This window comes from Amycolatopsis coloradensis, assembly GCF_037997115.1.
GTDB classification, from domain to species: domain Bacteria; phylum Actinomycetota; class Actinomycetes; order Mycobacteriales; family Pseudonocardiaceae; genus Amycolatopsis; species Amycolatopsis coloradensis_A.
Genome location: NZ_CP150484.1, coordinates 4,653,768 through 4,768,290 on the forward strand (window position 1 = coordinate 4,653,768; position 114,523 = coordinate 4,768,290).

Annotated in this window: 104 protein-coding genes, 4 tRNA genes and 1 pseudogene (2 of these 109 only partly in view); 57 read left to right on the top strand and 52 right to left on the bottom strand. The window is 68.8% G+C overall.

Translation table 11 applies throughout. The annotated features are described in order from the left end of the window. On the bottom strand, positions 1-257 hold the start of the coding sequence (locus LCL61_RS21775) for a multicopper oxidase family protein (protein ID WP_340681404.1). It extends 1,195 nt beyond the left edge of the window; 257 of the gene's 1,452 nt are visible here — the first part of the coding sequence; it begins with the start codon at positions 255-257; its stop codon lies off the left edge, out of view. Continuing rightward, positions 254-2,809 carry a heavy metal translocating P-type ATPase gene (locus LCL61_RS21780; protein WP_340681405.1) on the bottom strand — a complete coding sequence of 852 codons (2,556 nt, stop codon included), beginning with the start codon at positions 2,807-2,809 and terminating at the stop codon, positions 254-256. The genes LCL61_RS21775 and LCL61_RS21780 overlap by 4 nt, the downstream gene beginning before the upstream one ends. A gap of 175 nt (positions 2,810-2,984) precedes the next feature. Here LCL61_RS21780 and LCL61_RS21785 point away from each other — a divergent pair, with 175 nt between their 5' ends. After that, a complete protein-coding gene (locus LCL61_RS21785) occupies positions 2,985-3,218 on the top strand; it encodes a hypothetical protein (RefSeq protein ID WP_340681406.1) in 234 nt (77 codons plus the stop codon). 1,125 nt (positions 3,219-4,343) lie between these two features. Here the strand turns inward: LCL61_RS21785 and LCL61_RS21790 are convergent. From LCL61_RS21790 to hypF, 10 genes are read right to left on the bottom strand one after another with little or no spacing between them, the layout of a single operon-like run. Continuing rightward, on the bottom strand, positions 4,344-4,778 hold the full coding sequence (locus LCL61_RS21790; RefSeq protein WP_340681407.1) for a hydrogenase maturation protease: 435 nt from the start codon (positions 4,776-4,778) through the stop codon (positions 4,344-4,346). Then, positions 4,775-6,070 carry a Ni/Fe hydrogenase subunit alpha gene (locus LCL61_RS21795; RefSeq protein ID WP_340681408.1) on the bottom strand — a complete coding sequence of 432 codons (1,296 nt, stop codon included), beginning with the start codon at positions 6,068-6,070 and terminating at the stop codon, positions 4,775-4,777. The genes LCL61_RS21790 and LCL61_RS21795 overlap by 4 nt, the downstream gene beginning before the upstream one ends. Continuing rightward, positions 6,067-6,804, bottom strand: a complete 738-nt coding sequence (locus LCL61_RS21800; protein WP_340681409.1) for an oxidoreductase — start codon at positions 6,802-6,804, stop codon at positions 6,067-6,069. Before LCL61_RS21800 ends, LCL61_RS21795 begins: the two co-directional genes overlap by 4 nt. After that, complete coding sequence (locus tag LCL61_RS21805; RefSeq protein WP_340681410.1) at positions 6,804-7,571, bottom strand: FAD/NAD(P)-binding protein; 768 nt, start codon at positions 7,569-7,571, stop codon at positions 6,804-6,806. Before LCL61_RS21805 ends, LCL61_RS21800 begins: the two co-directional genes overlap by 1 nt. A 44-nt stretch (positions 7,572-7,615) precedes the next feature. Then, the gene (locus LCL61_RS21810; protein ID WP_340681411.1) at positions 7,616-8,068 is read right to left on the bottom strand and encodes a cyclic nucleotide-binding domain-containing protein; all 453 of its coding nucleotides are present in this window, start codon (positions 8,066-8,068) and stop codon (positions 7,616-7,618) included. Beyond that, entirely contained in the window at positions 8,065-9,123 is a 1,059-nt protein-coding gene (locus LCL61_RS21815; protein ID WP_340681412.1) for a 4Fe-4S dicluster domain-containing protein, read from the bottom strand. The genes LCL61_RS21810 and LCL61_RS21815 overlap by 4 nt, the downstream gene beginning before the upstream one ends. Positions 9,124-9,135: 12 nt before the next feature. Next, positions 9,136-10,191 (bottom strand): hydrogenase expression/formation protein HypE, encoded by a 1,056-nt coding sequence (gene hypE / locus LCL61_RS21820; RefSeq protein ID WP_340681413.1) that lies wholly within the window; start codon positions 10,189-10,191, stop codon positions 9,136-9,138. Beyond that, the gene (hypD, locus tag LCL61_RS21825; RefSeq protein WP_340681414.1) at positions 10,188-11,285 is read right to left on the bottom strand and encodes a hydrogenase formation protein HypD; all 1,098 of its coding nucleotides are present in this window, start codon (positions 11,283-11,285) and stop codon (positions 10,188-10,190) included. Before hypD ends, hypE begins: the two co-directional genes overlap by 4 nt. Continuing rightward, a complete protein-coding gene (locus tag LCL61_RS21830; RefSeq protein ID WP_340681415.1) occupies positions 11,282-11,500 on the bottom strand; it encodes a HypC/HybG/HupF family hydrogenase formation chaperone in 219 nt (72 codons plus the stop codon). The genes hypD and LCL61_RS21830 overlap by 4 nt, the downstream gene beginning before the upstream one ends. Before the next feature lie 31 nt (positions 11,501-11,531). Further along, entirely contained in the window at positions 11,532-13,778 is a 2,247-nt protein-coding gene (hypF, locus tag LCL61_RS21835) for a carbamoyltransferase HypF (protein ID WP_340681416.1), read from the bottom strand. Between the two features lie 370 nt (positions 13,779-14,148). On the opposite strand from hypF, the gene LCL61_RS21840 reads away from it, so the two are divergent. Then, positions 14,149-14,775, top strand: a complete 627-nt coding sequence (locus LCL61_RS21840; RefSeq protein ID WP_340681417.1) for an L-2-amino-thiazoline-4-carboxylic acid hydrolase — start codon at positions 14,149-14,151, stop codon at positions 14,773-14,775. A 58-nt stretch (positions 14,776-14,833) separates the two neighbouring features. On the opposite strand, the gene LCL61_RS21845 is transcribed toward LCL61_RS21840, so the two are convergent. Next, entirely contained in the window at positions 14,834-15,787 is a 954-nt protein-coding gene (locus LCL61_RS21845; RefSeq protein ID WP_340681418.1) for a hypothetical protein, read from the bottom strand. Between the two features lie 300 nt (positions 15,788-16,087). Here LCL61_RS21845 and LCL61_RS21850 point away from each other — a divergent pair, with 300 nt between their 5' ends. The 3 genes from LCL61_RS21850 to LCL61_RS21860 all read left to right on the top strand — a co-directional run bounded on the left by LCL61_RS21850 (position 16,088) and on the right by LCL61_RS21860 (position 18,496). Then, positions 16,088-16,891 carry an ATP-binding cassette domain-containing protein gene (locus LCL61_RS21850; RefSeq protein WP_340688645.1) on the top strand — a complete coding sequence of 268 codons (804 nt, stop codon included), beginning with the start codon at positions 16,088-16,090 and terminating at the stop codon, positions 16,889-16,891. 202 nt (positions 16,892-17,093) lie between these two features. Further along, positions 17,094-17,690 carry an Rv1733c family protein gene (locus LCL61_RS21855; RefSeq protein WP_340681419.1) on the top strand — a complete coding sequence of 199 codons (597 nt, stop codon included), beginning with the start codon at positions 17,094-17,096 and terminating at the stop codon, positions 17,688-17,690. Beyond that, the gene (locus LCL61_RS21860) at positions 17,687-18,496 is read left to right on the top strand and encodes a universal stress protein (RefSeq protein WP_340681420.1); all 810 of its coding nucleotides are present in this window, start codon (positions 17,687-17,689) and stop codon (positions 18,494-18,496) included. Before LCL61_RS21855 ends, LCL61_RS21860 begins: the two co-directional genes overlap by 4 nt. On the opposite strand, the gene LCL61_RS21865 is transcribed toward LCL61_RS21860, so the two are convergent. From LCL61_RS21865 to LCL61_RS21875, 3 genes are read right to left on the bottom strand one after another with little or no spacing between them, the layout of a single operon-like run. Beyond that, positions 18,480-19,418, bottom strand: coding sequence for a galactose-1-phosphate uridylyltransferase (locus tag LCL61_RS21865; protein WP_340681421.1), 939 nt, complete (start codon positions 19,416-19,418; stop codon positions 18,480-18,482). The two genes, LCL61_RS21860 and LCL61_RS21865, sit on opposite strands and share 17 nt — an antisense overlap. Next, on the bottom strand, positions 19,415-20,839 hold the full coding sequence (locus LCL61_RS21870; protein ID WP_340681422.1) for a glycosyltransferase: 1,425 nt from the start codon (positions 20,837-20,839) through the stop codon (positions 19,415-19,417). Before LCL61_RS21870 ends, LCL61_RS21865 begins: the two co-directional genes overlap by 4 nt. Before the next feature lie 2 nt (positions 20,840-20,841). Continuing rightward, positions 20,842-21,090, bottom strand: a complete 249-nt coding sequence (locus LCL61_RS21875) for a PLDc N-terminal domain-containing protein (protein ID WP_340681423.1) — start codon at positions 21,088-21,090, stop codon at positions 20,842-20,844. Positions 21,091-21,341: 251 nt separating this feature from the next. Here LCL61_RS21875 and LCL61_RS21880 point away from each other — a divergent pair, with 251 nt between their 5' ends. Then, positions 21,342-22,241 carry a fructose-bisphosphate aldolase gene (locus LCL61_RS21880; protein WP_340681424.1) on the top strand — a complete coding sequence of 300 codons (900 nt, stop codon included), beginning with the start codon at positions 21,342-21,344 and terminating at the stop codon, positions 22,239-22,241. A gap of 165 nt (positions 22,242-22,406) precedes the next feature. Here the strand turns inward: LCL61_RS21880 and LCL61_RS21885 are convergent, their stop codons facing one another. Together LCL61_RS21885 and LCL61_RS21890 are read right to left on the bottom strand one after the other, a co-directional pair. Continuing rightward, the gene (locus LCL61_RS21885; protein ID WP_340681425.1) at positions 22,407-25,052 is read right to left on the bottom strand and encodes a cation-transporting P-type ATPase; all 2,646 of its coding nucleotides are present in this window, start codon (positions 25,050-25,052) and stop codon (positions 22,407-22,409) included. Between the two features lie 35 nt (positions 25,053-25,087). Further along, a complete protein-coding gene (locus LCL61_RS21890; protein WP_340681426.1) occupies positions 25,088-25,972 on the bottom strand; it encodes a universal stress protein in 885 nt (294 codons plus the stop codon). A 251-nt stretch (positions 25,973-26,223) separates the two neighbouring features. Here LCL61_RS21890 and LCL61_RS21895 point away from each other — a divergent pair, with 251 nt between their 5' ends. Further along, positions 26,224-27,420 (top strand): globin domain-containing protein, encoded by a 1,197-nt coding sequence (locus LCL61_RS21895; protein ID WP_340681427.1) that lies wholly within the window; start codon positions 26,224-26,226, stop codon positions 27,418-27,420. 174 nt (positions 27,421-27,594) lie between these two features. Here the strand turns inward: LCL61_RS21895 and LCL61_RS21900 are convergent, their stop codons facing one another. The 7 genes from LCL61_RS21900 to LCL61_RS21930 form a co-directional block, all read right to left on the bottom strand. Next, complete coding sequence (locus LCL61_RS21900) at positions 27,595-28,026, bottom strand: CBS domain-containing protein (protein WP_340681428.1); 432 nt, start codon at positions 28,024-28,026, stop codon at positions 27,595-27,597. A gap of 471 nt (positions 28,027-28,497) precedes the next feature. Then, positions 28,498-29,238 carry a respiratory nitrate reductase subunit gamma gene (gene narI / locus LCL61_RS21905; RefSeq protein ID WP_340681429.1) on the bottom strand — a complete coding sequence of 247 codons (741 nt, stop codon included), beginning with the start codon at positions 29,236-29,238 and terminating at the stop codon, positions 28,498-28,500. Then, positions 29,235-29,954 (bottom strand): nitrate reductase molybdenum cofactor assembly chaperone, encoded by a 720-nt coding sequence (narJ, locus tag LCL61_RS21910; RefSeq protein ID WP_340681430.1) that lies wholly within the window; start codon positions 29,952-29,954, stop codon positions 29,235-29,237. Before narJ ends, narI begins: the two co-directional genes overlap by 4 nt. Further along, the gene (gene narH, locus LCL61_RS21915; protein WP_340681431.1) at positions 29,951-31,576 is read right to left on the bottom strand and encodes a nitrate reductase subunit beta; all 1,626 of its coding nucleotides are present in this window, start codon (positions 31,574-31,576) and stop codon (positions 29,951-29,953) included. The genes narJ and narH overlap by 4 nt, the downstream gene beginning before the upstream one ends. Position 31,577: 1 nt before the next feature. Continuing rightward, the gene (locus tag LCL61_RS21920) at positions 31,578-35,279 is read right to left on the bottom strand and encodes a nitrate reductase subunit alpha (RefSeq protein ID WP_340681432.1); all 3,702 of its coding nucleotides are present in this window, start codon (positions 35,277-35,279) and stop codon (positions 31,578-31,580) included. Between the two features lie 143 nt (positions 35,280-35,422). After that, positions 35,423-35,863 (bottom strand): hypothetical protein, encoded by a 441-nt coding sequence (locus LCL61_RS21925; protein ID WP_340681433.1) that lies wholly within the window; start codon positions 35,861-35,863, stop codon positions 35,423-35,425. Further along, on the bottom strand, positions 35,860-38,448 hold the full coding sequence (locus tag LCL61_RS21930) for a multicopper oxidase domain-containing protein (RefSeq protein WP_340681434.1): 2,589 nt from the start codon (positions 38,446-38,448) through the stop codon (positions 35,860-35,862). The genes LCL61_RS21925 and LCL61_RS21930 overlap by 4 nt, the downstream gene beginning before the upstream one ends. 181 nt (positions 38,449-38,629) lie before the next feature. Between LCL61_RS21930 and LCL61_RS21935 the strand changes: the two genes are divergently transcribed. Next, the gene (locus LCL61_RS21935) at positions 38,630-39,865 is read left to right on the top strand and encodes an MFS transporter (RefSeq protein ID WP_340688646.1); all 1,236 of its coding nucleotides are present in this window, start codon (positions 38,630-38,632) and stop codon (positions 39,863-39,865) included. Between the two features lie 329 nt (positions 39,866-40,194). Here LCL61_RS21935 and LCL61_RS21940 read toward each other — a convergent pair whose 3' ends face one another. The 7 genes from LCL61_RS21940 to LCL61_RS21970 are packed head-to-tail and all read right to left on the bottom strand — an operon-like array spanning position 40,195 to position 46,681. Further along, the gene (locus LCL61_RS21940; protein WP_340681435.1) at positions 40,195-41,724 is read right to left on the bottom strand and encodes an FAD-dependent oxidoreductase; all 1,530 of its coding nucleotides are present in this window, start codon (positions 41,722-41,724) and stop codon (positions 40,195-40,197) included. After that, entirely contained in the window at positions 41,721-42,452 is a 732-nt protein-coding gene (locus tag LCL61_RS21945; protein WP_340681436.1) for a class I SAM-dependent methyltransferase, read from the bottom strand. Before LCL61_RS21945 ends, LCL61_RS21940 begins: the two co-directional genes overlap by 4 nt. Then, entirely contained in the window at positions 42,449-42,769 is a 321-nt protein-coding gene (locus LCL61_RS21950) for a lycopene cyclase domain-containing protein (RefSeq protein ID WP_340681437.1), read from the bottom strand. Before LCL61_RS21950 ends, LCL61_RS21945 begins: the two co-directional genes overlap by 4 nt. Beyond that, on the bottom strand, positions 42,766-43,107 hold the full coding sequence (locus LCL61_RS21955) for a lycopene cyclase domain-containing protein (protein ID WP_340681438.1): 342 nt from the start codon (positions 43,105-43,107) through the stop codon (positions 42,766-42,768). The genes LCL61_RS21950 and LCL61_RS21955 overlap by 4 nt, the downstream gene beginning before the upstream one ends. Beyond that, the gene (locus LCL61_RS21960) at positions 43,108-44,070 is read right to left on the bottom strand and encodes a phytoene/squalene synthase family protein (protein ID WP_340681439.1); all 963 of its coding nucleotides are present in this window, start codon (positions 44,068-44,070) and stop codon (positions 43,108-43,110) included. Then, a complete protein-coding gene (gene crtI, locus LCL61_RS21965) occupies positions 44,067-45,584 on the bottom strand; it encodes a phytoene desaturase family protein (protein WP_340681440.1) in 1,518 nt (505 codons plus the stop codon). The genes LCL61_RS21960 and crtI overlap by 4 nt, the downstream gene beginning before the upstream one ends. Continuing rightward, positions 45,581-46,681, bottom strand: coding sequence for a polyprenyl synthetase family protein (locus tag LCL61_RS21970; protein ID WP_340681441.1), 1,101 nt, complete (start codon positions 46,679-46,681; stop codon positions 45,581-45,583). The genes crtI and LCL61_RS21970 overlap by 4 nt, the downstream gene beginning before the upstream one ends. Positions 46,682-47,106: 425 nt before the next feature. On the opposite strand from LCL61_RS21970, the gene LCL61_RS21975 reads away from it, so the two are divergent. The 4 genes from LCL61_RS21975 to LCL61_RS21990 all read left to right on the top strand — a co-directional run bounded on the left by LCL61_RS21975 (position 47,107) and on the right by LCL61_RS21990 (position 49,689). After that, positions 47,107-47,997, top strand: coding sequence for a MerR family transcriptional regulator (locus tag LCL61_RS21975; protein WP_340681442.1), 891 nt, complete (start codon positions 47,107-47,109; stop codon positions 47,995-47,997). A gap of 83 nt (positions 47,998-48,080) precedes the next feature. Beyond that, the gene (locus LCL61_RS21980) at positions 48,081-49,109 is read left to right on the top strand and encodes a DUF5914 domain-containing protein (RefSeq protein ID WP_340681443.1); all 1,029 of its coding nucleotides are present in this window, start codon (positions 48,081-48,083) and stop codon (positions 49,107-49,109) included. A 9-nt stretch (positions 49,110-49,118) separates the two neighbouring features. Beyond that, the gene (locus tag LCL61_RS21985) at positions 49,119-49,304 is read left to right on the top strand and encodes a hypothetical protein (protein ID WP_340681444.1); all 186 of its coding nucleotides are present in this window, start codon (positions 49,119-49,121) and stop codon (positions 49,302-49,304) included. 187 nt (positions 49,305-49,491) lie between these two features. Further along, on the top strand, positions 49,492-49,689 hold the full coding sequence (locus tag LCL61_RS21990; RefSeq protein ID WP_340681445.1) for a hypothetical protein: 198 nt from the start codon (positions 49,492-49,494) through the stop codon (positions 49,687-49,689). 49 nt (positions 49,690-49,738) lie between these two features. Here the strand turns inward: LCL61_RS21990 and LCL61_RS21995 are convergent. From LCL61_RS21995 to LCL61_RS22010, 4 genes are all read right to left on the bottom strand, one after another. Next, positions 49,739-49,813, bottom strand: a tRNA-Val gene (locus LCL61_RS21995). A 1-nt stretch (position 49,814) separates the two neighbouring features. Continuing rightward, positions 49,815-49,885: transfer RNA gene (locus tag LCL61_RS22000), tRNA-Cys, on the bottom strand. A gap of 25 nt (positions 49,886-49,910) precedes the next feature. Next, positions 49,911-49,983: transfer RNA gene (locus tag LCL61_RS22005), tRNA-Gly, on the bottom strand. A gap of 135 nt (positions 49,984-50,118) precedes the next feature. Beyond that, positions 50,119-50,544, bottom strand: a complete 426-nt coding sequence (locus LCL61_RS22010; protein WP_005159130.1) for an SsgA family sporulation/cell division regulator — start codon at positions 50,542-50,544, stop codon at positions 50,119-50,121. 400 nt (positions 50,545-50,944) lie between these two features. Between LCL61_RS22010 and LCL61_RS22015 the strand changes: the two genes are divergently transcribed. From LCL61_RS22015 to LCL61_RS22040, 6 genes and pseudogenes are all read left to right on the top strand, one after another. Next, positions 50,945-51,016 (top strand) — tRNA-Val (locus LCL61_RS22015). 881 nt (positions 51,017-51,897) lie between these two features. Beyond that, positions 51,898-53,424, top strand: coding sequence for a sugar transferase (locus tag LCL61_RS22020; RefSeq protein ID WP_340681446.1), 1,527 nt, complete (start codon positions 51,898-51,900; stop codon positions 53,422-53,424). A 108-nt stretch (positions 53,425-53,532) separates the two neighbouring features. Beyond that, positions 53,533-54,147, top strand: coding sequence for a malonic semialdehyde reductase (locus LCL61_RS22025; RefSeq protein WP_125683095.1), 615 nt, complete (start codon positions 53,533-53,535; stop codon positions 54,145-54,147). Between the two features lie 180 nt (positions 54,148-54,327). Next, positions 54,328-56,346, top strand: a complete 2,019-nt coding sequence (gene thrS / locus LCL61_RS22030; RefSeq protein WP_340681447.1) for a threonine--tRNA ligase — start codon at positions 54,328-54,330, stop codon at positions 56,344-56,346. Further along, the gene (locus LCL61_RS22035) at positions 56,343-56,879 is read left to right on the top strand and encodes an HIT domain-containing protein (RefSeq protein ID WP_340681448.1); all 537 of its coding nucleotides are present in this window, start codon (positions 56,343-56,345) and stop codon (positions 56,877-56,879) included. The genes thrS and LCL61_RS22035 overlap by 4 nt, the downstream gene beginning before the upstream one ends. Before the next feature lie 73 nt (positions 56,880-56,952). Continuing rightward, positions 56,953-57,051: pseudogene (locus tag LCL61_RS22040) on the top strand (recombination mediator RecR); the annotation flags it as partial. A gap of 87 nt (positions 57,052-57,138) precedes the next feature. Here the strand turns inward: LCL61_RS22040 and LCL61_RS22045 are convergent. Then, positions 57,139-57,681: a YceI family protein gene (locus LCL61_RS22045; RefSeq protein ID WP_034307837.1), complete on the bottom strand. Its 543-nt coding sequence runs from the start codon at positions 57,679-57,681 to the stop codon at positions 57,139-57,141. 118 nt (positions 57,682-57,799) lie between these two features. Between LCL61_RS22045 and LCL61_RS22050 the strand changes: the two genes are divergently transcribed. From LCL61_RS22050 to LCL61_RS22075, 6 genes are all read left to right on the top strand, one after another. Then, positions 57,800-58,342 carry a MarR family winged helix-turn-helix transcriptional regulator gene (locus tag LCL61_RS22050; protein ID WP_340681449.1) on the top strand — a complete coding sequence of 181 codons (543 nt, stop codon included), beginning with the start codon at positions 57,800-57,802 and terminating at the stop codon, positions 58,340-58,342. Positions 58,343-58,445: 103 nt separating this feature from the next. Next, complete coding sequence (gene pgsA, locus LCL61_RS22055) at positions 58,446-59,087, top strand: phosphatidylinositol phosphate synthase (protein ID WP_125683102.1); 642 nt, start codon at positions 58,446-58,448, stop codon at positions 59,085-59,087. Then, positions 59,084-60,001: a phosphatidylinositol mannoside acyltransferase gene (locus tag LCL61_RS22060; RefSeq protein WP_034307832.1), complete on the top strand. Its 918-nt coding sequence runs from the start codon at positions 59,084-59,086 to the stop codon at positions 59,999-60,001. The genes pgsA and LCL61_RS22060 overlap by 4 nt, the downstream gene beginning before the upstream one ends. A gap of 22 nt (positions 60,002-60,023) precedes the next feature. Next, the gene (locus LCL61_RS22065; RefSeq protein ID WP_219153844.1) at positions 60,024-61,169 is read left to right on the top strand and encodes a glycosyltransferase family 4 protein; all 1,146 of its coding nucleotides are present in this window, start codon (positions 60,024-60,026) and stop codon (positions 61,167-61,169) included. Continuing rightward, positions 61,166-61,648: an NUDIX hydrolase gene (locus LCL61_RS22070; protein ID WP_340681450.1), complete on the top strand. Its 483-nt coding sequence runs from the start codon at positions 61,166-61,168 to the stop codon at positions 61,646-61,648. Before LCL61_RS22065 ends, LCL61_RS22070 begins: the two co-directional genes overlap by 4 nt. Positions 61,649-61,660: 12 nt before the next feature. Next, on the top strand, positions 61,661-62,122 hold the full coding sequence (locus LCL61_RS22075) for an XdhC family protein (RefSeq protein WP_340681451.1): 462 nt from the start codon (positions 61,661-61,663) through the stop codon (positions 62,120-62,122). Here the strand turns inward: LCL61_RS22075 and LCL61_RS22080 are convergent. Further along, complete coding sequence (locus tag LCL61_RS22080; RefSeq protein WP_340681452.1) at positions 62,116-64,224, bottom strand: elongation factor G-like protein EF-G2; 2,109 nt, start codon at positions 64,222-64,224, stop codon at positions 62,116-62,118. The two genes, LCL61_RS22075 and LCL61_RS22080, sit on opposite strands and share 7 nt — an antisense overlap. A gap of 164 nt (positions 64,225-64,388) precedes the next feature. On the opposite strand from LCL61_RS22080, the gene LCL61_RS22085 reads away from it, so the two are divergent. The 5 genes from LCL61_RS22085 (at position 64,389) to LCL61_RS22105 (ending at position 70,932) form a co-directional block, all read left to right on the top strand. Continuing rightward, complete coding sequence (locus LCL61_RS22085) at positions 64,389-65,807, top strand: FAD-binding oxidoreductase (protein WP_340681453.1); 1,419 nt, start codon at positions 64,389-64,391, stop codon at positions 65,805-65,807. A 257-nt stretch (positions 65,808-66,064) separates the two neighbouring features. Continuing rightward, the gene (gene pdxS / locus LCL61_RS22090; RefSeq protein WP_233621832.1) at positions 66,065-66,913 is read left to right on the top strand and encodes a pyridoxal 5'-phosphate synthase lyase subunit PdxS; all 849 of its coding nucleotides are present in this window, start codon (positions 66,065-66,067) and stop codon (positions 66,911-66,913) included. Positions 66,914-67,050: 137 nt separating this feature from the next. Further along, positions 67,051-67,467: a DUF6892 domain-containing protein gene (locus tag LCL61_RS22095; protein WP_340681454.1), complete on the top strand. Its 417-nt coding sequence runs from the start codon at positions 67,051-67,053 to the stop codon at positions 67,465-67,467. Positions 67,468-67,590: 123 nt separating this feature from the next. Then, complete coding sequence (locus LCL61_RS22100) at positions 67,591-68,091, top strand: peptidase inhibitor family I36 protein (RefSeq protein ID WP_340681455.1); 501 nt, start codon at positions 67,591-67,593, stop codon at positions 68,089-68,091. A gap of 300 nt (positions 68,092-68,391) precedes the next feature. Then, positions 68,392-70,932 (top strand): BTAD domain-containing putative transcriptional regulator, encoded by a 2,541-nt coding sequence (locus LCL61_RS22105; protein ID WP_425342060.1) that lies wholly within the window; start codon positions 68,392-68,394, stop codon positions 70,930-70,932. Between the two features lie 288 nt (positions 70,933-71,220). Here the strand turns inward: LCL61_RS22105 and LCL61_RS22110 are convergent, their stop codons facing one another. Together LCL61_RS22110 and LCL61_RS22115 are read right to left on the bottom strand one after the other, a co-directional pair. Beyond that, entirely contained in the window at positions 71,221-72,315 is a 1,095-nt protein-coding gene (locus tag LCL61_RS22110; protein WP_340681457.1) for a P1 family peptidase, read from the bottom strand. A 136-nt stretch (positions 72,316-72,451) separates the two neighbouring features. Then, on the bottom strand, positions 72,452-73,099 hold the full coding sequence (locus tag LCL61_RS22115) for a TetR/AcrR family transcriptional regulator (protein ID WP_340681458.1): 648 nt from the start codon (positions 73,097-73,099) through the stop codon (positions 72,452-72,454). 142 nt (positions 73,100-73,241) lie between these two features. On the opposite strand from LCL61_RS22115, the gene LCL61_RS22120 reads away from it, so the two are divergent. After that, positions 73,242-74,618: an APC family permease gene (locus LCL61_RS22120; protein ID WP_340681459.1), complete on the top strand. Its 1,377-nt coding sequence runs from the start codon at positions 73,242-73,244 to the stop codon at positions 74,616-74,618. Here LCL61_RS22120 and LCL61_RS22125 read toward each other — a convergent pair whose 3' ends face one another. After that, entirely contained in the window at positions 74,619-75,185 is a 567-nt protein-coding gene (locus LCL61_RS22125; protein ID WP_034308044.1) for a helix-turn-helix domain-containing protein, read from the bottom strand. 68 nt (positions 75,186-75,253) lie between these two features. On the opposite strand from LCL61_RS22125, the gene LCL61_RS22130 reads away from it, so the two are divergent. The 5 genes from LCL61_RS22130 to LCL61_RS22150 all read left to right on the top strand — a co-directional run bounded on the left by LCL61_RS22130 (position 75,254) and on the right by LCL61_RS22150 (position 78,370). Beyond that, positions 75,254-75,967 carry an AzlC family ABC transporter permease gene (locus LCL61_RS22130; protein WP_340681460.1) on the top strand — a complete coding sequence of 238 codons (714 nt, stop codon included), beginning with the start codon at positions 75,254-75,256 and terminating at the stop codon, positions 75,965-75,967. Continuing rightward, a complete protein-coding gene (locus tag LCL61_RS22135; RefSeq protein WP_007034928.1) occupies positions 75,967-76,287 on the top strand; it encodes an AzlD domain-containing protein in 321 nt (106 codons plus the stop codon). The genes LCL61_RS22130 and LCL61_RS22135 overlap by 1 nt, the downstream gene beginning before the upstream one ends. A gap of 54 nt (positions 76,288-76,341) precedes the next feature. After that, positions 76,342-76,971 (top strand): pyridoxal 5'-phosphate synthase glutaminase subunit PdxT, encoded by a 630-nt coding sequence (gene pdxT, locus LCL61_RS22140; RefSeq protein WP_038512501.1) that lies wholly within the window; start codon positions 76,342-76,344, stop codon positions 76,969-76,971. A gap of 51 nt (positions 76,972-77,022) precedes the next feature. Continuing rightward, the gene (locus LCL61_RS22145) at positions 77,023-77,772 is read left to right on the top strand and encodes a YebC/PmpR family DNA-binding transcriptional regulator (RefSeq protein ID WP_016334762.1); all 750 of its coding nucleotides are present in this window, start codon (positions 77,023-77,025) and stop codon (positions 77,770-77,772) included. 67 nt (positions 77,773-77,839) lie between these two features. Further along, on the top strand, positions 77,840-78,370 hold the full coding sequence (locus LCL61_RS22150) for a DUF4262 domain-containing protein (RefSeq protein WP_340681461.1): 531 nt from the start codon (positions 77,840-77,842) through the stop codon (positions 78,368-78,370). 333 nt (positions 78,371-78,703) lie between these two features. On the opposite strand, the gene LCL61_RS22155 is transcribed toward LCL61_RS22150, so the two are convergent. Then, on the bottom strand, positions 78,704-79,147 hold the full coding sequence (locus LCL61_RS22155) for a cupin domain-containing protein (protein WP_340681462.1): 444 nt from the start codon (positions 79,145-79,147) through the stop codon (positions 78,704-78,706). Between the two features lie 78 nt (positions 79,148-79,225). On the opposite strand from LCL61_RS22155, the gene ruvC reads away from it, so the two are divergent. From ruvC to LCL61_RS22200, 9 genes are all read left to right on the top strand, one after another. Continuing rightward, positions 79,226-79,810, top strand: coding sequence for a crossover junction endodeoxyribonuclease RuvC (gene ruvC / locus LCL61_RS22160; protein WP_340681463.1), 585 nt, complete (start codon positions 79,226-79,228; stop codon positions 79,808-79,810). Next, positions 79,807-80,406 carry a Holliday junction branch migration protein RuvA gene (gene ruvA, locus LCL61_RS22165; RefSeq protein ID WP_125683140.1) on the top strand — a complete coding sequence of 200 codons (600 nt, stop codon included), beginning with the start codon at positions 79,807-79,809 and terminating at the stop codon, positions 80,404-80,406. Before ruvC ends, ruvA begins: the two co-directional genes overlap by 4 nt. An 8-nt stretch (positions 80,407-80,414) precedes the next feature. Further along, complete coding sequence (gene ruvB, locus LCL61_RS22170) at positions 80,415-81,491, top strand: Holliday junction branch migration DNA helicase RuvB (RefSeq protein ID WP_340681464.1); 1,077 nt, start codon at positions 80,415-80,417, stop codon at positions 81,489-81,491. 145 nt (positions 81,492-81,636) lie between these two features. After that, positions 81,637-82,035 carry a preprotein translocase subunit YajC gene (yajC, locus tag LCL61_RS22175; protein WP_340681465.1) on the top strand — a complete coding sequence of 133 codons (399 nt, stop codon included), beginning with the start codon at positions 81,637-81,639 and terminating at the stop codon, positions 82,033-82,035. Positions 82,036-82,267: 232 nt separating this feature from the next. Further along, positions 82,268-83,959: a protein translocase subunit SecD gene (gene secD, locus LCL61_RS22180; RefSeq protein ID WP_340681466.1), complete on the top strand. Its 1,692-nt coding sequence runs from the start codon at positions 82,268-82,270 to the stop codon at positions 83,957-83,959. Further along, positions 83,956-85,158, top strand: coding sequence for a protein translocase subunit SecF (gene secF, locus LCL61_RS22185; protein ID WP_340681467.1), 1,203 nt, complete (start codon positions 83,956-83,958; stop codon positions 85,156-85,158). Before secD ends, secF begins: the two co-directional genes overlap by 4 nt. Before the next feature lie 181 nt (positions 85,159-85,339). Continuing rightward, on the top strand, positions 85,340-85,858 hold the full coding sequence (locus tag LCL61_RS22190) for an adenine phosphoribosyltransferase (protein ID WP_340681468.1): 519 nt from the start codon (positions 85,340-85,342) through the stop codon (positions 85,856-85,858). Positions 85,859-85,936: 78 nt separating this feature from the next. After that, positions 85,937-88,267 (top strand): RelA/SpoT family protein, encoded by a 2,331-nt coding sequence (locus LCL61_RS22195; RefSeq protein ID WP_038512526.1) that lies wholly within the window; start codon positions 85,937-85,939, stop codon positions 88,265-88,267. 85 nt (positions 88,268-88,352) lie between these two features. Continuing rightward, a complete protein-coding gene (locus LCL61_RS22200) occupies positions 88,353-89,132 on the top strand; it encodes an enoyl-CoA hydratase/isomerase family protein (RefSeq protein ID WP_340681469.1) in 780 nt (259 codons plus the stop codon). A gap of 159 nt (positions 89,133-89,291) precedes the next feature. Here the strand turns inward: LCL61_RS22200 and LCL61_RS22205 are convergent, their stop codons facing one another. Beyond that, positions 89,292-90,077 carry an aminotransferase class IV family protein gene (locus tag LCL61_RS22205; RefSeq protein ID WP_340681470.1) on the bottom strand — a complete coding sequence of 262 codons (786 nt, stop codon included), beginning with the start codon at positions 90,075-90,077 and terminating at the stop codon, positions 89,292-89,294. A 1-nt stretch (position 90,078) separates the two neighbouring features. After that, positions 90,079-90,936, bottom strand: coding sequence for a peptidylprolyl isomerase (locus tag LCL61_RS22210; RefSeq protein WP_340681471.1), 858 nt, complete (start codon positions 90,934-90,936; stop codon positions 90,079-90,081). Positions 90,937-91,092: 156 nt separating this feature from the next. On the opposite strand from LCL61_RS22210, the gene LCL61_RS22215 reads away from it, so the two are divergent. Then, a complete protein-coding gene (locus LCL61_RS22215) occupies positions 91,093-91,701 on the top strand; it encodes an MBL fold metallo-hydrolase (protein ID WP_340681472.1) in 609 nt (202 codons plus the stop codon). After that, entirely contained in the window at positions 91,701-92,357 is a 657-nt protein-coding gene (locus LCL61_RS22220; RefSeq protein WP_340681473.1) for a hypothetical protein, read from the top strand. Before LCL61_RS22215 ends, LCL61_RS22220 begins: the two co-directional genes overlap by 1 nt. A gap of 49 nt (positions 92,358-92,406) precedes the next feature. Here the strand turns inward: LCL61_RS22220 and LCL61_RS22225 are convergent, their stop codons facing one another. The 3 genes from LCL61_RS22225 to LCL61_RS22235 form a co-directional block, all read right to left on the bottom strand. Then, positions 92,407-92,580, bottom strand: coding sequence for a hypothetical protein (locus tag LCL61_RS22225; RefSeq protein ID WP_340681474.1), 174 nt, complete (start codon positions 92,578-92,580; stop codon positions 92,407-92,409). A 98-nt stretch (positions 92,581-92,678) separates the two neighbouring features. After that, positions 92,679-94,085: a YibE/F family protein gene (locus LCL61_RS22230; RefSeq protein WP_340681475.1), complete on the bottom strand. Its 1,407-nt coding sequence runs from the start codon at positions 94,083-94,085 to the stop codon at positions 92,679-92,681. 41 nt (positions 94,086-94,126) lie between these two features. Then, positions 94,127-95,104: a GlxA family transcriptional regulator gene (locus LCL61_RS22235; protein WP_340681476.1), complete on the bottom strand. Its 978-nt coding sequence runs from the start codon at positions 95,102-95,104 to the stop codon at positions 94,127-94,129. A 98-nt stretch (positions 95,105-95,202) separates the two neighbouring features. On the opposite strand from LCL61_RS22235, the gene LCL61_RS22240 reads away from it, so the two are divergent. Continuing rightward, on the top strand, positions 95,203-95,913 hold the full coding sequence (locus tag LCL61_RS22240; RefSeq protein ID WP_340681477.1) for a DJ-1/PfpI family protein: 711 nt from the start codon (positions 95,203-95,205) through the stop codon (positions 95,911-95,913). An 86-nt stretch (positions 95,914-95,999) separates the two neighbouring features. Beyond that, the gene (locus tag LCL61_RS22245) at positions 96,000-98,969 is read left to right on the top strand and encodes an AfsR/SARP family transcriptional regulator (RefSeq protein ID WP_340681478.1); all 2,970 of its coding nucleotides are present in this window, start codon (positions 96,000-96,002) and stop codon (positions 98,967-98,969) included. A gap of 175 nt (positions 98,970-99,144) precedes the next feature. Here LCL61_RS22245 and LCL61_RS22250 read toward each other — a convergent pair whose 3' ends face one another. Then, entirely contained in the window at positions 99,145-100,263 is a 1,119-nt protein-coding gene (locus LCL61_RS22250) for an erythromycin esterase family protein (protein ID WP_340681479.1), read from the bottom strand. Between the two features lie 629 nt (positions 100,264-100,892). On the opposite strand from LCL61_RS22250, the gene LCL61_RS22255 reads away from it, so the two are divergent. The 3 genes from LCL61_RS22255 to LCL61_RS22265 all read left to right on the top strand — a co-directional run bounded on the left by LCL61_RS22255 (position 100,893) and on the right by LCL61_RS22265 (position 103,758). Continuing rightward, positions 100,893-101,750 carry a helix-turn-helix transcriptional regulator gene (locus LCL61_RS22255; protein ID WP_340688647.1) on the top strand — a complete coding sequence of 286 codons (858 nt, stop codon included), beginning with the start codon at positions 100,893-100,895 and terminating at the stop codon, positions 101,748-101,750. A gap of 70 nt (positions 101,751-101,820) precedes the next feature. Beyond that, positions 101,821-103,329 (top strand): CYTH and CHAD domain-containing protein, encoded by a 1,509-nt coding sequence (locus tag LCL61_RS22260; protein ID WP_340681480.1) that lies wholly within the window; start codon positions 101,821-101,823, stop codon positions 103,327-103,329. Between the two features lie 75 nt (positions 103,330-103,404). Next, the gene (locus LCL61_RS22265; RefSeq protein ID WP_340681481.1) at positions 103,405-103,758 is read left to right on the top strand and encodes an STAS domain-containing protein; all 354 of its coding nucleotides are present in this window, start codon (positions 103,405-103,407) and stop codon (positions 103,756-103,758) included. A gap of 15 nt (positions 103,759-103,773) precedes the next feature. On the opposite strand, the gene LCL61_RS22270 is transcribed toward LCL61_RS22265, so the two are convergent. The 4 genes from LCL61_RS22270 to LCL61_RS22285 all read right to left on the bottom strand — a co-directional run bounded on the left by LCL61_RS22270 (position 103,774) and on the right by LCL61_RS22285 (position 109,768). Beyond that, on the bottom strand, positions 103,774-105,216 hold the full coding sequence (locus LCL61_RS22270) for a DNA polymerase ligase N-terminal domain-containing protein (RefSeq protein ID WP_340681482.1): 1,443 nt from the start codon (positions 105,214-105,216) through the stop codon (positions 103,774-103,776). Positions 105,217-105,343: 127 nt separating this feature from the next. After that, positions 105,344-107,368, bottom strand: a complete 2,025-nt coding sequence (locus LCL61_RS22275; RefSeq protein WP_425341927.1) for an ABC transporter ATP-binding protein — start codon at positions 107,366-107,368, stop codon at positions 105,344-105,346. Next, positions 107,368-109,101, bottom strand: a complete 1,734-nt coding sequence (locus tag LCL61_RS22280; protein ID WP_340681483.1) for an ABC transporter ATP-binding protein — start codon at positions 109,099-109,101, stop codon at positions 107,368-107,370. The genes LCL61_RS22275 and LCL61_RS22280 overlap by 1 nt, the downstream gene beginning before the upstream one ends. 31 nt (positions 109,102-109,132) lie before the next feature. Beyond that, complete coding sequence (locus LCL61_RS22285) at positions 109,133-109,768, bottom strand: TetR/AcrR family transcriptional regulator (RefSeq protein ID WP_340681484.1); 636 nt, start codon at positions 109,766-109,768, stop codon at positions 109,133-109,135. 271 nt (positions 109,769-110,039) lie between these two features. Here LCL61_RS22285 and LCL61_RS22290 point away from each other — a divergent pair, with 271 nt between their 5' ends. From LCL61_RS22290 to LCL61_RS22315, 6 genes are all read left to right on the top strand, one after another. Further along, positions 110,040-111,266: an ATP-binding protein gene (locus LCL61_RS22290; RefSeq protein WP_340681485.1), complete on the top strand. Its 1,227-nt coding sequence runs from the start codon at positions 110,040-110,042 to the stop codon at positions 111,264-111,266. Beyond that, positions 111,263-111,697, top strand: a complete 435-nt coding sequence (locus LCL61_RS22295) for a roadblock/LC7 domain-containing protein (protein ID WP_340681486.1) — start codon at positions 111,263-111,265, stop codon at positions 111,695-111,697. The genes LCL61_RS22290 and LCL61_RS22295 overlap by 4 nt, the downstream gene beginning before the upstream one ends. A gap of 19 nt (positions 111,698-111,716) precedes the next feature. Beyond that, on the top strand, positions 111,717-112,100 hold the full coding sequence (locus LCL61_RS22300; protein ID WP_016334731.1) for a DUF742 domain-containing protein: 384 nt from the start codon (positions 111,717-111,719) through the stop codon (positions 112,098-112,100). Next, entirely contained in the window at positions 112,075-112,692 is a 618-nt protein-coding gene (locus LCL61_RS22305) for a GTP-binding protein (RefSeq protein WP_340681487.1), read from the top strand. Before LCL61_RS22300 ends, LCL61_RS22305 begins: the two co-directional genes overlap by 26 nt. 24 nt (positions 112,693-112,716) lie before the next feature. Further along, positions 112,717-113,943: a styrene monooxygenase/indole monooxygenase family protein gene (locus LCL61_RS22310; RefSeq protein ID WP_340681488.1), complete on the top strand. Its 1,227-nt coding sequence runs from the start codon at positions 112,717-112,719 to the stop codon at positions 113,941-113,943. Between the two features lie 118 nt (positions 113,944-114,061). Further along, positions 114,062-114,523 carry the 5' portion of a Ku protein gene (locus LCL61_RS22315; RefSeq protein WP_340681489.1) on the top strand. 393 nt of this gene lie beyond the right edge of the window, so 462 of the gene's 855 nt are visible here — the first part of the coding sequence; its start codon is at positions 114,062-114,064; the stop codon falls past the right edge of the window.

The window sequence follows — 114,523 nt, forward strand, 5'->3', positions numbered from 1 at the left end:
TTGCCGGGCACGGAACCGTCGTAGGCCCAGGTCCGTACCACGGGGCCGCCGAGGTCGACCTGGGCGGCCTGTGCGGTGAACCGGTAGCGGCGAGTGTGGCCGGTGGTGCGGCGCAGCGCTTCCACCTCCCCGACGCGAGGGTCGGTGGGCAGGATCAGGGAGGCGCCCGCTCCGGTGGGCGTGCAGGCGGCCAGAAGTCCTGTTCCGGCCAGCGCCAACCCCGCCCGGACGAAGGTGCGACGGTCGACGGCGTTCATCGTGGGGTGGTCACAGTCTCGGCGGGCCGGTCGGCGCCGGTCTCGACGCGTGGTTCGACGGTGGCAGCGCCGGGATCGGGCAACGGCCTCGGGTGATGACGGCGTAGCCGGTTGGCGTTGGCGACGACGGACAGGGAGGACAGGGCCATCGCGGCCGCGGCGATCATCGGCGACAGCCGCAGTCCGAGGAACGGGTAGAGCACTCCCGCGGCGACGGGGACGCCGATGGCGTTGTAGACCAGCGCGAAGAACAGGTTCTGCCGGATATTGCGCATGGTGGCGCGGGACAGCCGGATCGCGGTGACCACTCCACCCAAAGAGCCGGAGATCAGGGTGATGTCGGCGGCCTCGATGGCGACGTCGGTTCCGGTGCCGATGGCCAGCCCGACGTCTGCCTTGGCCAGGGCCGGCGCGTCGTTGATGCCGTCGCCGACCATGCCCACCCGGCGCCCGTCTTCCTGTAGGCGCCGGATTTCGCCTGCCTTGTGCTCGGGCAGGACTTCGGCGAGCACGCGGGTGATGCCGACCTGGCGGGCGATCGCCGCGGCGGTGCGGGCGTTGTCACCGGTGATCATGACGACCTCGACACCGAGCCGGTGCAGTGCGGTGACCGCGGCGGCGGAGTCGTCCTTGACGGTGTCGGCTACCGCGAGCACGCCGGCGGGGCGGCCGTCGACCGCGGCCAGGATGGGGGTCTTGCCCTCGCCGGACAACCGCACGCTGATCGGCTCCAGCGCGCCGGTGTCCATCCCGGCATCGGTCAGCAGCCGCGCGGTGCCGACCAGCACGGCCCGCCCGGCGACCACGGCCCGTACGCCTTTGCCGGTGATCGAGCCGAACCCGGTCGCGGTCGGCACGGTGAGGCCGCGGTCGCGGGCTCCGGCGACGACGGCCGTGGCCAACGGGTGCTCGCTATCGGCTTCGACGGCCGCCACCAGCGTGAGCAGTTCGGCTTCGGACAGTGAGCCGAGGGCTTCGACGTCGGTGAGTGTGGGCTTGCCCGCGGTGATCGTGCCCGTCTTGTCCAGCACGATCGTGTCGAGTTTGTGCGCGGTCTCCAACGCCTCGGCGGAACGGATCAGGATGCCCGCTCGGGCCCCCTTCCCGGTCCCGACCATGATCGACAGCGGAGTGGCGAGCCCGAGCGCGCAGGGGCAGGCGATGATCAACACGGCTACCGCGGACACCAGCGCCTGGGTCAGCGCGGGCGGCGGACCGGTCACGAACCAGACCGCGAACGTGGCGATGGCGATCGCGATCACGGCCGGGACGAAATAGGCGGAGGTCGCGTCGGCCAGGCGCTGGATCGGTGCCTTGGAAGCCTGCGCTTGCCGCACCATCTTGACGATCTGGGCCAACATGGTGTCAGCACCGACTTTGGCCGCCCGTACGCGCAGAGAGCCGGTCGTGTTGATCGTCGCCCCGATGACGGTGTCTCCAGTCCGTTTGGTGACCGGCATGGGCTCCCCGGTCACCATCGACTCGTCCACAGCGGACTGTCCGGAAAGGATGATCGCGTCGACCGGGACCTTCTCTCCAGGGCGGATCAGGACTTCGTCGCCGACTTGCACCTCGTCGATCGGGATCTCGGCTTCGACACCGGCACGCAGTACACGGGCGGTGCGGGCCTGTAGACCGAGGAGGGCGCGAATGGCCTCGCCGGTGCCGGCTTTGGCACGTGCTTCGAGGAGCCTGCCGAGCATGATCAGGGTGAGGATCACACCGACGGCTTCGAAGTACACCTCCCGCAGGTCGCTGGGCAACAGCCCGGGGGAGAGCGTGACGAGCAGGCTGTAGCCATAGGCGGCGGTCGTGCCCAAGGTGATGAGGCTGTTCATATCCGCGCCGCGGTGGGCGAGGGTCAGCCATCCGGTGCGGTGGATCGGCCACCCGGCGTAGAACATCACCGGCGTGGTCAACGCGAGCTGCACCCGGTGATCCAGCAGCACCGCGGGCACCAGGTCCGCACCGGACAACGAATGAGCCATCACCGCGAACAGGAGCGGCAGGGTCAAGACCGTGCCGACGAGCACCCGGCGGGTCAGGTCCGCGATCTCGGCATGTCGTTCCCGCGCCTGTGCGGCCTCGACGTCGACGGCCGCCCGGGAGTTCTCCGTCGTCTTCCCCGTGGTTTCCGGCGGCTCCTCGGCGTTCCCGTCCGAAGGAGGAGGCTCGGTGCCAGGTTCGACGATGAGCGTGCCGTGGATCATGTTCATCCCGCAGGCGAACCCGAACGAGCCGGCCCGTACCGGGGTGAGGCGCACGGTCGTGCTCTGGAACGCGGGCAGTGCCGCACTGAGCCGGAGGTCGGGGAAGACGACTTGCGAGGTGCATTCCCCGCTCTCCTGTCGGTCGAACACCATCTCCACCGGAACACCTTGGCGGACCTGGATGACGTCCGGGCGGTAGCCGCCACGCACGGTGACTTGCACCCGTTGCACTCCGTCGTCCAGCCGCGCGGTGCGGGCGCGGCGCGGGCCGAAGAAGAACCAGCCCAATGCGGCGACGGCCGCGACCGCGAGGACGACGACGACAAGGTCGGAGACGGTCATGAGAGGACTCCCTGTGACGTGGGACGTCGTTCCAGCCGACTCTTCGCCGCGATACGCCCTGCAGGTAGGGACCTTGTGACCCGGTGGAGCGACATAGGTCCCTATCCGCGGCAGGCCGGTCGGGCGAGCTTTGGTGGTGGCTGGTCTCCGTGCCGACGTCACCGAGGAGCTCCCGATGAACACATCCGACGATACCCGCATCGATCTGCGCGACCCCGACGGCGGAAGGAAGCACGGCGGGCATGGCCGGCTGATGATCGTCTGCTGTGTACCCATGCTCGCGATCGCCGTCATCCTGGTGGCGACCGGTGTCGCCGGCTCCGGATTCGTGCTCGCCGCCGTCGCCTGCGCGGTGATGATGGCGATGATGATGCGCGCGATGGGACACGGTGACGGCAACCGCGGCTAGAGCGTGCTCGGTAAGCCCGTTCGGTAGGTGGTGAAGGCCTCCTTCGCTACCTACCGGGTCAGGGTCTCGGCAAAGATGGCTATCCGCTGGTCAAGCGGGTGCCGGAGGGGGCTCGTCACAGTGGTCGGACACCTTCTCGGCTGTCCACAGGGGCCACTTGAAGTAGTCGTGAGTGATAGAGAGGGTTATTGAGGGGTAAGTCAAAGGTGGCGTGCCGGAGTTGGCGGCGGGAGTGGGACTTGCCGAAGAGTCACCTTCCTGACTGTCCATAAGGGACATTTGGGCGATTTGTGCGGTCTGGGGAGGGGGTCGTGAGTGGCAAAGAGGGTTAGAACCCAATGCCACGTAGCCTAAGTTGATCTTGGGCGAGGTTGACAGGTGGGGTGAAGGCTCCCTTCGCTGCGTCTGATGTGACGAAGGGAGCCTTCGGTCGGGTTGGTGCACGAGATCGGCGGCGTCCCGAAGGNCGAGTGGCAATTCGGGTTCTAACCCGAAACGCCACTCACGACCCCCATCGTGAAACCGCCCATCCAGGCCTCAATCGGACATTAAGTCAGCGAAAAGTGTCCTTCGTGGACACTCGGGGGCGCGGTCGGCTTCGGTCGGCCAGGGCAACCGAGTGCGTGACCTGCGGCAACCCTTACCGCTTGCGATCGAGACCCCCATCCAAGATCAACTTGAGCTACGTGGCAAAGAGGGGGTTAGAACCCTGCTTGCCACTCACGACCCCCTCGCCAAAATGGGCAGATGGCCTTTAAGCAGGCATTTCGTCGCCGACAAGCGTCCCTTGTGGACGCTGAGAGCGCGGCTGACTCCTGTCGGCCAGTCCGGAACCACGCCGCGAAGGGGTCTTTCACCGCAGAGGTCACCTCACCTTTGACTTACCCCTCAATAGAACCCTCTTCATCACTCACGACCCCGTAGGCAAGGAGGCCTTCACCACCGGATACCTGATTCCGAACCCCGCGACCAAGACGGTCGGTGCAGGTACAGGCGATCGGGATTCTGGCGAGTCTTTCTTGGGCACCTTCCGCGTTCTTCCTGTGGCCGGGAGGGTCAGTGAAGTACTTAAAAGTCCCCGCGGCAGATACCTGGAACCCTCTTGACCCGAACCCGAATCGCCACTCACGACGTCTGCCGGATCTCCGCGAGGACCGCGTTCACGACGTCCGGGACGGCCGCCGCGACGGCCGGGCTCAGGCCGAGGCCGAAACCCACGTCGGTCACCTCCACCGCGAAGATCACCAAATCCCCGGGGAGGCGGCCCAGTGCCTCCGCGAGTTCGACGGCCTCGGGGATTCCGAAGCCGTGTGAACTCGCGACGGGGCCGTGGACGGGCAGGGTGGTCCGGTGCCAGCGACCGTCCACACCGGGCGAGCATCGGACCGCGTCGACGAGGATGACGAGGCTCGCGTCCTCCCAGGTTTCCATGAGCCGCACGGTGTCCCCATCACTGATCTCCGCGGGAACACCGCGCCGGGCGACTTCGCGAGCCACAGCCGGACCTACGCCGTCGTCACGCCGGAATTCGTTGCCGACTCCGATGACGACCGAGTTCACCGGTGCTCCCTGGTGAGATCGAGGAAATGCGCCGAGCAGGAGATGCAGGGGTCGTAGTTGCGGATCGCGCGTTCACAAAGCGAGACCAGTGCATGGTCGTCGAGTGCGGCGTGGCGACCGACCAGCCTCGCCACGTCGTGCTCGATGGCGGGCTGGTTCTGGGCGGTCGGTGGCACGATGTCCGCGCTCAGGATCCGCCCGCCCGCGTCGATTTCGTAGCGGTGGTACAGCAGGCCGCGTGGAGCTTCGGTGATCCCGTGGCCCACCGCCGCACGAGGGGACACTTCGACGAACGGCCGATCCGGCCGCTCGTAGGTTTCGATGATCCGCAAGGCCTCCTCGACGGCGTAGACGACCTCGACGGCGCGGACCACGATGCTGCGGAACGGGTTGCGGCATGAGGTTTCCAAGCCCGCGTCGGCCGCGACGCTCACGGCGAGCGGGGACAGCCGGTCGGAGTTGAGCGTGTACCGCGCGAGCGGCCCGGTCAGGAACATCCGCCCGTCCAGCCGGGCGTGCAGTGCCGTCGAATGCGGGACCTGGTGTTCCGCCACATGCTCTCCGAACTCGCTGGAGGGGAATCGGAGGCCCGTGCTGACCACCGGTTCGCCCCGATCGAGTGGATAGCCATCGGTGTCCCGCAAGGCGAGCAGGTCATGGGGTACGTCGAGGTCGGGAAAGTCGAATCCGGATACCCAGCGCACCGTCTCCAGGGCGTCGTCCAAGGCGTGTCGCAGCGTATCCGCCAGTGCACGCAACTCGGGGAACTCAGGGACCCGGTAGAAGCCGCCGACCCGGACGTTGACCGGATGGATCGCGCGTCCCCCGATCGTCTCCATGATCAGGTTTCCCGCCTTTTTGAGCGCGAGACCCCGTTCCACTGTCTCCCGGTGGGCGGCGGCCATCGCGATGCCATCCGGGAAGCCGAGGAAGTCCGGCGCGTGCAGCAGATAGATGTGCAGAGTGTGGCTGGAGATCCACTCACCGCAATACAGCAACCGCCGCAGCGCGCGCAGTCGGTGGCCGACGTCGGCGCCGCAGGCGTCTTCGATGGCCCGGCAAGCACTCAACTGATAGGCCACCGGGCAGATTCCGCACACCCGGGCGGTGATGTCCGGTGGCTCGCGGAAGTCCCGGCCCCGGAGGAAGGCCTCGAAGAATCTCGGCGGTTCGTAAATGGCGAGTTCGACGCTCTCGACCTGGTCACCTTTCGTCCGCACGTGAAGGGAGCCTTCGCCCTCCACCCGTGCGAGTCCCGCTACCTGCAGGATGCGATTCGCGCGATGGGTCATGACCACTCCGCCGCCGTGTTGAAGGTACTGAACACCAGGTGAAGCTCGTCGTCGCCCATTCCGCTCCGGCGCAGCAACGGGACCAGCGCGGGCACGTTCGGCTGTTTCATCGGGCCGAAACAGCCGTAGCAGCCGCGGTTCACCGCCGGGCACAGGGCGCCGCAACCCGCGTGCGTCACCGGTCCGAGACAGGGAGTCCCGTGCGCGACCATCACGCAGGTCAGGCCTCGGCGTTTGCATTCGGTGCACACACTGGTGTCCGGCAGATCCGGCGCGCGCCCGGCAGCCAACGCGGTGAGAAGCTCCAGCAGTTGACCTTTGTCGATCGGGCAGCCGCGGAGTTCGTAGTCCACCTTGACGTGTTCCGCGATCGCCGTCGATGTCGCCAGGGTCTCGATGTAGTCCGGACGCGCGTACACCACGGAGCGGAACTCGTCGACGTCGGCGAAGTTGCGCAAGGCCTGGATCCCGCCGGCGGTGGCGCACGCACCGATCACGACCAGGACCGCGGATTGTTCGCGGATGCGCTGAATCCTCTCGGCTTCGGCGGCGGTGGTCACCGACCCTTCGACGAGGGAGATGTCGTAGGGACCCGGTTCGGAGACACTGGTCATTTCGGTGAAATGCGCGAACTTCACCTTTTCGGTCAAAGGCAGCAGTTCGTCCTCGCAGTCGAGCAGTGTCAGCTGGCAGCCGTCACACGAGGTGAACTTCCAGACCGCGATGGAGAGCATCACAACTCCTTCACCGGGAAGAGGGGTTCCGCCACCGGGTAGCCGACGACGGGCCCGTCCCGGCAGACGAGAAGCGGGCCGAGCTGGCAGTGTCCGCACAGGCCGTTGCCGCATTGCATGTTCCGTTCCAAGGACACTTCGATCCGCTCGGCGGGCACGCCACGGCCGAGCAGAGCTCTGGCGCAGAAGCGCATCATCGGTTCCGGCCCGCACAGGAGCGCGGTGGTGTGCGCGGGATCGATCGGATGCGTGGCGAGCGGTTCGGTGACGAAGCCGACGCGCCCGTTCCAGCCGACCTCGCCGCGGTCGACGGTGAGTACGACTTCGGGACCATCCATATCGGACAGACGACGGAGCTCTTCCCGGTACAGAAGGTCAGCGGGTGTCCGTGCGCCGGCGATGAGGATGACGCGGCGGGAAGATCGACATGCCAAGGCCTGCCGGAGCACGGGTCGCAGCGGTGCGAGCCCGATCCCGCCTGCCACGAGGAGAAGGCCCTCGTCGTCGTCGAGCCGCCAAGCCGTGCCGAACGGGCCGCGCACACCCAGGACCGTGCCGGGCTCGGCATCGTGCAGTGCCCGGCTCACCGGGCCGACGGCGCGGATGGTGTGCACCAGCGTCCCGTCGCCGGGAATCGCGCTGACGGAGATCGGTATCTCCCCGATGCCATGGGCGTAGAGCATGGCGAACTGACCGGGGCGGAACTCCGGCAGCCGATCGCCTGCCGGAGCCAATGTCAACGTCACCGAGTCACTGGTTTCGGTCACCCGGTCCGCCACCCGGTAGGGGCGGGGGTGCCACGAATCGGAGTTCACGCCGGGTTCCGGTACAGATCGAGGAGGCGGAGTCTGGTCGCCTGCAAGCGGTTCACCAGCGTCTCGAGAAGAATCCGGGTGAGCAGGAAGCCCAGCTCCGGGTCGGTCTCGACAAGCACGCGTACCTGGCTGGCGTCCAGCACCAAGGCACGGGTCGGGGCGACGGTCACCGCGCCGAAATGCCAGCGATACGGCGGGATCAGCCACGACCAGCCGAGCAGTTCTCCCGCACCCACGCTTTGCAGTGTCACCGGGCCGCGGTGGAGAACGTGGGTATCCACGGCGACCTGGCCCGAGATGATCAACCAGCACCGGTCGGCGTCGCCTCCCTCGTCGAACAATCGCGTTCCGGGGGTGTACTCCTCGATCCGGCCGGTGGCCTCCACCACCGAGCGTTGTGCTTCGGACAGGCCGGCGAGCAAGGGCGTCCCGGAGTGCGGGTCGGTCATCGTGACGCACCTTCCGCGAGTGCTGCCGCTTCCTCGGTGATGTCGATTCCCGCCGGGCACCAGGCGATGCAGCGACCGCAGCCGACGCAGCCGGAGGTACCGAACTGGTCATGCCAGGTACCGAGCTTGTGGCTCATCCATTGCCGGTATCGAGCGGCTCCCGAGGTTCGCACCGCCCCTCCGTGCAACTGTGAGAAGTCGATCTCGAAACAGGACGCCCAGCGTTGCGCACGTGTCGCACCGCCGTCGAGTTCAGTTGTGTCCTCTATGGACACACAAAAGCATGTCGGGCACACCATGGTGCAGTTGCCGCAGGTGAGACAGCGTCCGGCGACCTCTTCCCACCGGGGATGTTCGCGGCTGCCGGCAAGGAGGTCACGGAGATCGGTTTCCGGCATGGTCCTGCCCATCCGCCGGGCCGCCTCCGCGACGTCCGCGTCCGCCAGCGCGACATCATGTTCGTGCGCCGGACGTCGTGGCAGACGGGTGAGGACATCGGCACCCGCCGCGGTTCCGGCGACGGCGAGGAACCGGTGGCCTTCGCGATCGATCCGTTCCGTGAGCGCGAGGTCGTACCCCGCGTCGGCCGATGGTCCGCAGCCCATCGAAGCGCAGAAGCAGACAGCACCCGGTTCGGTGCACTGCGCGGCGACCACGAACGGCATCGGCCCGCCGACGATCTGGCGTAGCTTGCCGATCGCGGCCAGGTCGCAGGGCCGGACGCCGAAAAAGGCGTACTCGACGGGCTCTTCACGGACTGGTCGGAACCCGGCGGGCCCACTGGTGAGCAGGACACGGTGGGGCGGGTGCAGGAACCGTTTCCACGACTGCGGCCCGGCGGAATGGCCGAACACCGCCGAGTCGGCACGCCGGTGCACCCGATAGTGGCCGGGACCGGTCTCCACACCCCACCCGGAGGGGAGATCGGCCGCGGACTCCAGTTCCGCCAGTGTGATCGCCTCGTCGCGGAGCACCGGGCCGATCACCTTCCGGCCGCTCGCGATCAGCGCGCCGATCAGCGCGTCGAGCCCGGCGAGATCCAGGACGGCGTCCATCGGGTTCACCTCTCAGCAGATCCTCGGAAGTTGTTCACCGATCAGGACATCGACGATCCGGGTCGAGCCGATCAGGGTGCGCGCGCTGACCCGGCCGGCCGGGCCGTCCGTCACTTCGCCGATGACGGTCGCGTCCACCCCCTCCGGCAACGCACGCATGGCCCGGAGGACGTCCCGCGCGGATTCCGGAGCGAGCAGCCCGAGCAGACAGCCCTCGTTCGCGACGTGCATCGGGTCGAGTCCGAGCAGTTCGCACGCCGCGGCGACCGGCCGCGGTACCGGTACGTCGGCCTCGGTGATCTCGATGCCGGTGCCGGAGGCGGAAGCGAGTTCGTTCAGCGCGCTCGCGAGCCCACCCCGGGTGGGGTCCCGGAGGGTGTGCACTCCGGTGCCGCCCGCCGCGAGCATCGCGGCGACCAGCCGGTGCAGTGGACGGCTGTCCGACGCGATCTCCGCTTCGAAACCCAGCCCTTCGCGGGCACTCAGGATCGCGGTGCCGTGCAGGCCGATCGGGCCGGAGAGGACCACCACGTCACCCGGCCTGCCCCCGGCCGCGGACGGCCGTGCGCCTTCGGGCCGGAGGCCGATTCCGGTGGTCGTGACGTAGAGCCCGTCGGCCGCACCACGGCCGACCACCTTGGTGTCCCCGGTGGCGATCTCGACTCCGGCGGCGGCCGCGGCGGCCGCCGCCGAACGGGTGATCCGCCGCAGCTCGGCGATGGGAAGACCCTCTTCGATGATGTAGGCGAGGCTCAGCGCGACCGGTATGGCGCCGCGCATCGCGAGATCGTTGATCGTGCCGTGCACGGCGAGCGAACCGATGTCCCCACCTGGGAAGAAGCGTGGCGTCACGACGAATCCGTCGGTCGTGAACACGGTGTCGACGCCACCGACACCGACGACGGCGGCGTCCTCGAGCGGCTCGCCCGTGCCGAGTTCGGCGGTGATCACGTCGGTGAGCAGTTCGGTCATGAGCTGCCCACCCGAGCCGTGGCCGAGCAGTACCCGCTCGGTTTCGGCGGATGGCATCGGGCAGGCGGGACCGGCAAGGCCGGCGGGGCTGGTCATCGGAGCTCCAATCCGCGTCCGGCGTTGTGGAACGCCGCGCAGGTTCCTTCGCTCGACACCATCGGCGCGCCGAGCGGGGTCCGGGGCGTACATGCCGTTCCGTAGGCCTGGCAGTCGGTCGGCAGACGGGTGCCGCGCAGGATCTCACCCGCGATACAGGCGGGGGATTCACGGGTGACGATGTCCCCGGTGGCGAACCGCCGGTCCGCGTCGAAGCCGGCGAACGCGGGGTCGAGCGCGAGCCCGCTGGCGGGGATCTCGCCGATGCCGCGCCATTTCCGGTCGGTCACCCGGAACACCTGGGCGACGGCGTCACGAGCGGCGGTGTTGCCGGTCCGGCGCACGGCACGTACGTACTGGTTTTCCACCACTGCGCGGCCGGTTTCGAGCTGCCGCACGGCCATCAGGATGCCTTCCAGGAGATCGAGCGGTTCGAAGCCGGTCACCACGATCGGGACACCGTAGTGGTCGGCGATCGGCTCGTACTCGGTCCAGCCCATCACGGCGCAGACGTGCCCGGCGGCGAGGAAGGCCCGGACTTGGTTGTCCGGCGCCTCCAGCAGCGTCGTGATCGCGGGCGGCACGAGGACGTGGCTCACCAGGACACTGAAGTTGGTGACACCGGTCTTGGCCGCGTCCAGCACCGCCATCGCGTTGGCGGGAGCGGTCGTTTCGAATCCCACGGCGAGGAACACCACCTCGCGCTCCGGATTCTCCCGCGCGATCCGCACGGCGTCCAAAGGCGAGTAGACGACCCGGACATCCGCACCGCGTGCCTTGAGCCCGACGAGGTCTCCGGACGTACCGGGCACGCGGAGCATGTCGCCGTAGCTGGTGAAGATCACTTCCGGCCGGGCGGCGATGGCGAGCGCCTTGTCGATGATCTCGAGCGGTGTCACGCAGACCGGGCAGCCAGGACCATGGATCATTCGCATGCCCGCGGGGAGCAGTTCGTCGATCCCTTGCCGCACGATCGTATGCGTCTGGCCGCCGCAGACCTCCATCACCGTCCAAGGCCTGGTGGCGGTGGCGCGCAATTCGCCGAGCAGCCTGCGCGCCAGCGCGGGATCCCGGTACTCGTCAAGATGCTTCACGACCCCAGCTCCGTTTCGATCGCGTCCGGCATCGCACGCAGTACTCGCAGCGTCCGCGCCGCCTCCTCCTCGTCCACGACACTGATCGCGAAACCGACGTGGACGATCACGTGATCACCGACCGCGGCTTCCGGTGTGTAGGCGAGGCAAACCGGTCTCCGCAGGCCGTCGAAGTCGACGATTCCGCCGCGAGGGAAGTCCTCCTCCACGCTCACGATCCGCCCGGGTATACCGAGACACATCGATTTACCTCCCTGCCAGCAGCGCCGCCGCGATGGCCGCTTGCCCGTAGCTGATCCCGCCGTCGTTGACCGGGACCCTGTCTCCGGTGAACACCCGGAAACCCAAGTCGGCCAAGGAGCTCGTGACAGCGCCGGTGAGCCTGCGGTTCTGGAACACGCCACCACCGAGACACACCGTGTCCGTGCCGCTGACGGCGGCGGCCTTGGTCACCAGTGCGACGGTGACCTCGGTGATCGTCGCGTGGAACCGAGCCGAGAGCTCGTTCGCCGGCCGAGCCGAGCCGATGAGTTCACGCAGTGTCGGTACGGGGTCGTAGACCCACAGGTCGTCGCGGCGGTGCAGCTTCCACACGAGTGGCCTCCGCACCGGCTCGCCCGCGGCGGCGGCTTCGAGCAGAACGGCCGCTTCTCCTTCGTAGGTGTTCACCTCACAGAGCCCGAGCAGTGCCGCCGCAGCGTCGAACAGCCTTCCCGCGCTGGAGGTGACCGGGCAGTTCACGCCACGCTCGATCATCCGCCGGACCAGTTCGGTTTCCCGGTTCTCCGGTGGGGGCGGGAGGGCGCCGTCTCCGAAATCCTCGGCCCCGACCAGGTAGCCCAACGCCATCCGGTCCGGACGTCGCACGGCCACCTCGCCACCGGGCAGCGGGGCGTGGCCGAACCGGGCGAACCGCCGGTAGCCGGTGTAGGACGCCAGCAGGATCTCGCCGCCCCACAAGGTCCCGTCATCGCCGAAACCCAGCCCGTCGTACGCGACCCCGATGAACGTCCCTCGAACTCCGTGTTCGGCGGCCGTCGCGGCGACGTGGGCGTGATGGTGCTGCACCGGAATGCGCCGATCGGCGGGCCAGCTCCCCGCGTGAACGGTCGACCGGTAGCGAGGATGCTTGTCGTGGGCGCAGAACTCCGGCATCACGTTCATCCACCGGCACAGTCCGCGGGCCGTGTCTTCGAAGACTTCGAAAGCGGGGACGGTGGAGAGGTCACCTATGTGCGGGCCCTGCACGGCGTGCTCACCGGTCGCCAGCGTGACCGTGTTCTTCAGCTGCGCCCCCAAGGCCAGCACTGTCTCTGGCGAGGCGACAGGCAGGGGCAAGGGTTCCGGCGCGTATCCGCGGGCGCGTCGCACGACGCGTCCCGCGCGGACCACGGAGTCGTCATAGCGGGAGAGGATCGGCCGGTCGTGCGTGAGGATGCCGTCGACCAACGATCCGAGTCCGGACCGGACCCGCTCATCGGAGATCACGATCGGTTCACCGGCGCGGTTCCCGCTGGTCATCACCAATGGGCGGCCGAGGTCACGCAGGAGAAGGTGATGCAGTGGGCTGTTCGGAAGGAACAGGCCGATCTCGGGAAGGCGTGGCGCCACCACACCGGACACCGCGATGTCGGGGCGTGCCGTGAGGAGCACGACAGGGCGGGCCGGTGACTCGAGCAGGCGAGCCGCTTCCTTGTCCACAAAGGACAGCAGGGCCGCTTCGCGAAGATCGCGAACCATTACCGCGAACGGCTTTCCCGGCCGTTCCTTGACGGTCCGCAGCCTGTCGACCGAGAGGTCGTTTCCCGCGTCACACACCAGCTGGTAGCCGCCGATTCCCTTGATCGCCACTACGCCGCCGTTCCCGATCGCCTCGATCGCCGCTGCGAGCGCCGCGGGCCCGGTGGTGTTCGCCCAGGACAGAGCCGGCCCGCAGTCCGGGCAGGCGATGGGTTCGGCGTGGAATCGGCGATCGCCGGGGTCGTGATACTCCGTGGTGCAGGCGCCGCACATCGGGAACCGGCTCATCGTCGTCCGGACCCGGTCGTACGGAAGCTCCTCGACGATCGTCGCCCGTGGGCCGCATGCCGAACAGTTGACGAATGGGTACCGGTAGCGCCGATCGGCCGGATCGAACAGTTCCGTCAGGCAGGCGGGACAGGTGGCCAGATCCGGAGAGATCGCGCGGGTTCCCACACCGGCAGCACTGTCTCCGACCGCGAAGCTGTTCTCGTACGGTCTGGCGGCCAGCGGGGTGACGGTGACGCGTTCGACCCTCGCAGGAGCCGGCGCACCTTCGAGCACGTCACGGTGGAACGCCGCGAGCACCTCCGGCCGCCCGGACGCGGTGATCACCACATGGCCGCCGACATTCCGCACTTCGCCGCCGATGCCCAGCGTCGTCGCGACGCGATGGACATGCGGGCGGAATCCGACGCCTTGGACGGTGCCGTGCACTTCGATACGCTGCGTCACGTGTGCGCCGGTCGCCATGGCACCTCCACCGTCGGGTCCGATCCATGATCAGCGAGGCCGAGGTGGGGCGAGGAGGGCTGAACGTCCCGGACGGAGCGGCCCAATGACCTCTCTTGACGGATCGAGCAAGGCCGCGGCACCCGTCGGTGCGGTGATCGGTGTTGGCCCGGATGGATGGCCCGCGCCCCGATCGGCTCAGCCGATCAAGGACTTTCGTCCGGCACGTACAGTGCTTTGCGCCACCATCGAAGGGACGGCGACCGAGCCTGGCGACAGGCCGCCTGAGGATGAACCTTGGGATAGCCGCGAGGGAAAAGCCGACTCGGCGACCCCCGTGATGGCGTCCGGATGCCTTGGTCTTCCATCCAGGGAAGGAACGGAACGATTCATGCGGGCGGTGTCCAGACGGCAGGAAGCCCGTGCCCGGCGGTTCGCCCGCCCGTTGCTCGTCCATGACTTCGGCGCGGAAGCCGCGGGTGAGGTGGAACGCCGGGTGGCAGGCGAGTACGTGACCGTCGCCGGTGCCGTTCCCGTCTTGCGTTCGCCGATGAGCCGGATGACGCTCCGTCTCGCGGTCGATGCGCTGGTGCTGGACCGCGCGCTGCCGGACGAGCTGCCCAGGGCAGGCAAATTGGAGCTGATCTCGCGGTTCGTGTCACGCTGGATGGACGGCCAGTTCGACACGGCGGTTTCCCGGTGGGGCTACGCCCGTCGTGGCCCGCATCTGCTGTTTCGGCGCTTCTGGTTCTCCACCGCCAACATCCTGGACGAACCGGACGGCTGGCGTTTCCGTTTCCGCAGGGGCGAACCCGGCCTGTTCTACGGGGTGGACGTCACTCGCTGCGGAATCGTCAGGTTCCTGGTCGACCAGGGGCCGCCCGAACTGGCTCCTCTCCTGTGCCAGGGCGACTTCCGGATCACCCGTTACCTTCCGACAGGAGTCGCCTTCGAACGGACGCAGGTCATCGCCGAGGGTGCACCGTTCTGCGGCTTTCGTTATCGGGAAGCGCGCTGACGGCAGCGAGCTGTTCACGCCATTGTGACCAGGTGCCGTGCATCCGACGACTTGTCCGTCAAAAGACGCTGAGCATGACGGACAATGCCACGACGACGGCGAACAGTGCGATGAGCGTCCAGACCAGCGTTCGTTTCCGGTGGTTCGCCGCGGCGTCGGTGGCCACGCGGGTGGTGGCGGAGTGGTCGCCCGAGGCCATGAATTGAGAGATGGTCTCGCGCACCGCGTGTTCCACCTGTGGGTCCACGGTGGGCATCGCGGTGGAGGAGGGGTTCATGGCGTAGATGTGAGCGGGATCCTTGCTGATCCCGTAGGCGCGATGGACGATTCCGCCCAGCAGCCGGCGGTGCAGTTCGATATGGAGCCTCGCCTCGATCCGTAGCTGCCCCGCGGTGGGGGTGTCGACGCCGACCTTCGGAGTGAAGTCGAGGATCTGCTTCCGGTCGGCGACGATCCACTCGCAGGCCGATGTGTTCAAACCGCCTGTCTGAATCTCTCTCGTCAGAACCGCGAAGTCGCGGCCCGCCTTGATACCGCCGGAGACGGCCAAGACGTTGAATTTGAGATCGCCTTCGACGGGCACAGGTTCCTCCGTGAGCTTCGAGGATGGCGTCAGTTCGTAGGCGAAGGCTTTCTCATCCCCGGCACCTGCCTGGATGCGCAGCGCGAGAGCCAGCCGACGGGCGATGACGTCCTTGCTTGTCTCCACGACGGTTACGGCCCCCTCGATGCGGACCCGCCGTCGGCCGTCTGCTTCTTCGGTGACCGCGGTGACCCACAGTATTTCGGGCAGCCGGAAGTCGACCTTCAGCAGAAGGGTGGCGATCTCGTCGGGCGGTGCCATGGTGACCGGCGGAAGACCGAGCTCGGCGCGTCGCTCGTCTTCACGTTGTTCATCCTCCCGCCACACCGGTTGCGTCGTCGACTCCAAATCGACCGCGCAGGTCTGCGCGAACAGCAGACCATCGGCAGCCGTTTCTTTGTTTCGCACGTACTCATACCGGTAGACCATGATCGCTCCCCGGGGCGTGTGATTCCTTCAAATCCGACTGTGGCCAGCCGTCGCCCGACTCGAATAGGGGCGAACGTCCCACCCGGTCGGCGCGCATGACCTCGCGCCCCCGCATGCCGGCTTCGGCGTCCTCCGTTTCGCACGGCCCGCTCGAGGGCCTTTGGTCCCCGCGAGTGGGGTGGAACGACCGCTTCGTGAGGTGCGGGAGAGGCGTTGGCTTGGTTCCGAGGCCACCTGCGGACCGAAGGAGCGGTGATGGGGGAGAGTGCGAAGACACTGGATTCCGGTCGGGGGCCGATGATGCCCACCGAAGTCGAGCGGCACGGCACGGTCCGGCCATCCGTCGCGGTGCCGGGCGTGCCGTTGCTGCGTGTCCGGGGTGTCGTCAAGAAGTTCGGGTCGTTGCGGGCCCTGGACGGGGTCGATCTCGACATCCCGGCGGGACAGGTGACGGCGCTCGTCGGTGACAACGGCGCGGGTAAGTCCGTGCTGATCAAGTGCATCGCCGGTATCCACGTTCCGGATGCGGGGGAATTCTCCTGGCGGGGCGAGCCGGTGCGAATCCGTGGCCCCCGTGACGCGGCGGCGCTCGGTATCGAGACCGTCTACCAGGACCTCGCTCTCTGCGACAACCTCGACATCGTGCAGAACATGTTCCTCGGCCGGGAGCAGATGCGGCATTGGGCGCTCGACGAGGACCGGATGGAATCGGCCGCGAAGGAGACGCTGCGTAGCCTCGGCGTCACGACGGTGACCTCCGTCCGTCAGCCGGTCGGGTCGTTGTCCGGCGGTCAGCGTCAGGCGGTCGCGATCGCCAAGGCCGTGCTGTGGCACTCGAAGCTGGTGATCATGGACGAGCCGACCGCGGCATTGGGAGTCCAGCAGACCGAGGTCGTCCTGCGGCTGATCCGGCGGCTGGCCGAGCGGGGCTTGGGCGTGGTCGTGGTGTCCCACAACTTGAACGACGTCTTCGAAGTGGCCGACCGTGTCGCGGTGCTGTACCTGGGCAGGATGACGGGGGTTCACCGAACCCGCGAGCTGACCAAGGAAGCGGTCGTCGAACTGATGACCGCCGGCTTCTCGGATCGGCTCCGGACGCCTTGAGGCCACGCCGTCAAGTGACGAAGTCCTGCACCGAAAAACGAAAGCCGACGGCCCGAGACGGCACCTCCCTGTGCTCGGGAGACGACGCTCTCGTCGATGAGGCTGGAGGTCCCAGGGAGCCGGGACTGTCGCCCCTCGTGGTCCGAACGCGGTGAGAGAACGCTGAGAACCGCACATTTCGAGGAGGACCCGGAGGCCGACGATGAACATCCCATCACGTTTCCTGCGAGTCTGGCGGATCGTTCATCCCGGTCACGGCTCGCTGGCCAGGCCTGTGGACCGGCTGGAGGGACTGATCCTGGTGTTCGCGGTGCTCGTCGCGACGGCGGGGCTGCCTTTCGCCGCGGCCGCGGGTTCGGCGGTGTTCGCGGCCGGAAAAGACAGGTCGGCGGCGGAAACCGCCGTCCGGCACCGTGCCGAAGCGGTACTGATCGAGGACGGGGCGCCGGTTGTCATAGCGGTTCGGTCCGGGGGCGCCGCGGACACCACGCCCGTGATGGCGCGCTGGATGCTTCCCGATGGTTCCTTCCGGGCCGGGAAGGTGCCCGCGACGCGAGGGATGACGGCGGGCGCCCGGGTAAAGGTGTGGCTCGGCGAGGGTGGCGAGCCGGTCGAGGCACCGCTGACCCGATCAAACGCGGCCTTCCGCGGCTTCGGAGCCGGTTTGGGTCTGTGGGCGGCGGTTCTGATCCTCAGCTGGCTGGGGTACCGAGTCAGCCGGTTCTTCCTCGACCGGGCGCGCACCGATGGGTGGGAACGCGAATGGAAGACGGTGTCCCGGCGGTGGAGCCATTCATGAGCGAGTCGCGAAATTCGCCGGTCCTCGTCGGCGTCGACGGTTCGCCGGCCGGTGAGGCCGCGGCCCGCTGGGCTGCCCGCGAGGCCGCTTATCGGGCCGTACCCCTCGAGTTGCTCCACGTCTTCACCCCCTCCGTCGGCGATGGACCGACCCGCGAGGCTGGGATGAACTGCCTGATCCGGGCAGAAGCCATAGCGCGGCAAACCGTGCCCGGGCAGCCATCAGCGCGCGTGCTCCAGCCCGGCGACGCCGTGGAGAAGCTCATCGAGCGGTCGGGTTCGGTGGCGGTCATCGCGGTCGGGGCCTGGGGATTCGGCCGTGGTGCGAATCCCTTTCTCGGTGGGGTCGCCCGCGCAGTCGTGGCCCGGAGCAAGGCGCCGGTGGTCGTGGTGCGGGGCCAGCCGCCCGACACCGGACCGGTGGTCGTCGGTGTGGACGATTCACCGGACGGAGCGGCCGCCCTGCGTTTCGCGTATGCGGCGGCCGCCGTCCGTGGTTGCCCGCTGATCGCGGTCCGAGTGTGGTACGACCTTGAGGAAGAAGCCGCCGGCGCCCGGATGCTGGCCGAAAGCGTCGAATACCTGCGGCGGGCAAGGTCCGGCGTGCTCGTCCAGCCGCGGCTGGTCCGCGAACGCCATCGTGCGGACGGGATACTGTCCGCGTCGGCCGGCCCGCGGCTGATCGTCGTCGGATCACGCCGGAGGCGTATGCGTGGCAGGTCGATACTGGGGATCACGACACACGCGATTCTCGATCGGGCTCGGTGCCCGGTCGCGGTGGTACCGGCTCTCAGCCGGCCCCGGTAGCCTTCGTCAAGCGTGCTTTGAGGCAGGCGGCGGCTCGCTCGGGTGTCGTCGTCACCACCGGTATGCCGGTGGCGGATTCCAGGCCGGCTGGCACGGTCCGCCTGGGCAGGATGTGGATCGACCAGGTCAGGAAGGGCGCCTGTTCCCAGCCGGTCGGTGCCGTGTCGACGACGATGTTGTACGCGAGATCGGCGATTTCCTCGCCAAGGGCACCGAGAACGAGACGCAACGTGTGCGCGATTTCCCGCAGTTCGGGCCTCGGCACCATGGCGAAGTCGGCACGGGCCCGCCTGGGGACCAAACGCAGTTCGTAGGCCGCGGTGGGCGCGAAAGGGGCGAAAACGACGGTGTTCTCCGCGCTGTGGACGATTCTTTCGGCCACGGCGAATTCCTCGGCGAGCTCGTCCGAGGCGAAGGGCCGTCCGAACCGCCGATGGTGTTCGCGGAACGCTTCGAGCCTGCGGAGGGTGCCGGGGGCGAGCACCGGGAGCCCGGCGAGCTGCGAATGCGGATGAGACAGCGAGGTCCCCGCCGCCCTGCCGTGATTGCGAAAGATCACGACCTGGGCGGCGTAACCGCGAAGGGCGATGTGCCGTTGTTGCCAGGTGAAAAGCACGTCGGTCAGCTCCGCGTCGCTCCCGGTCACAGGATCCCAATCGTGACGAGGGGATTCGATGATCACCTCATGCCGATCGGACAACGCGTAACGGTTGGGGACGGCGCGGACGCGCCAGCCGACACCGTCGACCGCCGGGAGGCGCCAGCTCTCCGGCGGGGTGTCCTCGCCTGGGCCGGGGCAGAATGGGCACCCACCCGTTTCACCGTGCGGCCGGGCGGCCCGGCCAGGCGCGAGGATCGTCCAATCGCCGGTAAGTCGTTGCTGACGCAGTTCTCCACCGTGCCACTGTCGGGTCGTCGTCACGGGATCCCTGCTTCGGTTCGAGCGAAGATCTCCTGACACCGGTGTGAGCAGAACCGGAAGGTCTTGCCGCCGAGGTTGGTCTCCAGCCCCGGTTCGGCGGTATGGGTGGCCATCCCGCATACCGGGTCCCGGTGGTCTCCCGTCTTGGTCAGCTCGGCGGCGTCGCGCCCGGCGGCCACCTCGTCCATGAGGGTCAGTTCGTCGAGGAGCAGACGCGGCAGCAGGAAGTGTTTCCGGACCCTTTCGTGGCCTGCCGCACCGAGTGCCGCCGTCCTGGCCGGATCGGTGAGCAGGGCACTCAGCGCGTCGGCGCATTCGGTCACGGAGTCGACCAGTATTCCGCCCGAGTCATCGGCGACCTGCAACGGGATCCCTCCCGCCGCGCCCGCCACGATGGGTGTCCCTTTCCAGAGCGCTTCCGACACGACGAGACCGAAGCCTTCACGGATCGACTTCTGCACCATGACGGTCGACATCCGCTGGAAGGCGTTGACCTCGATGTTGCCCACACCGGTGAGGTTGGTGAACACGTGAATGTCCGGATCTCCCTCGCTCTCGGCTGTGATGGCGCGATAGACCGCCCAGGCCTCCGGATCATCCAGTGCCATCGAGCCGACCAGTGCCAGCTGAACGTCCGGCACCGTCCGCCGGACGGTCCTGAAGGCCGCGATCACGCCGAGGGGGTCCTTCCACGGGTCGAATCGGGACACCTGGGTGACGAGCGGGCGGTCTGGTTCGATCCCGATCCAGTTGAGGACCGCCCGCGTCGTGCGGTCGTCGAGCGACATGTTCTTCGGGCTCAGCGGATCTATCGCGGGCGGGATGATGTTGACGCCCGTCCGGTCGAGGTCCGGCGGGGCGAACTGGGCCATGGTGAACACGGTCGCGTCGTACGGTGTGAGGAAGGGCCGGAGATAGGACCACGCGGCCGGGTCGGGGGCGGAGGTGTCGATGTGGCAGCGCCAGATCCACTTCGCCGATCCATGGTCCACAAAGGACAGAACTGCGGACGGCTGCGGATCGTGCACGAAAACGAAGTCATAGCCGGGGAACTGAGGATCGGCGGCGAGCTCTGCGGCGTTGTCCGCCGCGGTCTGTTCGTAGAGCGCGCGATCGGCTTCGGTGATCGGCTCGTCAGCCGCGCCTTGCAGCGCGTTGTGCAGCTTCTTGGTGACGGTGAAGAACGGAGGCCTGCCACTGATGATTTTCCAGGTGGCGTCGATTCCGAGATCGTTGTAGAGCGGGACCGTCGAGCGCAGCAGCTCGGAAACACCACCGCCGTACGGCGTCGCGCTCAAATGCAGCACCCGCGCGCCGCGGAGCCTGTTCGTGACCTCCGCGAGCGGTTCCATGATCTGGTCGGGCACCACGGTCCGGTACGCGGATATGGACAGTTCTCCGACGTCGACCGTCTGAAGCATCGTCACACCCGCTCGGCAGGCCGGGCACCGGGGTCGAGCGGTCTTCTGCCGTAGGTGAGGTAGGCGATCGGCCCGATGAAGTTGATCGCGATGATGAGGGCCCATGCCTTCTTGGTGCCCCGGATCTCGATGGCGGGCCGCATCGCCAGATCGGTCCACGCCACCGCGGCGAGGGTCAGCTGCACCCCGGTGAGGAACCCCAGTACCGCGGACGGAGGCTTGTGGTGTTCGGTTCCCTCGTCGTGGTTCATCGTCCGCTCCCGTCGGTCGTTTGCCGTTCGTCGAGCATCTCCGATCGGCGTCCCCGGCGGGAGGGACGGAGGTCCCCGACGTCCGGCTGTTCGGCCTCGGTGGAATCGGCCTGGCAGTGGTCCGCCTCGACCGCTGAACTCGTCGCTCTGGTGCCGAAGGTCCCGTCGAGCGGGGACGAACGGCGGGCGCGACCAGTCCCGTGTGCTGGAAGCGTGGTCGGTGAATCCGCCCGTCCGACCGGAGGTGCACCATGCCGACCCGACCCGTACTGCGAGAACTCGGCCTCAACACAGGGAAGAAGGCCAGGCTGCGCCGTATCCTGTTCCGGCACGGGCTGTGCAACGGGACCGCGTTCTTCCTGCCGTACGACCAAGGCCTCGAGCACGGGCCGCGTGACTTCTTCGCGAACCCGGCGGCGAGCGACCCTCGCTTCATCGTCAAACTCGCCCTCGAAGGCGGGTTCAACGGGATCGTCACGCAGATCGGACTCGCCGAGAAGTTCTACTGGGACTACGCGGGTGAGGTCCCGCTGGTGCTGAAGCTCAACGGCAAGACCGACATCCCGGCCGACGAGCGGGCGCTCTCCCCGGTCAACGCGACGGTGGAGGACGCCGTGCGGCTCGGGGCGGACGCCGTCGGCTACACCTTGTATGTCGGGACTCCCGCGCAGGAGGCGGATTTCGAGCAGTACCGGCGTGTCCGGGAGGATGCTCACCGCCTCGGCATGCCGCTGATCGTCTGGGCATACCCGCGCGGTGCCGCCATCGAGGCCAAAGGCGGCAAGGATTCCTTCTACGCCGTCGACTACGCGGCTCGGACGGCTTCCGAGCTCGGCGCGGACGTGGTGAAGGTGAACTTTCCGCATCCGGAGAAGCGTGCGGCGGTGCCGTCGTCCTATGACGAGGAGTTCACCACTCAGCAGGCCATCGACGCCGTCGTGCGGTCCGCCAACAGGACGCTGGTGCTGGTCTCCGGCGGAGCGAAGCTGGGCGACGAAGCCATGTTGGAGAAGGCGCACGAGTCGATGGACGCCGGCGCCACCGGACTGATCTTCGGCCGCAACGTCTGGCAGCGAGAACATGACGAATCCCTGCGGTTCGTCGCCGCGCTTCGTGAGATCCTGGCCAAGTACCCCGGAGAAAGCGAGTGATCGCGCCCGGTCGGCTCCGCTTGCGTGCCCACCGATGCCTGACGAAGAGGTGAAGGCATTCGGCGCTGGTTTTCCGGCCCGGCGGCAGGCCGATCGCCTCGACGGGGTTTCTTGCGCGGCTGGTCCGGCAGGGCCGGTCTGAGCTCCGCGAGTGTCGTCATCGGATCATCGCCGGGCCGGCCGTCGGCGTGACACCGCTTTGCGCAGTTCCTCGGCCCACAGGACGGAAGACGCGATCGCGGTGGCGACGAGCCAGTCGAGGGCGGTCAAGGCGGTCGTGCCGAACAGGGATTGCGCGGCGGGCAGGTACACGGCGCAGACCTGCAGGGCGAGCACCGAACCCAGCGCGGCCCAGAGCCGCCTGTTGTGGAACAAGAGCCCTCCGAACGCCGAGGCGTGTTCGTCGCGGACGTTGAGGATGTTGAACAGCTGGAACACCACGAAGGTGACGAAGGCGAGGGTGTGGGCCACTTCGATGCCGCGGTCCAGGCCGTGTGCGAACGCGTAGAGGGTCCCGGCCACCATCACGAGTCCGGACAACAGGATCCGCGTCAGGCGGCCCGCGCTGAGGATCTGCGCTCCCGGTCGCCGCGGCGGCTCCTCCATGACGGATGGCCGCGGTGGTTCCAGACCGAGCGCCAACGCGGGAGGACCGTCGGCGATCACGTTGACCCACAACAACATCAGCGGTGTCAGAACGCTGGTGCCGGTACTGAACAACAGGGAGCCGATCACCATGGTGAGGATCGCGGCGACATTGGTGCCGACCTGGAAGCGGACGAACTTGACGATGTTGTCGTAGATGGTGCGGCCGGCGCGGACGGCCCGGACGATGGTCGCGAAATTGTCGTCGGTGAGGATCATCGCGGCGGCTTCCTTGGACACGTCGGAGCCGGTGATCCCCATGGCCACCCCGATGTGGGCGGCTTTGAGCGCCGGTGCGTCGTTCACGCCGTCGCCGGTCATGGCGACGACGTCATCGCGTCGCTTGAGCGTGTCGACGATGCGGATCTTGTGCTCCGGCGCCACCCGCGCGAACACGCCGGTGGTGGTCAAGGCCTGTTCGAGGGCACGGTCGTCGAGCCGGTCGATGTCCAGTCCCGACAGGCCGTCGCCCTCGATGCCGACCGCGCGGGCGATAGAGGTCGCGGTGGCCAGGTGATCACCGGTGATCATCTTGACGTCGATTCCGGCGGCATGGCATTCGGCGACCGCGGCGCGGGCTTCCGGTCGTGCTGGATCGAGCAGTCCGATCAGCCCGATCAGGACCAGTCGCTTTGGCAGCGCGGGCACCTCCGTGTCGCCGTGGGCGACAGCCAGTACGCGCTGACCTCGTCCGGCGAGATGATCGAGTTCCGCCAGGAGCCGGCGGCGTGCGTCGTCGTCGAGCGGGACGTCACCGTGTTCCCGGCGCACATGGGTGGCCAGGTGGAGCAGGACGTCCGCCGCGCCCTTCACGTGCGCACGGATCGCGGGCCCGTGACGATGGAACGTCGCCATGTACTTCAAAGCGGAGTCGAAGGGGATCTCGGCGACGCGGGGAGTGGCGCCGCGCAGCGCCATGACGTCCAAACCCGCCTTGCCCGCCAGGGTCACCAGCGCGCCCTCGGTCGGATCTCCGACAAGAGCGGCGTCTTGGACCACCGCGTCGTTGCACAGCACCGCGGTGGTCAGCAGCTCACCGAGATCGGGGATTTCACCGCCGTCTTCGGCGGTGATCGCGCCTTCGAAGCCGTAGCCCTCACCCGACACCAGGTAACGGCGTCCGGCATACCACAGCGAACGCGCGGTCATCTGGTTCAGCGTGAGCGTGCCGGTCTTGTCGGTACAGATGACCGTCGTCGCGCCCAGGGTTTCCACGGCGGGGAGCCGTTTGACGATCGCGCGCTGACGCGCCATCCGCCGCATTCCCAGTGCCAGTGTCACCGTGACGACGGCGGGCAGCCCCTCCGGGATGGCGGCCACGCCGAGCGCGACGGCCAGCGTGATCACCTCACCGATACCGCCGCCGGCCGCGAATTGCAGGACCGCCACGAGGAGGACCGCCACGCCGGCGAGGTAGGCCAGACGGACACCGAGCTTGTCCAGCTGCCGCTGCAACGGCGTCCGTGTCGAATCGGTGCGTTCCAGCAGCCCGGCGACCTTGCCGATCTCCGTGCGCATGCCGGTGCTCGTGACCAGCAGCTCGCCACGGCCCCTCGTGACGATGCTCGTCATATGGGCCATGGACGTCCGATCGGGCAGCGCCATCTCGCCCTGCCGCGGCGCCGCGGATTTGGGGACGGGGGCGGATTCGCCGGTCAAACCGGATTCATCGGTTTCCAGGTTCACTGTCGACAGCACCCGGCCGTCCGCCGGCACCCGGTCACCCGCGTCCACCAGGACGACGTCACCCGGCACGAGCTCGGCCGCGGGCACCTCGGTCACCCTGCCGTCGCGGCGGACCCGGGCCGACGGGCTGAGCAGGCTCTTCAGCGCGGCGACCGCGCGATCCGCCCTTCGTTCCTGCACGAAACCCAGGACACCGTTCAGGCCGAGGACCAGTCCGATGACGAGCGCTTCCCGATACGACCGCTCCACCACGCCCGCCAGCGCGGCCGCCACCACGAGCACGAGGTTCAGCGGGCCGGCCACCTGTGCCACCAGTACCCGCCACCACGGCCTACTCGGCGCCTCGGCGAGCCGGTTGGGCCCGGTCACCTCGAGCCGGTCGCTCGCGTCCGAGGAGTCCAGACCACGCCCCGGATCGACGTCGAGGCGAGACGCCAGCTCTCCGGTCTCCAAGCACCACGGATCGGAGACGTCCGGCACCTGGCGTGTCCCGCGTCCGGTCAGCGGCGCGGCTTTCACTGCCGAGCGGGCGGGACGACGGCCACCGGAGAGGCGGCGTGGTGGATCAGCGCCTGGCTGGTGGAGCCCAGGAGCAGTCCGCGGAAACCACCTCGGCCTCGAGAACCGACAACGACGAGTTGGGCGTTCTCGGAGTGTTCGAGCAACGTGTGCGCCGGCCGGTCACGCACGACGACGCCTTGAACGGGCACGTCGGGGTACCTGCTCCGGTAGACGTCGAGCTGCTGTTCCACCAGCCGGGCCTCCGCCGCCTGGATGGCCTCCCAGTCCAGCGCGGACCCGAACTCCCAGGCATTGCCCACGGCGAAGTCCGACCACGCGCGCACGGCGACCAGACGCGTACCGCGCGCCGCGGCGGCGTCGAAGGCGAAAGCCAAAGCCGCGTCACTCGTCGGCGAGCCGTCCACACCGACGACGACCGGTGCGTCCTGCGGCCGATCCGTTCCCCGGACGACGATGACCGGGCAGTGTCCGTGCGTCGCCACCGCGACCGCGATCGAGCCCACCAGCAGCCCGGTGAACCCACCCAGGCCACGAGAGCCCAGCACGATCACCTCCGCCGAGGCCGAGCGCCCGATGAGGTGCTCCGCCGCGGCTCCGCCGCGCAGCTCGGTGGTCACGTCGACCTCGGGGGCCGCTTCCCTGGCCGCCTCCGCCGCCGCCGCGAGTACTTCCCGTCCTTGTTCGGTCAGTGCGTCGGCGTAGGGCCTCGGCAACTCGACCCCGGGCGGCATCTGTACCGGGATCAGCATGCAGGCATGCGTGATCGACAACGGCGCCTTCCGCCTTGCCGCTTCGGTCGCTGCCCAGCGCGCCGCTTGGAGGGCCGAAGAAGAGCCGTCCACACCCACCACTACCGGTCGCACGTCTGGTGCGGTCATCGTGTCCTCGAATCGGGAGAGTAAGTCCCGCCCCCATGGGCGGTGCTGATCACGTCATCCACCCTGCCGTTCCCCGGGTTCCGGTCCCAGTGCCATCGGCCGAGTTTCGTAGGGACCAAGGTCCCCGGCCGAGTACGCCGAAGATCCCTTGGTGCCGCACCCCGTTCCCGGCAGGATCGAAAAGAGACCGGTCGTGGCCGCATCGGCGCCTTCGCGAGGCCTGGTCCTACTCCCCGAAGAAGGAGAATTCCTTGCTGTCCCCAGCATCCGCCGCGGTGGTTCGTGTCACCTTGCCCGTCGTGCGCGCGCACGCCGTGGAAATCACCGGTGAGTTCTACTCGTCGATGTTCGCCGCGCATCCGGAACTGCTCGACCTGTTCAACCAGGGTAACCAGGCCGACGGCCGTCAGAAGCTCGCGCTGGCGTCGGCCGTCGCCGGCTTCGCCGAGTACCTGCTCGCCAAGGACGGCGACGACGCCGCGACGTTCGAGCGAGTCGCCGAGCGGATCGCGCACAAGCACGTGTCGCTGGGCATCCGGGCCGAGCAGTACCCGCTCGTCGGTCACTATTTGCTCACCGCCGTCGGCACGGTCCTCGGTGCCGCGGTCACCCCCGAAGTCTCCGCGGCGTGGCACGAGGTCTACTGGCTGCTCGCCTGCCGGCTGATCGCCGCCGAAGCCCGCCTCTACGAACGTGGCGACCTCGATCCCGCCGACCTCTGGCGCCGCTGGCGCGTGGCCAAACGCCTTGACGAGGCCGTCGACGCGGTGTCGTTCACCCTGGTGCCCGACGACGGCGCGGCCGTCCCGGACTTCCTGCCCGGCCAGTACGTTTCGGTCGCCGTCGACCTGCCCGACGGCCGTCGCCAGCCTCGTCAGTACTCACTGTCACACGGCCCTGGAAGGGGCTCGCTGCGGATCACCGTCCGCCGGGTTCGCGGCCGCGACGGCGCCCCGGACGGCGCGGTGTCCAGCCACCTGCACGACCAGGTGACCGAAGACGAGACCCTGCTGCTCGGACCACCCGCGGGCGAGACGACGCTCGACACCGGCGACGGACCGGTGCTCCTGGTCAGCGCCGGCATCGGGATCACCCCGATGGCCGCCATGCTGGATCACCTCGCCCGCACCCAGCCGACGCGGCGGATCATCCTCGCCCACGCCGATCGCTCACCCGCTCACCACGCACTTCGCCGCGAATGTGCCCAGACCGCGACGGGTTTGGCGGAGGCCGAGGAGTTGTACTGGTACGAGAACGGCCACGACGACAGCTCGCGGCCCGGTCTCATGGACGTCGACGCGCTCCCGTTGCCTTCGGGCACCACCGCCTACCTGTGTGGCCCCTTGCCGTTCATGCACGGGATCCGCGCCGGACTGATCCGGCGCGGCCTGCCCGCCGAGCGCGTTCACTACGAGGTGTTCGGCCCCGGAATGCTCGACCGGGGCTGACGCCCGTGTGCGGTACATGAAGGCCCTCTTCCTTACGTCTGGTGCAAGAAAGAGGGCCTTCATGTATTCGTCGAGATAAGAGCGAACGTGGCGCGTCCCTGGGACTGGCTTCGCGACATGGCCGTAGTGGCGGTTCGGGAGCTGGACCGTGCCCACCCCACGACACCCGCCGGCCTACTCCCGCCGACATGAGCGTTCCGAGGCACGGGCGGAGACGTCGGCGTCGCTGCAGAATCCGGTCAGACGGCGTTTGAGGCAGAGCAGGCCCACGATGGCCCCGTCGTGATCGACCACGGCGAGGCGCCGCTGGCCGCGTGCCAAGAGGAGCAGGCGTGCCTGTTCGGCGGGCATGTCCACGGTCACCGTCCGGCCCGACATCCGCGAGTGGGGCAGAGCGAGGTCGGCACCGTCCAGATCCGCGGGCAGGTCGGTGCGGAGGAGGGTGCCGATGAGACGTCCGGACTCCGTGAGCAGGAGCATGTGGACGTGGTCGTCGGCGAAGCAGGCCCGGGCCTGATCGACGAGGATGTCCGCTGGTGACGTCTTGGGTCGCCGCACCAGCACGTCGCCGACGGTCTTGCCGATCAACCCGGGTGGAGCGGGCACGGTATGTCCTCCTTACTTGAGGGATAAGACAAACGTGGCGTGACCGAGCCTCTGCGGTGAAAGACCCCTTCGCTGGGTCAAGGCAGAGAGGCGGCCTTCGCGGTGTGGTTCTGGACTGGCCGACAGGAGTCAGCCGCGCTCTTCAGTGTCCACAAGGGATGCTTTCCAACGACGAAATGCTTGCTTCAGGCCCATATGCCCGATTCGGCGAGGGGGTCGTGAGTGGCAAGTAGGGTTAGAACCCCCCATGTCACGTAGCTTAGGTTGATCTTGGGCGAGGTTGACAGGTGGGGTGAAGGCTCCCTTCGGCCCTGGTCGTGGGTCGGGTTGGTCGTGAGTGGCGTTTCGGGTTCTAACNAGTGGCAATGCGGGTTCTAACCCGAAACGCCACTCACGACCACCTGTACCGATCCTCAAGGAGCATCGGGGCTCACTGGCGAGTCCGCTGCCACTCACGAGCCCGTCCAGGTCTCATTGCCGGGTGTCGTGCAGGGCTCGATCCCGCACGTCGGCCGGCGTCGGGGCAGGAGTCACGGGCTTCCCCCGGCGGCCGCGGTAGACGACGTAGGGGCGCCACAGATAGGCCAGCGGCGCCGACCACACGTGGACCAGCCGCGTGAAGGGCCACAGCGCGAGGAAAAGGAATCCGCCGATCGCGTGCAGCTGATAGACGAGCGGCGCGCCGGTCATCAGGTGCGGTTCGGGAGAGAACCAGAAGACGCCGCGGAACCAGACGGCGATCGTCTCGCGGTAGTCGTAACCCTCGCCGAGGAGATTGGTCCCGACCGTGGCGGTCATCCCGAGTACCACCATCGCGGCCAGCGCGACGTAGAGCACCTTGTCCATCGTCGTGGTGACCCGGCGGACGCGGCGGTTGACGAAGCGGCGGGCGATCAGTAAGGCGAGGCCTGCCACGAGCATGACACCGGTGACGGTGCCGCCCCAGACGGCGGTGGCGTGGTAGAAGTGCTCGGAGATCCCGATCTTCGCCGTCACCGAAGCGGGCACCAGCAGGCCCATGGCGTGACCGGCGATGACACCGAACGCTCCGAGGTGGAACAGCGGTGAGCCCAGCCGCAGGATGCGGCTCTCCAGCAGTTGGCTGGTATGGGTGGTCCAGCCGAACTGGTCGTGGCGCCACCGCCACACGTGACCGAGGAGGAACACCGCCAAACAGGCGTAGGGGACGACGATCCAGACGAACGTGCTCACGGGGCACTCTCCATCGAACGGTTGTTGAAGGGATGTGCGTGGCCACACGCTTCGGAACTGAGATCGGGACCGAAGCCGATGGTGTCGACATCGGTGCCGTACGCCGCGAGCCCGACCGATTCCACGGGAGGGCCGTCTTCGGCGAGCGTGCGGATCGTGTCCCGGTCGGCCTCGGTCAGTGGCGGCAACGCGGCGACGACCGCCTCGAGCAGGTGCCGGTAGGGCGATCCGCATTCGTCCAAAGTGGAGCGCAGAAGCTCCAGTCCCCGGCGGTGCTGGCGCAGCGGCGCCTCGCCGTCGCCCGGGCCGGCGACCGCGGCGAACTCGAGTACCACCGGCAGCAGATCGGGCAGCTCGCCAGGGGTCAGGCGCAGGCCGTGGGCGCGGTAGCGCTGTTTGAGGGTGAGCAGGGCGATGCCGCGCTTACGGGTGTCGCCGTGCAGGTAGTAGGTCAGGTACAGCCCCGAGCGCCGACGCAGGTCGAACGTGCGGACGTAGTGGGTCTCGACCTGGAGGGAGTCGGTGGTCAGGAACCAGTCGAGGAACGCGGTGAGTTGTTCCCGCACCTCGTCGTGGGTGATCTCGCCGACGGCGGCGGACAGTTCCTTCCCGGCCCCGATCAGTGTGGCGTCGGGGTAGGTGAGCAGCACCGAGGCGAGTTCGAACAGCCGGGCCCGGTCGGTACCCTCCACAAAGGACCGTTCGGGCGCGGTCATGAGCGGCCTCCGGCGGGATCGATGGTCAGGCCGAGCCTGCCGTCGCCGCGGCGCGCGAACAGGCTCCGGCGGCCCGGGCGGACCTGCCGGTCTTCGGTCACGAGGTGGAACCGCTCGGCGGTCGCGGCCGGTTCGGTCATCCCGGGGCCGCCGGTGCAGTCCAGCGAACAGTCCGAAGTGGACGCCGCCTGTGCTTCGAGCGCGGCGGCGTCCTTGGCGTAGGCGGCGGGGATGACGTAGCGCTCGTCGTACTTGGCGATCGCGAGCAGCCGGTACATCGCCTCGATCTCTTTGCCGGACATGCCGACGGCCTCGCAGAGTTCCTCGGCGACGGTGCCGTCGAGGGTGCGGGCGCGCATGTAGGAACGCATCGCGGCGAGCTTCATCAGCACGCCCGCCACCGCGTCGGCGTCGCCCGCGGTGAACAGTTCGGCGAGGTATTCCACGGGGATCCGCAGATCACGGATGGTGTGGAAGACGTCGTCGGCGTCGGTGTCGTCGCGCCCTGCGGCGTTGACGGCGTCCAGCACGGGGGAGAGCGGCGGGACGTACCAGACCATCGGCAGGGTGCGGTATTCCGGGTGCAGCGGCAAAGCGATCTTGTACTCGCTGATCAGCTTCCACACCGGCGAGGCCTGTGCGGCGAGCACCCACTCCTCGGGCAGGCCCGCCTCGGTCGCCAGACGCACCGTCTCGGGATCGTGCGGGTCGAGAAACACCGCTCGTTGCGCGGCCAGCAGCTCCCGCTCGTCTTCGACGGAGGCGGCGGCGAGCACCGCGTCCTCGTCGTAGAAGACCAGGCCCAGATAGCGCAGCCTGCCGACGCAGGTCTCCGAACAGATGGTGGGCTGGCCGGCTTCGATGCGCGGGAAGCAGAAGGTGCACTTCTCGGCCTTGCCGGTGGCGTGGTTGACGTAGACCTTCTTGTAGGGACAGGCGCTCACGCACATGCGCCAGCCGCGGCAGCGGTCCTGGTCGACCAGGACGATGCCGTCCTCCTCGCGTTTGTACATCGCGCCCGACGGGCAGGCCGAGACGCAGGCGGGGTTGAGACAGTGCTCGCAGATCCGCGGCAGGTGGAACATGAAGGTCTTCTCGAACTCGAACCGCACCCGTGCCGCCGCGTCGGGGTCCATCGCGGTGATGTTGGGGTCGGTGCCGGCGCGCTCGTGGGCGCCGCCGAGGCTGTCCTCCCAGTTCGCGCCCCATTCGAGGCTCATCGGTTCCCCGGTGAGGGCCGACCTCGGTTGCTTGACCGGGGTGTCGGTGAGCCCGCCGGGCGCGGTGACGAGGACGTCCTTGTCGAAGGTCGCGGGCTCGTAGTAGTCCTCGAGCGTCGGAAGGTCGGGGTTGGCGAAGATCCGCGAAAGCCGCTTCGCGCGTCCGCCGGAGCGCAGGACCAGCCGTCCCTTCTTGTCGAGCTTCCAGCCGCCCTTCCAGCGTTCCTGGTCCTCGTAGTGCTTGGGGTAACCGATACCGGGTTTGGTCTCGACGTTGTTGAACCAGACGTACTCGGTGCCTTCGCGGTTGGTCCAAGTCTGTTTGCAGGTCACCGAGCAGGTGTGACAGCCGATGCACTTGTCGAGGTTCATCACCATCGCGACCTGGGCGCGGATGCGCATGTCAGTACTCCACTTCCTGGCCGCGGCGGCGGATCACGGTGATCTCGTCGCGCTGGCTGCCGATGGGGCCGTAGTAGTTGAAGGCGTAGGTCATTTGGGCATGGCCGCCCGCGAGATGCGTCGGCTTGATGAGCAGCCGGGTCATCGAGTTGTGGTAGCCGCCGCGCTTTCCCTTGCCCTTGCCGCTTTTCTCGGTCTTCGGGACGTTCACGGTGCGTTCGGGGGAGTGGTACTGGAACACCGTGCCCTCGGGCATCCGGTGGCTGACGACGGCGCGGGCCACGATCACGCCGTTGCGGTTGACGGCCTCGACCCAGTCGTTGTCGGCGACACCGATCTTGGCGGCGTCCTCGACACTCATCCAGATCACCGGACCACCGCGGGAGAGCGCGAGCATGAGCTCGTTGTCGTGGTACATCGAGTGGATCGACCACTTCGCGTGCGGAGTGAGGAACCGGACGGTCACGCCGCCGTCGGCGAGTTCGCCGGGCTTTCCGAAGTGCCGGGCCATGTTCAACGGCGGCCGGTAGCCGGGCAGATGCTCGCCCAGTTCGGCGACCCAGTCGTGCTCGACGAAGAAGTGCTGCCTGCCGGTGAGAGTGTGCCACGGCTTGCGCCGTTCGACGTTGATGGTGAACGGCGAGTACCGGCGCCCGCCCTTTTCCGAGCCGGACCACTCCGGGCTGGTGAACACCGGCTGCGGCGCCTCCTGAGTGGACGCGTACGTGACGTGATCGGTTTCGTGGCCCTCGATCAGGTCGGTGAACTGCTGCCCGGTCCGCTTTTCCAGTTGCTGGAAGCCTTCGTGGGCAACGCGGCCGTTGGTCGTGCCGGACAGCGCGAGGATCGCCTCGCACATCCGGTCCGCTGTGGACAGTGACGGACGGCCGGCGAACGGGCCGTCGGGCACGACGCCGTTCTGGTGGCGTAGGTACTCCAGCTCGGTGGTGACGGCGACGGTGATGCCCTTGGTCGTGGTGCCGAGTTTGTCCAGCAACGGGCCGACGGCACGCATCTTCGCGCCGATGAGCGTGTAGTCACGTTCGATCTCGACCAGCTTCGGCATCGTCACGCCCGGCACCGGTTCGCACTCGCCGCGCTTCCAGTCCCGGACCCGGCCGGACGGCGTCGCGAGCTCGTCGGGCGTGTCGTGCTGCAGTGGCGCGGCCAGCACGTCGCGGCGGACGCCGAGATGAGTGACCGCCAGCTCGCTGACCTTGTCGGCGATGGAGAGGAAGGCGTCGTAGTCGGTGTGCGCCTCGCCCGGCGGGGCGACGGCGGGGGAGAACGCGTGCACGAACGGGTGCATGTCGGTGGTGGAGATGTCGTGCTTCTCATACCAGGTGGCGGCGGGCAGGACGACGTCGGAGTGCAGCCCGGTGTTGGTCATCCGGAAGTCGATCGCGGTGAGCAGGTCGAGCTTGCCGGTGGGTGCTTCGTCCCGCCACGCCACGTCGCGGGGCCGCTCGCCGGGACCGCACTCGTCGGCCGACGCCAGCGAATCCACGCCGAGCAGGTGCTTCATGAAGAACTCGTTGCCCTTGCCGGAGGAACCGAGCAGGTTCGCCCGCCACAAGGTCAGGCAGCGGGGGAAGTTCGCGGGGTCGTCCGGGTCGTCGGCGACGGCCTTGAGCCGTCCCGCGCGCAGCTCGGCGACGATGTGCTCGCTCGTGCTCACGCCGGCGGCCGCGGCCTCGTCGGTGAGGTCGAGCGGGTTGCGGTCGAACGCCGGATGGCCCGGCGACCAGCCCATGCGCTGAGCGGCCGCGACGGTGTCGGCGAACGCCATACCCGCCAGCCGTCCCTGTCCCAGCGGCGAAGCGAGCTCGTCGGCGGGCACCTTCTCGTAGCGCCACTGGTCGGTGTGCAGGTACCAGAACGGGGTGCTCGCCTGGTGCCGCATCGGTCGCTGCCAGTCGAAGGCGAAGCTCATGTGCTGTTGCCCGGTGATCGGCCGCGCCTTCTCTTGGCCGACGTAGTGCGCCCAGCCGCCGCCGTTGACGCCCTGGCAGCCGGTGAGCGTGACCAGCGCGATGAAGGCGCGATAGGTCATGTCCGAGTGGAACCACTGGTTCGCGCCCGCGCCGAGCGCGATCAGGGAACGGCCACGGCTGCGCTCGGCGTTGCGGGCGAACTCGCGCCCGATCTTGGCCGCCATCGCCGCGGGAACACCGGTGAGCCGCTCCTGCCACGCGGGCGTGTGCGGGGCGTCGGCGTCGTCGTACCCGGTGGGCCATTCGCCGGGCAGGTCGCCGCGACGGACGCCGTACTGGGCCATGACGAGGTCGAAGACGCCGGTGACGAGGTGGTCGCCCACGCGCTTGACCGGGACACCGCGGCGCATGGTGGCGCCGCCCTCGGTCTCGCCGATGTCGAACCGCGCGAGGTCCACGGGGACCTGCCCGGTGGCGTGATCGAGCACGCCGAGCGCGGGCACGACGTCGCCGAGGTCGAGGTTCCACCGGCCTTCGCCCTCGGGGCCGTAGCGGAATCCCAGCGACCCGCCCGGCACCACCGGGGCGCCGGACACGTTGTCGAGCAGAACGGTTTTGTGCTGCGCACCTGGATCTTCGTCGCCGAGGTCGGCGGCGGTGAGGAATCGTTCTGCGACGTAGACGCCCGGCTCCCGCTCGCGAAGCGTCACCAGGAAGGGCAGGTCGGTGTAGGACCGCACGTAGTCGGTGAAGTAGGGGACCTGGCGGTCGCGGAAGAACTCGGTGAGCATCACGTGGCCCATGGCCATCGCCAGTGCCCCGTCGGTGCCCGGCCGCGGGGCGACCCAGTCGTCGGCGAACTTGACGTTGTCGGCGTAGTCGGGGCTGACGGCGACGACCTTGGTGCCGCGGTAGCGGGCCTCGGCGAGGAAGTGGGCGTCCGGGGTGCGGGTGACCGGGATGTTGGAACCCCACATGACCAGGTAGGTGGAGTTCCACCAGTCGCCGGCCTCGGGGACGTCGGTCTGGTCGCCCCACACCTGGGGCGAGGCGATCGGCAGGTCGGCGTACCAGTCGTAGAACGACAGCAGCGTGCCGCCCAGCAACGCGTGGTAGCGGGTCCCCGCCGCGAACGACGCCATGGACATCGCGGGGATCGGCGAGAACCCGACGACCCGGTCGGGCCCGTGGGTCTTTGTGGTGTACACATGCGCGGCGGCGACCATGGTGGTCACCTCGTCCCACGAGGCACGCACGAAACCGCCGCGGCCACGCTGTCCTTTGTAGACGGACGCCTTGCGCGGGTCCTCGACGATATCCGCCCACGCCGCGACCGGATCGCCGAACCGCCCCAGGCCCGCGCGGAACATCGTGATCAGCGAGCCGCGCACATAGGGGTGCCGGACACGGGAAGGCGAGTACTCGTACCAGGAAAACGATGCGCCGCGCGGACAACCCCGGGGTTCGTAGTCCGGGCTGTCCGGGCCTGTGGTCGGGTAGTCGGTCGCCTGGTGTTCCCAGGTGATCAGCTCGTCCTTGACGAAGACGTTCCACGAGCACGAACCGGTGCAGTTGACGCCATGGGTCGACCGCACGACCCGGTCGTAGCTCCATCGGTCGCGGTAGAACGACTCCCAGGCACCGGAATCGATCTGATGCAGCGTCCGTCCGTGGTCACCGACCGTCTCCTTGGTCAGGAAACGACGAGCACCGAGCAGCGGCCCGTGGCCGGGAACGTGGTCGTTCGCAGGGGCAGGTTGGGAAGACACGGGGACGCGACTCCTTCGAGTGGTCCGGACACCGGGGACAAGGGCGGGTGACCGGTAGGGCATGACCTATGTTCGGCGAAAGCCGGGCGCCGATCACCAGGCGAACGTCCCGCACTGAGGGACCTTCGGTCCCGTCCTGCCGGCTACCGTTCGACCAGGCCGGTGGCCAGCAGGATCACGCCGAGCGAGCCGACGAGCGCGGTGATGGACGCGGCTCGTGCGGCGGCGGGCCGGTGCTTGGCCTGCGCGATGCCGTGCACCGTGGCCGCGGCCATGACCAGGGTGAACAGGATCAGCTTCGCGGCCAGGACGCGGCCGTAGCCGGGTTCCGCGAGCGCGGCCCAGGTGACCCCATTCCGCCACGCCAGCAGCACACCGGTGGTGATCTGGGTGGGGAGGAACAAGGCCGCGGTGATCAGCGCGAAGCGTTTGCCCACGGTCCGCAGGACTTCGGTCCGTTCGGCGAGGCCGAGCAGACGCCGTACCGGCGGCAGCACGACGACGGTGATGGTGAGTTGCCCGCCGACCCAGATGATGGCGCCGAGGACGTGCAGGAACCGCACGATGGTCCAGATGTCGATCACTGTGGAGGCTCCGTGACGGTGAACCGACCATGGGCGCCGTTCTCGGCGTGACGCATGTCGTGGTCCACGAACGGGTAGTGGCCGGGTTCGGGGAAGGACAGTTCGACGAAGCCGCCCTGGGCCGGGGCGAGGTCGAGCACCTGGGCGCCGCCGGGGTCTCCGGGTCGGAGAAGCCAGGTGCCCTCTTTGTAGAGGGTGTCGAACTGGGCGCCGACGACGTGGAAGGCGGTGGCGTCGCCGGGCCCGGCATTGACCAGCCAGATCCTGACGCGCCTGCCGGACCGTGCGGTGAGCGGCGCGTGGTCGTACTGGGCGGCCATGCCGTTGAACACCCAGCCGTCCGGTCGTCCCGTGTGGATCTTGGCGACATGCTGGTCGCTGTCGGGACCGCCGAGGTAGAGCTGGGAGGAGACGAGCAGATACTCGTGGTCGACGGCGGGCAGACCGGGCGGATCGATGACGACCGCGCCGTACATGCCGTTGGCGATGTGCTGGGACATGGGCATCGTGGAGCAGTGATAGAGCCAGGCGCCCGCGCGGTGCGCGGTGAACCGGTAGACCAGGCGCTCGCCAGGGCCGATGGTGCGCATCGGCTGATCGGGAGCCAGCGCTCCGGCGTGAAAATCGATGCCGTGGCCCATGGTGGCGTCGTTGACGAGGGTGATCTCGAACCGGTCGCCCACTCGCCCGTGTAACGCGGGGCCGGGTGCCGTCCGGCCGAACGTCCACCGTCGCTCGCGGACTCCGGGCGCGACCTCCACGTCCTGTTCGGTGACATGGAGCTCGACCCGGTGCAGGGTTCCCGCCGGCGGCGCGAGCCGGGCATCATGAGGCGTCCAGCCCGGTGAGGGTGTGGCACCCAGGTCCAGACCGGCCCCGGTGCCCGGATCGTGACCTGCCCGGTGGTCTCGGCCGGTGTCCGCGGCGGCGGGGGAGGTGCGGATGGTCATGGTCATCCCTGCCGCGCGGTGTCCGGCGACGTCGCACCAGGCCTGGTGGTCGCCTTGGATCTCGCCGAGGTCGAGCAGCGCGGTTTCGCCTTGCCGGAGCCGAGGTGTGCGTTGTCCGCTGTCCGCGCGCAGGTCGTGAGGCATCGAGTCCTGATTGGTCACGCGCAGCACCAAGCGGGTGCCCGGCGGGATATCCACAGTGGACGGTCGAAGCCGCATCGCGCTCATGGTCACCTCGACGGTGTGCGCCGCACCGGAAACCGGTGTACTCGGGGCTTCTGCGGTGCCGGTGGCGGCCAGTGCCACGGCTAGCACGACCACGGCCAGCCCGGCGGCGATCCCGGTCGTGGTGCCCGATGACGGGCTCGGCCGGTCCGGCGCTTGGACCGTGGTCGCCGCGCCACGCAGGGCCACCGGAATCGCGGCGCGCAGGGCGAGCACGGCGAAGGTTCCGACGCCCAGCGCGCCGAACGCCCAGCCGATCTGCGGCAGTGGCCGCGGCCAGTCCCCGGCGACGAGAGGGACGGCCAGGTTGGTCAGGAGGATGCGCACCTGCCAGCCTCGCGCCAATGACGCGGAGAGGGACTTGTGCTCGGCCGGACCACGGCCCAGCACAACGGGCAGAAGTTGGGTCAGCGCGCCGACCAGCACCTGGACGGTGAAGCCGAGTACGAACACCGGCACCACGGCGCCGACCACGTCCGGGAGGGCGTCGATCGATCCGGCCAGGAGCAACCGGACGCCCTCGATCAGGACCGCCACGCCCAGCCATCCGATGGCCGCGGCCAGCATCCACGCCGCCGGACCTCGCGGACGGCGGGTGCCGAGCGCACGAACGAGCGGGATCATCGCGACACCGACACCGGCGGCGTAGCACACGAGACCGGCGAGGGTCAGCCATCGGCTCGCCGCGAGAATGCCGCCCACGGTGAGGACCAGTCCCACCGCCAGCACCGGGAGCGCGCGACGCGCCAACGAAGCGGTGCCGTCGGCGATCCGGATGCCGAGCGTGGTCGGCCACAGGGTGAACAGGGTGCCCAGCACCGCGAATCCCACCCAGCCCAACAATGTCAGGTGGACGTGCGCACCCCACAGGCGCGAGTACCAGATCGGGGTCGCGGCCCCGGTGCCGAGCGCCGCACCCGTGACGGCGCCGGCCAGTAGCGCGACGCTCGCCGAGGCGTAGAAGCAGATGAGGTGGCCGAACCGGCGCTGAAGCGCCTTTCGGTAGGTACGCACCAGGAAAACGGTGTGCACGGCGGCGATCACGCAGATGCCCGCGGCGCCGGCACCGGTCATCACGGACACGTTCGTCGTGACTCCGGCGAGCACGGTGACCACGAAAAGGTTCAGCGCCGTCAGTCCGGCCGCCACCCGTCGGGCGAGTGGGGCCGGTGCGCGGCACAGCGTCACCACGAAGTGTTCGGACCAGATCAAGATGGCGTTGGTGACCGCACCCAGCAGCAGGGCGTGCAGCGCGACCCAGCCCGGCAAGCCGAGCACTTGGTGCGCGGCCGACAGCACGACGGCGACGGCCAGCCAGCCCAGCACCACCGCGTTGGCCCACACGAACAACGGCCCTCGCGGGCGCGCCGCGGTCGGTGGCGCGAGGTCGGTCCGAGGTGTTTCGTCCACGCCGTCAAGGAAAGCCGGACGGCGATTCCGCCGAAAGGGACGTTCGGCCCGCGAGGACGGGACCGTCGATCTCTGTCGATCAGCCGGTTCGGTTCGCATCCTTGAGCTGTCCACTACTTACGACGAGAACGTCCGAGGCGACATGACGACGCACGTGACAACGCCGGGTACGGATCCGGCCATGGGCAACAAGGACGAGAACGACGGCGGACCACCGGCCGGTCGGCGGATGCTCATGCTGGCGATCGCGACCGTGGGTTTCGCGGTGAACTTCTGGGCGTGGGCGTTGCTGAGCCCACTCGGCCCACTGTTCAAAGAGGACCTCGGGCTGAGCGCGTTCCAGCAGGCGCTGCTGGTCGCCGTGCCGGTCGTGGTCGGCTCGGTCGGGCGGATCCCCGTTGGTGCGTTGACCGACCGGTACGGCGGGCGCGTGATGTTCCCGTTGGTCTCGGCGGCGACAATCGTTCCGGTGCTCTTCCTCGGCCTGGTGGGGAATACCTCGCTGGCGGCCCTGCTGGTCGGCGGATTCTTCCTCGGTATCGGCGGTACAGCGTTCGCCGTGGGGGTGCCGTTCGTCAACGCCTGGTTCCCGCCACAGCGACGTGGACTGGCGATCGGCGTGTTCGGGGCGGGCATGGGCGGTACCGCGATCAGTGCCTTGACCACCGTGCCGCTCGTGGACGCCGGCGGAGCGGCGACACCGTTCGTGCTCACCGCCGTCGTACTGGCTCTCTACGCCATCACCGCGTTCCTGCTGCTGCGGGACGCACCAGGCCGGACGGTGCCGACCGAGTCTGCCCTCCGCCGCTTGGCCGACACGGCACGCCTGCCCATCACGTGGCAGGCATCGGCGCTGTACGCGGTCGCCTTCGGTGGCTACGTGGCGTTTTCCGTCTATCTGCCCGCTTATCTGAAGGCTGCCTATGGGCTTACGCAGGCCGACGCTGCCAACCGGATGGCCGGCTTCGTGCTCTTGGCCGTGCTGATGCGCCCCGTGGGCGGGTGGCTGTCCGACCGTATCGGACCGGTGCGGGTCTTGGCCGGAGTATTCGCGGTGGTCACCGCCGCGGCCGCGGTCACGGCGTTCACCCCGGCCCTGATGCCGGTCGGCACGATCACCTTCCTGTCCATGGCCGCCGCGCTCGGCGCCGGCAGTGGCGCGGTCTTCGCGCTCGTCGCGCTGCTGGCACCGGGGAACAAGGTCGGTTCGGTCACCGGGATCGTCGGCGCAGCAGGTGGTCTGGGCGGATTCGTGCCGCCACTGGTGATGGGCGCCCTGTACGGCGCGTTGGGCTCGTACGCACTGGGCCTGGCCGCTCTGGCCGCTGTCGCCGCCGCCGCGTTGGCCTTCACCGCGACCGCCGTGCGTGGTGCGATCGCCGAGCGTGAGGCCGAGCAGTTCGAGTCGTGTGGCTGACGGAACGGGCACGAACTCGCTCGTGCCCTCGGCGCTCCGGGGTCCGATGTCGGCGCCTCGCCGACACCCATCCCGGCCAAGGGAGCCAGGGCACGGCGTCCTCTGCGGTGCAGCCGGGTCACTCCGCCAAGTCAACGGCGAAAGTCAATGCTCCGGCACTGCCACCCGGGAGAGCCGCGGGGCGCTGTCGCAAGGCCCGAGCACGGTCCAGTACGGGGGCTTCGCTCTGCATCGCGAGGCACCACACTGATTCCCGCTCGCCACCGCAGAGGATTATCAGACGCGCCGGTGGGTTCGCCGCGCCCTGTGGGCACCCACGCCCTAGGCGTTCAGTCGGACTTCGAGGCGGCCAGCCGGTTCAGCAGACGGATCCGGCCGTGGTTGGGGACCGAGCGGATCGGGTGCCCGGCAAGGCCCCAGTGCCCGAGAAGGGTGTTCGCCGCGGTCCAGCCGGTGGCGGCCGCGCGTTCCATGAGGGCGACCGGGAGGTCGATCCGGATGCCGTCGCCCGCGAGCGCGAGGGCCGCGTCCGGGGTTTCCACCGTGGGCCGTCGGGCGAAGTCGCCGACGCCGAACAGCGGGCAGTCTTCGCGCCACAACGTGATGTCGCCGACGACGCGGGCGTCTCGGGTCTCCGGGTAGATCTCGTGGAGGCGGCTTTCCAGTGCCTTCTCCAACCCGCTCGAGTCCTCGGTGGTGGCCGCGTAGGCGTGCAGTTCGACGACCGATCCGCCGGTGCGGGCGGCCCAGAGCCGGGCTTCTCCCTCGTACCGGTCGAGCAGGCTGATGTTGTCCAGCGGCGGGATGCTTCCGGTGCCGAGGAACGGTGAACGATGCGACGCGACCGGGCGGTCGAGCCAGAGCCGCCGGACCAGGAAGGGCGGGGCGGTACGCGAACCGCCGACGTCGGCTCGCCAGGCCTCGGTGCCGATATCCGGTGAAGCGGCGACGATTTCGCGCAGCCCGGAGACGTCGCAGGCGAGGACCACGCCGTCGAAGTTCTCTGTCCGGCCGCCTGATTCGATGGCGAAACCTTCCGGGGTCCGGCCGAGGCCGGTCACCGTCGTGCCGGTGCGGATGTCGGTGCGGCGGCCGGTGAGATAGCTCGCGAGCGGGTCCCAGAGCGCTTGGGGGAACGGCTCGGTCGGTACGTCGAAGACCAGACCTTCGCTGGAGCCCAGGAAATACAGGTGGAACATGGTCGCCAGCTCGGCGGCCGACAGGTCGCGCGGGTCGGCGAAGAAGCTGCGGGAGAAGACCTCGAACGCGAGGTGCTTGGCGGCGGGCGGGAAGTTGATCGCTTCGAGGAAGGTCGAGGCGTCGGTGCGGTCGAGCCGGTGGTAGATCTCCGGCACGCTGACCGTCGCCAGCGGCAACGCCTCGCGGCCGCTGAGATGCAGCAGATCCTTGCGGGTGAAGGTCGGGCTACGCCAGGCGAACGCCACCGCGTTCCACGGCGGGGTGCGCGGAAGCCCGGCGAAGGTGTCGATGCGGCCGTGTGCGTCCAACAGCGGGTAGTCGGTCAGCGGGGTGAGCCGGTCCAGCCGCGGATCGGTGCGCGCGAGCAGGGCGCGCAGGTTGTAGTACTGGCGGAAGAACGCGTGGAAACCCCGGCTCATGGTCACCGCGGTGCCGTCCGCCAGCTGTTCCCGCCAACCGCCGACCCGGCCGCCGAGATGGCCCTCGCGTTCGAAGACGGTGACGGCGACGCCGCGTTCGGCCAGTCCGGTCGCCGCGGTGAGCCCGGCGATGCCGCCGCCCACGATCGCGGCGGTGGGACGCCGTCCGAGCAGTCCGGCGTCGGCCAGCCCTGGCGGGGCCGGCCGGGTGACGCGGCGGCGGTCCCTGGGGCCGGTCACACCGTCTCCGAGGGCGCGGTGCCGACGACGGTGTGGACGATGTCCCGCTGCCAGCCGCCGACGGTCGCGGTGTGGACGCCGGTGAAGCCGGCGTCGGTGAGGCGCCGGGCGAGTGAGGTGACGCCGTCGAATTCGAGGACACTGCGGCGGAGATGACGGTAGAGCGTGGCGTCGCCGGTGGTGAGCTTCCCGAGCGGGATGATCACACCCGCGCAGACGGTGTTCCAGACCCAGCGGGCGCGCCGGGAATCGCGGACGGAGTACTCGTGCACCGCGATCCGCCCACCCGGCCGGAGCAGTCCGCGAAGCCGTCGCAGCTGCGTGGTCGGGTCGGTGAGATTACGCAGCAGGTACGCCGCCAGGATGCCGTCGAACGGACCGTGGATCCCGGCCAGCTCCTCGACCGGTGTGTGCACGAATTCGACGCGGTCGGGCCAGGTCTTGCTCCGGGCCCGCTCCAGCATTTCGCCGGACGCGTCGAAGGCGGTGATCCGGGCGTTCGGCAGCACGGACAGGAGGGCCGCCGTGGACGCGCCGGTTCCGCAGCCGGCGTCCAGCACCCGCGGTCCAGATGCCTCCGCGGGAAGGGCGAGCCGCCGGGCCGAAAGGCGCAAGTGTTCGTGGTAGCCGGGATTCGCGCCGACGAGGCGGTCGTAGAACCGGGCTTCGGTGTCGAAGGCCGAAGGCACGGTATCGCGCGGCAAACCGTCCCGCGCCATGGCGTTCATCGCGCTTCCTCTCGTGATCGGGCTCGTTCCCACAGCAGCAGCACGGCGGTCACCATCGCGAAGCCGAAGAGGAAGTCTTCGACCGGGATGTCCCAGGGAAACCGCCAGCCGGTGATGTGTTCGGGCGCGTAGAGGACGATCGGTGCGGACAGCTTCGTCAGCCAGCCGTCGACGGGGATCTGGAAGCCGGTGACGATAGCCATGGTGAACCAGTAGGCGGGTTTGCGGAACAGCCCGGTTTTCAGCACGGCGAGCTCGAACAGTACGACCACGATCACCGAGGCGACGGCCGGAACGGTGTAACCCCAAGGGATCATCGCCGGACCACCTGTTTCCCTCGGCGCCGGACCGCGGTGAGGGTGAGCTGGACCGCTTCGTAGGTCAGCACCCCACAGATCGGGATCACGACGAAGAACAGAATCTCTTCCAGTGGAAGGGAAAACGGCGCGCGGACGCCGGTGACGAATCCGGGCGCGTAACTCCAGACCTCACCGGCGATCGCCAGCGCGTCCCACACGAGGAAGACCACGGCCACCGGGAGCAGCGCGCGGGCGAGGCGTTTCGGCTGCCGGTAGACGCGGGCGCCTGCGATTTCCAACGGGAGCGTCACCAGGACGCATGCCGCCAGTACGACCAGGTATTCGACCTTGCCCACTCAGCCCACCGCCGAAGGGGGAGCGGGGGCGGGATGCCGCGTCCGAGCCCACTGTGCACGGGCGAGCGCGCCGCAGGCGACCTCGAGCCTGCGGCGCCGGGACACCGTCGCCCGGCCGGCGAAGACGTCGTGGCCGGCGTCTTCGATCCGGTCGAGGATCTCCCCGTACAGGGTCGCGGCGGTGGCCACGCAGGGGCGTGAGACCGGATGCAGCATCGCGATTCCCGGCCGCGCTTCGGCGTAGACGCGCCGGGTCACCGCGATCTGTTCCTTGATCGCGGCCCGCACGCGGACGTCGGCTCGGCCGTGCTCGGCGCACCAGGAGAGCCGTTCGCGGTCGACGTCGTGTTCCTTGAGTTCGTCGGCGGGCAGATAGACCCGGCCGCGCGCGAAGTCCTCGGCGACGTCGCGGAGGAAGTTGGTCAGCTGGAAGGCCTTGCCGAGCGCGGCGGCGCGCGGTGCCGCCTCTTCGCGGGGCGTGACCGTGCCGAGGATCGGAAGCACCTGCAGGCCGATCACCTCCGCCGAGCCGCGCACGTAATCGTCGAGATCGTGCCTGGTGGCGTAGTCGGTGACGCTCAGATCCATCCGCATCGATGTGAAGAAGTCGCGGAAGAGCGGTTCCTCCAGCTCGTACCTGGCCGCCGTGTCGATCACCGCCGTCAGCAGGGGATCGTCACTGGTGCCCGCGGTCAGGTCGGCGAGAAACCGATCCTCCACTTCGGACAGTCGTGTGGCCAGGGACTCCGGGGTGGCGTCCGCGTCGGGCTCGTCGACGATGTCGTCCAGCCATCGCGCGAATCCGTAGAGCGCGTGGACGGCGGGCCGTTGCGCGGGGGTCAGCATGCGGGTCGCCAGGAAGTACGTCCGGCCGTGCCGGGCGTTGACGTCGCGGCACCAGGTGTACGCGGCTCGCAGGCTCGGATCGTGGATTTCGGCGGCGTCGAGTTCGCGTCGGGTCATCGGCTCGCCTCCGTGGCCAGGTCGACGACGCGCGAGCGGCGTCCGGGCACGCCGGTGATCCGGTCGGCGGCCAGCCTGCCGGAGATCAGCACGGTCGGCACACCTACTCCCGGCACCGTCGCACCTCCGGCGAGGACGACGTTTTCGGTGCCACGCGGGAGGTTTCGGGGCCGGAACGGTCCGGTTTGGACGAACGAATGGGCGTAGCTGAAGGGCGTTCCGGCCACGAGCCCGCGGTCGGCCCAGTCGGCGGGGCTGATGACCTCGGTGAACTCGGGTTCGAAATCCGGCAGGAGCCGCTGCCGCGCGACGGCGAGGATCTCCTCCGCGTACGGTCCGGCTTCGGCGGCCCAATCCGCGGGGCCCCGGTCGAGATTCGGGACCGGCGCGAGGATCGAGTAGAGCTGACGGCCCGGCGGTGCCAGGCCCGGATCGGTCGCGGTCGGCCGGGTGATCAGCAGGGACGGGTCGCTCATGCGGCGGCCGGTGGTGATGAGTTCGTCGAAGGTCGAGCGCCACCCGTGTCCGAAGGAAATGGTGTGGTGCCCGACATCGGGCCGGGTATCGGGGCCGCCGGTGTGCACGATCAGCGCCGACGGCGCGGGCCGCAGCGGAACAGGCCGCGTCGGAGCTCGGCCGAGCAGCCGGTAGCTCTCGGGTAGCTCGGTCGTGAGGACGACGGCGTCGCATGGATGGCGTTCGCCGGCGGCCGTGCGGACCGCGTGGATCCGGCTGCCGTCGCGTTCGAGCGTGCGCACGGGGTCGCCGTAGTGGAAGGTGACGCCGTTCTCGGCGGCGACCCGGGCGAGCGCCTGGGGCAGTGCCGCGACCCCGCCGGGCGGGAAGTACACGCCGCCGACAGTGTCCATATAGGAGATGACCGCGTACAGCGCCAGCGCCCGCATGGGCGACTCGCCCGCGTAGAGCGCTTGGAAGGTGAACACCCGCTTCAGCCGCTCGTCGGACAGGAAAGACCCGATCTTCGGGTCCAGCCGCCGGAATCCGCCCAGCGCCACCAGACGGGCCAGATCCGGGTTGAGCATGCCCAGCGGTGAGTCGATGTTCGAGTCGATGAACCGGCCGAACTCGGTGCGGTAGAGCCGGGTCAGCCAGTCGCGCAGCCGGAGGTAGCCCGCGGCCTCGGCAGGCCCGGCGAACCCGCGTACCGCGTCCGTCATCGCCGCGGCGTCGGTGTGCACGGGCAGGGTGCTGCCGTCGGCGAACTGTGCCAGGTAGGCCGGGTCGAGCCGGGTGAGCGGCAGTTCCTTGTCCAGTTCGGCGCCCACGGCGCCGAAGGTGTCCCGCAGGATCGACGGCATGGTCAGGACCGTCGGGCCGGTGTCGAGCAGATAGCCCTTGCGTTCGGCGCGCCCCGCGCGGCCACCGGGGCCCGGGTCGCGTTCGAGGACGGCGACCTCGCGCCCGCGACCCGCCAGGTGCAATGCGGCCGCCAGCCCCGACAACCCCGCTCCCACGACGACGATCCGGTCCGTCCGACCCAGTACCGTTTTCACTGGTCGCGCTCCGTGCACCGGGTGGCGAGGACGGCCAGCGCGTCCGCGGACTGTCGGGGGACGACGGCTGGGTCGATGACCGCGAGCGCCTTGTCGGCACGTTCCCGGATGAGTTCGCCGAGGCGTTCGCGTGCGCCGGTCGCCGTGATCAACTCGCGCCAGCGGGACACCGCGTCGTCGTCGACCGTGGTCAGGTTCAGCAGTTCGCCGAGTTCGTCACGCTGCCGCCGGTCGGCCATCTCCACGGCGAGTACCACGACGCTGGACGCCTTGCGATCGCGGAGGTCCTGGCCGGCGGGTTTGCCGGTGACCGCGGGATCACCGAAGACACCGAGCAGGTCGTCCATGAACTGGAACGCCTCGCCGACCAGGCCGCCGTACTCGGCGAGGGCGGCCATGACGTCCGGACCGCAGCCCGCCAGCGCCGCGCCGAACTCCAGCGGCCTGCGGACGGTGTAGTTGCCGGACTTCCGGCGCAGCACGTCGAGCAGCGCGTCCCAGCCGGGAAGCGTCCGGGCGTCGTTCACCAGATCGGCGAGTTGGCCCACCGCCAGCTCGGCGCGCATCGCGTCGTACCGGGGCCAGCCGCGCGACAGCGTTTCCGCGTCCAAACCGGACTCCCGGAGCAGCTGCTCCGACCAGACCAGGAAAAGGTCACCGGCGAGCGTCGCCGCGGATTCGCCGAACCGGTCGGCGGAGCCACTCCACCCCTGTTCGGCATGCCACCGCGCGAACCGCACGTGCAGCGCGGGACGGCCCCGCCGCAGCGCCGAGGCGTCCATGACGTCGTCCTGCGCCAGTGCGAAACAATGGAGCAACTCCAAGCTCGACGCGGCCCGCAGGGCGGCGTCCGATTCCGGGCCTCCGCATCGCCAGCCGACATAGGCGAACATCGGCCGGAGGAATTTCCCTCCGGCGAGGAACTGAGGGAGGACGGTTTCCGCGAGTTCGCCCTCGCCACGGCCGGAAAAGTGCTCGGCGGCCCGTGCTTCGACGAAACCGTGGGCTTCGGCAAGACAACGCCCGCCCAAAGCGTCCAGCCAGGCGACCTGCGCCTCCTTCGACGGCACCGTTCCCGCCGCCATGGTCGACGCCATCCGCCTTCCCTCCGCCGATCCGGTGATTTCGTTTCATAACCGTTTCATGTCTGGTGTACCTTGTCTACTAGATCCGGCGGTACGCCCGCAACTCGAGTGGTGTCGGCTGATAGAGCAAGGAAATCGTGGGTTGCCCGGGATTTCCCGGCTCAAACCCGGATCGCTCGCGGATCGAAGAAAGACCGTCTTGCGGACGAGAGTGGCCCGGTCCCCGCCACCCTCAGGAGCCCGGCGCCCCCTCGCGCCTGGCTCCGGATGCCCGGCGGCGCCTGGTGTGGACCGGTCCTTCCCTTGGGCCCCTCCATGGCGCCGCCGGGCGCTCTTCGTTCCGGGGACGGTATGCGCCTGCCCACGTCCGGTGACCTCGTAAGCTGCCCGCAGTGATAGCCCTGCGAGCGGGCACTGGCACCGGAAATGTGGAACGGATGGACGTCGACGAGATGAGCGGCCTTGGCGGCCCCCGAGCCGGCGGTTCGTGGACCCCCGGCAAGGTCGCCGAGATGCTGGGCGTCTCGCCGGTCACGCTCCGGACCTGGGATTCGCGTTACGGGGTCGGCCCCACCCTTCGCGCAGGCGGGCGTCACCGCCGTTACTCGGACGCGGATGTTCGCAGGTTGCAGCATATGCAGCGGCTGATCGACCGGGGGATTCCCGCCCGCGAGGCGGCCGCGGCGGCGTTCTCCGGTACCGGTGAGACGGTCCCGGACGTACCCGTCGACAGGCTGGTCGGCGAACTCGAGCAGGCCGCGGAAGACCTTGAGTTCGCTTCCATCGCGGCGTTGCTGGACGAGACCCTCGACGCGATCGGCGCGGCGGCGACGTGGGCCGACGTGTTGCTGCCGATCCTGCGTGGCCTCGGAGGCCGCTGGTCCCGGGGTGACGTGTGCTTCGAGTCGGAATGGGCGCTCACCACCGAGGTTTCCCTGGCACTGCAACGCTACGTCGCCCGATTCACCACCGCGCCGTCTGAACGCGGAGTACTCATCGCCTGTTGCCCGGAGGAGCGCCACAGCCTGCCGGTCGAGGTTCTCCGGGCGTCCCTGGCGGAGATCGGTGTCCCCGCCGTCTACCTCGGGCAGATGGTGCCCGCGGAGACCTTGGCCGGTCTGGCGTCCAGATTGGATCCGGCGCTGGTGGTGCTGTGGTCCATGTCCGCCAGCACCGTCGACGTCCTGCTGTGTGAGCGTCTGCAGCGGCACGGTTCCGAGGTCGTCGTCGCCGGTCCCGGCTGGGAGGGACTCAACGTTCATGGCGCGCCCTGGGTCAACGATCTGACCACCGCGCTGGAGGTCGTCGCCGCCCGCTTCAAAGCCTGAACCGTTGCGAGATCGCTTCAAGTGCCTGAGGATTGCTGGGCATGGATAGTTCCGGCAGAGAACGCGCGGCAGGAGGGTTTCCGGTGGATCTCAGGCGGCAGGTGGTCGAGCGCTGGCCGGCGAAGTGGCCGGTCCAGCCGTTCCGGGAACCGGCTTGGGCCCGGCAGGAACCGACCTACCGCGAATGCGGCCCCGCGCTGATCGACGCCGCGGTCAAACGCGCCGACGCCCGTCCGGCGGGCAACTGGTTCGTCGTCGCGGCCAGTCGTGAGATCGGCGCGGATCAGCCACTGGGGCTGCGTGCCGGTGGCCGGGAACTGGTGGCCTGGCGTGGTCCGGATGGTGACCTGGTCATCGGCCCGGGTGCCTGCCCGCATCTCGGTGCTCCGCTCGAGCAGGCTCGTATCCATTGTGGAGAGTTGGTCTGCCGGTGGCACGGATTGCGGATCGGGCCCGAGCGGCCGGGCTGGTCACGGCTGCCGTCCCATGACGACGGAGTGCTCGCCTGGGTTCGCCTCGACCGCTTCGGTGGTGAAAGCCCCACGGAGCGGCCGATCGTGCCGGTCCGTCCGCGAGGCGACGTCGCCATCGACGCGGTCGCGACGCTGACCGGGACCTGCGAACCGGTGGACGTCGTCGCGAACCGGCTCGATCCTTGGCACGGCGCGTGGTTCCATCCGTACTCGTTCACCCGGCTGAAGGTCCTGTCGGCTCCACAAGGGAACGACGTCGCCGACGCCGAGGACAAGTTCGTCGTCGAAGTGACCTTCCGGCTCGCCGGGAAACTGGGCGTGCCGGTGATCGCCGAGTTCACCTGCCCCGAGCCGCGCACGGTGCTGATGACCATCGTCGACGGCGAAGGCGCGGGCAGCGTGGTCGAAACCCATGCCACGCCGCTCGGGAACGGCCCCGACGGACGACCGCGTACCGCCGTGATCGAGGCGACGATAGCCACGTCCGACCGGCCCGGTTTCGCCAAGGCCGCCCGGATCGCACCGGCTCTGCGGCCCCTGATGCGCCGTGCGTCCGCGCGTCTCTGGCGGGACGACCTCGCCTACGCCGAGCGGCGCTATGCCTTGCGAGCGGGAGACGTCGCCGATGGCCGGGTATGAACCGACGTCGTGATCGTGGGTGCAGGGCTCGCCGGTCTCCCCGCGGGGCCGCACCTTCACCGGGCCGTACCGGTGTTCCGGGAGGCGTCCGGCGATCGGCAGATGCTGTGCGCGGTGCAGAACCGCTGCTCAAACTGTGGCATGTCGACGGGTGACGAGAACCTGTGGCACGTGGTGGGCGCGCTCCGGCGGTGAAGTGATCAGCTATGCGCGGAGGCTACGAGCTCGACATGGCTCAGCCGCGCGTCATCCGGCGTCTGCTCGTCCGGATCCTCCCGAACCTTGTCCTTGCCGTCGCGCCGACTCTCGCTGCCGGCCGCCTTCAGGCGGCCGGCGCGTTGGTACAGATGAACGGATATCGAGACCGCTCGAAGCTCTGGCCATGGACCGCGGCCTCGACGCCACCGACCGCCTATGGGCCGCCGCGAATTTGGCCCGGGCGAAAGGACACCTCCGGGACCGCGGCGTGCGGCCGCTGGAAACCCTCGCCGCAGATCCCACTCTCAACAGGCCCGGCGAAATGGGGCAGTTGGAGACGGCTCCGAAGGCCATCGCCTTTTCATCGCCATTGAACGACTGAAGCCCCGCCCCTCCGAGGAGGAGCAGGGCTTCTGACCTGCGAAAACAGATGGTGCGCGATACTGGGATTGAACCAGTGACCTCTTCCGTGTCAGGGAAGCGCTCTCCCGCTGAGCTAATCGCGCGAGGTGGAGACGGGATTCGAACCCGTGTACACGGCTTTGCAGGCCGTTGCCTCGCCTCTCGGCCACTCCACCGTGTCAGGCCCGAGAGGGCCTTCCGAGCGGATGACGGGATTCGAACCCGCGACCCTCACCTTGGCAAGGTGATGCGCTACCAGCTGCGCTACATCCGCACATCCTCGGTTTGGCTGAAGCTCAGAACCTCGTGGTTCTGTTCCTCACCCCGTCGCCGTGGTGTGTGTGAACACTATCCGATCCCGAAAACGGCCCTGCAACCGGGGTGCCACTTGCTGTTCGCAAGGCTGTCATCAGGCCAGATCGTTGGGGATCAGGTGGGTCAGGGCGTCGTCGACGTCGACCCACAGGTGCTCGTTGCCCGGGAGTACGACGTCGTAGGTCCGGTCGAGGAAGTCGGCCAGCTCCTGAGCGGACGCCTCGAACATGGCGTGCCCGGACGGCGAGTTCAGTTCGATGAGGACGGACTCGGGGTCTTCGACGGAGGGGCGGATGCGTACGTCGCCGTCGCCCGCGTCGGCCAGGAGGCCGTCCGCGAGAAGGTCGCGCGCGTAGACCCACTCGACCCAGCCGGCGCGGCCGGTGCGGAAGGCGGCCACGACCGCGTACGGGTCGCGTGTGTCGTATCGCAGTTCAACCTTGACCGGAACCGCGGGGGTCCGCGGCGCCAGGAGGTCGAACACCGCCGTCGAGCGGAGCGTCACGTGATCGTTGCGCATCGTCCTACCCTTCGTCTCCTTCCCGGCCCGGTCGAACCGAGTGGCGATGATGTGACGTATCGGCCGGCTGATCGGAACGCGGTTTTGCCGCAGATCACCCGGACGGGGTCATCGGACCCCGGGGCCATCCTCCGCCACCCCATCATCACCCGCGCGACGCGCAGCCCTACATGCGCCCTGCAGGCAGTCCACATGTACATACTGCGCGGTTTAGTCGTCACGCGATAGCACCGTCGCACGAATGTCGAAACGCGTCGCGGGCGGCCCCCGGCCGGGACAGCCTCGACTAGCTCGCGGTTGTTCGCTCCGTATTTGCTGGTGAGCGGAGTGTGGTCGGGCGGAACCACCCGTTTGCAGGCGCCCGAAAGTCGTGGGGTAGAGTCTCCGGAACACCGCGAGCGGGCGATTAGCTCAGCGGGAGAGCGCTTCGTTCACACCGAAGAGGTCACTGGTTCGATCCCAGTATCGCCCACCGGATGAAGGCCCTGGACCGATGGTCCGGGGCCTTGATTCATTCTCGGGGTGAGCTGTCCGGCGGCGTTCGATCCCCAGGTCGGACGCGGGTTATGTGGGGGCGGTACTTCTGCCGTCCCGCGCGGCGCCACCGGTGCCGCCGAATCTCTCGGCGCGGCCGCGGGCCGTCGGGGCGCCACGGTTCGAAGATCTCCGAAGCACCTCGTTCCGGCCGGTGTGGACACTCATCGGACATCTTGCGTCACGCCGTGAAAATGTCGCATGGTCGGGCCATTGAGACATCTTTGTGATCCTCGGCACGAAGTGACCATCGAAAGGTCCAGACCATGGGGAAGGTGATGTGGGACAGGGTCTGACGGCTCGCCCGTCCGGCCGCCGCGACGGGGCCGCCGTGATGCTGACGTGATGTGACGAAACGCCACTCCGGTGACCGATTGACAAGGTAGGTCGGCTCGCGGAGGCCGCGCCCGGCGAGTGGCCGCCCGCCGGTGGCGTGAAATCCACAGTGGACCAACCGGAGGCCGACTCGCGAGAACCGTCCACTGTGGAGTTTTCGGCGCTGTTCGGCCGATCGGGGCCGCGGTGCTCCAAGTGGCCGCGAATCAGGGAAATTCGTGACTACTTTGAGTAGTTGTTCGGCGGATACGGTCTATTACGCATCGTCATCATGTTGTTATCAACACGGCATTCATTTGCCGGATGCTCCCCAAGGCTGTGGCTGGAAATCCTTGTAACGATGGCCGGAGAGTGGCCGATACCTTGGCGTGTGTCGCCCCATCGGCCGCTGAGAAAGCTCGAGAATCGATCACTCTTCGAGATCGCTCTCATTTACTCAGCGTGTTGATCCGGCGTTCGGGAATCCCCACTCCGGGAGGTCTGATGGAAGAGTCGGTGCGGCCGTCGTCCACCGTCAACGGGACGCCGCAGCACATCGACCTTCAGTCGATCCCGCTCCCCCCGCAACGGGGTGCGGGGGCAGCCGCCGCAGTCGGCACGACGTCGGCGCGGCCGCCTTACGCGGCGTGGGAATCGCGGTACCGAGCATGGGTCATCGGTAGTGACGTTTTCACCGCTTTCGTGCTCATCGTGATGAGCGCCTTCTTGATCGATCGATCCGATCCGCACGACATGCACGCGCTCGGGACCGCCGCGGCCTTCCTGTTCGGGTTGTCGGTCTGCCGTGCCTGGAGTCCGCGTGTGCTGGGCGAGGGGGCGGAGGAGTATCGGACGCTGGGGCGTGGCCTGGTGACCACCGCCGTTCTGGTCGCGTTGGGCGGCCTGCTCTTCGGCGCGCTCGCCGTGCAGCCGTGGGTCTTCATCGTCGTCCCGATGATCTCCGTCTTCATGTTCCTGCAGCGGTACGCGCTGAGACAGGTGCTGCACCGGCGCAGGCGGCTCGGTGAATGCCTGCTGCCGGTGCTCGCCGCGGGAAGCCCCGACACGGTCGCCGACCTCATCGCGCGCACCAAGGCCGATCCTCATGTCGGCTGGCGGGTGGAAGCCGTCTGCACGTATTCCGGTGCCGGTGCGGAACGGGGGAGCGGTGAGGTGGAAGGCGTGCCGATCGTCGGGAAGCTCGACGATCTCGCGGGCCATGTCCGGCGCGGCGGCTACCGGGTGGTCGCCGTGACCGCCGATCAGCACTGGAACCCGAAACGCCTGCAGCGGCTCGCCTGGGATCTCGAAGGCACCTCGGCCGAGATGGTGGTCGCGCCGATGCTGATGGAGGTCGCCGGTCCCCGGCTGAACGTCTCCGGCGTGCTCGGCATGCCCCTGCTGCGGGTCACCGCGCCGATGTTCACCGGCGGCCGCCGGCTGGTGAAGGAGGCGCTCGACCGAATCGGTTCGGCCCTGCTCCTCACTCTCGTTTCCCCGTTGCTGCTGGCGATCGCGGTCGCGATCAAGCTCGACGACCGCGGCCCGGTGATCTACCGGCAGCGCCGCGTCGGCCGCGACGGCCACGCCTTCACGATGCTGAAGTTCCGCACGATGGTCACGAACGCCGACAAGCTCAAGCAGGAACTCCAGGCGGACAACGAAGGCGCGGGCCCGTTGTTCAAGATGCGGAAGGACCCGAGGGTCACCCGGGTCGGCGGTCTCCTTCGCCGGTACTCCCTCGACGAGCTGCCGCAGCTGTTCAACGTCGTGAGCGGGCGCATGTCGCTCGTCGGCCCTCGCCCGCCGCTGCCCGAGGAGACCGCGAAGTACGCCCCCGACGCGCGCCGCCGTCTCCTCGTCAAGCCGGGGCTGACCGGGCTCTGGCAGGTCAGTGGCCGCAGCGACCTCAGCTGGGCGGAGAGCATCCGCCTCGACCTGCGTTACGTCGAGGACTGGTCGCTCGCCCTCGACCTGGTGATCCTTTGGAAGACCTTCCGTGCCGTGGTGCAGGGGCGAGGTGCCTACTGACGCTTTCCTGTGACCGGATCCACACACAGAGGTAGTTGAGCGAGAAATAGTTCAGCGCTCAACTAGGTTGGGACGGGTACAGGACGCGTACGGAAGGAAGATCCACCCATGACCACCAGCGTTGAGCCGACCGAAGCCTTGAACCTCCCGCAGGACGTTCAGGACCTGTTGTTCCGCGAGGCCCGCACCGCGAACAGCTTCAGCGACGAGCCGGTGACCGACGAGCAGATCCGCGCGATCTACGAGCTGGTCAAATGGGCCCCGACGTCGATGAACAACCAGCCGCTGCGTGCGCTGGTGATCCGCACCGAAGAGGGCAAGAAGCGCCTCGCCCCGCTGATGTCCGAGGGCAACCGTGCCAAGACCGAGGCCGCGCCCGTGACCGTCGTGCTGGCCGCCGACACCGAGTTCCACGAGAACCTGCCGCGCACGTTCCCGCACTTCCCGGGCGCCAAGGACCTGTTCGCCGACGAGGCGGGCCGCGTCGAGACCGCCAAGCTCAACGCGCTGCTGCAGGTCGGCTACTTCATCATCGGTGTCCGCGCCGCCGGCCTGGCCGCCGGACCGATGACCGGCTTCGACGCCGAGGGCATCGACAAGGAGTTCTTCGCGGACAAGCCGTGGAAGTCCCTCGTCGTGATCAACGTCGGCAAGCCGGGCGACAACCCCTGGTTCGACCGCCTGCCGCGGCTGGACTTCGACGAGGTCGTCGAGACCGTCTGACCTCGTTCCTCGACACGCGAAGGCCTTCTTCCGATGGGAAGGAGGCCTTCGTGCTGTTAGGGGTAATGCGTGTGAACCCTGTCTCGGGTGACGACTAGCATCACGCATATCCGAGTTGATTGAACTAAGGAGTCCATCGTGTCCCAGCCGTCGTCAGTAGCAGCCGCAACCGCCCCTCGCGTGGTGGTACCGGCGGGCACTACGGCGGGCACCGCGGTCCGCGAAGCCGGGCTGCCGACCAAGGGGCCGGACACGATCGTCGTCGTGCGCGACGCCGAGGGGAACCTCCGCGATCTCTCCTGGGCTCCGGAGTCCGAGGTCGAGGTCGAGGCGGTCGCCGCCAACACCGAGGACGGCCGCAGCGTCATCCGTCACTCGGCCGCCCACGTGCTCGCCCAGGCCGTGCAGCAGCAGTTCCCGCAGGCCAAGCTCGGCATCGGGCCGCCGGTCAAGGACGGCTTCTACTACGACTTCGCCGTCGACACCCCGTTCACCCCGGAAGACCTGCAGGCGCTCGAAAAGCGCATGAAGCAGATCGTGAAGGGCGCGCAGCAGTTCTCCCGTCGCGTCTTCGACTCGGTCGACGAGGCGAAGAAGGAACTCGCCGACGAGCCGTTCAAGCTCGAACTGGTCGACATCAAGTCCGATGTGGACACCTCCGAAGTGATGGAGGTCGGTGGCGGCGAGCTGACCATCTACGACAACCTCGACCCGCGCACCAAGGAGCGCGTGTGGAGCGACCTCTGCCGCGGCCCGCACGTGCCGACCACCAAGTTCATCCCGGCGTTCAAGCTCACCCGCGTCGCCGCCGCGTACTGGCGCGGCGACGACAAGAATCCGCAGCTGCAGCGGATCTACGGCACCGCGTGGGAATCCACCGAGGCGCAGGACGTCTACCTGGAGCGCCTCGCCGAGGCCGAGCGGCGCGACCACCGCAAGCTCGGTGTCGAGCTGGACCTGTTCTCCTTCCCCGACGAGATCGGCTCGGGGCTGCCGGTGTTCCACCCCAAGGGCGGGATCATCCGGCAGGAGATGGAGAACTACTCGCGCCAGCGGCACGTCGAAGCCGGGTACGACTTCGTCTACTCGCCGCACATCACCAAGGGCGCGCTGTTCGAGACCTCCGGTCACCTCGACTGGTACCGCGACGGCATGTACCCGGCGATGCACCTCGACGCCGAGCACAACGAGGACGGTTCGGTCCGCAAACCCGGCCAGGACTACTACCTCAAGCCGATGAACTGCCCGTTCCACGACCTGATCTTCCGTTCGCGCGGGCGTTCCTACCGGGAACTGCCGCTGCGGATGTTCGAGTTCGGCTCCGTGTACCGCTACGAGAAGTCCGGCGTGATCCACGGCCTGACCCGAGTGCGCGGCATGACGCAGGACGACGCGCACATCTTCTGCACCCTCGAGCAGGTGCCCGGTGAGCTGAAGTCCCTTTTGGACTTCGTGCTGAACCTGTTGCGCGACTACGGTCTCGACGACTTCTACCTCGAGCTGTCCACTCGGAACGAAGAGAAGTACATCGGTTCCGAAGAGGTCTGGGCCGAGGCGACCGAGGTGCTGCGCACCGCCGCCGTGGACTCCGGCCTGGAGCTCGTGCCGGATCCCGGTGGCGCCGCCTTCTATGGGCCGAAGATCTCCGTGCAGGCGAAGGACGCGCTGGGCCGCACCTGGCAGATGTCGACCATCCAGCTGGACTTCATGCTGCCCGAGAAGTTCGAACTGGAGTACACCGCCGCCGACGGCAGCCGTCAGCGTCCGGTGATGATCCACCGCGCGCTGTTCGGTTCGATCGAGCGGTTCTTCGGCGTGCTGACCGAGCACTACGCGGGCGCGTTCCCGGCGTGGCTGTCGCCCGTCCAGGTGGTCGGCATCCCGATCACCGAGGACCAGGTCGAGCACCTGCGCGGGGTCGAGAAGGCGCTGCGGGCCAAGGGGATCCGGGTCAACGTCGACGCGAGCGACGACCGGATGCAGAAGAAGATCCGCACCCACACCACGCAGAAGGTGCCCTTCATGCTCCTGGCGGGCGCGAAGGACGTCGAGGCGGGCGCGGTGTCGTTCCGGTTCCGTGACGGCGGCCAGATCAACGGTGTCCCGGTGGCCGACGCGGTCGAGGCGATCGCCGGCTGGGTCCAGCGCCGCGAGAACGCTTCGCCGACCGTGGCGGGCTTGGAGGCGGTACTCCGGTGACGGGCCCCGATGGCCCTGAAGTCGTCGGACAGGACGGTGTGGGGGTCCCGGACGCGTTGCAGCGCCTGTGGACCCCGCATCGGCTCGCCTACGTGCAGGGGTCCAAGAAGCCCGACGAGGGCTGCCCGTTCTGCCATCTTCCCGAGAAGAGCGACGAGGACGCGCTGATCATCGCGCGCGGGAAGACCGTGTACGTGGTGCTGAACCTGTACCCGTACAACCCGGGCCATCTGATGGCCGTGCCGTACCGCCATGTCGCGGACTACACGGATCTGACGGCTGAAGAGACCGTCGAGGTGGCGGAGTTCACCCAGCACGCGATGCGGGTCATCCGGGAGGTTTCGTCGGCGCACGGGTTCAACATCGGGATGAACCAGGGCGTGATCGCCGGCGCGGGGATCGCCGCGCACCTGCACCAGCACGTGGTGCCGAGGTGGGGCGGCGACGCGAACTTCATGCCGGTGATCGGGCATACGAAGGTGCTGCCGCAGTTGCTGGGGGAGACGCGGCAACTGCTTGCGGGTGCCTGGTAGATCGATCGTAAGTACATGAAGGCCCCCTTCCTCGCGCCAGACGCGAGGAAGGGTTCAGCGCGTCGAAGGTCCNGCGGATATCGCGCGCCTGCAGGAAGTGCTCGGCAAGGTCAAGGAAGGCGTGCAGTTCTGCGAGGAAGGGGGCCTTCATGTACTCGGTGCCCCCGGATGCAATGAACGGTCCTTTCCCTGGCAAATTTCGCAAGGGAAAGGACCGTTCCTAGCGCGCGCCGGTGATCGCCCGGGGTGAGGGCGAGGCTCAGGCGTTGAGCGCGGCCTGCAGCTCGATGTCGATCTTGACCTTCTCCGACAGGAAGGCGTTGCCCTCCGGGCCGATGCCGAAGTCGCGACGGTTCACGGTCGCGGTGGCCGAGACGCCGAGGGTGGTGGCGTTGTCGTTCGCCGGGTTGGTGCCGATGCCGTTGAACTCGGCCTCGAGCGAGACCGGGACGGTCTTGCCGCGCCAGGTGAGCTCGCCGTCGATGACGTAGTCGCCGCCGTCCTCGCGGATGCCGGTCGAGCGGAACGTGATGACCGGGTGCTCGTCGACGTGGAAGAAGTCCTCGGACTTGAGGTGCGTGTCGCGCCCGTCGACACCGCTGGCGACCGACGAGGCGTCGATCTCGACGGTGACCGACGAGTCGAGGATGTTGTCGGCGGTGACGACCTCACCGGTGAAGGCGGTGAAGTTGCCCCGGGACTTCGCCAGGCCGAGGTGCTTCACGGTGTAGGCGATGTCGGAGTGGGCGGTGTCGATCGTCCACTTGCCTGCGACGTAGCCCGGGATCTCGGTGGTGGTCATGAGAGTCGATCTCCAAAAAGTCTGGGTGCGTTCGTGGTGAACCCTCGTCTGGTTGAGCGCTCAACCACGACTGTAGCGCAATTTGGTTGAGCGTTCAACCAGGGGTAGAATGGGTGGCATGTCCGAACCCCGATGGCTCTCCGACGAGGAGCAAAAAGTCTGGCGCGACTTCTCCGCGGCCACGCGAATGCTGCAAGCGCACCTGGAGGGCCAGCTTCAGCACGAGGCGGGCATGCCCCACACGTACTACGAAGTGCTCGTCGCCCTGTCCGAGGCGCCGGACCGGCGGCTGCGGATGAGCGAGCTGGCCGACGCACGGAAAGCGTCACGCAGCAGGCTCTCGCACGCGGTCGCGCGGCTCGAGGCGAACGGCTGGGTCCGCCGTGAGTCGTGTCCCACCGACAAACGCGGTTCCTGGGCGGTGCTGACCCCGGAGGGTTTCGCCGCGCTGGAGGAGGCCGCGCCCGGGCACGTCGAGGCCGTCCGCGAGAGCCTCTTCGACCCGCTGACCCCCGAACAGGTGAAGGCGCTCGGCGAGATCAGCGCCGCCGTCCTGGGGCGGCTGTCGCCGAAATGCGCCGCCGCCGAGGCGGAACTGGCGATGCGGGAAGAGACCTTCACGGATCTCGGGGACTCGGCCGAACTGGCCAAAGCGGACTGACCGGAACCCGGTCCGGGGGCGGGCGCGACGACGAGTGTCGGTGCGGGTGGATAGGCTTCGGGCGGCCACCCGACCCTGCTGCTTAGGTGCACCTGAAGAACCGATGCTCAACATTTTCGCGCGCGCCTCCGTTTCCCGCGTCACCGACCCGATGGGGAAGGTGCTCGTGCGCGCCGGGCTGACCCCGAACGCGATGACCGTCATCGGCACGGCCGGGGCGGTGCTGTGCGCGCTCGGGTTCTTTCCCAACGACATGCTGCTGTGGGGCACCTTCACCGTCTGGGGCTTCGCGATGCTGGACCTGCTCGACGGCGCGATGGCCCGCGCCCGCGGGTACGGCACGGCGTTCGGGGCGGTCCTCGACGCGACCTGCGACAGGCTGGTCGACGGCGCGTTGTTCGCCGCGATCGCGTGGTGGTGCTTCGTCCACGACGACAACCGCCCTGCCGCGGCCGCCGCGCTGATCTGCCTGGTGCTCGCGCAGGTCATCTCGTACGTCAAGGCCCGCGCCGAGGCCTCCGGGCTGGAGGCGGACGGCGGGCTCGTCGAACGCGCGGAACGCCTGATCATCGCCCTCGTGGGAACCGGGCTGCACGGTCTGGGCGTTCCGTACACCGTGGACATCTCGCTCTGGCTCCTCGCGGTGCTTTCGGTGATCACCCTGCTGCAGCGGACGGCCGCGGTGGCCAAGGCGGCGAGGGCGGCCAAGGCGGCCGGGCCACCCGCCGCGGAGGGCGGGGCATGAGCGGGTTCTCCCAGCGGCTCAGCGACTTCGGCTACGCGGCGGGCTGGCGGCTCGCGCGCTGGCTGCCGGAGTCGGCGGGCGCGGTGACCTTCGGGCTGGGCGCCGATCTGGCCGTCCGGCGGGACGGCGGCGGCGTCCGCCAGCTGCGGCGCAATCTCGCCAGGGTGGTGCCGCAGGCCGACGGCGTCGAACTCGACGAGCTGACCCGCCGTGCGATGCGCTCCTACGCCCGCTACTGGCACGAGATGTTCCGGCTGCCCTCGATGGACCACAAGGAGGTCAGCCGCAAGGTCGCCCAGTCGATCACCGGGGTGGAGAACCTCGACGCCGCCCTCGCCGAGGGCAACGGCGCGGTGATGGCGCTGCCGCACAGCGGGAACTGGGACGCCGCCGGCGTCTGGCTCGCGGACTATCTCGGCGGTTTCACCACGGTCGCGGAGCGGCTGAAACCCGAATCGCTGTACCAGCGGTTCGTGTCCTACCGGGAATCGCTCGGCTTCGAGATCGTCCCGCTGACCGGCGACAGCTCCGCGATGCGCGTGCTGCTCAAGCGGCTGCGGGAGAACAAGGCGATCTGCCTGGTGGGGGACAGGGACCTGACGAATTCCGGCGTGCCGGTCAAGTTCTTCGGCGAGCAGACCCGCATGCCGGGCGGGCCCGCCAGGCTGGCCGCCACCACCGGCGCCGCGCTGATCCCGGCCGGCTGCTGGTTCACCGAGGACGGCTGGCAGATCCGCCTGCACCCGCGGATCCGGGTCACGAACCGGTCCGAGGTCCCCGCGGCCACCCAGGCGCTGGCGGACATCTTCGCCGGGGACATCGCCGCGCATCCCGCCGACTGGCACATGATGCAGAAGTTCTGGCTCTCCGACTTCGAAGCCGGGGAACAGGCCGCCCTCGGCGAAGCGAGCTGAGCCGATGGCTCAGGCGCGGGTCATGAAGATCGGGATCGTCTGCCCGTACTCGTTCGACGTACCGGGCGGCGTGCAGGGACACGTCATCGATCTCGCGAAGGCGTTGCTGGCACGCGGGCATCAGGTCTCCGTCCTCGCTCCGGCGGACGAGGATTCCGACGTCCCGGATTTCGTCGTCCCGGCGGGGAAGGCGCTCGGCATCCCGTACAACGGCTCCGTCGCGCGGTTGCAGTTCGGCCCCGTGTCCTACGCCCGGGTGCGGCGGTGGATCCGCGACGGTGACTTCGACGTCCTGCACCTGCACGAGCCTGCCGCGCCGAGTCTTTCCCTCTTGGCGTTGAAGGTCGCGGACGGCCCGATCGTGGCGACCTTCCACACCGCGACGACGCGTTCGCGCACACTTGCGGCGTTCCAGCCGGTGCTGCGGCCGCTGCTGGAGAAGATCACCGCGCGGATCGCGGTTTCGGCGCTGGCCCGCAGGGTCCAGGTCGAACACGCCGGCGGCGACGCGGTCGAGGTGCCCAACGGCGTCGACGTCGACTTCTTCTCCCGCGCGCTCCCGCTGGACGGCTACCCGCGCGCGGGTGGCACGGTCGGGTTCGTCGGGCGGTACACCGAGCCCCGCAAGGGGATGGGAGTACTGCTGGAGGCGTTGCGGATGCTGTTGCCGGAGTTCGAGGAGCTGCGCCTGCTGGTCGTCGGCCGTGGCGACGCCGATCAGCTCCGCCGTGAGGCCGGCCCTGAGCTGGCGCCGCATATCGACCTGCTCGGCCAGGTCGACGACGAGACGAAGGCGCGGGCGCTGCGCAGCGTCGACGTCTACTGCGCGCCGAACACGGGCGGCGAGAGTTTCGGGATGATCCTGACCGAGGCGATGGCGGCGGGCACGCCGGTGCTGGCGAGCGGGCTGGATTCGTTCCGGCGGGTGCTCGACGACGGCAAGGCCGGGATGCTGACCGAGACCGGTGACGCCGCGGCGCTGGCCGACGGCCTGCGCGAACTGCTCGGCGACCCGGCCCGGCGGGTGTCGCTGGCGGCGGCCGCGGGGGAGCGGGTCGCGATGTTCGACTGGTCCGTGGTCACCACACAGGTGCTGCGCGTGTACGAGACCGCGATCGCCGCCGACCCCCGGCGCGTCGGCGCGGGTGAACGCGAGTTCAGCCGATGACGACCTGGGTGTGGATCGGTGGTCTCGTGGCCGCGATCGTCGTGCTGGGCGGGCTTTTCCTGCTCGCGACGGCGAACAGGCTGGACAGGCTGCACGTCCGGACGGACGCGGGCTGGGCGGCGCTCGACGCCGCCCTCGCGCGGCGCGCCGTCGTCGCGAGGGCGGCCGCGGCGATCCTGGGTGACGAGGAGCTGCGCGCGCTGGCCGAGCGTGCCGAGCGGGCGCCGAGGCCGGATCGCGAAGCCGAGGAAAGCGAGCTGACGTTGCGACTGGCACGCGTCGACCGAGCGGCCCTGCCGGCGCCGCTGGCCGAGGAGCTGACCGACGCCGAACACCGCGTCGTCATCGCGCGGCGCGTGCACAACGACGCCGTCCGGGACACCCTGCACTTGAGGCGGCGGCGGAAGGTCCGGTACTTCGGCCTCGCGGGGACCGCCCGGCTTCCGGAATACTTCGAGATCGCCGAACCCGAGCTGTAGGAGGACGAGCCCATGAGCGAGCGGCTGCTGGTGGCGGTGTTCGCGACGCCCGTGGCGTCGTTCCTCTTGCGCTACGGCAAGGACCTCGGCTTCAAGACGGTGCTGTTCGAGCCGGACGGCGCACGGGTGACCGACGTCGGGGACGGCTTGGACGCCCTCACGACGGTGCCGGACCTCGGTCCGGACGCCGACGTCGTCGTCACCGATCACGACCGGCCCGAGCTCGGCGACGTCCTCAAGGCCGTGCTGGACCGCCCGACCAGGTGGGTCGGCGTACTCGGCAATCCGCGCCACGCCGGCCCGCACGTCGCCGCGCTCAAGGCCTTGGACGTTCCCGACCACGAGATCGCCCGGGTCCATCGCCCGGTCGGGCTGAACATCGGCTCACGCACGCCGCCCGAAATCGCCGTCGCCACCCTGGCCGGTCTGCTGGCCGACCGGAACGGGCGACCGGGCGGCTTCGAGTTTCAGTAGGCCACCGCCCCTTCCGGCATCGGCTCGAACCGGGCGTGCCTGCGGGTGAACGTCGCCGTGCCCGAGGTGAGCGAACGCAGGTCGATCGCGTAGCGCAGGAGCTCGACCGCGGGGACCTCGGCGCGGATGACCGTGCGTCCGCCTTCACCTGATTCGGTACCCAGCACGCGGCCGCGCCGGGACGAGAGATCGCCCAGCACGGTGCCAAGATGCTCGTCCGGAAGCCGTATCGCCACCTCTTCGAGCGGTTCGAGCAGCGCGATCTTGCCCGCCGCGGCGGCTTCCTTCAGCGCCAGCGCGCCTGCCGTCTGGAACGCGGCGTCCGACGAGTCGACGCTGTGCGCCTTGCCGTCGATGAGGGTCACCCGGATGTCGATCAGCGGATGGTCGTCGACGATCCCTCGCTGAGCTTGGGCCCGGACCCCCTTTTCGACGCTCGGGATGAACTGGTGCGGCACCGAGCCGCCGACGACCTTGTCCACGAACTCGAAGCCCGACCCCCTCGGCAGCGGTTGGACCTCGATGTCGCAGACGGCGAACTGGCCATGCCCGCCGGACTGCTTGACGTGCCGTCCGTGCCCGCGGCCCGGACCGGCGAAGGTCGAACGCAGGCTGATGCGGACGGGCTCCGTGTCCACGTCGGCGCCTCCCGCGCGCAACCGCGACAGCACGACGTCGGCGTGGGCCTCGCCCATGCACCACAGCACGAGCTGGTTGGTCTCTGCGTTGCGGTCCAGCCGGAGCGTCGGATCGCCCGCGACGAGCCGGGAAAGGTTGCGCGCCAAAGTGTCTTCGTCGCTGCGGGTCTTCGCGACGACGGCGACCGGCAGCAGCGGTTCCGGCATCGCCCAGGGCTTCATGATCAGCGGATCGTCCGGTGAGGAAACGGTGTCGCCCGTTTCCGCCGAGCCGACCTTGGTGAGCGCGCACAGGTCGCCCGCGACGCAGTACGGGACTTCGCGCAGGTTCGCCCCGAGCGGCGAGTACAGATGCGCGACCCGTTCGTCGGTGTCGTGATCCTCGTGCCCGCGTTCGGCGAGGCCGTGGCCCGAGACGTGCACCGGTCGTTCGGGGCGGAGCGTCCCGGAGAACACCCGCACCAACGACACCCTGCCGACGTAGGAGTCGACAGCGGTCCGGACCACCTCGGCCGCCAGCGGGCCGTCGGGATCGGCCCGGAGTCCGGCGTGCGGTTCGCCGGTGGGGGAGGTGACCTCCGGAGGGACGTGCTCCAGCGGCGAGGGGAAGGCGCGCACGATCCCGTCGAGGATTTCGGCGAGTCCCACCCCGGTGGTCGCGCACACGGGGATCACCGGATGGAAGGAGCCGCGGGCGACCGCGGTTTCGAGGTCGGCGATCAGCGTGTCCTCGGCGATCTCCTCGCCGGCGAGGTACCGGTCCATCAGGGACTCGTCCTCGCTCTCGGCGATGACCCCTTCGATAAGTTCGTTGCGGGCCTCGGTCATCCGGGCGAGATCGGCCTCGTCCGGCTCGCCGACCTGGGGTGGGAAACCGTTCGAATAGTCGAAGTAGCGGCGCGTGATGAGCCCGACGAGCCCGTCACGCGCGGGCAGGTACAGCGGCAGGACTCCGGCGCCGAAAGCCTCCTGGCAGGCCGCGATCTCGCCTTCGGGGTCGGCGCGGTGATGGTCCATCCGGGAGACGACCACCGCCCTCGGCATGCCGACGGCGGCGCATTCCTCCCAGACCGCGATCGTGGCCGCGTCGACGCCTTCCGCCGCGCAGACCACGAACAGCGCGGCGTCGGCGGCTCGAAGCCCGGCGCGCAGTTCGCCGACGAAATCGGCGTATCCGGGGGTGTCGATGAGGTTGATCTTGTGGCCCTGATGCAGCACCGGCGCGACCGAGAGGCCGACCGACCGCTGCTGCCGGACCGCCGCGGGGTCGTGGTCGCATACCGTGGTGCCCTCGACGACCGAGCCGGCCCGGGTCACCGTGCCGGACGCGGCGAGCAGCGCTTCGGCGAGTGTCGTCTTGCCTGATCCCGACGGGCCGACCAGGACGACGTTGCGGACCTTCGCCGGGTCGTCCACAGCGACGGCGGCCCCGGAGTCTCCGTTCTTGCTCTGTTTCTCGGCCATGCCGGTCTCCTCACCACACGATGCCGCGTACAGGTGTGTCCTCGATCACACACCCGCGACGGGCGTCGCGGCAAGGCGACCGGCGAGGGAACCCCCGAATGTCGACGCGCCGTTATGCTCGATGGCGGACACCCGGAGGCGGATCCGACGGTGGGGGATGAGCGATGGAGCTCGACAGGCGAACGGTGTTGCGGCTGGCGGGGGCGGTCCCGGTGATGGCGGCGGTGCCCGCGGAGCTTCCCGGGGGCGGTGGTCCGTGGGAACGGTTGCGCGCCCGGTTGACGGGTGAGCTGTTCCGGCCCGGCGACCCCGGGTACGACGAAAAGAGGCTCGGGTTCTTCGGCCTCTACGACCATCGGCTGCCCGCCGGTGTCGCGGTCTGCGCGAACGAGGACGACGTGCGGCACTGCGTCGATTTCGCGGCCAGGCAGCGGATTCCGATCGCGGCCCGCTCCGGTGGGCACAGTTACGCCGGCTATTCCATTGTGGACAAAGGGTTGGTCGTCGACCTGTCCCGGCTGAACACGGTCGAGATCCTGCCTGGCGGCCGCGCGGCGATCGGGGCGGGCGCGCGGCTCGGCCAGGTGTACGAGGCCTTGGCCGCGGCAGGGCGCGCGTTGCCCGCCGGCAGTTGTCCCCAGGTCGGCATCGCCGGGTTGACCCTCGGCGGCGGGATCGGCGTCTTGGCCCGTAAGTACGGGCTGACCTGCGACAATGTGGAATCTGTCCGCTTCGTCGGCGCGGATGGCGAGGTACGCCCGGTGTCGGAGGAGACCGCGCCGGACCTGCTGTGGGCGTTGCGTGGCGGTGGCGGCGGCAACTTCGGCATCGTCACGTCGTTCACCTTCCGCACGGCGGCGGCCAGGACGCTGACGAACTTCACCCTGGTCTTCCCGCCCGTGGTGCTGGCCGCGCTGGTCGCGGCCTGGCAGGAGTGGCAGCCCGCGATGCCGGACGACCTGTGGTCCGGGATGGGCCTCGGCGCGACGGCCGCGAACTGCGGTGGCTGCTTCGTGGGCACCGCCGCGCAGGTGAACCCGTTGCTGGATGATCTGGTCCGCCGCGTCGGCACCCAGCCGACCAAACGAGAGGTGACCGAGCAGGGCCACCTGGCGACGATGCGCGCCTTCGCCCAGGAAGCCGAGTTCCCCGCCGCGGTCGCGCAGCGCGGGGAGTATGTGGCCACTTCGCGGATGCTGACGCGTCCGGTGCCCGACCCCGACGCGCTCGCGACGTTGCTGAGCAGCGATCCCCATCTGTACTCGATCGTGGACGCGTACGGCGGCGCGATCGCGCGGGTGCCGTCGAGTGAGTCGTGCTTCCCGCACCGGTCCGCGCTGGGCAGCGTTCAGATCATCCGTGGCCTGGAGGGCGGCGAGGCGTACGCGCGCCAGGTGATCGGCCGGGTCCGGGACGAACTCGGCCGCGAATACGGGCGGGCCGGGTACGTCAACTACATCGATCCGGAGATGCCCGAGTGGGCGAAGGCGTACTACGGCGACAGCCTGCCGCGCCTGCGCCGGGTGGCGCGGAAGTACGACCCGGACGGCCTGTTCGCCTTCGAACAGGGCCTGGCCCGCTAGCTCCCGTTCGCGGTTGGTTCTCTGGATGCGGTAGTTGCGCGTGCAAGTACCGCATCCAGAGAACCAAATGCGGGCCAGATCACCCAGTGGACTGCTGAAATCGCCGCGAACTGGCCTGCTTCAGAGGTCCAAAACCGGCCTACGCTCGGAGGCGTCATCCCACCTCGTGCGCTTTCCGAAAGGGTCCAGCAGTGTCTGACGACTCCACGAACACGGCCACCACCTCGCTCACCGGCACGGCCCGGGTCAAGCGCGGGATGGCGGAGATGCTCAAGGGCGGTGTGATCATGGACGTGGTCACCGCCGAACAGGCGAAGATCGCCGAGGACGCCGGTGCCGTCGCCGTGATGGCGCTCGAGCGGGTTCCCGCGGACATCCGCGCCCAGGGCGGCGTCGCCCGGATGAGCGACCCGGACCTGATCGACGGCATCATCGAGGCCGTTTCGATCCCCGTCATGGCGAAGGCCCGCATCGGTCACTTCGTCGAGGCCCAGTTGCTTCAGTCGCTCGGCGTCGACTACATCGACGAGTCCGAGGTGCTCACCCCGGCCGACTACGAGAACCACATCGACAAGTGGGCCTTCACCGTGCCCTTCGTCTGTGGTGCGACCAACCTCGGCGAGGCGCTGCGCCGGATCAACGAGGGCGCGGCGATGATCCGCTCCAAGGGCGAGGCCGGCACCGGCGACGTCTCGAACGCGACCACGCACATGCGCAAGATCCGCGCGGAGCTGCGTCGCCTCTCCTCGCTGCCCGAGGACGAGCTTTACGTTGCGGCAAAGGAACTTCAAGCCCCGTACGACCTCGTCAAGGAGGTCGCGGAGAAGGGCAAGCTCCCCGTCGTGCTGTTCACCGCGGGCGGTATCGCGACTCCGGCCGACGCCGCGATGATGATGCAGCTCGGTGCCGAAGGCGTGTTCGTCGGCTCCGGCATCTTCAAGTCCGGCAACCCGGCGCAGCGCGCCGAGGCGATCGTCAAGGCCACCACCTTCTACGACGACCCGGACGTCATCGCGAAGGTTTCGCGCGGTCTCGGTGAAGCGATGGTCGGGATCAATGTCGACGACGTGCCCGAGCCCCACCGCCTTTCCGAGCGCGGCTGGTAACCCGACGCCCCAGGACGCGCGTGTGTCTGGAGCCGGATCACGCGTGTTCCGGGACGGACCTGGGAGTTCGGCGTTCAAGCACGCGAGTTCGCCGGAACCGGGCCGCCCGGACGGTGATCGCTTATAGGGTTCGGCGTATGAGTCAGTCGATCCCCTTCACCGACCTCAACTTCAAGCTCGCTGTCGTCCAGGAGCTGATGTACAACCAGGAACTCCTGCCGAAGTTCGACCTGGGGCAGTACGCCGCCGGGAAGGGCTTCACCTACGACGGCGGCAGCGTCGAGGCGGTCCCTGAGGCCTTGGCCTACTTCGCGGAGCTCGAGGTCCCCGTCGAGCTCGCGGAGAAGATCACCGAGATCGAGATGGACGGCGGCAACGAGATCTACCTCGAGATCGCGCCGAACTGGGACGGCGAGGACTCCCTGTTCGACGTCGATGAGTTCGCCGACGTCGCGCACTTTCCCCACCTGAAGTCGATGACCCTGCTCTACACGGGCAAAGACGAGGTCCTGGAGACACTGCGCGCCCGCGGCATCGAGGCGGACTGGGTCTGACCGGTCACCAGCGGATCTAAGCGGATGCACCTCGTTCCCTTTTCGACCGCTTAAGCATCGGGTAGCGGATCACGGGACCTTGATCCCGGCGTGCGGAGGGCACGCCGGGATCAAGGAGGACGAATGCGCAAACTTCGGCTCGTTTCCGCGGCCTTGGGTGCCGCCGCGATCGCGACGGCACTCGTCGCGACACCTGCTTCGGCCGCGACGGACGAGGCGGCCGCCTTGAAGTCGGCCGGGGTCGACACGGCGAAGCTCGCTCCCGGGTGGAAGGTCGTCGGGGACCAGATCGTCTGGAACGGTGGGGAGACCACGCTGTCGTTGTCGCCCAGCGCGGCCAGCAATTGCCAAGCGAACTATGTGTGCCTGTACGAGCATCGCGACTTCGGCGGACGGCGACTGCAGTTCCGGGACCCGGGGCTGAAGAATCTGGTCGATTACGGATTCAATGACCAGATGTCGTCTTGGCACAACCGACGCGGAGTCGACGCCCGCTGGTACTACAACATCGGCAGCGGGACCAGTCGCTGCATGCAGGCGGGAGCCCGATCGTCGTACGTGGGCAACGCCGACAACGACCAGGCGAGTTCGTTGAGAATTTACACTTCGGCCAGTGCCTGCTGAGTAGGACGTTCCTTCGAATGCCGGACGCCACCCTCGGATATTTGTGACACTCTCGGGTTGGGTGTCTCGAATACTGGGGGAGAAACGGTGAAGGAAAAGAATTATTTCTATCGTTTGTTCGGTGAACCCGCGGCCGCCCTCGGCGCCGAGTTCGACCAGGACGTCCACCCTGCGGCGAGCGCCGNGCCGGGCCGCGCGCATGCGTTCCGCGAAGAGCTTCTTCGCCGTCTTCTCCAGCTTCGCGGCCCACCGCAGGCGCGCCGGGTCTTCGCGCTCCTGCTGATCGAGGCTGGACGCCCGGTGCCCCTCGACCGGATAATCGACGAGCTTTGGGGCGAGACGCCACCGATTTCGGCGAAAGTTCAGGTCCAGGGTCTGATATCGGGTCTTCGCAGGGCTTTGCGCGCGCCGACCGGTGGAACGCCGATTCTCACCAGGGGGGCGGCATATCTTCTCGACGCGGGGCCCGAGGAGACCGACGCCGGCCGGTTCACCTGCCTCACCGCCCAGGGTCGCGGACTGCTGGCCCGCGGCTGCCAGCTCGAGGCGGCCCAACGGTTCCGGGACGCGCTCGAACTCTGGCGCGGGCCGGTGCTCGCCGGGATCCCGGCGGCGGCCGAGGTCGTCGCGCACTGGGAGGAAGAGCGCCTTTCGGTGCTGGAAGACAAGGCCGACGCCGAACTCGGGCTCGGCGAACACGACAGGCTCGTTCCCGGGCTGCGTGACCTGCTCGCCGCGGCCCCGTTCCGTGAACGGGTCTGCGGACAGCTGATGACCGCGCTCGCCCGCGCCGGCCGGGTGGCCGAGGCGCTCGACGTCTACGCCGGATGGCGCCGCCGGCTGGTCGACGAACTAGGCGTCGAGCCTTCGCCGTCGATTCGCGCGTTGCAGTGCGAGATCCTGCGCGAGGGCCGGGGCAGGGCCACCCGCGAGTATCCCGCGTACCAGGAACCCGCTGTGCCGAGCCAGTTGCCGCCGGGGATCCCGGACTTCGTCGGCAGGGACGCGCTCATCGCGGACTTGCTCGGGGAACTGGGCAAGGACGACGGCCGCGACACCCCGCCCGTGCTGCTGCTGACCGGCGCGGGCGGGGTCGGGAAGTCTTCGCTGGCGATCCGGCTCGCCCACCGGGTCGCGGACGACTACCCCGACGGGCGGCTGTTCGCGGCCCTGCGCGGAACCACGAACGAGCCGAGGCCGCCGGAAGCCGTACTCGCCGGTTTCCTGCGTGCCTTCGGCGTTCCCACCGACGAGATCCCGGCCGACGTCGACGAATGCGCCTGCCTGTTCCGCAGCCTGGTCCACGGCCGTCGCGTGCTGCTGGTCCTGGACGACGCGGCCGGCGAGGCGCAGCTGCGCCCGTTGCTTCCCGCGTCCGGCGGCTGCGCGGTGATCGTCACGAGCCGGTTCTCCCTGGCCGGTCTCGAACTCGGCCGCAAGGTCCCGGTCGGCTTCCTGCCGCTGGAGGACGCGGAGGCCTTGCTCTCGAAGCTCACCGAGATCGACGAAGACCCCGTTGCCGCCCGGCAGGTTCTCGACCATTGCGGTGGGCTCCCGCTGGCGTTGCGGATCGCCGGCAGCCGGATCGGCGACCGCGCGGGCTGGCGGCTCGCCGACGTCGCGGGCGAACTGTCCGTCGAACGGCGACGGCTGGACTGGCTGCGCACCGGGGATCTCGCCGTCCGCGGCAGCCTGGCCCTCGGGTACCGGCAATTGACGCCGGACCGGCAACGGCAGTTCCGAAGACTCGGTCTGCTGCCCTCGGCCGATTTCCCGGTCTGGGCGGCGGCGCTGGCGGACGGCGGCGAGCCAGAGGCGACGTCCCGCGCGCTCGAAGACCTGCGGCATCGGCATATGGTCCAGCCGGTTCCGCGGGCCACCGGCGCACCCCGTTACCGCCTGCACGAACTCTTGCGCGCGTTCGCCGTCGAGCAGGTCGCGGCCGAGCCGGAACAGGTACGCGCGGAGACGATCGAGCGGGTGCTCGGCGGTTGGCTCTGGCTCGCGGAGAAGGCCGCGGATCGGTTGTCCCGGAGCGTTCTGCGGCCCGAGCCCGGCGGCGCGACCCGGACCTCGCTCGACGAAACGCTGGTGACCGAACCGCTTTCGTGGTTCCGATGCGAACTGCCCGCGCTGGAGGCCGCCGTCTCGCACGCGGCGGATGCCGGACTGGGCGAGCTCGCCTGGGAACTCGCCGTCGTGACCGGGTCTTACTTCGACCACAATGGACTGTATGCGGAATGGTCGCGGTGCCATCGGTGCGCGCTCACCGCGGCGAGGGAGTCGGGGTGCGCACGCGGGGAAGCCGCGCTGCTGAGGGGAATCGGCCAGATCGACCTGTACCGGGACGACTTCCGTGCGGCGGGTGAGGCGCTCACCGAGTCTTGCCGGATCAGCGAGCGGATCGGCGACTCCGCCGGGCGGGCCAGGGCGCTGACCGGACTCTGCGTCCTCGCCCGCGCCGCCGGACGGCCCGAGGAATCGCGCGCGATCGCGAGGCGGGCACTGGCGCTCTTCCTCGAGATCGGTGACGTCCTCGGCATGGCGCACGCCCATACCTCGTACGCCGTCGCGAGCGCGGAGCTCGGCCTGCTCGACGAGGCGGAGGCGGCGCTGGACGAAGCCGGACGGCTGTGCGCCGAGCTGAACGACCCGCACCGCATGGCGCTCATCCTGCGCAGGCGAGGCCAGCTGTACTTGCGGCGCGAAGACCGGCGGAGCGCGATGTCCTGCCTGCGCCGCGCGCTGGAACTGCTGGACTCGCTCTCCGACGAGATCTGTGCCTCGCGGGTCCGGCTGGACCTCGCGCGGGCCCCCGCGAAGGTGCTGATCGGGAGCTAGCTATTTGCTCGGTAAGGCAAATATGGCGAGATCGAGCCTATGCGGCGAACGGCTTGTTCGCCTGAGTGCCCACAGGGGACAGCCGCTGACGACCGAATGTCCTATTGATGACCCTATGCGCAGTTCGGCGCAGGGGTCGTGAGTGGCGTTTCGGGTTAGAACCCTCATTGCCACTCGCCACCCCCCGCGCGAAGTGTCCAAAACGGACGCCTGGACCTGCTTCCATATCCCTTGTGGACAGTCAGGTCGCGCCAGGTTCTTGGAGTTCCGGTCCCGTCGCCGGCTTCATCACGACACGTTTGCCTTACCTGTCAAATTGGTGGTGCGCCACCGTCCCGTCGGCAGTGCGGGGACCCGGTGGCCGCGGTGACCGGTCATCTCCTCGTTCGCGAACAGGGCGTTGAGCACCGCCTCTTCGGTCGCTTGCACCACGGCCTCGAAGAACGGGTCGAGCCTGCCCCACGGAACGAACCGCAGGCTTTCGTACTCGGCCTCCTCCGTCCGCGGGAACCGGCTGGTGAGCGCTCCCGGGTTCGCCGTGCTGAAGGCGAGGAAGAGATCGCCGGAGAAGTGGGAGCCGGCGGTGCCGGTGCGGGCGAGGCCGAGCGGGACCCGGCGGGCGAGCGCGGTGCACTGGCCGGGCAGCAGGGGAGCGTCGGTACCGACGATCACGATCACCGATCCCGCGCCGGACGGCGCCGCCCAGTCCTCCTCCATCGGGTTGTCGGCGCCGAGTTCCACGCCGACGTGCTCGCCCGCGACGGTGAGTTCGCGACGTGAGCCGAAGTTGGCCTGTACCAACGTTCCCACGGTGTACTCGTCGTCCCCGTAGGACACGACGCGGGAGGCAGTGCCGGTTCCGCCCTTGAAGCCGTAACAGGTCATCCCGGTACCGCCGCCGACAGAACCTTCGTTGACCCGACCCGTGCGCGCGGCGTCGATCGCGGCGATGGCGTGTTCGCTGTGGATAGTCGGTGCGGTGCTGTCGTTCAGATAGCCGTCCCAGGTCTCGGCGACCACCGGCAGCAGCCATTCGGCGGCCACGTCGGGCCGTTCCCGTACCACCCAGTCGATCGTGCCGCGATGGCACGCGCCGACGGCGTGCGTGGAGGTGATCAGCACCGGCAGGGTCAGCGAACCCGTCTCGGCCAGCCACGCGGTGCCGGTCATCTCGCCGTTGCCGTTGAGGGCGTACGTCCCGGCCGCGCACGGCACGGCGAAATCCTCGCGTCCGCGCGGCAGGACGGCGGTGACGCCGGTGCGCACCGATTCGCCTTCGACGAGGGTCGTGTAACCGACCTCGACGCCGGGGACGTCGGTGAGCGCGTTGTGCTCGCCGGTCCGGCCGGGCAGCGGGACACCCAGATCGCGGGCGCGGGTCATGGACGGTCCTCCGAGTGTTCGTAGGTGAACCCGCGTCCGCGATCGACGTCGGCAGGGTTCTGCATGGTCATCCAGGTCGCCAGAGTGCTGAGGGCGCCCTGCCACCGCGATAGCGGGGCCTTCGGCAGGGGCGGGTTCACGCGTTCGGTCCCTTTTCGGGTGCATCTTCAGCTCCGCCGACAGGCGCCAAGGGGTTCGAGGTGACTGTGCGGGCGTAGGAGAGCAGCATCGCTTCGGCGGTGGCGGTTTCCAGCGTCGGCACGGCCTGCGTGAGGTGCAGGCCGTAGCCGTCTTCCAGCGCGACGAGGTTCCGCGCGATCGACACCGCGTCCGCGGCCAGCGTGAACTCGCCGGTGGCGGCGCCCGCTTCGAGGATGCCGGTGTAGATCCGGACCTGCTGCTCGTAGAGCGTGATGTGCCGTGCGGCGTACACGGGATCACGGCGGGCGATGGTGCCCAACTCGTAGAGGAGTACGCAGAGTTCGTCGTCAGGACCAGTGGGCAGGCCGCTGCGGATCATGGCCAGCAGCCGGGCGGACGGGGTCGTCTTCGCGCCCGCGGCCTGCTCTCTCGCCGAACAGAACCGCGCCACCGCCTCGCGCTGCACCTCCTGGAGCAGATCGGTGAGGGTGGGGAAGTAGTACAGGACCGAACCCGGCGACAGGCCCGCGCCCTCGGCGACGTCCCTCAGCCGCAGGTTCAGCACGCCGCGTTCGAGGACGGCCTGTCTGGCCACCTCGATCAACTCGGTACGCCGCTCCGCTGCCTTGCTCGGTCTCGCCATGCGTTCATTCTTCGAATCTTGTTCGAAAAACGCAAGAGCTGCGCGCGATCAGCTCTTGACGTCAAACGGTCGAGGGCTTTTGATGCGTGCTCAACGGTTTTTCGAAGGAGATTCAAGGAACCCACTTTGTAGGAGGTCGGCCGTGTCCACTCCCGCCCTGCGCCGCGGTCTGCGCACCCTCGGCACGCTGCTCATCACGCTCTCCGCGATCAGTCCCGCTTCGTCGGTCTTCATCATCGCGCCGGGGGTGATCTCCGGCGCCGGGACGGGCGCCTTCTACAGCTTCGTGGCGGCCGCGGTGGTCGGAGTCTTCATGGCCTTCGTCTACGCCGAACTCGCGTCGGCGTTCCCGCTGGCGGGCGGCGAGTACGCGATCGTCACCCGCACTCTCGGCCGCTTGCCAGGGTTCGCCGTACTGGGTCTCATGATCATCACGCAGGTGCTCATCGTCGCGGTGATCGCGCTCGGCGTCGGCACCTACCTCGGCGTGCTCCTGCCCGGCGTGCCCGGTTCGGTCATCGCCGCCGTGACCTGCGTGGTCGCTGCCGTCGTCGGCGTGTTCGACATCAAGCTCAACGCCTGGGTCACCGGGATCTTCCTGGCGATCGAAATCCTCGCGCTGATCGTGGTCAGCGCGCTCGGACTGCTGAACCCGGCGCGGTCGTTCGCCGATCTGCTGGCGCATCCGGTCGCCTCGGACGGTGGTCCGGCCACCGTCGGTGCCATCGCGATCGCCACGTCGGTCGCGATCTTCGCCTACAACGGCTACGGCTCGGCCGTGTACTTCGGCGAGGAGACGCAGGACGCCTCGCGGGGGATCGCCCGGGCGATCCTGCTCGCGCTGGGCATCACCGTGCTCGCCGAGCTGGTCCCGGTGACCGCGGTCCTGCTCGGCGCGCCCGACCTGAACGCGCTGTTCGCCTCGGGGAACATGCTGTCCTACTTCATCGATTCGAGTGGCGGCGGAACCCTCGACACGGTGATCGGGCTGGCCGTCGCGCTCGCGATCATCAACGCGGTGCTGGCGATCGTGCTGATCAGCTCGCGGATGCTGTTCAGCAGCGGCCGCGACCGCGCGTGGCCCCGGCCGGTCAACCGGGCGCTGGCCGCGGTGCACCCGAGGTTCGGGACGCCGTGGGTTGCCACCGTCGGCACCGGACTGGTCGCCGCGCTGCTCTGCTTCGTCGACCCGAAACTGCTGCTGGTGGTGACGAGCACGTCGATCGTGGCGGTCTACGCGGCGCTCTGTCTCGGCGCGATCGTCGGAAGGCGCACCGGCGCCACCGCGCACGCCGAGTACCGGATGCCGTGGTTCCCGGTCGCGCCGGTGCTGGCACTGGCCGTGCTGGTGTTCGTGGTCTACCAGAACCTGCTCGACCCGGCGGTGGGACGGCCGAGCCTGATCGTCACGGCCTGCGTCGCCCTGCTGTCGATCGCGTACTACGTCCTGGTGCTGCGGCGAAAGGGCGGCTGGAAGCTCGCCGATGTCACCGAGGAGAAGGCCGAGGAGCCCGCCTGATCAGGTGTACTCGGCGATCTCGACGCCGTACGTGCCCGGTTCGAGCGCCTCGAAGATGTGCGGGACGTCGCCGGGGTAGCAGATGTAGTCGCCGGGCAGCAGTTCGACCGGCTCGTCCAGCGGCCCGACCTTGGCGCGGCCCGCGCTGAGGACGATGTGCTCGACGATGCCGCTCATATGCGGATCCGAGAGTCGCGGTTTCCCGGGCTCGGCGCGGATCAGGTACACGTCGCGCCGGGCGCCGGGCGGGCACGAACTGAGCAGCGTGCAGGCGTAGTCGGCGTGTTCGGCGAACACCGTCGGCCCGCTGCCCGAGCGGATGACCTGCACGCGGGGGCGTTCGGGTTCGACCACACGGGAGAACGGGACGTCGAGCGCGACGCACAGCGCCCAGATCGTCTCGACGCTCGGGTTCCCGGTCCCGGACTCCAGCTGCGAGAGTGTGGATTTCGCGATGCCGGCGCGTTTGGCGACCTCGGTGAGGGACAGCCCGGTGCGGGCGCGTTCCCGGCGCAGGGACATGGCGATGACGTCCAGTGGTGCGCCGTCGGACGCGGTCGGGGACATGCGTTCGCTCCATCGGTCGTTGCGTTCGCCTTGACGAACACGGCTGCGTTCGTTCATTGTATGACGCTATGCGTTCGATATGGCGAACAACCACTCGTGTCCTGGGGCGCGATCTTCTCCGTGACATCGGGCTGGTCTGCCTCGCCGACACCATTGTCGGCATCTCCTACGGCGCCATCGCGGTGGGCTCCGGCTTCCCGATCTGGGCACCGATGCTGCTTTCGGTACTGGTCTTCGCGGGTGCCTCGCAGTTCATGTTCGTCGGCATCATCGCCGCCGGCGGCAGCCCGGTCGCGGCCGTCGCGGCGGGACTGCTCGCCAACGCGCGGCATCTCCCCTTCGGCTTCGCGATCGGCGACGTCCTTGGCAAGCGGTGGTCGTCGAGGATCGTCGGCAGCCACCTGATGATCGATGAATCGGTCGCGTTCGCGCTGGCCCAGCGCGACGAGGAGCGGCGCAAGGCGGCGTACTGGGTGTGTGGGATCGGGCTGTTCCTGTGCTGGAACCTCGGCGTCCTGGCCGGGGCCTACGCCGGGACGGCGATCAGTGACACCGACGCGTTCGGGCTCGACGCGGCCTTCCCGGCGGTCCTGCTCGCGCTGGTCCTGCCGTCGCTGCGTGACCGCGCCGCCCGGCTGCCGGTGCTCATCGGCGTCGCCGTCGCGCTGGCCACGACGCCGTTCCTGCCCGCCGGGCTGCCGGTGCTGCTCGCGCTGGTCGGCGTACTGGCCGGGGTGGCGGCCAAGGAACCCGCCGAACGCGAACCCGAGGGAGTGCACTGATGGATCCGCTGGAACTGATCATCGCCGGTGGTGTGCTCGCCGCCGGGACCTTCGCCTTCCGGTTCGCCGGACCGGTGCTGAAGGCGCGGTTCACCGTGTCGCCCAAGGCCGAGAAGCTGATGGCGCGTTCGGCCGTCGTCCTGCTGGCCGCCCTGGTCGCGGTCGCCGCGCTCACCGAAGGACACGAGTTCGCCGGCTACGCCCGGCCCGCCGGGGTGCTGGTCGGCGGCGTGCTCGCCTGGCGCAAGGCGCCGTTCGCGCTGGTCGTCGTCGCGGCGGCCGCGACCGCCGCCCTGCTGAGGCTGGCCGGGGTCCCCTGACCTGGTCCTTCCCCGAGGCGCCTAAGCTAAGGGGAAGGTCTTTCGGGAGGTCGGGTGGCGATCGCGACGGGGGCACGGCCGGTGGTCGGCGTGCTCGCACTGCAGGGCGACGTGCGGGAGCACGCCGCGATGGTGGAACGCGCGGGTGCGCGGGCGCTGCCGGTCCGTCGCGCGAGTGAACTGTCCGAAGTGGACGGTCTGGTGCTGCCGGGCGGCGAGTCGACCACCATGTCGAGGCTGCTGGAGACCTTCGAACTGCTGGAGCCGCTGCGCGAGCGCATCGCGGACGGGATGCCCGCGTTCGGTTCCTGCGCCGGGATGATCCTGCTCGCCCGCCAGGCCCTCGACGGGCGGCCTGACCAGCGGCAACTCGGCGGGCTCGACGTGGTCGTCCGGCGCAACGCGTTCGGGCGGCAGGTGGACTCCTTCGAAGCCGACCTCGACTTCACCGGCATCGAAGGCGGCCCGGTGCACGCTGTGTTCATCCGCGCCCCGTGGGTCGAAAAAGCGGGCGACGGGGTCGAGGTACTCGCCAGTGTCCCCGAAATGCCGGGCTCCGAGGACGCGGCCGCTAGGATCGTCGCGGTCCGGCAGGGGGCGGTACTCGCCACGTCGTTCCACCCCGAACTCACCGGGGACGAACGCGTGCACAGGCTGTTCGTCGACCTCGTGCGGCAGGCTTAAGCAAAACCGACACTGTGCTCAGCGGCGGGCACAGGAGTAGATGGAGGAGAGATGAGCGGCCACTCCAAGTGGGCCACCACGAAGCACAAGAAGGCCAACCTGGACGCGAAGCGCGGCAAGCTCTTCGCCCGGTTGATCAAGAACATCGAGGTGGCGGCCCGGACCGGCGGTGGCGACCCGGACGGCAACCCGACGCTCTACGACGCCATCCAGAAGGCCAAGAAGAACTCGGTCCCGCAGGACAACATCGAGCGCGCCCGCAAACGCGGCGCCGGTGAAGAGGCCGGTGGCGCCGACTGGCAGACCATCACCTACGAAGGCTACGGCCCGAACGGTGTGGCCGTGCTGATCGAATGCCTCACCGACAACAAGAACCGCGCCGCCATGGAGGTGCGGACCGCGCTCACCCGGAACAACGGCTCGCTCGCCGACCCGGGCTCGGTCGCCTACATGTTCAACCGCAAGGGCGTCGTGATCATGCCCAAGGGTGACGCCGGCGAGGACGACGTCCTCATGGCCGTCCTCGACGCGGGCGCCGAAGAGGTCAACGACCTCGACGAGAACTTCGAGATCGTCTCCGAGGCCACCGACCTCGTCCCGGTCCGGAAAGCCTTGCAGGAAGCCGGTTTCGAGTACGAGTCCGCGGATCTCACCTTCCTGCCGTCGGTCAGTGTCCCGCTGGACGTCGAGGGCGCGAAGAAGGTCTTCAAGCTCATCGACGCGCTCGAGGATTGCGACGACGTGCAGAACGTGTACGCGAACTTCGATGTGTCGGACGAGGTCATGGCGGAAGTCGGCTGATCGATTTTCCCGCCATGCCGCGGAAAATCGGTCCCGGGGCTAGGTGCGGGCGCTCGCGTGGGGCACAATGTCGCGCGTGACGACCTCCGAAGCCGACGCCCTCACCGCCGAAGAAACCGAACTCATCCAGTGGATCGAGGCGCAGGCGAAGGCGAGAGGGAACGCGGTCATCGCGGTCGAAGGCGACGAGGAGGAAGCGGCCTTCTGCTTCACCACGTGCGCCTGGGCGCTGCACAACGTCGCGGAAGCGGTCGTGATCGGACTGCCCGGGAACATGGGGCCGGTCCTGCTCGACGCCTACGTGGACCGCGCGGCCGCCGGTGAGATCTTCGAGGTCGGCAAGCAGTACGACGATTTCTTCGAGGGCGCGCCAGTGGTCTTCGAACGGGTCGCGAAGGGGCACTATCCCGAGTACTTCGGGAGCGCGTTCCTGATCTACCCGGACGGGGACTTCCCGGCGCTGCAGCTGATCGTCGCCACACCGGACGGGCACTTCCCGTGGCATCCGGACGCGCCCGAGGGCTTCGCGCGGTATCAGCCGGTGCTGACCGAATCCGGTGACCCGGAGAGCTGGACGCCGGGCGTCGACGGTCCCTGAGGGTTAGCCCAAGTATGTGAAGGCCCCTTTCGTTGCGTTTAGCGCAATGAAGGGGGCCTTCACATACTTGGGCAGGCGTGAAGGTCGAGTCACCTCGGCTGAGCCGCGGAAGAGTACCTTCGCGCGCCGTGTGGAAGGTGGGCGCCCGAGTGTTACCGCGGGGGAGAGGTGTGTGGAAACAGAGACGTTCAACGTCCCTCTTTCCACACACCCCTCACATCTCCGGCGGTCTGGCCGTCGTGACCGGCCGGTGACGCGGGGACTGTGTGGATTTCTGGTCGTCCAACGCCCCAAAATCCACACAGTCGGCGTCCTGAGCGGACGTCCCGCCACTCACGACCAGGGCTTCAGGTCCTCCGCCGCCTCCGGCCACTCAGCGGCCAAAGCCGCCGCGGACCGGAACTCCACGCAGTCGTCCGTATAAGGCGGTACCACCACCGTCCCGACCAGGCTCCACTCACCGGTGCTCACCGACGCCTGCCACACCCCGGCGGGCACCACCACCTGCGGACGCTGACCGGCCGCGACGTCCGGCCCCAGCACCGGCCGCGAGATCCGCCCGTCCGGGAACAACAGCAGCATCCGCACCGGCGCCCCGGCGTGGTGCGCGTAGATCTCCAGCCGGTCCAGCCGGTGGGGCGCCGACGTTTCCGGAGGCGCCAGCAGATAGTAGATCGCCGAAGCGGTCTCGTCGCGCCAACTCTGTGCCCAGCGGCCACCTTCCACGGGCAGCGGCTGGAGACCCAGATGAACGGTGAACTCGTCGAGGCTCGGCATGTCCTCATCTTGCCCGGCGGTGGCTCCGGGTAGCCTCAGCCTCGAACGGATGTTCGCTGGAGCGGCGGAGGGAAACGCGTGCGGGTACTCGGGGTCGACCCCGGTCTGACCAGGTGCGGGCTCGGAGTGGTCGACGGCGGCACGGGCCGCACCGTCCGCGCCGTGGCCGTCGACGTCGTGCGCACCCCGCCGGACGCCGATCTTTCCGTACGCCTGCTGGGGATTTCCGATGCCGTCGAGCGGTGGCTGGATCGCTACAAGCCCGAAGCCGTCGCCGTCGAGCGGGTCTTCGCGCAGCACAACGTGCGCACCGCGATGGGCACCGCGCAGGCGGGCGGTGTCGTCGCGCTCGCCGCGGCCAAGCGCGGGCTGCCGGTCGTGTTTCACACCCCGAGTGAGGTCAAGGCCGCCGTCACGGGCTCCGGCCGAGCGGACAAGGCGCAGGTCACCGGTATGGTCATGCGGCTGCTCGGCCTCGAGGTCAAACCGCATCCGGCGGACGCCGCGGACGCGCTCGCGCTCGCCATCTGCCATCTGTGGCGCGAACCGATGCGGGTCCGGCTCGCCGAAGCCGAGGCCAGGGCCGCCGAGATCGCCAAGAACCACAAGGCCAGGCTCGCCGCCGCGGCCAAACAAGCAAAGACGCAGGGAGCGGCTCGATGATCTCCTCGGTACGCGGTGAAATCCTCTCCATCGGTCTCGACCACGTCGTGATCGAGGTCGGGGGAGTGGGCTTCGCCGTGCAGGCCACCCCCGCCACCCTCGCGACGCTTCGCCGTGGCGAGGAGGCGATGCTGCACACCGCGCTCGTGGTCCGCGAGGATTCCTTGACGCTGTTCGGTTTCGCCGACGCGGACGCCCGCGAACTGTTCGGCCTGCTGCAGACGGTCTCCGGGATCGGTCCGCGGCTCGCGCTCGCGACACTGGCCGTCCTCGATCCCGACAAGCTGCGCTCCGCGCTGGTCGAAGGCAACATCACCGTGCTCACCCAGGTGCCCGGCATCGGCCGCAAGGGCGCCGAGCGGCTCACGCTCGAACTCCGGGACAAGGTCACTGCGCTCGCGGGGCCGACGGACGGCTCCCCGGCGGTCGTCGCGCCCGGCGCACTGCGGGGCGAGGTCGTCGAGGCGCTCGCGGGTCTCGGGTTCCCGGCCAAACAGGCCGAACAGGCCGTCGACAAGGTGCTCGGCGAGGGCGAAGGCCACACGACCTCGTCCGTGCTGCGCGCCGCGTTGGCCACCCTCGGGCGTAAGCGGTAGCCGGCCACATGGACTATGAGGCCGTGACGGAATTCGACGCCGACGACGAAACGCTTTCGGCGCTGCCGCAGACCGGCGAACGCGAGGTCGAGACCACGCTGCGCCCCCGCAAGCTGGACGAGTTCGTCGGCCAGCCACGGGTGCGTGAACAGCTCGAACTCGTCCTGGAAAGCGCGCGACGCCGGGGTGTCCCGCCGGATCACGTCCTGCTCTCCGGTCCTCCGGGGCTGGGCAAGACGAGTATGGCGATGATCGTCGCCGCCGAACTCAACGCCGCCATCCGCATCACCTCCGGACCAGCGTTGGAACGCGCGGGCGACCTGGCCGCGATGCTGTCGAACCTGGCGCCCGGCGACGTCCTGTTCATCGACGAGATCCACCGCATCGCCCGCCCCGCCGAGGAGATGTTGTACCTCGCGATGGAGGACTTCCGCGTCGACGTCGTCGTCGGCAAGGGGCCCGGCGCCACCAGTATCCCGCTGGAGATCGCGCCGTTCACGCTGGTCGGTGCCACGACGCGATCCGGTGCGCTGACCGGTCCGCTGCGTGACCGATTCGGCTTCACCGGCCAGATGGAGTTCTACAGCGACAGCGAACTCGAACTCGTCGTCCGGCGGGCGGCGACGATCCTGGAGATCCCCATCGACCGCGATGGCTGTGCCGAGATCGCGCGCCGATCGAGGGGCACTCCCCGGATCGCGAACAGGTTGCTGCGCCGGGTCCGCGACTACGCCGAGGTCCGCGCGGACGGGAATGCCACGCGCAAGGTCGTGCGCGCCGCGCTGGAGGTCTACGACGTCGACGAACTCGGCCTCGACCGGCTCGACCGCGCGGTGCTGACCGCGCTGGTCCGCTCCTTCGGCGGCGGCCCGGTCGGCGTGTCCACGCTGGCCGTCGCGGTGGGGGAAGAACCGACCACGGTCGAGGAGGTGTGTGAGCCTTACCTGGTCCGCGCCGGTATGCTCGCCCGCACTCCTCGCGGCCGGGTCGCCACAGCGGCCGCGTGGGAACACCTCGGCCTGCCGGTCCCGGCCGGTGCCACACGCGGCGAGCAGGACGGACCGAACCTGTTCGACCAGGACTGACCGGACCGTTCACGCGGTCGGAGGCCCGTGGTGACGACGGGTGGTGGTGGAGTTTCCGCTGGCACCTGGCACACTCGGAGAGAGCACACCCCGCCAAACCGGACAAAACAGCGCACCGCGCGGCGTCCGCTCGAAATGGAGAATCATGAACCAGTTATTGCTGCCGCTGCTCCTGATGCTCGTTGTGGCGATTCCGCTCGTCATGGGCACCCGTAAGCAGAAGAAGGCGGCGGCAGCGCAGCAGGAGCTGCTCTCGAGCCTGGCTCCCGGTGACCGGGTGATGACCACCTCCGGTCTCTACGCGTCTGTCGCCGACGCTTCCGCCGACACCACGATCGACCTCGAGATCGCTCCGGGCGTCGTGACCACCTGGCTGCGCCAGGCCGTCCGCGAGAAGGTCGAGCCGGTCGTCGAGACCGACGAAGACACGATCGACGACGAGGCCGTCGTCGAGGAGCCGGCCATCGAGTCGAAGGACGACGAGCGCGTCGAGGAGAAGTCGGGTGCGCAGGTCGCTCCTCCGCTGGAGCACGGCAAGAAGTAGCGGTTGTAAGGCCATCCCCGACACCAGACTTTCGTAGGTGCGGGGCCAACGCCGGGCTCACGCAGCACCGAGTAGTGTCTCGGTGCTGCGTGCGTGTCCGTCGTCATAGTCGTGCCCGTTCACCGGGCATCGTCATCGAGGCAGGTTCGCGGTACCACCGGACTCCCGTCCGGTAGGTGAACAGCCAAGTCCATTGGGGAACACCCAGTCCGTCCGAGGAGACCGAAGCACAGTGGCCGCACCGGCCGGGCATCTCCGCCCGGGACGCTATCTCGCCTTCTTCGCCCTGATCGTGGTGGCGCTGTACGCCCTGGTGTTCTTCACCGGTAGCGGCAAGCCGACGCCGAAGCTCGGCATCGATCTGCAAGGCGGCACGAGGGTCACCCTTTCCGCCCGAAACCCCGACGGCGGCGACCCCCCGCGAGAGTCCCTCGAACAGGCCCGCTCGATCATCGAGCGCCGGGTCAACGGTATCGGCGTCAGCGGCACCGAGGTCGTCCTCGACGGCAGCAACGTCGTCATCACCGTCCCCGGTGAGCAGGGCGACCAGGCCAAGACCCTGGGCAAGACCGCGAAGCTGGGCTTCCGGAAGGTCGTGACGTCGCAGCCGGTGACCCCGGTCCAGCAGCCGTCGGCCCCGCCCGCCTCGGGCACGCCGTCTTCTGCCCCGCAGACCTCGCCGGGCGCGAGCGCCCCGCCGAGCAGCCCGGCCAACGGTGGCGGTGGAGCCGCCGGTGCGCCGCAGCAGCAAGGCGACTCCGACGAGCAGACCAAGAAGGAGATCGAGGAGGCCCGGAGTCTCCGGCAGAACCCCGATCTGCTTTCGACGGACCAGGCGAAGCAGGCCGCGGCCGCCGAGAAGGCCTTCGCGGCCCTGAACTGTGACCCCAAGGTGTCGGACCCGCTGGTCGGCAACGACCTCACGGACAAGCCGCTCGTCGCCTGCGGTGACAAGAACACCATGAAGTACCTGCTGGAGCCGGAGTTCCTGCCCGGAACCGAGATCTCCGACGCCTCCTCGGGCTACGACACCCAGAATTCCCAGTGGGTCGTCAACCTGAACTTCAAGGGCGAAGGCTCCCGGATCTGGGGCGACTTCACCTCGAAGAACGTCCAGAAGCAGGCCGCGTTCGTCCTCGACACGCAGGTCGTCTCCGCGCCGACCATCCAGTCCGCGATCCTCGGCGGCCAGACCCAGATCACCGGCCGGTTCAGCCAGACCGAGGCGAAGGATCTGGCGGATGTGCTGAAGTACGGTTCGCTGCCGTTGTCGTTCGAGTCCTCGGACGCGACGACGGTGTCCGCGACTCTGGGTCTCGCGTCGCTGCAGGCGGGCCTGATCGCCGGTGGCCTCGGCCTCCTGATCGTCTTCATCTACTGCTTGTTCTATTACCGGCTGCTCGGCGTGCTGACGATCCTGTCGCTGGCCCTGTCGTTCTCGCTGGTCTACGCGGTGCTGGTGCTGCTGGGACGGTGGATCGGGTACACCCTCGACCTCGCCGGCGTGGCGGGCCTGATCATCGCGATCGGTATCACCGCGGATTCGTTCGTCATCTACTTCGAACGGTTGAAGGACGAGATCCGGGAAGGCAGAACGTTCCGCTCCGCGGTACCGCGAGGCTGGTCCCGTGCCCAGCGCACGATTCTCGCGTCGGACGCGGTCAGCTTCCTCGCCGCGGCCATCCTGTACTGGCTGGCCGTCGGTGAGGTCAAGGGCTTCGCGTTCACCCTCGGCATGTCGACGGTCCTCGACCTCGTCGTGGTCTACCTCGTGACCCACCCGCTGGTCTCGATGGTGTCCCGCTCGAAGTCGAAGTTCCTGTCCAACCCCAAGAATCTCGGCCTCGGTGCCGTGCAGCAGGTGGGCTCGGAGCGTAAGGCGGCCCGTCCGGCCGCCGGCCGCCCGAACGTCAAGGAGGCGTGACCGTGGTCGACGACAACACCACCACCGCGGGCAAGCGCGAGAGCATCTTCCGCCGCCTCTACGTGGGCACCGGCGCGTTCGACGTGGTCGGCAAGCGCAAGCGCTGGTACCTCTTCTTCGGCGCACTGGTGCTGGTCTGCATCGCGTCGATGGGGATCAAGGGGTTCAACTTCGGGATCGACTTCGAAGGCGGCACCCAGATCCAGCTGCCCGCCAACGGCAAGAACGGGCAGATCACCGAACAGCAGGCCAAGGACGTCTTCGCCGAGGCGCTCGGCCGTCCGGCCGACGAGGCGCAGAAGGTCGGCAGCGGTGCCTCGTCGACCATCCAGCTCCGTTCGGACACCCTGGACGCCGGCGAGGTCGCCAAGATCAAGGAGGCGCTGTTCCGGGACCTCGGCCCGATCGGGAGCAGCGGCCAGCCGAGTGTCCAGGCCATCAGTGACAGCGCGGTCAGCGCGTCCTGGGGCGGGGAGATCTCTCGGCAGGCGTTGATCGCGCTCGGGGTGTTCCTCCTGGCGGTCACGCTGTTCCTGGCGTTGTACTTCGACACCAGGATGGCCGCCGCGGCGCTGATCTCGCTCCTGCACGACATCGTGGTGACGGCGGGTGTGTATTCGCTGATCGGCTTCGAGGTCACGCCGGCGACGGTGATCGGTCTGCTGACGATCCTCGGGTTCTCGCTGTACGACACGGTGGTGGTGTTCGACAAGGTTCGCGAGAACACGCGCGGCCTGCTCGGGCTCACCCGCCGTACCTTCGGCGAGGCGGCCAACCTGGCGCTGAACCAGACGCTGATGCGGTCGTTCAACACGGCGCTGATCGCGATGCTGCCGATTCTCGGTCTGCTCGTCGTCGGGTACATCCTGCTCGGCTCCGGCACGCTGCAGGATCTGGCGCTGGTGCAGCTCACCGGCACCCTGGTCGGCGTGCTGTCCTCGGTCGCGCTGGCCACCCCGCTGCTGGTGGACCTGAAGATGCGTGATCCGAAGTTCCGCCAGCAGGCGGACCGGGTCGCCGCGCGGCGCGCGAACCAGGCCCGCAAGGCCGCCGAGCGTGACGAGGACTTCGACCCGAACGACGAGGACGCCTTGGCCGCCGAACTCCGCAAGGAGAAGGCGTACGCCGCCGCGGCGAGCGTCCCCGCCCGGAACCAGAAGGCCCACAAGGGCCGTCCGTCGGGCAAGCGCAAGAGGTAACCGGCTTTCCAGCGCTATGAAGGGGCCTTTCATCGCAAAATTTGCGATGNGAACTGGACCGGCGGCACGTTCGCCGACGCGATCATCCTCGCGCGCGCCTGCTTTCATCGCAAAATTTGCGATGAAAGGCCCCTTCATAGCGACCGGTCACGAACACCACGCGAGTTGGAGCAGGAAGTACATGGAGCTGGACAAGGCACTCGACCTCATCGCCGACGTGCCGGACTTCCCGGAACCCGACGTGCTGTTCCGGGACCTGAGCCCGCTGTTCGCCGACGCGGCGGGTTTCAGGGCAGTCACCGACGCGCTGGCCGCCACCGTCGATCCCGAGGTCGATCTGCTGGCCGGTGTGGAAGCGCGCGGATTCCTGCTGGCGGCCGCCGTCGGGTATGCCCGTGGCCTCGGTGTCGCGTTGATCCGCAAGCCGGGCAAGCTGCCCCGCGTCGCGGGCAGGGTCGGTTACACGCTGGAGTACGGCACCGCGACCGTCGAACTGCCCGAAGGCGTCGTCGAGCCCGGCCAGCGTGTCGCGGTCCTCGACGACGTGCTCGCCACCGGTGGCACGGTCGCGGCCACCTGCAAACTGCTGGAGGACGCGAAGGCGCAGGTCACCGGGGTTTCGGTGGTCATGGAACTCGGCGCGCTCGGCGGTCGTTCCGTGCTTGAGGGGCGTCGTGTGGAGGCCCTCCGGGTGTGTTGAGCGGGCGTACCAAGTGAGCCGCGCGGGGGAGCGGTTACCCTTGATGTCCGAAGGCCGCACGAAGCGCAGGAGGTGCGGGTGAGCCAAGAGCTCGATGCCGCGGTGTCCTCGAAGGACGGCACCGAGCAGAACGGTGCGGCGCGACAGGGGGCAGCGCCGACGCCGTCCGCGACGCGCCGCGTGCGCGCCCGCCTCGCCCGCCGGATCACCGCGCAGCGCGCCGCGCCGGTCAAGCAGGTTCTCGAGCCGCTCGCCGTCATTCACCGCGAGTTGCATCCCAACGCGGATCTCGCGCAGCTCCAGCGCGCCTACGACGTCGCCGAGGAACTCCACCGGGAGCAGCGGCGCAAGTCCGGCGACCCGTACATCACGCATCCGCTCGCGGTCGCGACCATCCTCGCCGAACTCGGCATGGACACCACGACGTTGGTCGCGGCGCTGCTGCACGACACCGTCGAGGACACCGGCTACTCACTGGAGAGCCTGAAGGCCGACTTCGGCGAGAAGGTCGGCGAGCTCGTCGACGGCGTCACCAAGCTGGACAAGGTCAAGCTCGGCACGGCCGCCGAGGCCGAGACTATCCGCAAGATGGTCATCGCGATGGCGCGCGACCCGCGCGTGCTGGTCATCAAGCTGGCCGACCGGTTGCACAACATGCGCACGATGCGGTTCCTGCCGCCGGAGAAGCAGGCCCGCAAGGCTCGCGAGACCCTGGAGGTTCTCGCCCCGCTGGCGCACCGGCTCGGCATGGCGACGGTCAAATGGGAGCTGGAGGATCTGGCCTTCGCCATCCTGCAGCCGAAGAAGTACGACGAGATCGTCCGCCTGGTCGCCGATCGCGCGCCTTCGCGCGACACGTACCTGCGGTCGGTGATCACCGAGCTGACCGGCAATCTCGAAGGCTCGCGGATCACCGCCAAGGTCGAGGGCAGGCCGAAGCACTACTACTCGATCCACCAGAAGATGATCGTCCGCGGCCGCGACCTCGACGACATCCACGACCTGGTGGGCGTGCGGATCCTGGTCGAGGACGTCCGCGACTGCTACGCCGCGATGGGTGTCGTCCACGCGCTGTGGCAGCCGGTCCCCGGCCGGTTCAAGGACTACATCGCGCAGCCTCGTTTCGGTGTGTACCAGTCGTTGCACACCACGGTGATCGGGCCGGACGGCAAACCGCTGGAAGTCCAGATCCGGACCTACGAGATGCACCGCACCGCCGAATACGGCATCGCCGCGCACTGGCGGTACAAGGAGACCAAGGGCACCCACAACGGGAACGCCATGGATGTGGACGAGATGGCGTGGATGCGCCAGCTCCTCGACTGGCAGCGTGAAGCGGCGGACCCGGGGGACTTCCTCGAGTCACTGCGCTACGAGCTCGCCTCGCGCGAGATCTTCGTGTTCACGCCCAAGGGTGACGTGATCACGCTGCCGGTCGATTCGACGCCGGTCGACTTCGCCTACGCCGTGCACACCGAGGTCGGGCATCGCTGCATCGGGGCCCGCGTCAACGGCAGGCTCGTCGCGCTCGAGCGCAAGCTGGAGAACGGCGAGGTCATCGAGATCTTCACCTCGAAGGCCGAGACGGCGGGTCCGAGCCGCGATTGGCTGCAGTTCGCCGGCTCGCCCAAGGCCCGCGCGAAGATCCGGCAGTGGTTCGCCAAGGAACGCCGCGACGAGGCGATCGAAGGCGGCAAGGAGGCCATCACCAAGGAGGTCCGCAAGGTCGGCCTCCCGATTCAGCGGCTGGTCTCCGCCGAGTCGATGGGCGCGGTCGCCACCGAGCTGCGGCATCCCGACATCAGTTCGCTGTACGCGGCCGTCGGCGAGGGCCACACCAGCGCGAAGCACGTCGTGCAGCGGCTCGTCGCGCTCATCGGCGGGGTCGACGAGGCGGAGGAGGAGCTCGCCGAGCGCGCGACACCGTCCACGGTCACCCGCCGCCGCGGTTCGAACGACGTCGGTGTCGTGGTGAAGGGCGCCAGCGACATCTGGGCGAAGCTCGCCCGCTGCTGCACGCCGGTGCCCGGTGACGAGATCCTCGGTTTCGTCACCCGCGGCGGCGGTGTCAGCGTGCACCGGACCGACTGCACCAACGCCGACGACCTGCGGGCTCAGCCGGAACGGCTCGTCGAGGTCGAGTGGGCGCCGTCGGCGTCCTCGGTATTCCTTGTCGCGATCCAGGTCGAGGCGCTGGACCGGCACCGCCTGCTCTCGGACGTCACGAAGGTGCTCGCGGACGAGAAGGTCAACATCCTGTCCGCGTCGGTCACGACGTCACGCGACAGGGTGGCGGTCAGCCGGTTCTCGTTCGAGATGGGCGACCCGAAGCACCTCGGACACGTGCTGAAGGTGGTCCGAGGCGTCGAGGGTGTTTACGACGTATATCGGGTCACTTCGGCTTCGTGACCACTGGTGGGTCCCGGCTAAACCCGGACCCCGCCCCACCGCCGCCCTCAACGGACAGGCTTCGCCTGACTGATTGGATTCATGGATGACTGACGGGTTCGAGTTCACTCGCGGCGGCGAGGTCGCGCGGCTGACGTTCACCAGGCCGGAGAAGATGAACGCGATCACCTATGGGATGTGGTCGGCGATCCCGGACGTGGTGGCGCGGGTGGAGGCGGACCCGGCGATCAAGGTCCTCGTGCTGACCGGCGCGGGCGCGCACTTCTCGGCGGGCGCGGACATCAGCGAGTTCCGGGAACTGCGCTCCACCGCCGACGCGGCCGAGACCTACGACAAGGCCGTCGACGGAGCGGTGGCGGCGTTGACGGCGTCGCGGAAGCCGACCGTCGCGATGATCCAGGGCAACTGCATCGGCGGCGGATGCCAGATCTCGGTCGCCTGCGATTTCCGCTTCGCCGCGGAGGGCTCGCGCTTCGGCATCACGCCCGCGAAGCTCGGGATCGTCTACCACTTCGACTCGACCCGGCAGCTGGTCTCGCTGGTCGGTCCCGCGCACGCGAAGTACTTCCTGCTCTCGGGTGAACTCGTCGACGCGCGCCGGGCGCGGGAGATCGGGCTGCTGAACGACGTCTTCCCGGCCGATGAGCTGGAGGCCGCGACCGGGAAGTTCGTCGAGACGCTGGCGTCGCGTTCGCAGGCGTCGGTGCGCGGGATGAACCGGATCATCGAGAAGATCGTGGCGGGACAGCAGGAATCCGATGCCGAGGTCGACGAGATCCGGCTCGGTGCCCTGCACGGCGAGGACTACGCCGAGGGAGTGGCCGCGTTTCTGGCGCGGCGGCCGCCGAAGTTCACCTACCGCTGAGCGATCCGAGCCGCTTCGCCGTGAAGGCCGGCATCGACGCCTTCCACGACTGGCTCGGGCATTNCCCAGACGGTTACAGAAGGCGTGATGCCGTGAAGGCCTCCTTCACTACCTTCAGGGTAGGGAAGGAGGCCTTCACGGACCCGAATCTAGGACAAACTAGATCTCGTCCCAGGGATTGCTTTCGTACGCTTCGGTGAGGATCCGCCCCGTCTCCGGGGCGAACGGAAGCACGACGTCGTCCACCGACGCCACCGGCCACCCGACCGACTCCGAATTGGTCAGGAACATGGCGTCGAACCCCGGCAGATCGGCGGGGCGGACGTCGCGGATCTCCTGGGGGATCCCGTTGCGCTCGAGGCTGCGACGCACGAGTTGCTGGCTGATGCCGTCGAGCACCGGGGCCTGCGGCCAGACCACAGTGCCGCCTTCGAGGAAACCGACGTTCCAGATCGACGCCTCGCTGACCCGGCCCTGGTAGTCGACGAACAGCGCGTCGTCGTATCCCGCCAGCTTCGCCTCGCGCGTGTGGTGGAGCAGTCCGAACGTACCGACGTGTTTGACCTCCGGGAGCACCCGCTCGTAGCGCACGGACCGCAGGCGCAACGGTGTCATCTCGTGCTTTCGGGGCGGCCCGATCCGGACGAGGACATCCGGTGCCGCCGGTGCGCCGGGATCGGACCAATCCAACGCCCGGGAGAAGATCAGCACCCGCACGGACAACGCGTCTTCACCCCGGATGGCCTGCCGTACGTACCCGCGCACCGCCTCGGTGTCGAGGTCGTGGGCGAACATGCGCCGCGTACTTGTAGCGAGACGGCGAAGGTGGACGTCCAGACCGCGGACCTTGCCGCCGCGGACCTGCATCGCGGTGAAGTGGCCATAGCCGAACGCGCCCGCCAGGTCTTCCGACCGGGCGGGCGCGCCGTTGACTTCCAGCTTCACGTCAGGCGTTGACCGTGACGCCGGTGAACTTGACCTCGGTGTTGGGCGGGCCGGTGCCGTCGCCGTTGCCGGCCTGCGCGTTCGCGCCCGCCTTGGCGACCTTGTCGAGCACCTTCAGGCCTTCGTCGGAGATGCTGCCGAAGACCGAGTAGTCCGGGGACAGTTCGGCCTCGCCGTAGACCATGAAGAACTGGCTCCCGCCGGAGTTCGGCTGCTGCGTCTTGGCCATCGCGAGGATGCCGCGGCCGTACTTGATCTCCTGGAACGCTTCGTCCGGCATGGTGTAGCCCGGGCCGCCCATGCCGCTGGCCTGGGGGTCACCGCACTGCAGCATCTGCAGGCCGGTGGTGCCGAGCCGGTGGCACTTGGTGTCGTTGAAGTAGCCCTGCTGGGAAAGGCTGATGAAGCTCTGCACGGCACAGGGGGCGAGCGCCCGGTCGAGCGTCAGCGGGATGTCGCCCGCGGTGCTCTTCAGCACGACGTTCACCGTGCCGTTCGAGGAGACGTCCTTGCCTTCCGGCTTGTTCACCTTCTTCGAAGCGGGCTTGGCGGTGTCGTCCTTGTAGTCGCAGGCCACCGGGTTCGCCAGCGGCGTCGGCCGCTTCGGCATCGGAGCGCGCTCCGTGGGGATGGTGACCTCGGGGGTCGGAGGAGCCGAGCTGGGGGAAGCGTCGGAGGCGGCATCGTCACCACTGTTGCTGCTGACGATCCACCACACCGCGCCCGCCACGATGGCGACGACACCGACGACCGCTACCGAGCCGACGATCCTGCGCCGCTTGGCCTGTTCGGCCCGTCGCACGATCTGTCGCTCGAGCTTGCGCTTCGCGGCTTCGCGGCGCTGCTGGTTGGTCGGCACCCGCCCTCCCGGTTTCCACTCGATGTCACACGTATGAGGTAGCGGGAGTCTATTGGCACAGCCTGTGAGGCCCCCGTACAGGGGCCGCTAGGCTTACTTGATCGTGATCAGGGCCATCCTGTCACCTGTTCGGCGGAAGAACTGAGGAGGCGTTTCGTGCTGGTTGTCGGTTTTCCGGCAGGCCCCCTCGAAGCCAACTGCTACCTGCTCGCCCGTGAAGGCGGCGGGAAGTGCGTGATCGTCGATCCCGGGGAGGACGTCGTCGAACCGCTCGAGGCCGCGCTTTCCACGCACGGCCTGACGCCGGTCGCGATGCTCGCCACCCACGGCCACCCCGATCACGTCGCTTCGGTGGACGAGATCGGCGCGCGCCACGGAATACCTCTCTATCTGCACGAGGCGGACCGGCCACTCCTGGGCCGGGACGCGGGAGAACGGAAGGACGGGATCGTGCCACTCGCCGATGGCCCGCTCGGGCTGGCCGGACTGGAGATCACGGTCTCCGGAACACCGGGGCACACCGCCGGTTCGGTGGTGTTCGGGCTGACCTCCGCCGAGGGCGGCCGGATCGTGCTCACCGGGGACAGCCTGTTCGCCGGTTCGATCGGCCGGTCCGCCGGGGACGGCGCCGAACTCGTGCGATCGCTCGGCGCCAAGGTGATGACGATGCCCGACGACACCGTCGTCCTCCCGGGCCACGGCCCGGCCACCACGATCGGGCAGGAGCGGGCGGGGAACCCGTTCCTGGCCGGGACGGGCGTGTGATGACCGAGCCGACCGGGACCCCGGAGACCCCCGAACGTCTCCCGCTGTTCCACGACGACCCCAAGCTGCGCCGCAGGCGCGGCTGCTCCAGCGTCGCCGGCGTCGTGATCTTCGCGGCCGCGTTCGGCGGGATCGCGGGACTGATCGGCGGTGAGATCGCCGGGCTGGTGGTCGCCGGCGTGATCGCGGTACCGCTGCTCTACGTCATGTTCTACAACCTGCGCCGCCGCGTCTGGCTCGAAGGCGACACGCTCATCGTGCGGACCTGGGGGGTGCGGCGGATCGACCTGACCGCGGCCGAGCGCATCGACCTGGTGATCAGCGACGTGCGCGGCACCCGGACGGTCAGCCTGCTGGTCAACGCGGGCAAGCGTCGCAAGGTCGCGAAAGTCGACCTGGCTGTCTATTCCGGTGCGGGCGGCCGGGAACTGGGCATCCTGCAACTGCGCAAGCTGGCGAACGCCCTGCTGAACAACACCGAGGCGAACGGCCTGGTGTTCTCCGAACTGCTGGTGGCCCAGCTGAAATCGGAGGCGCGCGGAGACGCGGCGGCGGAGCGGCCGCTCTACCGGCTGGCCTCGGCGGCGCCCGCCGGGAAGTACATCCAGCGGTTCACGATGGAGGCGGTCAGCCGGTTCGTGGCGACGCTGGACTGAAGCTCACGGGAGGACGTTCGGCCTCGTGAGTGTTTGGGACGGTTACCACTCACGAGGCTTCGGTGCGGGTCGCCAGCCGCTCCGAGTGCTTGAGCGTCGACCGCACGTCGTCGAGCGCGGCGGCGATCTTGGGCACCGCCTCGACGGCTTCCAGCGTCGAGACGAGCACGCGCCGTGCGACGGCGGTCAGCTGTCTGGGGACGGCGAACACGACGTCGGACATGGCCCCTCCGATCACGCGGCGAACCTCGGGTGCGGCCTCTTCGTACCCGACTCCGGCCCGTGATCGCGCGGCGGGCGCGCGCTTTGGTGCGCTTGTGGTTACAGGGACTCTTGGGGCTCCCGCGAGGCGATCAGCGCCGCCAGCACGGTGGTGACCGGGACCGCCGCGACGATGCCGACACTTCCGGCCAGCGTCCTGATGATCTCCTGCGCGATTTCCTCCGCGCCGAGGATCGAGCCGAGCCCGACTCCGGAAAGCGACGTGTACAGCAGCACCGGCAGCGCCGCCCCCGCGTACGCCATCACGAGCGTGTTGACCGCCGAGCCGACGTGGTCGCGGCCGATCCGCAGGCCCGCGCCGTACAGCTCACGCCAGCCGAGCGACGGATTCGCCCGTCGGAGTTCCCACACCGCGCTCGTCTGCGTCACCGTGACGTCGTCCAGCACGCCGAGCGCGCCGATCACGACGCCCGCCAGCAGCAGACCGCGCGCGTCGATCCCGTGCCCGAGCGACCCGATCAGCTGCGAGGTGCTGTCGTCGAGCCCGGTCAGCGACGCCGCGGCCGAGAAGATCGCGGACAGGACACCGATCAGGACCAGGCTCACCAAGGTGCCCAGCACCGCCACCGAGGTTCTCGCGGACAGCCCGTGCGTCAGGTACAGCGCGACGAACATGATCGCGCCCGCGCCCGCGATCGCCACCAGCAGCGGGCTTTCCCCGGAGAGGATCGACGGCAGCACGAAGAACGCCAGCACCAAAAAGCTCAGCCCCAGCGCGACCAGCGCCGCGAGACCCCGCCACCGGCCCAGCACGATCACCGCGAGCGCGAACAGCCCGGCGAGCAGCAGCAACGGCGTACCGCGCTGGAAATCGACGATCTGGAATGACGCCGGGTTCGCGACGTCGCCGCCGTTGTAGGACAGCACCACCTCGTCGCCCGCGGCGAACCGCGGTGTGCTCGGCTCGATGGGAAGCGTCAGTTTCAACGACTTCCCGGCCCCGGGGCCGTCTGTCATCGTCAGCTCACTGGTGAGACACGGCTTCGCGTCCGGCGGCGGTTCGCCGACCTGCACCTGCCCTTCGGCGAGACACGGGCCGGTGATCGTCTTGGTGACCGTCGCGTCCACCGGGGTTCCCTGGGTGAAGACGCTTTTCACCGGATCCTCGCCCCACGGGTAGAGCACGATCATGCCGACGACGGTGGCGACGGCGAGCGGGATCAGCAGCCACATCAGCAGGAGCCGGACCCGGCGCGACGCGGGTGCCGCCGGCCCGTGGCCGTGCGAATGCCCGTGACCGACCGGTACGGGCTTCGGTTCCGGGGCGCGACGTCTGCCCGATTCCGCCTGACGCGGCCGCTGTGCCGGGGGACGGGGGCGCCGCGCCCCCTCGGGCGGGGGAGTCCGGCGCGGCGAACGGGACGTTCCGGGCGAACGATCAGACGGGGTGTCCGTTACCCGGCAAATCGGGCCGGTGTCGTCGTCGGAGAGGTCGCGGCGGTTCACCCGCACATCCTCCACAGTCCGCGCCGCGCGCCGCACACGGCCTAGCCGAACGCCTGCCGAAGGTGGACACGGCGATAGGCCGAAGGCGGGGTGTCGAAGTGATCGAGGAAGGCCTGGCGCAGTGTCTCGGTCGAACCGAAACCACATCGCCTCGCGATCGACGTCAGCGGGAGTTCGGTGCCGCACAGGAGTTTCGCGGCGTTTTCGGTCCTCGCCGCCCGCACGTACCTGCTGGGCGTGGTGCTCAGGTGGGCGTCGAAGAGCCTGGTCAGCTGCCGGGTGCTGATCCCGGCCCGTTCGGCGAGGACGGCGGTTCCGAGATCGTCGGCCAGGTGCTCCGCCACGTACGCGGTGATGTCGCGGACGAGCCGGTTTTCCGGCGGTGGGCCGGACAGAAACATGCTCACCTGCGCCTGGTTGCCCGGCCGCTGCAGGTAGGTCACCAGCATGCGGGCGACCTCCCTGGCCACGCTCGGGCCGTGGTCGGCCTCGACGAACGCGAGGGTGAGGTCGATCCCGCTGGTGACCCCCGCCGCCGTGTAGACGTTGCCGTCGCGCACGTACAGCGGCACCGGATCCACGTTCACCTGCGGGTAGCTCGTCGCGAGCCGGTTCGCGAACCGCCAGTGCGTGGTGGCGCGCCGCCCGTTGAGCAGCCCGCACGCGGCGAGGACCGTGGCACCGGTGCACACCGAAGCGACGCGACGGCTCTGCTGCGCGAGCCTGCGGACATGGGTGACGACCCTCGGGTCGGCGGCGGCCGCCTCGTGCCCGGTGCCGCCCGCGACGATCAGCGTGTCCAGCTCGCCCGTCACCTGGTCGAGCCGGTGCTGTGCCTGCAGCGTCAGCCCGGATTCGCAGCGGATACCGCGCCCGTCGACGCTCGCGAGCATGATCTCGTACCCCGGCTTGCCGCCGAGTTTGGTCGCGGCGTCCAGGACGTCCGACGGGCCGGCGATGTCGAGCAACTCGGCGTTGCTGTAGCCGACGATCAACACTCGTCTGGGTGAACCCGGCATGATCGAACGCTACCAGTAGTGCCCGGCCGTCGGACGTTGTTCGCAGGAATCCGGACATCCGGGCCACCGCGGTCCCGCGCCTTCGACACCGTTGTCCCATGACAGACGACAAGAAAACGATCGCGTTCGTGGTGTACCCGGGGATGACCCCGCTGGACATGGTCGGGCCGCTGACCGTGCTGGACGGGATGGCGAGCACGGCGCAGGAGTACCGGACGGTCGTGGTCGGTGAGACGAAGGACGCGGTCACCACCGACAACCCGCTGAAGCTCGTGGCGACCCATACCTACGACGAAGTCCCGTCGCCGTACGCGCTGCTCGTGCCCGGTGGCGCCGCGCCGACGCTGAAGGCGCTCGCCGACGAGAAACTGGTGGGATACCTGCGGACCGCAGGGGCGAACGCGGAGCTCGTGACCTCGGTGTGCACGGGATCGCTGCTGCTGGGGCAGGCCGGACTGCTGAAGGGCCGCAAAGCCGCGACGCATTGGATGTTCCGTGAACTGCTGGGCGCTTTCGGCGCGGAGCCCGTCGCCGAGCGCTGGGTCGAGGACGGGAACGTGATCACCGCCGCCGGGGTGTCGGCGGGAATCGACCTCGCGCTGCACCTGGTCGAGCGGCTCGTCGGCGCCGAGATCGCCCGGACGATCCAGTTCGTCATCGAGTACGACCCGGAGCCGCCACAGGGGCCGCTGGACTGGTCTAAGCGGCCGTACGGGGATCTCAAGCCTCTGCTGGAGCACACGCTGAACGAGGCACTCGCGGACGAGCCCGCGTTGCGGGACAGGCTGCTCGCGCACACCGGGAAGTAAGAGGCGGCCATCCGGGTGAGAAGTCGCTGTCACGGGGACGGCACCGGGTTACATTCTGGGTCATCCGTCCAGGTGATAGGTGGTTCGTGGAGTTCAAGGTGCTCGGCCCGCTCGCGGCCTCGGTCCCGCTGCCGTCGGCGGCTCAGCCCCGTCGGGTGCTCGCGGTGCTCCTGGCCCGCCCGAACGAGTTCGTCCACCGGGACACCCTCGTGGACGAACTCTGGCCGCAGGGACCGCCGTCGAGTGCCGCCGCGGTCGTGCAGATGGCGGCTTCCAAGCTGCGCAAGGCGTTGTCGCCCGGCGTGCCGGTGGACGACGTCCGGCAGCGGTTGCGGTCCGGCCGGAGCGGCTACCGGCTGACCGTCTCGGCGGGGGAGCTGGACGTCACGGCCTTCTCCGAACTGACCGCCGCGGCCGCGAAGGCGACCGGTGCCGAGCGCAGGACGTTGCTCGAACAGGCGCTGGGACTGTGGCGTGGCCGGGCGTTCGCCGACGTTCCGGTCGGCCCGCTGGTGGAGGCGCACCGGCTGTGGCTCGAGGACCAGCGGTGTTCGGTACTGGGCAAGCTCGTGGAGCTGGAACTGGCGGCCGGTGACCACAAGGCGGTCGCCGACCGGCTGGGACCCGAACTGGCCACCCGGCCGGGTGACGAGCGCCTGGCCGGGTGGCTGGCCGAGGCGCTGCACGGGCTCGGGCGGCGGGACGCGGCGCTGGCCGCCCTCGACCGGTGCCGTCAGGCGTTGTGGGAACACGCCGGTGTCTCGCCGGGGGAGGACCTGCTCGCGGTCCGTCGCCGGATCGCGGGCACCGGCTGGTCCGCCGGCGGCGGCGCGCCGTGCCGTCTGCCGTCGGCGACGCCGGATTTCACCGGCAGGACCAGGGAACTGGCGGACGTGGGACGAGCGCTGCGCGGTCCGGCGCCGGTCGTGCTCCATGGCGCGGCGGGGTCGGGGAAGAGCGCGCTGGCCGTCCAGGCCGCGTGGCGGGTGCGCAAGCGGTTCCCGGACGGTCAGCTCGTCGCCGATCTGCGTGAAACCGGCGACGTGCTCGCCGGTTTCCTCCGCGCGCTCGGCCTCGCCGAAGCGGAGATCCCCGCCGACCGGGCGGGGCGGATCTCGTTGTGGCAGAGCCACACCGCGGACCGGCGGCTGCTGGTGATCCTCGAGAACTGCCGGTCCGAGTCCGAGGTGCGGCCGCTGCTGCCGAGCGGCCCCGGCTGCGCGGCGATCGTCACGACGCGGCGGCGGCTGGCCGGGCTCGTCGGCGCCAGGCCCGTCGAAGTCGGCGCGCTGCCCGACGCGGAGTCACGGGACCTGCTCGGCGCGATCGCCGGAGAGGCCCGGTTGTCCGCCGAACCCGAAGCCGTCCGCCGGGTGCTGGCCTGCTGCGACGGTCTCGCGCTGGCGGTGCGGGTCGCGGGAATGAAGCTGCTGCAGCGGCCGAGGCTGAGCGTCGCCGAGTGCGCGGCGCGCCTGGAGAACGAGCGCCTGCGTCTCGACGAACTCGCCGCCGGTGACCTCGCCGTCCGGCCGGTGCTCGCCGACGCCCTCGCCGAGCTGTCGCCACGACAGCGGGAATCCTTGCGATTACTCGGTTTCCCCGGTGCCACCGAGTTCGCAGGCTGGTTCGCGGCCGCCATGCTCGGCCGTTCGGCCGTCGAGGCGGCCGAACTGCTCGATGAACTGGTGGACGACCACCTGCTGCAGGCCGAGCCCGATCGAATGGGCGTCCTCCGGTACCGGCTACCGGGCCTGATCCGGCTCGCGCTCCGGGAACCGCCGGATCCGGGAGCCCTCCGACGCGCGCTGACGGTCATGGCGGCGTCGGCCGAACACGCTTCCGCCGCCCTCGGCGCCGAGTACCCGCCGTCTCGGCGAGCGGACGTCCCGGCGGCGGTTTCGGACCGCGTCGCGGCCGACCCGATCGGCTGGCGTGACGTGGAATCCGCGAACCTCGCGCTCGCCGTCCGAACCGCGAAGAACCACGGTTGGACCGAGCTGGCCATGCGGCTGGCCGACGCCTACAGCGATCTGGTCGGCCCGAGGAAGGGCGGATCTCCGGCGTGGCTCGGGTTCGGCATCGTGCGTGATCGTGTCGATCTCCCCGCGGAGGCGGGGAAACTGCTCAAGCTCGGGCACGCCCACGCCGACGCGGGGGATCTGGCGCGGGCGCGGACCTGTTTCTCGTTGGCGGAGGGCAGGTTCCGCTCCGTGGGTGACCATCCGGGCACCGGAGTCGCGCTCATCGCGCTCGCCGACGTCGACGCGGACTCCGGGCGGACCGGCGCGGCGGTCCGCGCGCTGCGAGAGGCATTGGACCTGTTGCGGGATTGCGGTGACCTCGCCGGGCAGGCGACGGCGTCGGCCCAATTCGGCTCGCTGTGGGACGACCTCGGCGAATTCCGCCGGGCGAAGGAATGTTTCGACGCGAGCCTGCTGCTCGCGCTTCATTGCGAGGACGGGCGGCAGCACGACAGGTCCGCCAAGCGGTACGCCGACGTCCTGCGCCGGAACGGCCGCATGGACGAGGCAGGCGAGCTGCTGACGAGCGCGCTGATCGGCACGCGCAGCTCGCGTGAACGCCATTGGGAGGCGCACGTCCTCCGAAGCCTCGGCGATCTCCACGCGAAGACCGGCGACGCGGGGGAGAGCGAACGATGCCTCTCGCGGTCGCTGGAGCTGTTCGAATACGTCGGACACCGGCATGCCGCCGCCTATACGCACCGGAGCTTCGGCGAATCGTTACGCCTGGCGGGTGAACACGGCCGCGCCGCCGAGCACCTGAGCCTCGCGATGAGCACCTTCCGTGAACTCGGAGACCGCCGAGGCGGCGGATACGCCCTGCTCAGCTTCGGGCGTCTGCGGGCCGACGAAGGCGTCGCGACCGAAGCCGCCGAAGGGCTCCGGACCGCGGCAGGACTGTTCCGGGAACTGGGCTTCCCGGTGTGGGAGTTGCGCGCGCTCAAGGACCTTTCCGCCGTGGACCAGAGCGGACGCCAGCGGGACCGGGCTCGTGAAGCCTTGACGAAGATCCGCTTCGGGGTGACCTCGGCCTAGCCCGGTGGACGACCGCCGGCCGCGGCGTTTGGCGAAGTTATGGCACCGGTGTGTTGACTCCGGCTCAAGTGAGCGGACTTCGCGCCGCCTCCGATTAACGGCACTGGGGGTGGCGGCGCGTACTCGTGGCCGGGTGACGCCTTCCGAGGGCAGGAGGCGTCACCCGGTTCGACTGCTAGGACCGGACGTGCAGAATCGCGTCCGCGTCGTTCAGGATCCCTTGGTCGAGCGGGAAGTAACCCTGCCGCGGGGTGGGGTCGGTCCGGACGCTCGCGGGCGGGACTTCGGATGCGGTGAGCAGGCCCCAGTCCGTGGTGACGTGCTTCTGAAGGAAGCCTTCGTAGGTATCGGGCTCCGGCTCCTCAAGCGCTATGGCCTCGCTTCGGCCGAGGCTCGTCGCGACGAAGACGTAGCGGTCACCGAGCAGCGGAGCCACCAGCGCACCGGCGGGGAACCAGGTGGTCTCCGTCCCCGCCACCCGCATCGTGCTCGCCTGGCGGCGCAGGTGCAGATTGTGGGCGAAGACCAGCGTCCGGCCTCGGCAGGCTTCGGCGGCGCGGATGTCCAGCAGGTTCCGCGCCATGATGGCGTCCCTGGTCGCGACGAGGGGCGCGTAGCGCTCGTGCGGCTCCAGCGGTTCGGCGCATTGCCGGTGGTAGCGCAGCAGATCGATGCCCGCCATGAGGTGGATCTCCGCCCGCGACCAGTCGTCCGTGACCGGTTCCGGTTTCCGGGAGCGGAGCGCGGCGAGCAGGTCGGCCGCGATCGCGCGCAGCCGGTAGGCGTCGGCCGTGGCACCGGGCGACGAAGCCGCGTCCATGACGGCTTCCGTGCGGCCCCAGCGTTCGTCGTCGCCCGCCGGGCCCGCGATGTCGACGTCGAAGCCAAGGAAATCGCGGGCGTACTCGAGGTAGGGCCGCGGGCTGGGCGCGGAAGTGTTCTCGGTCTGGGTGTCGAAGCCGTGGAACGAAAGCCGCTCCTCGGGCGGCCGGTTTTCGTTGAACTCGCGCATCCAGGCGATCAGTCGCCTATTCGCCTCCACAGTGCCGAAGACGTGCGAGAAGCCTTCGCTCATCGCGAGGTCGAGGGTTCCGGTGCCGTCCCGGACGAAGTCGTTCGCGACGAGCGCGGCCACGCGATCCGTTTCGAGGACGATCGAGCGGAAGCCGCGGTCGACCAGCTGGGCGAACAGCGCGTTGCGGACGTCCGCGAAGACCGGGGTCGCGTGCGTCGGCTCGCCCAGGGCGAGCAGGTCGCAGGAGGGGGTCACGAAGTCTCGGATGTCTTGACTCATGAGATTCAAGCGTATCGTTGATTACTCGTTTGAAACTTCGGTCGCTTTCTCCTGGTGATCTATCTCAGAAGCTTCAAATGTGGCGTCAGGATGTCGGTCCGTGAAGGCCTCCTTCCCTACCCTCAAAGTGGGGAAGGAGGCCTTCACGGACTCGACGATCGTCACGTTCGCCTCACCTGCGCCCAGCGGCGCGTGAATGACCCCTCCCTCGGCTCAGCCGAGGAAACTCGACCTTCGCGCCTTCCTCAGTACATGAAGGGGTCCTTCAGGTATCTAGGGCGCCGGAACGTGGAGGTCAAGGGGGGCGTGAGTGGCGAGGACGGTTCTAACGACCCGAAACACTCACGACCCACCCGACCCGCACCGTGCCGCCTCGCTCCCGGCTGCCCGCCCGCGGGGGGCGCCAGGCGACAAGCGGCGGTCTGCTGTGTCGCAAGAAATCCACTTCCGGATAACTCGCCCGCATTCCTTTCGTCCGCTATAAAGTTAAAGAACGCTTCGCTCGCGAAGGTGCTTCGCTTGCGAAGGTGCCCTTCGCAGAAATGCGCGAGCGCAAGTTATCAGCAGTTGAGGTGAATCACCGCGTGGCTATCACCGCGCGGCCGGAGTTCGGCCCTATTTTGGCCCGCATGGTTGAGAAGGATTCGACGGCGCGGACCCGGGAACTGGGCCACCGCATGAAGGCGTTCCGGCAGCGCAGGCACTTCAGCGGAGCCGACGTCAGCCGCCGTAACGGCTGGTTGCAGAGCAAGGTCACGAGGTGGGAACAAGGGCTGCGTGAGCTGTCCATCGTGGACGCGGCGCTGTATCTCGCGACCTGCGGCGAGGCGGAGCCCGAACGTGACCTGCTCCTGGAACTGACCCAGCCCGGCGGTGACCTGTACTGGGTTCGGCCGTATTTCGACGAACTCGTCGATCCGATGAAATCCCTTGCTATCCAGGAGAATATCGCGCACACACTGGTGCGCTACGAGTCGTTGACCCTCCCCGGGCTGCTCCAGATCGAACCGTACGCCCGCACCGCCTTCGAGCTGATCGGCAACCGCGACCAGGCGCAGCTGGACCAGGTCGTGAACGCCAGGATGGAGCGGCAGCGGCTGCTGCGGCGCGATCGTCCGCCGAGGTGCCGGTTCTACGTCCACGAGCGCGCGCTGCGTTCGGTCGTCGGCGGCCCCCGGATCATGCACGAGCAACTGCTCCACCTCGTCCTGTCGGCGAACCTGCCGTATTGCTCCATTCGTATCGTCCCGGAAAGCGACGGGGTGGGCACGGTGCTCGAGAATTCGTTCACCATCATGGAATTCACGGAACATCCGGCGGTGGTGTACACGGATTCCTATGCGGCCGGGGTGTTCATCGACGATCGGGTGGCGGTCGAAGCCTATTATTCCCTTGTCGCGAGGCTCGAAAGCGATACCCTGACCGAGGAGAGATCACGCCAAATGCTCGCCGAATGGGCGGACCGGTACGACCGGATGGAGGAGTGAGCCGTCCGGGGTTTCCCGCGGTCACGTACTGGGGTAATCCTTCCTGGTAGCCGAGGAGAAGGAGTTCGTGGTGACGAAGACGCAGGGTGGTGCCCCGGTCGCCGAGACGGAGATCGAGCGGAAGTACGACCTGGCGGCCGACAGGCCCATCCCGCCGCTGGTTCCGGTCGGTCCCGTGACAAACCAGGCCGAACCGAGGGTCGACGTCCTCGACGCCACGTACTTCGACACCTCCGACTTCCGGCTCGCGCAGGCAGGCATCACGCTGCGGCGGAGGCTGGGCGGAAGTGACGAGGGCTGGCACCTCAAACTCCCGGTCGGCGAAGACCGGCGAGAGGAGCTCCGCCTCCCGCTGGCGGGCAAGCCGGACAAGGTGCCGGGCGCGCTGGCGAAGCTCGTCAGGGCGCACACCCTCGGCGCGAAGCTCGTCCAGGCCGCGCATCTTCGCACCGAGCGCACCTCGTACGCCTTGCTCGACGCCGAAGGCCGCGAGCTCGCGACGCTGACCGACGATGTCGTCACCGGTGAAGCCGGCGGGGAGAAGGCGCACCTGGACCGCTGGCGGGAGATCGAGATCGAGCTCTCGCCCGGTGCCGATCCCGAAGTGCTCGAAAGCCTGGACCGGGCTGTCCTGGAAGCGGGCGCGGAGCGGTCGAGGTGGCCGTCGAAGCTCCGCCGCTTGACCGACGACCTCGTGCCCTCGGCCGGGGGAGCGTTGGGTTCGGTGCTGGCGGACTATCTCGCCGCGGAGGTGGACGCGTTGCGACGCAACGACATCGGCGTCCGCCGGGACGCCGAGGACGCGGTGCATCAGATGCGGGTCGCGTGCAGGCGGTTGCGCAGCGCGCTGCGGACGTTCCGGCGCTCCCTCGATCCGGACGTCGCGGACGGGCTCGCCGCCGAGCTTCGCTGGCTCGGAGGCGAACTCGGCCCGGCGAGGGACACGGAGGTGATGTCCGCGCGCCTGCACGACGAGGTCAGGGCGTTGCCGGTCGAGCTGGTGCTGGGCAATGTCGAGCAGCTGATGACGCGGCACTTCGCGCGCGAAGCGGAAGAGGCCAAGGCACGGGCGATCCGGGCGCTCGACAGCAAGCGGTACACGGATCTGTTGCGTGCACTGGAAAAGCTCGTCCGCAAACCGCGGAAGATCAAGGATGACAAGAAGGAACTACGCAAGGCGGTCGCTCGATCGAGCCGGAAGCTCGGAAAGGCCGTCGCCGCGGCGAGTGAGCTGGAGCCCGGTGCGGAGCAGGACGCCGCACTGCACGAGGTGCGCAAGAAGGCCAAGCGAGCCCGGTACGCGGCGGACACGGTCAGGCCGGTGACCGGCAAGAAGCTTCGAAAATGGCGAAAGAACGTCAAGGCGGTGCAGTCCACGCTCGGCACGCATCACGACATCGTGGTCACCAGGGAGGTCCTGCGGCTCCTCGGCCTGCGCGCGTACGCCGAGAACGAAAACGCTTTCACCTATGGGGTTCTGCACGGACGTTCGGTCGCCGACGCGGAGTCCGCGCGACGACGCTTCGCCGGGCAATGGCAAGACTTGGGTAAAGGTTCTCGCCCGAAATGGCTCGAATGAGGTAGCCCGGGTTGACCTCTCGCCCTCCCCGAGTACCGTCGAGAGGACTTGGTGGTCTGGAGAGAGGCGCCCCCAATGTTGCCTGGCCAGCGCGTACCCGGCGAAGCCCCGCCCCTGGCCGTGACCACCAGCCGCCGCAAGGACGGCGTCCTCGTCCTCACCGCGGTGGGGGAGATCGACGCGGCCACGGTCGGACGGTTCCGCACCGAGCTCACCGGTGCGTGTGTCACGGGTAGGCAGGTGATCCTGGACCTCTCCAGGGTCGGTTTCCTCAGTTGCGCGGGATTGCACGTGCTCGAGGAGGCCAACGCCGTGGCGCCCCGGTTCTCGGTGATCGTGAAGACCCCTTTGGTGTCACGGATCCTGGACGTCAGCGGGGTCGGCGCCGGCCTCGACGTCCGACGTGATGTGGAGGATTTGCGGCTCTAGGCCGTGTCCTGGGCGTTAGACACCGTCGAGCTCGACCTCGTCGGCGGTGACGTCCGGCAGCAGACCGCGCCAGCGTGGGTTGCGCAGGCAGCCCGCGTCGGTCCAGCCGCCGAAGACGACCTCGCCGACGATGGTCGGCCGTGACCAGCGCGCGTCCCGCGCCTGCTTGTCCGGGACGGAGTGGAACGGGGATGTCTTGCGCTCCAAGCGGAACAATCGCCGGGACAGCTCCGCCAGTTCGTCACCCGCGAAGCCGACGCCGACGTTACCGATGTACCGCAGGCCATCCCCGTGCGGGACGCCGAGCAGCAGCGAGCTGAACGTGTCCGCCCGGCTGCCGCCGCCCGGCCGCCACCCGCCCAGAACCACTTGCTGCACCAGGGTTCCGGTGATGGAAAGCCATTCTCCGGTGCGCCGTCCCGGGTGGTACGCGGAGCCGGCCCGTTTGGCGACGACGCCGGCGAGCCCGTGTTCGCGGGCCGCCCGCGTGACCGCTCCGCCATCCCCGAGGTAGTACCGCGGGACCTGCCAATGCGGTCCGCCGAGCCCGAGTTCGTCGAGGAGTTCTCGTCGTTCCACATAGGACGAGCCGAGGCACGAGCGGCCGTCGAGATGCAGGAGGTCGTTCACCAGGTAGAACGCCGGATACCGGGAGGTGAGCCGTTTCGCGGAATTCTTCGTCGCCCGCGCGCGATGCCCGAGCCCGTCCGGACTCGGCTTCCCGCCGTCGAAGACCACGATCTCCCCGTCCAGAAATGCCTCCGTCGCGCCGAGTTGCTCCCCGAGGCCGCGGAATTCGGGATACAGCCCGGTGACGTCGTCGCCCGAATCGTCGTAGGCGGTGATCCGTCCCCCGGACACCCGGATCAGGGCGCGGCGCCCGGACCAGTCGAATTCGTAGGCCCAGCCCGCGTCTTCGCTCGTCGAAGGAAGCCGCCCCGGTTTGGTCAGCATCGGGGCGAGGAACGAGGGGAGTTCCGCGCGGCCGGGATCGGCCGGATCGAGCCTCTTGAGCAGCCAGCCGTTGTCCCTGCCGTCCTTCTTAACGTTGAGGAACAGGTATTTCCCGCGTGCTCGCTCGCCGTGGAAGACGACTTCGACCTTGTGGTCGTTGAAGTGCAGCGTTTCGTACCGGCCGGTGTCCCAGATCGTCATGGTGCCGCCGCCGTATTCGCCCGCGGGTATCTCGCCTTCGAAGGTGAGGTATTCCATCGGGTGGTCTTCGGTGTGCACGGCGAGCCGTTCGAGATCCGGCGACATCGGCAGGCCCTTCGGCACCGCCCAGGAGACGAGTACTCCGTCCCGTTCGAGGCGGATGTCCCAGTGCAGGCTGCTCGCGTGGTGCTCCTGGATGACGAACAGATCGTCGGAACCGGTCTTCCCGTCGCGATCCGGAAGGGGCTCGGGAGTCCGCCCTGGTCTGCGCTTACGGCGGTATTCGCCGAGTTTCTCCGCCATGGTCGGCCAGCGCACCCCTCTCCGGATCCGGTCACGCAAAGCCTAGCGCCGTTCACGCCCCTTCCGTACGTCGAAGGCCCCTTTTCCCGCGGTAACAGCAGGAAAAGAGGCCTTCGCGCGATGCGGTTCAGTCGGTTTCGGCCAGCGCCTCCGCGAACTGGGCGGCATAGAGCCGGGAGTACGCACCACCGGTGAGCAGCAGCGTTTCGTGGTCGCCCTGTTCGACGATCGATCCGTTCTCCATCACCAGGATGACGTCCGCGTCGCGGATGGTGGAGAGCCGGTGCGCGATGACGAAACTCGTCCGTCCTTCGCGCAGCGAATTCATCGCCCGCTGGATCAGCACCTCGGTCCGTGTGTCGACGGAGCTGGTGGCCTCGTCGAGGATGAGTATCGCGGGCTTCGCCAGGAACGCCCGCGCGACGGTGATCAGCTGTTTCTCGCCGGTGCTGACCGTGCCGCCCTCGTCGTCGATCACCGTGTCGTACCCGTCGGGGAGGGTGCGGACGAACCGGTCGACGTGGGTCGCCTCGGCGGCCGCGACGATCTCGTCGTGCGTGGCGCCCTCCGAACCGTAGGCGATGTTCTCCGCGATGGTGCCGCCGAACAGCCACGCGTCCTGCAGCACCATGCCGGTCTTGGCCCGCAGGTCCTCGCGGTCCATCCCGGCGATGTCGACGCCGTCGAGGGTGATCCTGCCGCCGTCGAGTTCGTAGAACCGCATGAGCAGGTTGACCAGCGTGGTCTTCCCGGCGCCGGTCGGGCCGACGATGGCGACGGTGTGCCCCGGTTCGACGGTGAGCGACAGGTCCTCGATGAGCGGCGTGTCGTCGGTGTAGCGGAACGACACATGCTCGAACTCGACCTGGCCCCGCACGTTCGCCACGCGCGCGGGTTCGGCGGGCTCGGGTTCCTGCTCGTCCGCGTCGAGCAGTGCGAAGACCCGCTCCGCGGACGCGATCCCGGACTGCAGCAGGTTCGCCATGCTGGCGATCTGCGTGACCGGCTGGCTGAACTGCCGCGAGTACTGGATGAACGCCTGGACGTCGCCGAGCGACAGCGTCCCGGACGCCACCCGCAGCGCGCCGATCACGGCGACCAGCACGTAGCTCAGGTTCCCGATGAACATCATCGCGGGCTGGATGGTGCCCGAGATGAACTGCGCCTTGAAGCTCGCGCCGTAGAGCGTGTCGTTGTGCTCACGGAAGACCTCTTCGGCCTCCTCGCGGCGGCCGAACACCTTGACCAACGAGTGCCCGGTGTACATCTCCTCGATATGCGCGTTGAGCCGTCCGGTGGTGGACCACTGCTTGATGAACTGCGGCTGCGCCTTCTTGCCGATCTTGGCCGCGACGAGCACCGACGCCGGAACCGAAAGCAGCGCGACGAGCGCCAGCAGGGGCGAGATGACGAACATCATCACGAGCACGCCGACGACCATCAGCAGCGACGACACGATTTGCGCGAGGGTCTGCTGCAGGGACAGCGCGAGATTGTCGATGTCGTTGGTCGCCCGGCTCAGCACCTCGCCGCGCGGCTGGCGGTCGAAGTAGCTCAACGGAAGCTTGGCGAACTTCTCCTCGATCCGCTCACGCAGGTCGAACACCGCCCGCTGGACCAGGTTCGTGGTCAGCCTTGCCTGCAGCAGCGAGAAGAACGACGCCACGATGTAGAGCAGCAGGACCCACAACAGGACCTGGCCGACGGCGTCGAGGTCGATGCGCTGGCCGGGGACGAAATCGATCCCCGAGTACAGGTCGGCGACGGTGTTGTCGCCCGCGGCCCGCAGCCCGGCGATGACCTCTTCCTTGCTCACGCCCGCGGGCATGTCCTTCGCGACGACGCCCGCGAAGATGAGGTCCGTGGCCATCCCGAGGATCTTCGGGCCGATGACGCTCAGCGTGACACTGGCGATGCCGAAGAGCAGGATGCCGTACAGCACGGCGCGCTGCGGCTGCAGCAGGCGCAGCAGCCGTTTCAGGGATCCCTTGAAGTCCAGGGCCTTTTCGGCGGACTGCCCGCCCATGAAGCCGGCGGGGCCGCGCCCGAAACCGCCCCCTCCGGGGCCGGGTCCCCGTGCCGCGCTCGCGCGCTCGCCCACCGGCTCGGCCGGGGCGTTCTTGGTGTCCGAAGTGGACTCGGGCGCGCTCATCAGGCGGCCTCCTGCTCGGTCAGCTGGGACAGCACGATCTCCCGATAGGTCTCGTTCGTGTCCATGAGTTCGGTATGGGTTCCGCTGCCGACGACGCGGCCTTCATCGAGCACGACAATGCGGTCGGCGTTGCGGATCGTGCTGACCCGCTGCGCGACGATGACCACGGTCGCCTCGGCGGTCTCCGCCGCGAGCGCCCGCCGCAGCGCGGCGTCGGTCGCGTAGTCGAGCGCGGAGAAGGAGTCGTCGAAGAGGTAGATCTCGGGACGCCGCACCAGCATCCGCGCGATCGCGAGCCGCTGGCGTTGCCCGCCCGAGACGTTGGTCCCGCCCTGGGCGATGGGGGAGTTCAGCCCCTCCGGCATCCGCTCGACGAAGTCCTTGCCCTGAGCCACTTCCAGCGCGTGCCAGAGCTCTTCGTCGGTGGCGTCGGCCTTGCCGTAGCGAAGATTGCTCGCGACCGTCCCGGCGAACAGGTACGGCTTCTGCGGCACCAGCCCGACGGCGTCGGACAGCACGGTCTGATGCAGTTCGCGGACGTCGACGCCGTCGACCCGCACCGAGCCCTCGGTGGCGTCCATCAGCCGGGGGATCAGGTTGAGCAGCGTGGTCTTGCCGCTGCCCGTGCTGCCGATGATCGCGGTGGTCTCGCCGGGCAGTGCCAGCAGCGAGATCTCCTGCAGCACCGGCTTCTCCGCCCCCGGGTAACGGAATTCCACATCGGACAGTTCGAGCCGTCCGTGCACCTCGCCGGGGCTGACCGGGTTCGCGGGGAGGACGACGCTGGTGTGCGTGTCGAGCACCTCGGAGATGCGCTCGGCGCTGACCTCGGCGCGCGGCACCATCATGAACATGAAGGTGGCCATCATGACCGCCATCAGGATCTGCATCAGGTAGGACAGGAACGCGGTGAGCGCGCCGATCTGCATGCTGCCGTCGTCGATGCGCAGCCCGCCGAACCACAGCACGGCGACGCTGGAGGCGTTCATCACGAGCATGACGATGGGGAACATCAGGGCCATCAGCCTGCCGACGACGAGCGAGACGTCCAGCAGTTCGGTGTCGGCCTTGGTGAACCGCCGCCGTTCGTGCGTGTCCTTGACGAACGCCCGGATCACGCGGATGCCCATGATCTGCTCGCGCAGGATCTGGTTGATCTTGTCGATGCGCTCCTGCATCAGCCGGAACGCCGGACGCATCTTCGCGATGATGACCCCGACCGAGACGCCCAGGATCGGCACCGCGAGCACGAGCAGCCACGAGAGGGTGACGTCCTGGTTCAGCGCCATGATGATGCCGCCGAAGCACATGATCGGCGCGGACACCATCAGGGTGAAGGCCATCAACGTCAGCATCTGCACCTGCTGGACGTCGTTGGTGGTGCGGGTGATCAGCGACGGCGTCCCGAATTGGCCGACTTCGCGGGCGGAGAAGTCCTGGACCCGGTGGAAGATCGCGCCGCGGACGTCCCGGCCGACCGCCATCGCGGTCCGGGCGCCGTAGTAGACGGCACCGATCGAGCAGGCGATCTGCACCAGCGACACCAGCAGCATGACGCCGCCGACACCGAGGATGTAGTCGATGTCGCCCTTGACCACGCCGCCGTCGATGATGTCGGCGTTCAGCGTGGGGAGGTAGAGCCCGGCGAGGGTCTGGACGAACTGCAGCAGCACGATCAGCCACAGGTCTCGCCGGTACGGGCGCAGGTGAACGCGCAACAGCTTGGTCAGCACAACGGTTTCTCCCCCAGTGGTGGGTAGGGTGTTACTGCTTCTTCGGGTTCGCGCCGGTGAGCGAGGGGATGCCCGCCGCGGCCTCGTGCAGGAGGACGTCGAGCGTCTCCAGGAACGGCCTGGAGCCCTCGTCGATCAGCCAGCTGAAGAACGCGGTCTTCACCGCGGACTCCACGATCGCCGCCATGAGCCGCGCGTTCAACGCGTTTTCCGGGCCCGCGCCCGCACGCTCCAGGATGGCGTCCGCCAGTACCTGTTCGACCTTGGCGTGTGCCTTGAGGAACTCGCCCTGCACGGACGGGTGCAAGAGCAGTGACCGCGCCAGCTCGACCGAGCCGCGATTCGGTTCTCCCAGGCTGCCGTAGGCTTCCAGTGTCGCGGTACCGACAGCCTCCCACAGCGCCTCTCCCGAAGGCCGCTCGCGCAGCGCCTCCCGCAGGAGTTCCTGTCGTTCGACGATGAACGAGCAGATCGCCTCCTCCTTGCTGGAGAAGTAGTTGTTGAACGTGCGTGGCGAGACCCCGACAGCGGTGGCGATGTCCTCGACGCGGACCTGCTCGACGCCTCTCTCCATGGCGAGCTTGAGCGCCGCCTCGCTCATCGCGCGACGGGCCGCTCGCTTCTTGCGTTCGCGCAGCCCCAAGGGCGCGGCCGGGTCCAGGGTCATGCCGTCAGCCTAGAGAAAAGTTGCGTGGTACGCAAATTTATGCGCAGTCCGCACTTTTCGGGCGTCTACCGTGTCGCGGAACACTCAGATGCAGCCGAATGGCCTAGCGCGCCGCGCTCACCAGGCGTAACGCGTTCGTGACCACGTCACTGCCAGCGGTTAGACGGAAACCGACTGTGGACACGGATAGTGACTTCTGCTTGCATGGCCGTCGTTGTGCTGGGGAGTGCGACACGGGTCCGGGTATGCGAAGAGAAAGAAGTGGAAGCACATGGTGACGCGGGCTCGAGGCTTGCTTGACCGCTCACGGGTTCTTCTGGACCGTTCCAGGGTCGCCGCGGCGCAGTTCCTCGCCGCACCGCCCCGGCACGCTCCATCGGTTCCGCCGGTCGAACAACCGGTGGAACAGCGCCCGGCGGTGGAGGCGCCGGACGCCGGCGCGCTCGCCGGGGTCTGCTCCAATGTCGCGCTGCGCGACCTCAACCTGCTCGACCAGTTGCTCGCGCAGCTGGAGACGATGGAGGCGGGGGAGGAGAACTCCGACCGCCTCGCCGAGCTCTACCGCCTCGACCACCTGGCGACCCGGTTGCGGCGCAACGCCGAGAACCTGCGCGTCCTCGCCGGCCGCGACGCCGACGACACGACCGCCGGGATCTCGTCCGTGCTCGACGTGATGCGGGCCGCGATGTCGTCGATCGACCACTACTCGCGGATCACGATCGGCCGCGTCGTTTCGCTCGGTGTCGTCGGTTTCGCCGCCGAAGACGTCAGCCGGATCCTCGCGGAGCTGTTCGACAACGCGGCGAACCAGTCTTCGCCGAGTTCGCCGGTCAGCGTCAGCGCGCATCTGACCGAACAGGGAAGCGTGCTGATCCGCATCGAGGACGAGGGCATCGGCGTGCCGCCCGAACGCCTCGCGGCGTTGAACGAGCGGCTGGCGGCGGGTCCGGTGCTCGACGACGATTCCGTGCGGCATATGGGTCTCGCGGTCGTCGGCAGGCTCGCCGACCGGCACGAGATCACCGTCAAGCTCGACCGCCGCACCCCGCACGGCACGGTCGCGACCGTGCTGCTGCCGGTCCCGGTGGTGTCGGAATTGGCCGAGAAGCAGTGGTCCGGTTCGCAGACGGTCGTGCTGCCGCAGGCCAGGATCACCAACGGCGCGCCCGTGGGGAACCCGGTCGCGACACCGTCCGGGCTGCCGCGGCGCCGCCCGGCCCCCTCGGCGGCACCGGAACCGGAACGGAAGCCCAGCCCGCGTCCGCGCACGGCCTTCCAGCCGCCCGCCGACGGCGGCACCACGGCCAGCGGTCTGCCGCGCCGGGTTTCCCGCAGTATCAGAACTTTGCCCGACGAACCGGCCCCGCCGACCACCCCGCCCGCCGACGCGGCGGACGGGCACGAGGCGCTGCTGGCCGACCTCGATGCCTTCACCGACGGCGAACGTGCCGCCCTCGACGACCGGCACGAGCGTGAGACCGGAGGAAACACCCAGTGACCGCCCAGGACGCGACCACGGATTTCACGTGGTTGCTCGACGACTTCGTGCGTAAGGTGCACGGTGCCAGCCACGCGCTGATCATGTCCGTCGACGGCTTCCCTTTGACCGCGTCGGAATCGGTGTCCAGCGACGACGCCGAGCAGCTCGCGGCCATCGCGAGCGGTCTGCTCAGCCTCGCGGGCAACAGTGCCGCGCTGTTCGGCAAGGGCAGCTGCGAGCAGATCATCATCCGGCTCACCCGCGGATACTTCCTGTTCATGGGGATCGGTGCCGAGGCGGGTCTCGCGGTGCTCACCGAACCGGACTGCGACATGAAGGTCGTCGCCTACGAGATGACCCAGTTCATCACCAACGCCGGTCACGCGCTCACGCCCGAGGTGCGAGCGGGACTCCGGCAGGTCCTGACCGCCCGACGGCCGCAGGCCTGACAATCCGGAGAAGGAAAGGATGACCGTGTCCAGCGACCAATCTCCGGACCGGCCCGTCAAGATGCGCAGCCGCAGAATCCGGCCGTACGCGCTGACCGGCGGCCGGACGAAGAGCAGCCAGCTGCTGCTGGTGGAGACCTTGATCTCGGTCCCGCGTTACGACCCGTCACTGGCCGAGGCGCTGATGCCCGAATCGCGCTCGCTGTACGAGCGCGCCCGGGAGCGTTCGTCGATCGCCGAGCTTTCGGTGGGACTGGATCTGCCACTGGGCGTGGTCCGGGTGCTCATCGGCGACCTCGCCACCCAGGGCGCCGTTTTCGTGCACCCGACGGCCCACGCCTACAACCACGATACGAACGTGCTCGAGAGGATCCTCGATGGACTCAAGCGCCTCCCGGTCTGACCCCAGTCTGCTGGCGATTTCCGCCAAGATCGTGGTCGCCGGTGGATTCGGCGTGGGCAAGACGACCTTCGTCGGCTCCGTCTCCGAGGTCCCGCCACTGAGCAACGAGGCCTGGATGACCGAGGCGGGGGCCGGCGTCGACGAGCTGGTGCCGCCCGGAACCAAATCCACCACCACGGTCGCGATGGACTTCGGCCGAATCACCCTGCGTGAGGACCTGCTCCTGTACCTGTTCGGCACCCCCGGACAGGCCCGGTTCTGGTTCCTCTGGGACGACCTCTCGCGCGGCGCGCTCGGCGCCGTCGTGCTGGTCGACACCAGCCGGATCGACCAGTCGTTCGCCGCGATCAACTACTTCGAGAACGACTCCGAGCTGCCGTTCATCGTCGCGGTCAACCAGTTCGAGGGAATGCCGGTGCACGACCTCGAAGAGGTGCGCGACGCGCTGGCGCTGTCCCCGGACATCCCGCTGGTCACCTGCGACGCCCGCGACCCGAAGTCGGCGGTCGCGACGCTGCAGGAACTGGTGTCGCACACGCTGTCCCTCGCGGTGGTCTCCGGGCCTGGTCGCGAGTTCGCCGTACTCAGCTGAACGGTTCTGGGAGGAACGTCGAGGATGCGCAAGGTTCTGATCGTCGGTGCCGGACAGTCGGGGTTGCAGCTGGCCTTGAGCTTGCTCGCGCACGACTACGACGTCACGGTGATGTCGGCGCGGACGCCGGACGAGATCCGGTCCGGGAAGGTGATGTCGACCCAGTGCATGTTCCACTCCGCTCTGCAGCACGAGCGGGACCACAAGCTGAACCTGTGGGAGGAAGAGACCGTCAAGGTCGAAGGGCTCGGCGTTTCCATCGCGGGACCGGACTCCAGCCGGGTGCTGGACTGGTTCGGGCCGCTGGAGCACTACGCGCAGTCGGTGGACCAGCGGGTGAAGATGGCCGCCTGGCTCGAACTGGTGGAGGACCGCGGCGGCAAGGTCGTCATCCACGGCGTCACCACGTCGGATCTCGCCCCGCTGGCGAAGCTGTACGACCTGGTCGTCATCGCGGCGGGCAAGGGTGAGCTGGTCCAGTTGTTCGACCGGATGCCGGAGCGTTCGCCCTACACCGAACCCCAGCGCGCGCTTTCGCTGGCTTACGTGCACGGACTGGAGCGCAGGCCCGAGCACCCGGACAAGGCGGCGGTGCGGTTCAACATCATCCCCGGTGTGGGTGAGCTGTTCATGATCCCCGCGTACACGCTGAGCGGGAACTGCGACATCCTGTTCTTCGAGGGTGTCCCCGGCGGCCCGCTCGACTGCTGGGACGACCGGCCGTCGCCGCAGCAGCATCTCGACCGGATCCTGTCGCTGATGAAGCAGTTCCTGCCGTGGGAGTACGAGCGGTCCCGGAACGCCGTGCTGACCGACGACAAGGCGACGCTGGCGGGCGGATACACGCCCGTCGTGCGGAACGCGGTCGGCAAGCTCGACTCGGGGACCGCCGTGCTCGGCATGGCCGACGTCGTGGTGGCCAACGACCCGATCACCGGCCAGGGTTCCAACAACGCGAGCCACTGCGCGGCGTCCTATCTGGACTCGATCCTCGAACGCGGCGACAAGCCGTTCGACGAGGAGTGGATGTCCGCGTCGTTCGAGAAGTACTGGGAGTACGCCCAGCACGTGACGACCTGGACCAACGCGATGCTGCAGCCGCCGCCCCCGCACGTGCTCCAGATCATCGGCGCGGCGGGGGAGAAGCCCGCCGTGGCGAAGCGGTTCGCGAACGGGTTCTCCGATCCGACCGACTTCCAGCACTGGTTCCTGGACCCCGCGAAAGCGGAGAAATACCTGGCCGAGGTCTGATTCCAGGACCGCGACGGTCCCGCGATCGGGTTCGCGGGGCTGTCGCGGTGCGCCGTTTCGGGCTACCGTGGTCACCGTCTGTGAGTACGGTCGGTGACGGCAGCGGAGGTGCGGCTCGATGCGTTCGATGTGGAAGGGCTCGGTGTCCTTCGGGCTGGTGAGCATCCCGATCCAGCTGTACGCGGCCACCGAGAACAAGAACGTCTCGCTGCGCCAGGTGCACGAGGCCGACGGCGGCCGGATCCAGTACAAGCGGTTCTGCACGATCGACGGCGAGGAAGTGCCCTACGCCGAGATCGCCAAGGGCTACGAACTGCCCGACGGCGAGATGGTCGTGCTCACCGACGAGGACATGTCCGAGCTGCCGCTGGCGTCGTCGCGGGCGATCGACGTGCTCGAGTTCGTGCCGCTGGAGTCCATCGACCCGATCCAGTTCGACAAGACCTACTACCTCGAACCGCAGAAGAACGCCGTCAAACCGTACGTGGTCCTGCGTGACGCGCTGCAGAAGGCGAGCCACGTGGCGGTCGCGAAGGTCGCCATCCGGCAGCGGGAGACGCTCGCGATCCTGCGGGTCCAC

Coding starts and splice junctions, on each gene's coding strand:
- LCL61_RS21935 (WP_340688646.1), top strand. CDS start 38,630: ATGGGCAACAAGGACGAGAACGACGGCGGACCACCGGCCGGTCGGCGG.
- LCL61_RS21850 (WP_340688645.1), top strand. CDS start 16,088: ATGCCCACCGAAGTCGAGCGGCACGGCACGGTCCGGCCATCCGTCGCG.
- LCL61_RS22020 (WP_340681446.1), top strand. CDS start 51,898: ATGGAAGAGTCGGTGCGGCCGTCGTCCACCGTCAACGGGACGCCGCAG.
- LCL61_RS22010 (WP_005159130.1), bottom strand. CDS start 50,544: ATGCGCAACGATCACGTGACGCTCCGCTCGACGGCGGTGTTCGACCTC.
- LCL61_RS22285 (WP_340681484.1), bottom strand. CDS start 109,768: ATGACCCTGGACCCGGCCGCGCCCTTGGGGCTGCGCGAACGCAAGAAG.
- LCL61_RS22300 (WP_016334731.1), top strand. CDS start 111,717: ATGACCGTGTCCAGCGACCAATCTCCGGACCGGCCCGTCAAGATGCGC.
- LCL61_RS22075 (WP_340681451.1), top strand. CDS start 61,661: ATGAGCGAGCGGCTGCTGGTGGCGGTGTTCGCGACGCCCGTGGCGTCG.
- LCL61_RS22240 (WP_340681477.1), top strand. CDS start 95,203: ATGACAGACGACAAGAAAACGATCGCGTTCGTGGTGTACCCGGGGATG.
- LCL61_RS21860 (WP_340681420.1), top strand. CDS start 17,687: ATGAGCGAGTCGCGAAATTCGCCGGTCCTCGTCGGCGTCGACGGTTCG.
- LCL61_RS22100 (WP_340681455.1), top strand. CDS start 67,591: ATGCGCAAACTTCGGCTCGTTTCCGCGGCCTTGGGTGCCGCCGCGATC.
- LCL61_RS22225 (WP_340681474.1), bottom strand. CDS start 92,580: ATGTCCGACGTCGTGTTCGCCGTCCCCAGACAGCTGACCGCCGTCGCA.
- hypF (WP_340681416.1), bottom strand. CDS start 13,778: ATGGCGACCGGCGCACACGTGACGCAGCGTATCGAAGTGCACGGCACC.
- LCL61_RS21990 (WP_340681445.1), top strand. CDS start 49,492: ATGGACCGCGGCCTCGACGCCACCGACCGCCTATGGGCCGCCGCGAAT.
- LCL61_RS22200 (WP_340681469.1), top strand. CDS start 88,353: ATGACTGACGGGTTCGAGTTCACTCGCGGCGGCGAGGTCGCGCGGCTG.
- LCL61_RS22045 (WP_034307837.1), bottom strand. CDS start 57,681: ATGACCACCACCGAGATCCCGGGCTACGTCGCAGGCAAGTGGACGATC.
- LCL61_RS21810 (WP_340681411.1), bottom strand. CDS start 8,068: ATGACCGACCCGCACTCCGGGACGCCCTTGCTCGCCGGCCTGTCCGAA.
- LCL61_RS22250 (WP_340681479.1), bottom strand. CDS start 100,263: ATGAGTCAAGACATCCGAGACTTCGTGACCCCCTCCTGCGACCTGCTC.
- LCL61_RS22080 (WP_340681452.1), bottom strand. CDS start 64,224: ATGGCCGAGAAACAGAGCAAGAACGGAGACTCCGGGGCCGCCGTCGCT.
- LCL61_RS22070 (WP_340681450.1), top strand. CDS start 61,166: ATGACGACCTGGGTGTGGATCGGTGGTCTCGTGGCCGCGATCGTCGTG.
- LCL61_RS21780 (WP_340681405.1), bottom strand. CDS start 2,809: ATGACCGTCTCCGACCTTGTCGTCGTCGTCCTCGCGGTCGCGGCCGTC.
- LCL61_RS21970 (WP_340681441.1), bottom strand. CDS start 46,681: ATGGCGTCGACCATGGCGGCGGGAACGGTGCCGTCGAAGGAGGCGCAG.
- LCL61_RS22235 (WP_340681476.1), bottom strand. CDS start 95,104: ATGCCGGGTTCACCCAGACGAGTGTTGATCGTCGGCTACAGCAACGCC.
- LCL61_RS22305 (WP_340681487.1), top strand. CDS start 112,075: ATGGACTCAAGCGCCTCCCGGTCTGACCCCAGTCTGCTGGCGATTTCC.
- LCL61_RS22150 (WP_340681461.1), top strand. CDS start 77,840: ATGTCGCGCGTGACGACCTCCGAAGCCGACGCCCTCACCGCCGAAGAA.
- LCL61_RS21875 (WP_340681423.1), bottom strand. CDS start 21,090: ATGAACCACGACGAGGGAACCGAACACCACAAGCCTCCGTCCGCGGTA.
- LCL61_RS21880 (WP_340681424.1), top strand. CDS start 21,342: ATGCCGACCCGACCCGTACTGCGAGAACTCGGCCTCAACACAGGGAAG.
- pgsA (WP_125683102.1), top strand. CDS start 58,446: ATGCTCAACATTTTCGCGCGCGCCTCCGTTTCCCGCGTCACCGACCCG.
- LCL61_RS21870 (WP_340681422.1), bottom strand. CDS start 20,839: ATGCTTCAGACGGTCGACGTCGGAGAACTGTCCATATCCGCGTACCGG.
- LCL61_RS22060 (WP_034307832.1), top strand. CDS start 59,084: ATGAGCGGGTTCTCCCAGCGGCTCAGCGACTTCGGCTACGCGGCGGGC.
- LCL61_RS22275 (WP_425341927.1), bottom strand. CDS start 107,368: ATGAGCGCGCCCGAGTCCACTTCGGACACCAAGAACGCCCCGGCCGAG.
- LCL61_RS21840 (WP_340681417.1), top strand. CDS start 14,149: ATGCGGGCGGTGTCCAGACGGCAGGAAGCCCGTGCCCGGCGGTTCGCC.
- LCL61_RS22145 (WP_016334762.1), top strand. CDS start 77,023: ATGAGCGGCCACTCCAAGTGGGCCACCACGAAGCACAAGAAGGCCAAC.
- LCL61_RS21890 (WP_340681426.1), bottom strand. CDS start 25,972: ATGACCGCACCAGACGTGCGACCGGTAGTGGTGGGTGTGGACGGCTCT.
- pdxS (WP_233621832.1), top strand. CDS start 66,065: ATGGCGGAGATGCTCAAGGGCGGTGTGATCATGGACGTGGTCACCGCC.
- LCL61_RS22220 (WP_340681473.1), top strand. CDS start 91,701: ATGACCGAGCCGACCGGGACCCCGGAGACCCCCGAACGTCTCCCGCTG.
- narH (WP_340681431.1), bottom strand. CDS start 31,576: ATGCGCATCCGCGCCCAGGTCGCGATGGTGATGAACCTCGACAAGTGC.
- yajC (WP_340681465.1), top strand. CDS start 81,637: ATGAACCAGTTATTGCTGCCGCTGCTCCTGATGCTCGTTGTGGCGATT.
- LCL61_RS22085 (WP_340681453.1), top strand. CDS start 64,389: ATGGAGCTCGACAGGCGAACGGTGTTGCGGCTGGCGGGGGCGGTCCCG.
- LCL61_RS22095 (WP_340681454.1), top strand. CDS start 67,051: ATGAGTCAGTCGATCCCCTTCACCGACCTCAACTTCAAGCTCGCTGTC.
- LCL61_RS22065 (WP_219153844.1), top strand. CDS start 60,024: ATGAAGATCGGGATCGTCTGCCCGTACTCGTTCGACGTACCGGGCGGC.
- LCL61_RS21815 (WP_340681412.1), bottom strand. CDS start 9,123: ATGGACGCCGTCCTGGATCTCGCCGGGCTCGACGCGCTGATCGGCGCG.
- narJ (WP_340681430.1), bottom strand. CDS start 29,954: ATGACCGCGCCCGAACGGTCCTTTGTGGAGGGTACCGACCGGGCCCGG.
- LCL61_RS22310 (WP_340681488.1), top strand. CDS start 112,717: ATGCGCAAGGTTCTGATCGTCGGTGCCGGACAGTCGGGGTTGCAGCTG.
- LCL61_RS22135 (WP_007034928.1), top strand. CDS start 75,967: ATGGATCCGCTGGAACTGATCATCGCCGGTGGTGTGCTCGCCGCCGGG.
- LCL61_RS21950 (WP_340681437.1), bottom strand. CDS start 42,769: ATGATCCCTTGGGGTTACACCGTTCCGGCCGTCGCCTCGGTGATCGTG.
- ruvB (WP_340681464.1), top strand. CDS start 80,415: ATGGACTATGAGGCCGTGACGGAATTCGACGCCGACGACGAAACGCTT.
- LCL61_RS22265 (WP_340681481.1), top strand. CDS start 103,405: ATGTTGCCTGGCCAGCGCGTACCCGGCGAAGCCCCGCCCCTGGCCGTG.
- LCL61_RS22125 (WP_034308044.1), bottom strand. CDS start 75,185: ATGTCCCCGACCGCGTCCGACGGCGCACCACTGGACGTCATCGCCATG.
- LCL61_RS22115 (WP_340681458.1), bottom strand. CDS start 73,099: ATGGCGAGACCGAGCAAGGCAGCGGAGCGGCGTACCGAGTTGATCGAG.
- LCL61_RS22110 (WP_340681457.1), bottom strand. CDS start 72,315: ATGACCCGCGCCCGCGATCTGGGTGTCCCGCTGCCCGGCCGGACCGGC.
- LCL61_RS22050 (WP_340681449.1), top strand. CDS start 57,800: ATGTCCGAACCCCGATGGCTCTCCGACGAGGAGCAAAAAGTCTGGCGC.
- LCL61_RS22190 (WP_340681468.1), top strand. CDS start 85,340: ATGGAGCTGGACAAGGCACTCGACCTCATCGCCGACGTGCCGGACTTC.
- ruvA (WP_125683140.1), top strand. CDS start 79,807: ATGATCTCCTCGGTACGCGGTGAAATCCTCTCCATCGGTCTCGACCAC.
- LCL61_RS22130 (WP_340681460.1), top strand. CDS start 75,254: ATGCGTTCGATATGGCGAACAACCACTCGTGTCCTGGGGCGCGATCTT.
- LCL61_RS22270 (WP_340681482.1), bottom strand. CDS start 105,216: ATGGCGGAGAAACTCGGCGAATACCGCCGTAAGCGCAGACCAGGGCGG.
- LCL61_RS21945 (WP_340681436.1), bottom strand. CDS start 42,452: ATGAACGCCATGGCGCGGGACGGTTTGCCGCGCGATACCGTGCCTTCG.
- LCL61_RS21845 (WP_340681418.1), bottom strand. CDS start 15,787: ATGGTCTACCGGTATGAGTACGTGCGAAACAAAGAAACGGCTGCCGAT.
- LCL61_RS21785 (WP_340681406.1), top strand. CDS start 2,985: ATGAACACATCCGACGATACCCGCATCGATCTGCGCGACCCCGACGGC.
- LCL61_RS21960 (WP_340681439.1), bottom strand. CDS start 44,070: ATGACCCGACGCGAACTCGACGCCGCCGAAATCCACGATCCGAGCCTG.
- LCL61_RS22290 (WP_340681485.1), top strand. CDS start 110,040: ATGGTGACGCGGGCTCGAGGCTTGCTTGACCGCTCACGGGTTCTTCTG.
- LCL61_RS21855 (WP_340681419.1), top strand. CDS start 17,094: ATGAACATCCCATCACGTTTCCTGCGAGTCTGGCGGATCGTTCATCCC.
- LCL61_RS22025 (WP_125683095.1), top strand. CDS start 53,533: ATGACCACCAGCGTTGAGCCGACCGAAGCCTTGAACCTCCCGCAGGAC.
- LCL61_RS22255 (WP_340688647.1), top strand. CDS start 100,893: ATGGTTGAGAAGGATTCGACGGCGCGGACCCGGGAACTGGGCCACCGC.
- LCL61_RS21795 (WP_340681408.1), bottom strand. CDS start 6,070: ATGACCCATCGCGCGAATCGCATCCTGCAGGTAGCGGGACTCGCACGG.
- LCL61_RS22155 (WP_340681462.1), bottom strand. CDS start 79,147: ATGCCGAGCCTCGACGAGTTCACCGTTCATCTGGGTCTCCAGCCGCTG.
- LCL61_RS21800 (WP_340681409.1), bottom strand. CDS start 6,804: ATGCTCTCCATCGCGGTCTGGAAGTTCACCTCGTGTGACGGCTGCCAG.
- hypE (WP_340681413.1), bottom strand. CDS start 10,191: ATGACCAGCCCCGCCGGCCTTGCCGGTCCCGCCTGCCCGATGCCATCC.
- LCL61_RS21975 (WP_340681442.1), top strand. CDS start 47,107: ATGGACGTCGACGAGATGAGCGGCCTTGGCGGCCCCCGAGCCGGCGGT.